The sequence below is a fragment of the Alistipes sp. genome (genome assembly GCF_048465575.1).
Classification (GTDB): Bacteria; Bacteroidota; Bacteroidia; order Bacteroidales; family Rikenellaceae; genus Alistipes.
Genome location: NZ_DBFWLG010000013.1, coordinates 1 through 114204, shown reverse-complemented (window position 1 = coordinate 114204; position 114204 = coordinate 1). Strand labels below are relative to the sequence as shown.

The following is a 114204-nucleotide window of genomic DNA, read 5'->3' as shown; positions in this document are numbered from 1 at the left end:
CGTTTCTTGACCGAGTCCTTGGCCATCATGTAGTTGACGGTGATGCACTTGCCGATGTCGCGGATGAAATCCAAAAACGTGATCCCTTTCATCCAGTCGTAGTTGTTCACCAGCCTGGCGGCGTTGGGTGCGTCCGAGTCGAAATCGAGGAGTTTGGCCAGCTGCCGCTTGATCGCCTCCTGGTTGTGGCGCAGCGTCTCTTCGTCCAGGAGGTTGCGCTCCTGCGACTTGCCCGAGGGGTCGCCGATCATGCCCGTGGCGCCGCCGATGAGCGCCAGCGGACGGTGGCCGCACATCTGGAAATGCTTGAGAATCATCACGCCGACCAGGTGACCGATGTGAAGCGAGTCGGCCGTGGGGTCGATCCCCAGGTAGGCCGTCGTCATCTCCTTGTCGAGTTGTTCCTTTGCGCCGGGCATGATCGTGTGGATCATGCCGCGCCATTCGAGTTCTTCGATAAAGTTTTTTGTTGCCATATTGCTCTTTTTTGTTTTTTCGGTTTGTGTTGCCTCTTCGCGGCGGGTTACTCTACCTCCAAATCCAGCGCTTTGCGTAGCTCCGCGACGAGAGGATTCTTCTCCGTGATGTATTTCACCCGGTCCTCCAACTTGATCGGCCGTGCGGCTGCGATCTGCTCGTTGACGGTTACCTCCAGCTCGATCCGGCCCGTCGTACCGGCCAGTTCGGCGATCCGCATCAGCATTCCGGTCTTGCTGCGCAGTATTTCGTCGCGCAACTCGGTCGTGGGGACACTTACCGCGAGGACGTTGTCGCGGTAAGTCATCCGTTCGAATGCCGGAACGAACCGCGGGCGTCTTTCGCGGATCAACTCCAGAATGCGGTCGCGGGCCCGTTCGAGCTTTGCCGCGCAGTCGGGATCGACTTCCGGGGACTCCGGCTCGTCGGCCGCCTCGCCCTGCGAAAGCTCTTCGTCCGAGTTATCCGCGTCGCCCAACAGCGCCGCGAGCGAGGTGCCCGAGATGAGCGGCCTGCGGACCGGGCGGGCCGGCTGTGTCGCCGGCTGCGGTGCGGACCCCGAATCCGGGTCGGCTGCGGGCCGTACGGTCGGGGGTGCCGGAGCAGTCGGTGCGGCCGGCGGCTCGCTCCGGGCGGGTTGTCCGGAGCCGGGCTGCGCGGTCGGCGCAACGGAGTCCTTCGCTTTTGCCGCCGAGACCGGGGCCGCCGCTGCTTTTACCCGGGCCGCTGCTGTTTCCGGTGTAACGGTAGCCGCGGGAGCGGCCGCAGTCGGAACCGCCGTTGCGGGCTCGGCCGTTGCCGTTGCAGGCGCCGAAGCCGCCGGACGGGATGTCAGTTCAGGCAGGGGATACTCCGCGGAGGAGGTCAGGGTGTCATTTTTTTTTTGGCCGAGCCCGGCGATCTTCATCAGGCCCAGCTCGACGAGCAACCGTTGGGAGGACGATTGCCGGATTTTTCCGTCGAGTTCCGTCAGCACGGAGATGGCGCGGAACAGAAACTCGACCTGGCAGGCCTGGGCCTGCGCGCGGTATCGTTCCAGCAGCGTTCCGGTCATCTCGATCAACCGCAGCGTCTCGGGGCGCTTGGCCATCAAGAGGTCGCGCATGTGGCGGTTCAGGCCGGCCATGAACGTCTGACCCGAAAATCCTTTCGAGAGCACCACGTCGAAGGCGACCAGCGCATCGACCCAGTTGCCCTCGAGGAGCAGCTGCGTCAGACCGAAATAGGTGTCGTAATCCAGTACGTTGAGCGTCTGGGCCACGTTGCGGTAGTCGAGCCTTTGGCCGCAGAACGAGACGGCCTTGTCGAACATGGACAAGGCGTCGCGCATGCCGCCGTCGGCTTTCTGCGCGATGAGGTTCAACGACTCTTCGTCCGCCTCGATGTGTTCGGCCGAAGCGATGAACTTGAGGTATTCGACCGCGTCCTCGACGCGGATGCGGTTAAAATCGTAGATTTGGCAGCGCGAGAGGATCGTGGGGATGATCTTGTGTTTCTCGGTGGTGGCCAGGATGAAAATCGCGTGCGCGGGCGGCTCTTCGAGGGTCTTCAGAAAAGCGTTGAACGCCGCGGCCGAGAGCATGTGGACCTCGTCGATGATGAAAACCGAGAAGCGGCCCACCTGCGGTATGATGCGCACCTGCTCGATGAGCGTGCGGATGTCCTCCACGGAGTTGTTCGACGCGGCATCCAGCTCGTGGATGTTGAGCGAGCGTCCCTCGTTGAACGAGCGGCACGACTCGCACCCGTTGCACGCCTCGGCGCCCTCGGGCGTGAGGCAGTTGATGGCCTTGGCGAAGATGCGGGCGCAGGTCGTTTTGCCCACGCCGCGGGGACCGCAGAAGAGGTAGGCGTGGGCCAACTGCCCGCGCTCGATGGCGTTCTTGAGGGTCGAGGTGATGTGCTGCTGCCCGACGACCGAAGAGAAAGTCGCGGGGCGGTATTTGCGTGCGCTGACGATAAAATCACTCATGGTAGCGCAAAGATACCGAATAAATTCCTAATCCACAATTCACCATTCAGAATTATCGGCCCGCCCGGAATTTTTGGCGGGCGACTCCGTTTGAAGCGGCGGACAAAACGGAAACGGAGGACATTTCCTCCTCCGTTCCGAATACCCTAATTATGAATTGTGAATTTTAAATTGTGAATTGTTCTCTGCGTCAGTCCTCCATCTCGACCGAGCCGTCGGGCTGTACGTTGAACTGAATCTGGTAGTATTGCAGCGATTTCTTGCCTGCGCTCTCGACCATCTCCTTGCCGTTTTCGGTAACGTTCACATCGAATGAGGTCTCGATCGCGCCCACATTCTTGCCGCGGTCGAACAATTCGACGCCCGATGAGAGCACCTCGGCGATGTCGTAGCTCGAAACGCTCTGGAAAGTGTAGTTGTCGGGGATCGTCGCCTTGGCCTCTTCGTACTGTTTTTGGACCGCCGCGGGGTCGATCCGCTCGGGCGAGATGCCGTGGACCTTTTCGAAGTCGACGCGGTTCTGACCGGTGGCTTCGCGCAGGTCCGAAACATTGCCCTTGGCCGGACCCGAAAGGGTGAACGTCTGGGTGAAGCAGTCCCCGGCCTCGTTGACCAGATAGACCGTAACGCGCAGCAGCTCGTTGCCCAGTTCCTCGCCCTCCTGCCAGAGGATGCGGTAGATTTTCCACTGTGCGAGGTCGATGTTTTTCTTCACCGTCTGCGCCACGAGCGCCGTGGCTTCGGGGGTGTCCATCTTCGGACCGCTGTTGCCGACTGCGCCGCAGGAGCAGCACAATGCCGCAACGGCGGCGACAAAAAGAGAGCGGATTTGTTTTATCATAATCGTTCTGTTTAGAGTTTGACGTATGACAAATATAGTCCGAAAATTCTCCGAAAAGAAGCATCCGGTCCGAAAAAATCGACTTTGCGGACAAATTGGCACACCGGTGGCAGCCGCTTCCTGTCATATCGTGTCAAAAGATGACACGCTGTCGGGTGGAAATCCCTTGGCAGGCCTTTTGCGGTGGTATGTTTCGAACAAACGGGAAAACAAAAAACTATACTACCATGAATATCAACACATTGACCATCAAGGCGCAGGAGGCGCTCCAGGCGGCGCTGACCCTTGCGCAGCAGCGCGGACAGCAGGCCGTCGAGCCGCTGCACCTGCTGAGCGTCCTCGTGCGCGAGGACGATTCGCTCGCCACGTTCCTCTTGGGGCGCGTGGGGGTAAACGTGCGTACGCTGCGCGAGGAGGTTTCGCAGGCCGTGGACTCCCTGCCGCGCGTCGAGGGCGGCGGCGAACAGTTCTTCGCCCAGGAGACGACCCGGCTGATCCAGCGGGCCGTGGATTTCACCAAGAAATTCGGTGATAAATACGCTTCGGTCGAGCACCTGCTGTTGGGACTGTTGGCCGAGCGCGGCCGGGCCGCCGACATCCTCAAACGCAGCGGCGCCACCGAGAAAGAGCTGCTCGAAGCCATCCGCACGTTCCGCAAGGGGGCCACGGTCGATTCGCAGACCTCCGAGCAGCAGTTCGACGCGCTGGGCAAGTATGCCGTCAACCTCAACGAGCAGGCCCGGCAGGGCAAACTCGATCCGGTGATCGGGCGCGACGAGGAGATCCGCCGCGTGTTGCAGATTCTCTCGCGGCGCACGAAGAACAACCCCATCCTCGTGGGCGAGGCCGGCGTGGGCAAGACCGCCATCGCCGAGGGCATCGCCCGCCGGATCATCGACGGCGACGTGCCCGAGAACCTCAAGTCGAAATCGATCTACTCGCTCGACATGGGTGCGCTGATCGCGGGCGCCAAATACCAGGGCGAGTTCGAGGAGCGGCTCAAAGCCGTGGTGCAGGAGGTGACGGCCAGCGAGGGCGAGATTCTACTGTTCATCGACGAGATTCACACCCTGGTGGGCGCCGGCAAGACCTCGGGGGCGATGGATGCGGCCAACATCCTCAAGCCGGCTCTGGCGCGCGGCGAACTGAGGACGATCGGCGCCACGACGCTCGACGAGTTCCAAAAGTATTTCGAGCAGGACAAGGCCCTCGAACGCCGTTTTCAGATGGTCCGCGTCGACGAACCCTCGCGCGAGGACGCCATTTCGATCCTCCGCGGTCTGAAAGAGCGTTACGAGAACCACCACCAGGTGCGGATCAAGGACGAGGCGATCGTGGCCGCGGTCGAACTTTCGACGCGCTACATCACCTCGCGCTTCCTCCCGGACAAGGCCATCGACCTGGTCGACGAGGCGGCTTCGCGCCTCAGGCTGGAGATGAACTCCGTGCCCGAGGAGATCGACACCCTCGACCGCCGGGTCCGCCAGCTCGAGATCGAGCGCGAAGCCATCCGCCGCGAGAAAGACAAGGAGCGCGTCGAGCAGCTCACCAAGGAGATCGAGGAGCTCAAGGCCCGCGATGCCGAGATGCGCGCCAAGTGGCAGGGGCAGCGCGACCTGCTGCGGAAGATCCAGTCCAACAAGGACCGGATCGAGGCACTCAAGGTCGAGGCCCAGCAGGCCGAGCGTGAGGGCGATTACGGCCGCGTGGCCGAAATCCGCTACGGCAAGATTCAGCAGGCCGAAAAGGAGATCGCAGCCTTTCAAGAGGAGTACAAGCTGGCTTCGGCCAACGGTTCGATGATTAAGGAGGAGGTCGATGCCGAGGACGTGGCCGAGGTCGTGTCGCGCTGGACGGGCATTCCCGTCACGCGCATGCTGGCTTCGGAGCGCGAGAAACTGCTCCACCTCGAGGACGAGCTGCACAAGCGCGTCATCGGACAGGACGCGGCCATCCAGGCCATTTCGGACGCCGTGCGCCGTTCGCGCGCCGGGCTGAGCGACCCGCGTAAACCCATCGGTTCGTTCATCTTCCTCGGCACCACGGGTGTGGGCAAGACCGAACTGGCCAAGGCGCTGGCGGAGTTCCTGTTCAACGACGACCAGATGCTCACGCGCATCGACATGAGCGAGTACCAGGAGCGGCACAGCGTCTCGCGGCTGGTGGGAGCGCCTCCGGGATACGTCGGTTACGACGAGGGCGGCCAGCTCACCGAGGCCGTGCGCCGCAAGCCCTACTCGGTGGTGCTGCTCGACGAGATCGAAAAAGCGCATCCCGACGTCTTCAACATCCTCTTGCAGGTTCTGGACGACGGGCGGCTGACGGACAACAAGGGCCGCACGGTCGATTTCCGCAACACGATCGTAATCATGACCTCGAATATGGGGGCGCAGATCATCCAGGAGAATTTCGCCGGAGCGGCCGACGGGAACCGGCTCCCGGCCGAGGTCGTGGAGCGCACGCGGCGGGAGGTGATCGACCTCTTGAAGCAGCACCTCAAACCCGAGTTCCTGAACCGGATCGACGAGATCGTCATGTTCGAACCGCTGACGCGCCGCGACATCGAACGCATCGTCGACATGCAGCTGGGCATCGTGCGGCGGATGCTCGCCGAGAACGGCATCCGGCTCGAATACACCGACGCCGCGCGCGAGTGGATCGCCCGCGCGGGTTACGATCCCCTCTACGGGGCACGGCCCGTGAAGCGGACCATCCAGCGCTACGTGGTGAACGACCTTTCGAAGCGCATCCTTGCGGGCGACGTGCGGCGCGAGGAGCCGATCCGCATCGACGCCGACGAGCGGGGGCTGACTTTTACCAACTGATCCTTTCCGGATTTTCCGGCAGGCGGTACGGAGCGCTCCGTACCGCTTTTTTTGCAGGGGCGGGGTCCGTCTCGGGATTTTTTCGTACATTCGCTTTCGCAAAACCACCTACAACGATGCATGTCCGCCTGGTCGATACCGTCGCACGCGACTCCTTTCACGAAATGTTCAACGCGGCGCTGCTGTCGATGTGCCTCACGGCTTTCGAGCGCGTGGAGTACGTGTGCCACCCCTCGCAGCAAGCGTGCATTCGGCGGGTGCTCGAACGGCATGCGCCCGCGACCGATCTGAAACGGGTCCGGTTCCGCCCGACGGCGGTCGTCCGGCGGGAGGGACCCGTCGGCTGGGTGTGCCGCTATGCGCTGGGGGCGCTCGTCAACCTGTGGCAGCTCCTGACGCTTCCGCGCGGGGAGCAGTTGATCTACACGACCAACAACCCCCTGGGACTGTGGGCCCTGAACCTGCTGTGCCGGCTTCGTCCGCGGCGCGTGGTGGTGGTTTGCCACGGCGAACTGGAACTGCTCGCGCAGTGCCATCCCTGGTGGAGGGCGTCGGGCTGGTTCGGGGCCTTGCTGCGGCGGACGTTCGCCCGCACGACCCTGGCACCCGGACTGAAATGCTGCGTGCTGGGGCGCTCGATCCTCCGTAATCTCACGCCGTATGTCGCTCCGAAGAACCGCGCGGCGTTCTTCTCGATCGACCACCCCTATTTTTTCTCTGAGGCCCCCGCCGCTCCCGCTCCCCATGCGCAGCTGCGGGTCGGGACCGTCGGGCAGTTGACCCCTGCCAAGGGGCTGCACCGCATCGTGGAACTCGCGCGGGAGATTCCCGTGCCGCTCGTGGTCGTGGGGCGCACCTACGGCTTCGACGGCCACGCCGCGTGCCGCAACGTGCGTTTCGTGGCCGGCGCCGACAACGGGTTCATTCCCCGCGAACGCTACGACTCGGAGGCGGCCGCCCTCGACTACCTCGTTTTCGCCTACGATCCCGACGGATACCGGCTCACGGCCAGCGGCGCCCTCTTCGATGCCCTGAACCTCTGCCGCCCGGTCATTACGCTGCGCAACGATTATTTCGACGACGTGCTGCGCCTGCGCGCGGGATACGTGGTCGATACGGTGAACGACATGGCCGCGCTGGTGCGGCGGTTGGCCGCCGCGTGGCCCGAAAACCCCGATTACAGCCTCTTCTGCGAGAACCTACTCCGCCTGCGCGCCGAATTTGCGGTCGAAACCGTCGCGTCGCGTTTCCGCGAGGCGCTCCGCACGCTTTATCCCGAATCCAAAAAAGCCGAACGATGACGCTCCCGATGAAACTGGTCGAATGCGTGCGCAACCTCTTCGATACGCTGCTCTATTTCGCCGTCATGGCCTGGAAAGAGAATTTCCGCAACTACATCCGCCGCGCAGGCCCGGTGGGCGAGCCGCGCGCGGCGATGGTCATCCTGGGGAACGGGCCCTCGCTCGGGGAGGACCTCCCGCGGCTGATCGCACGCGGCGAGTACCTCGAGAAGGATTTCCTGGCGGTCAATTTCTTCGCCGACGACGAGCGCTTTGCGGTCGTCCGCCCGGCCTATTACGTCCTCTCGGACCCGATGTTCTTCCGCCGAAGCGCTTACCGCGACCGGGTGATGGAATTTTATAAAACACTGAACGAGCGGGTGACATGGCCCATGAACCTCTACGTGCAGTACTACAACCCCGAGCATTTCGACTACCGGGCCGTGCTGCCCAACCCCCTGATCCGCATCGTGCGCTTCCACACCCAGGTATACCGCGGTTTTCCCGGCGTGGAGCGCTGGCTCTTCCGCCGCGGGCTGGGCAGCGCCAATTTCGGTACGGTGGTGCAGGTGGGGGAGTATGTGGCCCTGTTGCTTGGGTACCGGCGGATCGAACTGTACGGCGTGGACCACACGCTGCTCGAGGGGCTGACGGTGGACGACGGGAACCGCCTCTGCCGCCTCGACCGCCACTATTACGACGACGGTTCCTCTACCGCCGTTCCGCAGCCCATCTTCCAGAAAGTTCCGCCCCGGCCTTACACGATGGCGGTCTACCTGGCGGAGGTGGCCGAACTCTTCCGCGGCCACGAGGTGTTGCGCGACTTTGCCATTTCGCTCGGGGCGCGGATCGTCAACCGCACGCGCGGCTCGATGATCGACGCCTACGAGCGCGAGCCGCTCGAATGAGCGCTATTGCGGCAGCTTCCGCCCGGCGGCGATGATCTCCGCCATCGTAAAATCCTCGGGGTAGTCGATGTCCAGCCCCTCGATGCGGTCCACGACGGCCATCCACGGGCTATTGCCGATCCGTCGGTGGCGCGTGCGCCAGAGTGCGGCCGGAAAGATGAAAAAGGCGCTGGTCTCGACATAGACCGGTTCGATGGTCTGCGTGCGGGGAATGTCGTCGAGCGAGTAGTTGAGCGGCTGCCCCTCGTACCAGGCGAATGTCTGGATTCGCTCGGCGCTGAAAGCCGAGTCGTACGCGCCCGAAAGCACCTTGTCGAGCGCCTCGGAGATGGTCTGCGACCGGATAAAGGGCGAGGTGGCGTGTGCGAGCAGGTAGAGGTCCGCCTCGACCTGCTGCGTGAAACTGTCGTATATCTCCCGTCCGAGCGTCGTATCGCGGTCCAGTTCGTCGCTCCGCTTCAGAAACCGCACCCCCTCGGGCAGCAGCTCGCGCACCCGCTCGTCGCTGCAAAAGACCCACACCTCGTCGATTTGCCCGACGTTGCGAAGCGTCTTGAGAATATGGCACAGGAGCGGTTCACCGCCCAGCAGGCGCAGGTTCTTGCCCGCGACGCGCTGGCTGTTCAGCCGGATAGGGACGAATGCTACGGTTTTCATAGGATGCTATCTCTCGATTTGTTTCATTGTACCAGCAGGTTGCAGCCCCGGATGTCGCTGCGGTCGATGCGCCCCTCGACCTCGAATGCTCCGTCGGCGTGGACGCGCCCGATGTCCTGGGTCTGAATGAATGCGCAGGACCAGCGGTTCGCCAGGTCGATGACGTTCAGTCCGCCCCGTGCCCCGACGGGCAGTTGCTCGAACGGGTCGTTCACGTCGCGCGCCACCACGCGCATCCACCCCGGGCAGCGGAAGCGGTTGCCTCCCTTGGAGTAGGCCTGCGAGGTCAGCTCGGCCATGCCATACTCCGAATGGATTGCCCCGACGCCGAACGCCCGGCAGAGAATCGCGTGGAACTCCTCCTTGGGCAGCTCTTCGCGGTAGCCTTTCATCCCGCCCGTCTCCATGACAACCGTGTCCCGCAGCCGCGGTGCATGCCGCTCGGCCAGCTCCCACAGCGCATAGCTTACGCCGAGCAGGATTTTGGGTTTCGGGTCGGCGGCCATGTCGGCGACGAGCCGTTCGTACTCATCGAGGTAGAAGCCGCCCGAGCCGCACGCGGCGATGAGCCGGTCGGCCATGTAGACCAGCGACGAACCCCGTCGCCGCAGGTAGTTGGGCAGCAGCGCATAGATGCTCCAGCGCGCCGGGTCGCCGTAGAACGTGCGGAACGAAGCGCCGAACGCCTCCTCGTAGAGCGCGAGCGACCGCATCGGGTGCCGCGCGGGGGTCATCCCCGTCGTGGCGCTCGAGGTGAAGACCGCTTCGGGCGGCGTATCGCCGCAGTAGACCTCGTGGGTCTTGAACAACTGGATCGGCAGAAAGGGTATTTCGGCGGCCTTTTCGACGGTGTGTGCGCACACACCGATCTTTTCGAGGTATTCCCGGTAGGGCGGACACGCAGCGGCCTGACGCCGGAACAACTCCAGTGCCGCCCTTTCGAACGCCGCCCGGTCCGTCTCGGTGAAGCGGAATATGTTGTACGACTCCGGCATTATTTGCAAAGATAGTAATTATAATCAAAAATATTTTTCTATCTTTGTTAAACGCAATTCCGAAGCGGGTTGCAACATACTGTTTTGCACGAAAGTGTAAGTTCTATCTTCTGTGAACGAAATCTGGTAAATTTCAAACTTGATGAAGATAGGCATAGTTATTTCCATCACGTCTACGGCGTGGAATTGTGTCCTATTTAATCATGAGGGTTTGCCAGAGCCTGTTCACATAAATGGGATTTCAGTTCCACGCTTTCTTGTTGTGTATGGCTCTTTCGGGACTGGAGGGCGCTAACTCCGATTTCCTATGAAGAAATTTCAGCAAATTGTCATGCGGCTGTTTCAGGCTGCCGCACGGGCATTTCGAACTGTTTTTTCCATGCAGACATCGAGTGACTATTATCGAGCAGACTGGCATCGTCCCGATCCGGACGAAAGCAGATAATAACTCAAACCCAAATCCATCATCCAATGAAACTGTTCAAACAAAAAATGACTTACATCTCCGAGAATATCAAATTCACGGGAGATATCGAAGCCAATGCCGACGTAACCATCGACGGGGAGGTGTACGGAACGATCCGTTCGACCAAACACGTGGAGCTGGGCCCGACGTCCCGCTTCGAGGGGGATATCGAGAGCGACTCGGCGCTGGTATGCGGTTTTGTCAAGGGTAGTATCGTGACCCGGCGTTCGCTGGAGGTGCGCAAGCCCGCCACGGTCCACGGCGATCTGGTTTCGGCGCTCGTTCAGGTCGAGTCCGGAGTGGTCATCCAGGGGAAGATCGTCTCCAGTCCCGAAGAGCAGAAAGGGCTCCTTGCGGTTGCTTCCGACCATGCGACCGACTGTTACGAGACGGTTGAGGAGTAGACGGGGCTGCGAAACCGATTTCGCAATCGGTACCATCAGGTGGGACGCTCGTTATAGGGCATTCCACCTGATGACTTACGGACGTTGTGGCGTGGCTGAACTTTTCGGCTGCCGGGCCGAGATTTAGGCTCTGCTTGCTGCTGTGTTGTCCGGCCTGTTTCGGTTGAGAGGCGGGACCGAGGTGTTCCGCTTTCGGTTTGCCGTGCGAACCGGAGCGGCTGAGAGAATCGCTGCCGGGCTGTGATTTCGGCCGGAGGATCGGCCTATACGGTAAGAGCTGCAATTTCAGCGCATGCGGCCGCGTCGGCCGTTCCGGCCGTAAAACGCAAAAACAACGACTCGCGGTCCGGACCGAATCCGCCCCGCTGTCGTTGTTTTTGCCTGCGGGCCGCTCGCCGGCCCTGCCTTCGGGATGCTGTCGTGCTGCCAGGCCGGCCCTATTTGCGGACCTTGGGCGCCAGCATCATATTCATCTTCTTGCCGTCGAGTTTGGGCATGGTCTCCACCTTGGCCACATCTTCCAGGTCGGTGGCGAAGCGCAGCAGCAGGATTTCACCCTGCTCCTTGAATACGATCGAACGACCGCGGAAAAAGACGTAAGCCTTGACCTTGGCACCCTCTTTCAGAAAATTCTGCGCGTGCTTCAACTTGAAATTGTAGTCGTGCTCATCGGTCTGCGGGCCAAAACGAATCTCTTTGACCACTACCTTTACCTGATTGGCTTTCAGTTCTTTGGCTTTCTTCTTCTGCTGGTAGAGGAATTTCTGGTAGTCGTCGATGCGGCATACGGGGGGCTCGGCTTTTGGCGAAATTTCGATCAGGTCGAGTTCCATCTCGTCGGCCAGGCGGAGCGCATCGCGGATCGGCAGTACCCGCGGCTGGCCGACGTTGTCGCCGACCACGCGCACTTCCGTAGCCGTGATCTCCGAGTTGATCCGGTGGGGATTCTCCTTTACGGGCGGGCGGCGTCCGAAGCGGTTGTTGGTGCCGGATGCCGGTTTCGGTCTGTTATTCCCGGGGGTAAACGGCCGCGGCGGGAATGGTTTTGGTGCTGCGATAGTTGTACGTATTAGTTAAGTTAATAATTGTGTTTCACGTTTTCCGGCTCCTGTCGGCGGTGGCCCCGCGGCGTTTGCGCCGCGTTTTCAGTTCGGACCCCGCTCCGAACCCTTTCCGAGGAAAGGGCTTTGCGGGGCTCGGTTGCCGGCCTGGGTAATTACCGTACTCTTGGCGGCGTCGGCCGCCTTTGGTATTTTCCCCGGAAAGTCTGCCTTGCCGTCCTGCCTGTCGGCCGGTTCCGCAGTTGGGCCTTAATTCTCAATTCTTAATTTTTAATTATGAATTGCGCAACTTGTTGGCTTCCATCTCTTCGTGTACCAGCCCGGCGATCAGGTCGCGGAACGCTTCCATCGACATCTGTCCCTTGTCCCCCTCGCCCTGGGCGCGTACCGAAACCAGCCCCTCGGCCTCCTCTTTTTCACCCACGATCAACAGATAGGGCGTGCGCTTGAGCTCGTTGTCGCGTATCTTGCGGCCGATCTTCTCGTTGCGGTCGTCCACCTGCGTGCGGACGTCGTTGCGGTTGAGGTAGTCGGCGACCCGGTGGGCGTAGTCGTTGAACTTCTCCGAAATGGGCAGCACGACCACCTGGTCGGGCGCGAGCCAGAGCGGGAACTTGCCGCCCGTATGCTCCAGCAACACGGCCACGAAGCGCTCCATCGACCCGAACGGTGCGCGGTGGATCATGATCGGGCGGTGCAGCCGGTCGTCGGCGCCCTTGTAGGTCAGGTCGAATCGTTCGGGCAGGTTGTAGTCCACCTGGATGGTGCCCAGCTGCCACTTGCGTCCGATGGCGTCCTTGACCATGAAGTCGAGCTTGGGACCGTAGAACGCGGCTTCGCCGTACTCGATGACCGTCGTCAGTCCGCGCTCCCGGGCCGCCTGCATGATCGCCGCTTCGGCCTTGTCCCAGTTCTCGTCCGAGCCGATGTATTTCTCCTTGTTATTGGGGTCGCGCAGCGAAATCTGTGCCGTATAGTTGTCGAACTTGAGCGTTTTGAAGATGTAGAGCACGATGTCGATCACGCGCTCGAACTCCTCCAGCAGCTGGTCGGGTCGGACGAACAGGTGGGCGTCGTCCTGCGTGAACCCTCTCACGCGCGTCAGTCCGTGCAGCTCGCCCGACTGCTCGTAGCGGTAGACGGTGCCGAATTCGGCCAGCCGCACGGGGAGCTCCTTGTACGAGCGGGGCTTCGAGCGGTAGATTTCGCAGTGGTGGGGGCAGTTCATCGGTTTGAGCAGGTACTCCTCGCCCTCGATGGGGGTGTGGATGGGCTGGAACGAATCCTTGCCGTATTTGGCGTAGTGGCCCGAGGTGACGTAGAGCTCCTTGTTGCCGATATGCGGGGTGATGACCTGCTGGTAGCCGTACTCTTTCTGCACGCCGCGCAGGAACTGCTCCAGCCGCTCCCGCAGAGCGGCGCCTTTCGGCAGCCACAGCGGCAGCCCCTGACCGACACGCTGCGAGAACGTGAACAGCTCGAGCTCCTTGCCCAGCTTGCGGTGGTCGCGCTTCTTGGCCTCCTCCAGCATCACCAGGTACTCGTCGAGCATCGATTTCTTGGGGAACGTAATGCCGTAGATGCGCGTGAGCATCTTGTTCTTCTCGTTGCCGCGCCAATAGGCACCGGCCACGGAGGTGAGCTTCACGGCCTTGATATAGCCCGTATCGGGAATATGCGGTCCGCGGCAGAGGTCCGTGAACGCACCGTTGGTGTAGAACGAAATGGTGCCGTCCTCGAGATCCGTAATCAGTTCGACCTTGTATTGGTCGCCTTTCGCGGTGAAAGTCTCGAGCGCTTCGGCCTTGGGAACCTCGCGCCGGATGAGCCGCTCTTTGTTGCGCGAGAGTTCGACCATTTTCTGCTCGATGCGCGCAAGGTCGGCCTCGGTGATGGGCACGGGGGAGTCGACATCGTAGTAGAAGCCGTTTTCGATGGCCGGGCCGATGCCGAACTTGATGCCCGGGTAGAGGGCCTCGAGGGCTTCGGCCAAGAGGTGCGACGAGGTGTGCCAGAAAGCGTGCTTGCCCTCCGGATCGTCCCATTTGTAGAATCGGATGGAGGCATTCTCCCCGATCGGGCGCGTCATGTCCTGCGTCGCGCCGTTTACCGAGGCCGCCAGCGAGTCAGCAGCTAAACGAGGGCTGATGCTCTGGGCGATCTGGTAGGCTGTCGTCCCGTCGGCATACTCCCTTACGGAGCCGTCGGGAAAAGTGATTTCAATCATCTGTTCTTATTCGTTAAGTTTTTCGGGCCCGAAGCGCTTCCACAATTACGAGACGGAATACGCCGCGAAACCCTCGTCGGTCAATTCAAAATTCACATTCGGTCGCCGTGCCGTTAACCCGCCGCCCGGAGGCTTCTCTTTGCCCCCGCCCGGCATAGTTCGCAAACGGTCTCAGCCCACGCTCGCAAGTTCACCTCCCGGACGTATCGCGGAACGACTGGTCGCGCGAAGCGCGTTCGCGTTCGGCGCGCTGGAGCGGATCGGCCGTCCAGGCGGACCAGGCGCGGCGCCGCGCCACGATGTCCAGCGCCAGGTAGATGGCGTTGCGCATCGACTGCGGGTCGGCCAGGTCCTTGCCGGCGATGTCGAAAGCCGTGCCGTGGTCGGGCGAGGTGCGCACGGCCGAGAGCCCGGCGGTGAAATTCACACCCTCGGGCGAGAGGGTCTTGAACGGAGCCAGCCCCTGGTCGTGGTACATGGCCAGCACGCCGTCGTACTTGGCATAGCCGCCTCCCGCGAAGAGCCCGTCGGCGGCGAAAGGTCCGAAAGCCAGCACCCCTTTCGAAAAGGCTTCGACGATGGCCGGCTTGATGACCTCCACCTCCTCGCGGCCCACCAGCCCGCCGTCTCCGGCATGGGGGTTGAGCGCCAGCACGGCGATGCGCGGTTCGACGATCCCGAAATCGGCGATCAGCGTCCGCCGCAGGTTCTCCAGGTCGCGGACGATCTTCTCGCGCGTGATGCTGCGGCTGATCTCCGACACGGGGATGTGCTTGGTGACCAGCCCCACGCGCAGCAGGTCGCTGCACAGGATCATCATCGGCTCGCCCTCGAATTCGGCCCCGAAATATTCGGTATGCCCCGTGTAGCGGAACGCGTCGCTCTGGACGGTCTCCTTGTCGAACGGTGCCGTGACCAGAGCGTCGAGATGGCCCTCCTTGAGGTCGTGCACGGCCGCGGCGAGCGCCTCGACGGCGGCCTGTCCGGCCTCGGGGGTGGCTTTGCCGGGCTCGACGGCCGCGATGCGGCCCGCGGCGACGAGGCTGACCCGGCCGGGCCGGGCGTCGCGGGCCGACGGGACGGGGTGCAGCTGCAACTCCTCGGTCTGGGCGAGCGTATTTCGGTAACAGGCGGCCGCTTCGGGCGAACCGTAGACCACGGGCGTCATGAGTTCGGTCATGCGCGGGTCGGCGAGCGCCTTGAGGATGACCTCCCAGCCGATGCCGTTGGGGTCTCCCTGCGTGATGCCTATTCTGAGTTTGTGTTCGGACATGGATATTTCTATTTCAACTTACAAAGATAACTATATTATTCAGAATCCGCAACGGCTTTCGGGGAATTTTTCCGCTGCCGCTCCGGGGTCCGGTCGCAGCTAAATCGAAAATTGCATCCCGTCCCGCGTTTCTTTTGCAATCGGGTGATTTTTTGCTATCTTTGTTTTCGTACTCTGTGAGGGGTACGGACATACCATACGAAAAAGCGCATTGGCTTTTTTCTTACTCGTGAAACCTGGGAAATTTCAGTAACGTAAGGAATAAAAGTTGATGCTCGCGTCGTTTTCGGCGCGGGCCATCTCCATATCCTACGTTACGGGCTTCCCAGGGCCTCACGGGTGGATTAACGGGCGGTCCGCGTTTTCGTAGCCAGCCAAAAATTTGCGACTATGAAAAAGTCTGAAATTCAATGCGAGCAGCTGCGAACCTCGATGCTCTCGATTGTTTTCGATCTGGTGTACAGTACGTTTTGGTCCTCCCGTTCGGAACGCGAACGGCACGCCGAGCCGCTGCTGCGGGTGCAGGTCGTCGTCAAGCGGCTCGCCGGCGTACTGTTCCAGGCCCCGGCTGCCGACGGAAGCACGCCCCGGCAGGTCCGCGAGTGCGTCGAACTCTTCGTACAGGAGGTCGAACGGCTGGGCGAAAGGCACGAAATCGGCAAAAAGCAGTTGTTCGAAGCGCGTGAAAAACTGGAAGAGATGCGGCTGTTGGCCGAGAAGATGGCTGCCCACTGCGCCGAAATGGAGGCCGAAGAGGCTGCGCAGCCGCTTTAGTTTGGACGGCTTTCCGCCAAGCCTCTTTTTTTCATCCTGCCGCTCTGCCTTGGGATTACCGCGCTTTGGGAGCGGTCCGGTCCAGGATCCATTGCTGCACGGGGTCGATACCCCGGAGATACTCCTCCCAGGTCGGCGCCAGTTCCACATCGGGTCGCAGCACACACTCCCCGTTGCGGCTCGCGTCGGGCCGCGCGAAGAATTTGGAGCTGACCGAGCCGCGCAGCCCCGTATGGGGCAGCTCCCACATCAACAGATCGCCGTAGTGCGACGGCCGGAACGCAGCCTGCCGGCCCACGATCTCCCCGATGCCGTTGTCCGCGATCATCGTCGCCAGAATGCCCGCGCTGCTGAATGTTCCGGGCCCCTGCACCACGATCACGCGGCCCCGGAAACAGCGCTGCGGGTCGCGGTTGGTGAGGAACAATTCCTGCGTCGCTTCGTCCCGCCCGTCCGATCTGAAGAGCGAGTCGCGCTGGTCGTAGAGCCGGTCGGGGTCGAGCGTCTGGCCGGACCGCTCGAACCGCTCCCGAAGCCGCTGCGCCATTCGGGGGTATTGCTGCTCCCAGAGAGGCGAGAGACGGATCGAGGAGGAGAAAGTTCGGAGCGAGTCGAGGGGCCGCAGCCACGAGAGCAGCACGTCGCACAGCCGGCTGTTGCCGCCTGAGTTGCGGCTCAGGTCGATCACCAGGGTGCGGATGCCCTCGGCCTCGATGCGGCGGAACAGCTCCTCGGCGAAGCGGTCGAAGCGGGGCATGCGTTGCAGCTGCGCCTCCATTTCGTCAGTAATCTCGGTTCCGGTGTAGCGGTACATGGCACGCGCGGTGCTCTGATCCTGGCAGCGGTTGAACTGGAGGTAGCACACGTTCCGTCCGGGCAGCAACGTGTAGGCGAACGGGTCCCGCGTCGGTCGGACGGGGTAGTCGGCTGGGGCCTTGCGTACCGAGGCCAGGTTGCGCACTTTGCCGGGACGGGGAGTGAGTTCGATCCGCTCTCCGTCCGAAAAGACGATCCGAAGCGCCGAATCCGCCCGGGCGCAGGGGCTCTGCTGCCAGAGAGCGGGCGCTTGCAGCAGCATGTTCGCCAGGAGGCGGAAACCGGCTTCGTTGTCGTAGCTGAGCATCGTGCGGAGGCTTTCCAACACCTCCTGCACGGGACGGTCGTTGAGGCTGTCGATCCGCTTGCCCAACGCGGATTCCCACTCCGGGGCCACGGCTTGCAGGCGCAGTTCGCGGCCGTCGCCGAAGAGTTCGAGCGGGTAGTGGCTGCGCGCCTGCGAGTGCGGATAGACCTGCGTATGACCGTCGTGCAGCCGGGCCGCGATCCGTTGCAACAAGGGTTGCAACTCTGCCGCCGAGCGGCAGCGGGCCGCCAGGCGATAGCCCGCTTCGGAGATGCTGTCTGCGGAAAAAGGGGCCTCTTCACCGGTGCAGAACGCCGGATGGCTCGTGCGCAGCAGGTCCACGAAGAGCAGCAGGTCCCGCTGGCAGGGGTTGCCCGCGATGTAGTCCTCGCGCTGTTCGACCGCGGGGTTGGTATAAGGGGTTTGGGCTGGCAGCGGTGCCGCGAACGGCAAGGCGAAGAGCAGCAAAAGGTTTTTCGGCATGTGCTTTGGGGGCGATCGTGTTCCGGGCCGTATCGTTTTACTCGGGCCGGGCGTCCGCCCGGCGACGGAACTCGGCGCAGACGATGCCGGTCGCCATCGCTACGTTGAGCGACTCGGAGCCGTGCCGGTCCGCGGGCCAGGGCGGGATGAACAACTTGCGGGTGAGGGTGCGGGCCGCGGCGTCGGAGATTCCGCGCCCCTCGTTGCCCATCACCACGACGCCCGCCTCGGTGAGCGGCGCCCGGTAGATATTCTCCCCCTCGAGCAGCGTGCCGTAGACGGGCAGTTCATGGGCCGCCGCTTCGAGAAAACGCGGCAGGTCGGTGTAGTGGACCCGCACGCGGACGATAGCGCCCATCGTGGCCTGCACGACCTTGGGGTTGAAGCAGTCCGCCGAGCCCTCGGAGCAGACCACGTCCGCGATGCCGAACCAGTCCGCCAGGCGGATGATCGTGCCCAGGTTCCCGGGGTTCTGCACATCGTCCAATGCCAGCGTCAGGCGCCCGGCCAACTCCCGCGGCCGCAGTTCGTAGCGCGGAATCTCGACGAGCGCCAGCGACGTATTGGCCGTCTTGAGCAGCGACAGCCGCTCCATGTCGCGGGCCGTGACGGTCTCGACCTCCGGGCCCCGGAACACGCCCTCCAGGGCGAAGATTTTGCGCACCCCGAGGTGCGAAGCGCGCAGTTCGCCGATGAGCTTCTCGCCCTCGGCCACGAACAGGCCGTGCTCCGCGCGGCCGCGCTTGTCGGCCAGCGAGCGGATGAGTTGGATTTCGGCTTTGGTCATGGTCGTTTTTCGATGTTGTAGCAGACCCCCTCGGTGGCGGGGTAGGTCTCGGGGAAGAGCTGCCGGGCCTCCTCGACCAGCACGCTTTCGTCCTTGTAGCGCGACGAGTAGTGTCCGATCACCAGCCGCCCGGCGCCGGCCTTGAGGGCCGCCTTGGCTGCGTCGACGGTGGTCGCGTGGCCCCGTTCGCGGGCGCTGCGCTGCTCGGCGGCCGCGTAGGTCGCCTCGTGGTACATCAGATCGACCCCCTTGCAGAGCGTGGCTGCGCGGGCCGAATAGTTGGTGTCCGAGAGGTAGGCGTAGGAGCGCGGCTCATAGGGGCGGTAGGTCACCGAGGCATTGGGGAGGATTTCGCCCGTATCGAGCGCAATGTCCTCGCCCCGTTTGGCCGCCGTGATCTGGGCGACCGAAAGTCCGTATTTGGCGATCTTGAACTTGTCCACATTCAGCGGCGGCTGCTTCTCGCGGAAGAGGAACCCCGCACAGGCGATGCGGTGGCGCAGGGGAATGCTCCACACCTCCAGCGTGCGGTTCTCCATCAGAAGCGCATGCTCGGTCGTGTCGACCTCGGTCCAGACCACCGGATAGGGCAGTTCGCTGTCGAAATACTTGAGGTGGCAGGCCAGCATCTCGCCGAACGGCGCCGGGGCGAAGATCCGCAGCGGGGTCCGCCGCCCGTAGAGGCCCAGCGAGGAGATCAGCGGAAAGAGTCCGTACACGTGGTCGCCATGCAGGTGCGAGATGAACACGGCCCGGATTTTCAGCGGGTTGATACCACATCGGACCAGCTGCTGCTGCACGCCCTCGCCCGCATCCACCAGGTAGTACTGCTCGTGGATGTCGACCGCCTGGGCCGACGGGTGGCGGCTCGCAGTGGGTTTGGCCGAAGCCGAACCGAGTATGGTGACCGAGAAGCTCAATTCATCGTTTTTTTTATTTATTTTCCTGTTCCTGCCGATCCGGCGCTGTTCTCGGCGCCGCAGGCGGCGTGTTTAAACCCCCGCCGAGGCGGGGGCTTTATCCGTTGGCAGTAGCGAGGCCAGAGCGGAAGCGAACCGTCCCTTACCGCAGCAGGAACCGCTCGCAGTCGAGCGCGGCCACGCAGCCCGAGCCGGCGGCCGTGATGGCCTGGCGGTAGTGCGGGTCTTGCACGTCGCCCGCGGCGAAGACCCCCTCGATGTTGGTACGCGAGGAGGTGCCCTCTGTGACGATATACCCCTCGGCGTCGAGCTGGAGCTGATCGGCGAAGAGCTCCGTGTTGGGGTGGTGTCCGATCGCCAGGAAGAATCCCGAGATGTCGATCTTGCGCTCCGAGCCGTCGTTGGCGCGCAGCAGCGCCCCCGTCACGCCCGACTCGTCGCCCAGCACCTCGGCGGTGTTGTGTTCGAACAGCACCTCGATGTTGGGCGTGTTGAACACCCGCTGCTGCATCGCTTTCGAGGCGCGCAGGAACGGTTTGCGCACGATCAGGTAGACCTTGCGGCACAACGAAGCCAGGTAGGTGGCCTCCTCGCACGCCGTGTCGCCGCCGCCGACCACCGCCACGTCTTTCTTGCGGTAGAAGAAGCCGTCGCAGGTGGCGCAGGCGCTCACGCCCTGACCGCGGTATTTGGTTTCGGACGGCAGACCCAGGTACTTGGCCGTGGCGCCCGTGGCGATGATGATGCTCTCGGCGCGCAGCTCCTGCTCGCCGTCCACGACCACATGGAACGGACGCGATGCCAGATCGACGCGCGTGATGACCCCCGTGCGGATTTGCGCTCCGAAGCGTTCGGCCTGGCGGCGCATGTCGACCATCATCTGGTTGCCGTCCACGCCGTCGGGATAGCCCGGGAAATTCTCGATCTCGGTGGTCGTCGTGAGCTGACCGCCCGGGGTGATGCCCTCGTAGAGCACGGGCTGGAGGTTGGCGCGCGAGAGGTAGATGGCGGCGGTGTAGCCTGCGGGACCGCTGCCGATAATCAGGACTTTTACTTCTTCTTCCATATTTTCTTTAATTAAGTGTCAGCAAATTTCGGACCCGACAGCCGTGTTGCGCTCGACGAATTCCGTCAAGCGCCGGCCCATGTAGTCGAACAGGGCCCAGCGACCGTCCAGGCGCACGTGGACCACGCTCTTCTCGTAGTCGTACTCGATCATTTCGTATCGGGGTTCGATGATGTAGCGGCCCTCGCGGTCGATCAGACCCGCGCCCGTTTCGGTTTCGACCTCGGCGCGGTTTTCATGGAAATCGCCCGCCCATTTGTACTGTACGGGGATGAGCGGGTTGTTGTCGGGATCGACATAGCCGTAGAGGCCGCTCGGATCCTGCACCAGCACGATCCCTTCGCGGATGCTGCTCGTCCAGAGGTGCCCCGTCAGGCTGCGAATCGGATCGTAGGGCGCCTCCACGTCGGTGACAATCTGCTGCGGCCCGGCGGACTGGGTGATCTTGCGGCGCAGGGTTTCGAACTCCGCGGCGTCGCCGTCCGAATCCGTACCGATCCGGGCATCGTGGTAGCGGAGCGGGATCAGCCGTCCGGCGGACCAGCGCAAGTTTTCGGCCGTAAGGTTGTTGTGGGTGAAAGCGAGCCGCTTCAACTCGGCCTGAAGCGCATCGAGCGCATCCAGAAGCGTCGATTTGTCCTCGAAGAGCAGCGCATCTTCGAAATCACGCCCCTCGGGTAGCAGTTGCAGCACCAGATCGCAGCGCTGCGGCTCCCCGGAGGGGTCCTGCCACAGAAGTTCGCCCGGCAGGATGCGGTAGGGAACGATCCACTCGGAAGTGAGGCGCTTGATGGCCGAGACCGTGCGTTCGATACGCGGCAGCGCGGAGGCGGTCAGCGGCATCGAAAGCAGCCAGCGGCGCTCGCGCCAGCAGATCGTCGCCTCGGCGAAGCGGGTGGTCCGCATCAGACGCGGAAGCCCGTTGGGTTCGGTTACGGGGCGGGCATCGGTGAGCGTTCGGAGCGAGAGGTCGGGCGTCAGCAGCGCCCGCATGAATTGTTGCAGGGTGGGGATCATGGCTACTCGGTTTTAGCGCTGATCGAACCGATGTTGAGCATGGCGACCAGTTCGGCCGCCGAAGCGTTGAAGCTCATGCCCCGAAAAGGGGGCATCGCGCCGGGCCCCTTGGCCGCGCGGATCGCCTGCTCGAAGACCTCGGGCATGCGGCTCGAACAGTCGTAGAGGAGGGCCGCATAGCGGTTGGGACAGGTCGCAGCCTCTTCCTCGGTCGGGAAGAAGACCGTGCGGCCCGTCTCGTCGGCGGCGATGTGGATGTTAATCAGCAGGACGTTCCCGTCCGTGGTGCGAAGCGAGCGAATCTGCTCCGAAACGGTGCGCAGCTCCTCCGCGTCGCAGTCGGTGGCTTCGCCGTCGGTGATGTTGAAGACCACGGGCGGAAAGCTGTCGGTGTTGGCCCGTTTTTCGGTCCAGACGGTCAAGAGATCGCGCACCTGCCGGAGCGCTTCGCACATGGGCGTCTGACCGGCTGCGCAGGGTTCGATCCAGGCCGGAGCGGGCATCTCGCGCTGCGTGACGGAGCCGTCGGGTTGGCGGAACTCCTGCAAGGTCGTGCGCATCGGCATGGGCTGCGCAGCCAACTCGGTGACTGGGATGAACCGCTGGCCGAAAGGCAGCAGCGAACGGACCTCGTCGTCGCCCGAGTAGCCCATCACGGCGATGTCGTAGTAGTCGCGCACGCCGTCGCTGCGGCGAGCCCGTTCGATCAGTTCGAACAACAGGTCGTTGGTAATGGCGGCCACCGCTTCGGCCTTGGTCGTCAGCTGTCCGCGGTAACGGATCTGCTCGGCCATCGAACCCGAGCCGTCGATCACCAGCGCGAAAGCCGTGCGGTGCGCACGTGTGATGCTGTGTGTGTACATGTTGCGTCTATTTAAGCCCCCTTACGGAGTAGTAGTCGTCGCGTATCTCCTCCTCCCGGTCGCTGTCCAGTCCGTAGCTGACGGCCATGTCGAGCGAGCAGTCGCGGTCACGGTCGGCGTCCGTCGTGCGCCGCATGGCCGCGTGGGCGTTGCGTCCGGCCCGGATGGCCTCGTCGATCTCTTCGGCCGAGGGCGTGCGGCCCAGGAGTGCGGCGTAAGCGGTCAGGGCCCAGTCGCGGGCGTAATCGTCGTAGCGGAGGTGGAAGAGCCGGAACCGGTTGTCGATTGCCTCCGGGCTCGCCAGAGAGCCGTTTTCGACGGCACGGACGATCGCCTCGACCTCGCGTTTGGTGATGTACTGCCCCGCGATGTCCAGCCAGCGGCCCGAGCCGTCGTACCGCCCGTCGGAGGCTCCCTTGCCGAGCATGGCCCCGAGCGCCGCGACAATGGCCTTGTTGTAGAGCCCTATGCCCCGTTCGAGAGCCGTCGAACGGATCACGGCCTTGCGCCAGGTGTAGGTTTGTGCGTCGGGATCTTGCTCGCGCAGCGTGTGGAGCGCATCCACGGCCCGGAGCATAGCTCCAGTCACGTAGGGATTGTATTCGGCAAAGTCGATCACGTCGCGCCCGCACGTGCGGCGGTCGCGGGCGGGCCACTTTTCGATGTCGCGCACGGCGCCGAAGCTGGTGAGGTTGGCCCCGGGCATCAGGTGCGAGCGGCCCTCCTTTTCGACCAGGTAGGAGTAGGGGAAGAGCGAGGTGTCGTGGTGGTGGGAGTGGTGGCCCATGACCATCGTGAAAGCCCCCTCGAGGGCCGGGGACATGATGTAGGCGCTCGATGCGAACTTGCAGCCCCTGAGGTGGACCGACTGGTGGACGGCGCCGCTCTTGAAGAGGTGGTTGCTCTGGTTCGAGCCGCTGCCGGCGTTGAAGAACGAGAACATGCCGGCGATCAAAAGCGACGACTTGTGGTGCGAGACGGTGTAGGGACCGGCGAAAACGGCGGCGGCTTCGCCGTTCTCGCAGTGCGAGTTGGCGAAGAAGAGCGAGTCGGCGGCCGTGAAGCCTTTGTCCAGGATGCAGCTCTCGCCCACGAAACAGCGTTCGAGGGTCGCGCCGTTGTCCACGCGGGCGTTCTCGGCGACGATGAAATCGTAGGCCTTGACATCCACGCCGATGCGGGTGCCGTCCGAGACGGTGCCGTTCGAGAGCATCGAGACCCCGTCGATCTCGACCCCGTCGCCGATGCGGACCTCGCGGATGAAGCGGGCCCCGACGATGCGGCACCCGCGGCCCACCTCGCCCACCTCGGCCGTGCGGGACCGCGCATGCTCTTCGGCCATCCGCTCCAGGGCGGCTGTGAGTAGCGGGCGGTGGCGGTAGACGGCCGCAAGATAGGCCGTTTGCGCCGAGAGGGTATCGAAGATCGGGACCATGCGGCCGCCGCATTCGTTCATCGTCGCCACGCCGACGCCGTTACCGAACGAGGTTCGGCGGCGGCACTCGAGCGCCGTCACGCCCTCGACCACGCTCCCCGCCCCCAGGCGGTAGTTGGCAACCCGCGAGCGGATGATGCGCACGCCCGATGCGATCTCGACCCGGCCCTCCAAGCGGCTCTGAATCAACTGCTCGGGTCGGAAATCGCCGGAGACCAGCACCCCGTTCCAGTCGTCGGACGAGGAGCCGAGCGTTTCGACGGCGCTGATCTCTTCGGCCGTCATTGTTCTCATTTCGGACATGCTTGCGGTTTATTCTTTCGCAAATATAGCGATTTGCGGCAAAATATCAAATTCGCGCCCCGTACGGTCGATCTCCAGACGGCGCCCGTTGCGGACTATCAGCGCACGGCCCCGGCGGAAAGGTTTGACCGCTTCGCAGCCCGGACAACTCAGGCGCGTGCGGCCTGCGGAGTCGATAAAGTGCCAGGTGCGGCCCAACCGGACGGCGGCCAGCCCCTCCGTGAAATCGAACCCCGCGTCGTAGAGCGGCGGAATGACGACGCGGGTTTGCGTCCGGTAGCCCCATCGTCCGTTGGCGACGAACAGCTCGGGTTCGCCATCGAAAGGAACGGTTCGGGTGGCGTGTCCGAGCAGCTCCGCAAGTCCGAAAAGACGCAGTGTGGGCGCACACATCAACTGTGCGACGCGGTACCAGGCGGCGCAGCCGTGGCGTTCGAAGAGGGCCAGCGCCTCCGTGAATGCCGGGTCCGTGGGGATGCGGGCGGGCGTGAAGAGCAGTCCGTCGGCATCCCGGTAGCGGTCGTAAACGGCGGGATCGAGCCGCAGCACGTGCAGGGCCGTGGAGATCAGAGCCGCGGGAAAATCGTCGAGGGAGGCGTCGAAATCGGCTGCAGTACGGGCGGGATGCTGAAAGGCGGCCGTGCCCAGTTCGGGGCTGGGTTCCGAGGCGAATGCGGGGAGGTACGAGGCATCGAGGTCGATCAGGTGCAGGCTGCCGTCGGGCGAGACGATGATATTCTCGGGTTTGAGGTCGCCGTGCGCCCGGTCGTCCGCAACCAGGTCGGCGGCCAGGCGGTCGAACGCATCGGAGAGCGACGCGAGGCGTTCCCGATCGCCCTCCGTAGCCGCCTCGGTCAGGATCTCCTGCAAGGTGCGGCCCTCGATCCAGTCGCCCACGACCACATCGACCCACTCGCCCGTTTCGGGGCCGGTAAAGAGGTAGAGTTCGCGTTCGAGCAGCCGCTCGCCGTAGATTTCGCGCAGGTGGCGCATCGGACGGAGGTAGCAGCGCAAGGAACACAGCCGGCCGCGGTGGCGGATGCGGAAGACCACGGCGCTGTTGCCTGCTGCGTATTGCAGCTTTCCCGAGGCGTCGCGGCACGGTTCGACGGGCCCGAGCGTGCGCGTCAGGCCACGGGGATCTTCGAGGGTCAGCAGGTATTGACGGAGGGTATGCACCGGGCGCCACAAAAAAGGCGGGACCATGCGGCCCCGCCCTTGAGAATCAATCTGTTAATGGCAGTTGCACTGACCGCCCTGCTCCTCGCAGCCGCAGTCTTCCGAGCAGCCCTCGCCGCAGTCGCCGCACGCACAGCCGCCCTTGAGGTCCTCGGGCGTCACGTCGCGTACCGAGACGATCTCCACGTCGAAATCGAGCGTCTTGCCCGCCATCGGGTGGTTGAAATCCATCTTGACGGTCTGATCGCCGACCTCCTTGACGATTCCCATCATGCGGTTGCCCTGGGAGTCGCTCATCGGAACCTGCGAACCCTCGAAAAGAATGTCCTCGGCCAGCTTGCCGTCGACCATGAATATCTCTTTGGGCAGATCGACCACGGCGTCGGCGATCAGTTCGCCGTAGCCGTCCTTGGGCTCGAGGGTGAACGAAACGCTGTCGCCGGCCTCCTTGCCCTCGATGGCAGCCTCGAATTTGGGGAGCAGCATGCCTGTTCCGAAGATGAATTCGAGGGGCTGACCCGGGCGCGACTGGTCCGCGATCTGTCCGTCTACGGTGAGCTTGTAGTCTACACCGACCATTTTGTTGTTTTCTACTTTCATGTATTTTTGTGATCTTAAAAAAAGTGCCGCAAAGATAGCCAATTACTTTCGATTTTGCAATTTCTGTGCCCTATTCCGCATTGCGGCAGCAGAGGTTCCTGTCGCCGTAGCCGTTGTCGATCTTCGAGACGTAGGGGAAGAATTTGGCCTCGGCGATCCATGCCAGGGGGAATGCGGCCTGCTGACGCGAATAGGGGTGCGGCCACTCGCCCGCCAGTTCGGGGGCGGTGTGGGGCGCGTTGACCACCACGTTGTCGGCCACGCCCGCGGCCTCTTCGCACTCGCGTTTGATCCGAACGAGCGCCTCGATGAAGCGGTCCATCTCCTCCTTGGGCTCCGATTCGGTGGGTTCGACCATCAGCGTCTCGTGTACCGGAAACGAGAGCGTCGGGGCGTGGAAGCCGTAGTCCATCAGCCGGTGGGCGATGTCGCCGCAGTCGATGCCGTACTCTTTCTTAAACTCCGTCAGGTCGAGGATCATCTCGTGACCCACGCGACCCGTCTCGCCCGAGTAGTAGGTGCGGTATTCCGAAGCCAGCGCCGCGGACATGTAGTTGGCGTTCAGAATCGCCATCTCGGTGGCATGCCTGAGGCCGTCGCCTCCGAGCATCCGGATGTAGCCGTAAGTGATCGGCAGCAGCAGGGCCGAACCCCACGGGGCCGACGCCACGGCCGTGATGCCCTCCTCGCCGCCCGTCGCGGCGAGCGGGTGCGAGGGCAGGAACCCGCGCAGGTGCTCCGCGACGCAGATCGGGCCCACGCCCGGGCCTCCGCCGCCGTGGGGCATGGCGAACGTCTTGTGCAGGTTCAGGTGGCAGACGTCGGCGCCGATGTAGCCCGGGTTGGTCAGCCCGACCTGGGCGTTCATGTTGGCGCCGTCCATGTAGACCTGGCCGCCGGCGTCGTGCACGGCGTCGACGATCTCACGGATGCGGCTCTCGAACACCCCGTGCGTCGAGGGGTAGGTGACCATCAGCCCGCACAGCTCCGAACTGTACTCCTGCGCCTTGCGTTCGAGGTCCTCGACATCGATGTTGCCCCGCTCGTCGCACGCCACCGTGACGATCTTCATGCCCGCCATGGCCGCCGAAGCGGGGTTGGTGCCGTGGGCCGAGGCGGGGATGAGCACCACGTTGCGGTAGCCCTGGCCGCGGCTCTGGTGGTAGGCCCGGATGACCATCAGCCCGGCGTATTCGCCCGCGGCGCCCGAGTTGGGCTGGAGCGAACAGGCCGCGAAGCCTGTGATTGTCGCCAAATCCTTTTCCAGCGCCGCGATGAGCTGCATGTAGCCCTCGGCCTGGTCGGCCGGGGCGAACGGGTGCATGTTTTGGAATCCGGCCAGCGAGAGGGGCTGCATGAGTGCCGCGGCGTTGAGCTTCATGGTGCACGACCCGAGCGAGATCATCGAGTCGGCGAGCGAGATGTCACGGTGTTCGAGCCGCTTGATGTAGCGCATCAGGGCGCTCTCGGAGCGGTAGGTGTTGAAGACGGGTTCGGTGAGGTAGGCGCTCGTGCGGCGCAGCGCCTCGGAGATCGCGCTCTCGGCGGTGCCTTTCGCTGCCTTGGGCTTTTTGCCCTTGGCCGCGGCGAAGATGCCGATGACCCGGGCGACCTCGTCGGGTGTGGTCACCTCGTCGAACGACAGGCGCACGCGACCCTCCGCGGGGTAAAAGAAATTGATGCCGTTTTCGAGCGCCAGCGACTGCACGACGGCGGCTTCGGCTTCGACCTCCAGGGTGTCGAAAAAGACATTCGACGCGAGTTTGTAGTCGAGCGCTTCCAGTGCGCGGGCTACCGTGGCTGCGGCCTTATGAGCCGTCAGGGCCGCGCGGCGCAGCCCCTCGGGGCCGTTGTAGACGCAGTAGAAGCCCACCATCGAAGCCATCAGCGCCGAGGCGGTGCAGATATTCGAGGTGGCGCGCTCGCGCTTGATGTGCTGCTCGCGCATCTGGAGCGCCATGCGCAGCGCGCGGTTGCCGAGCCGGTCCACCGAGACGCCGATGATGCGGCCCGGCAGGTTGCGCTTGAAAGCCTCGCGCGTAGCCATGTAGCCGGCGCCTGGACCGCCGAAGCCCATCGGCGTCCCCAGCCGCTGGGTCGATCCGACGGCGATGTCGGCGCCCCATTCGCCCGGGGCTTTCACCAGCGCCAGCGCCAGCAGGTCGGCCGCGGCCGTGACGAGCGCCCCTTTGGCGTGTGCCGCCTCGCAGAACGCGGCGTAGTCGCGCAACTCGCCGTTGGCGGCGGGGTATTGTACGAGGGCCCCGAATTCGCGGCCCGTGAATTCGTACTCCGCGTAGTCGTCCACGATCAGTTCGATGCCGAACGGTTCGGAGCGCGTGAGCAGCACGTCGAGCGTCTGCGGAAAGACGTTGCGGTCGACGAAGAGCTGGTTGCGCCCCTCTTTCACGGCTTCGCGCGAACGCAGCGCGAACATCATCAACATGGCTTCGGCGGCTGCCGTACCCTCGTCGAGCAGCGAGCAGTTGGCTATTTCGAGCCCTGTGAGCGAAATGACGGCGGTCTGGAAATTCAGAAGCGCCTCGAGACGGCCCTGCGAGATTTCGGCCTGGTAGGGCGTATAGGAGGTGTACCACGCGGGGTTCTCGAAAACGTTGCGCGCCACGGCGGCCGGAACGGCCGTGGGGTAGTAGCCCATGCCGATGAACGAACGCAGCGGCCGGTTGCGCCCGGCCAGTTCGGCTATGTGGGCGGCAAACTCGTATTCGCTCATCCCCTCGGCCGGCAGCGCGAGCGGTTTTTTGAGGCGGATGGAGTGCGGGATGACCTGTGCGATCAGTTCCTCGACCGACTCCACGCCGATCGTATCGAGCATGGCCCGGAGGTCCTTTTCGTTGCTCACGCCGATATGGCGCTCGGAAAACTTGTCGAACATAGTGGGTGCAATTTTTTTGGTATACAAAGGTATAACAAAAGGTCGGACGCGCAAATTTCCGGTCGAACTTTTTTCTTCGGCCGCAGGCTGCTGCTGCCCGGTGGCTCCGGGAATAGGTCAGTACTTGAACGAGCTCCCGCCGATAAATTCCCTGAGAATCGACGTGGGCGGTATCTCGTCGGGCGGGATGGGGATGAAATTGTCGAGGAACTTGAGCATCCGCCGCGCCTCGTCGAACTCGGGCACCGTGTCGGGCACCTCGCGCAGAATCTTCTCGGCGTAGGGGCGGAGAACCGAAATTTCGTAGAAGAGCGACGAATTGAACATGACGTCGGCGTTTTCCTGGTAGGGGAAGATGTGCCGCTCCTCGCCGCGCCGGACCGAGGCCCAGCGCGCAAGGGTGGCCAGCGCGTCGGCACCCCGCTGCGTGTAGTCGCGCACCAGGCGGCGCAGGAGACGGTTGTCGGTGGTGGCGATGCGCGTGAGGTTGTCCATCGCCACGGAGGTGAAGCAGGAGATGTAGATGCGGAATTTCTGGTCGTCCGGAATGCCCGGCGTCAGGCGGGGATTCAGCCCGTGGATACCCTCGATGACGAGGATCGACCGCTCGTCGAGCGTCAGCGGGTGCTTGTGCCACGTGCGGCGGCCGGTGACGAAATCGTAGCGCGGAATGTCGACGCTCTCGCCGCGCACCAGGCGGCGGAGGTGGTCGTTGAAGAGTTCGAGGTCGATGGCTTCGAGCGCTTCGTAGTCGTACTCCCCGTCGGCGTCGCGCGGGGTCTTCTCGCGGTCGACGAAATAGTCGTCGAGCGAGATGAGCACGGGTTTCAACCCCAAAACGCCCAGTTGGAGTCCCAGCCGCATCGCCGAGGTGGTCTTGCCGCTTGACGAGGGGCCCGAGATGAGCACCATGCGGGTGCCGCGCGAGAGGTTGGCGTCGCGGATGGCGTCGGCGACCTCGGCGAATTTGCGTTCGTGGAACGCCTCGGCGATCTTGATCATGCCCCCGGCGTCGCCGGCCAGCACTTTCGAATTGACGTCCCCGACGGTCGGAACCCCCATGATGGCCACCCACGACTGGTATTCGCGGAAGATGTCGAACATTTTTTCCTGGTGTACGCGGCGGTGCAGCCGGTCGGGGTCGGTGCGCAGCGGAAGGGCCAGGTAGAACCCGTTGTAGTAGGGCTGGATGTCCAGCAGCGTGACGTAACCGGTCGAGGCGGCGAGCGCGCCGTAGAAATAACCCGCCGTGTCGCCGAGCGTGTAGAGCTCGCTGTACAAGCGCGGACGCGTGTCCAGCAGGGCTATCTTGTCGTCGAAGCCCAGTTCGGCATAGCGGGCGCGGACCTCCTGCGTCAGGATTTTCCGCCGCCGGATCGGTAGGTCCTCGCGCACGATCTCGCGCATGCGGTGCGCCAGGCGCGCGGCCTCCTCGGCCGGGAACTCGTCGATGCCGTCCACCTCGCAGTAGAAGCCGCTCTGGCCCATCGAGTGCCGGATGTGGAGCGTATGGCCCGGATAGAGGTCGTGCGCGGCTTTCTGAAGGATGAACCATGCCGTGCGCTGGTAGACGCGGATGCCCGCGAACGAGGTGATGTCCACGAAGCGGACGGTCACGGGGGTATATATTTTGTAGCTGAGCTCCTTGATGCGGTTGTTGACCTCGGCCGCCAGAAAGGGGTAGCGCCCTTTTTCGAGCCGGGAGGCAATGGCGCTGAGGGGCGTGCCCATCGGAACCCGGATCGGGGCGCCGAGGTTTTCGCAGCGGACCTGGATGGTGTCGGACATGAACTGTTTTTTGAGTTGAACGCTGTGTAAAGATAGGAATTATTCGTAACTTTGACAAAAATAAAGCCTCTATGAACAAGAACGCAGATATAGTGAAAAAAATAAGCCGAACGGTTCTATTTCTGACGGTTGTCGTCGCGGCGGCCTGCGCGCCGCGGGAGCGGACGCTCGTGCTGCTCTCGACCAACGACATGCACGCCAAGATCCAGCACTTTCCGCAGCTGGCCGCCGCCGTCGAGGCGTGCCGCGACACGGCGCAGCTGGTGGTGCTCGTCGACGCCGGCGACCGCTGGACGGGCAACGCCTATGTGGACATGGCCACCACGCCCGGCAAGCCGATGATCTCGCTGATGAACCGCCTGGGCTACGACGTGGCCACGCTGGGCAACCACGAGTTCGACCACGGACAGGCCTTTCTGGGGCGCATGACCGACAGCATGGCTTTCGAGGTGGTCTCGGCCAACGTAGTGAGCGATACGTGCACGTTCCCTCGGCTCCCGCCCTATACGATCGTCGAGCGCGACGGCATCCGCATCGGATTCATCGGCGTGGTGACCAACTACGAGGGCCCGGGCCATCCGGCGGGCAACGCCTCCAGTTACGCCGGGCTTCGGTTCCCCGATCCGCAGCAGATGGCCATGCGGTACGCCGCCGAACTGCGGCCGAAAGTCGACGTGCTGGTACTCGTCTCGCACATGGGGGACGACCGCGATGCGGAGTTGCTGGAGAAAGATACGCAGTTCGACCTGGTGATCGGGGGCCATACCCATGTCGAGCGCGACACGCTGGTGAACGGCACGCTGCTGACCCAGACCGGAAAAGACCTGCGCAACGTGGGCGTCACGACCATCCGCATGAAAGGCCGCCGGATTACCGGCATCGACTACCGGCTCGTGCCCCTGAGCGCCTACGAGCCCGACAGCACCTATGCCGCCGAGGTGGCCCGCTACTACGCCAATCCCGAACTGAACCGTCCTGTCGGCCACCTCGCCTCCGGAGCTGGCAAGTGGGGGCTGGCCAACTGGATGGCCCGCAGCGTGGCCGACGAGGCCGATGCCGAAATCGGTTTCTACCATATCGGCGGCGTGCGCCTCGACACGATTCCCGCTGGGGGAGTGGGCACGGCACGTGTCTACGACCTGGAGCCGTTCGGAACCCGCATCGCCCGGATGCGCATGACCCCCGCCCAGATGCGGCGCATGATCCTGTCGAAATACAACGACCCGGTCAATATCAAGGAGGCGCACCGCATCGACCTGATCTCCACGACCCCCTACACCATCGTCACCGATGCTGCCGACAATGCACTGGACGTGCGGTTTCCGGCGCTTCGGGAGGGCCGTACCTACGAGGTGGCCGTGAGCGACTATGTCTTCCGCAATTACAACGACCTGGATTGCACCGACGGGGAGATCACCGACGACCGCGTGGCCGACGTGCTGCTCGAAGAACTGGAGGAGGAGAGCCCCGTTGCGATCGACAACACGCCCCGGCAAAGAGTGGTGCGCCGGTAGGTGAAAGGTGAAAGGTGAAAAGTGAAAAGTGGAGGGTTAAAGGTGAACCTTGGTGCACTGCAACCCCTCGACAGTGGGATCGAGGACAGCGATTTGCACGGGACCGAGGACACTCCCGCTCGGCAGAGCCTGCAAGCAGCCTCTGTACTTGCTTACTCGCAAAGTCCACCTTTCACCTTGGGCGACTCCTCGACAGCGCTCGGGGAGCGTAAACTTGGAATCGCTCTGCCCCGAAAACGAAAATCCCGGACCTTATCGAAGGTCCGGGATTTGTGTCGCAAGCGAAAAGACTCGACTACAATGAGTTGACGTGAAGCTGCATCGCGCTTTTGAGGTTGCCCGCCTTGTTCTTGTGGACGATGTGGTGCTTGGCCAGTTTGTCCAGCATGGCGTTCACTTTGGGAAGCAGGGCCTCGGCGGCGCTCTTCTCCGTGGTGTTGCGCAGGGCTTTCACGGCGTTGCGCGCCGTCTTGTGGAACAGGCGGTTGTGTGCGCGTCTGGTCAGGGTCTGACGAATCCTCTTTTTCGATGACTTATGGTTTGCCATAATCCGTTTAATTTATTTTTTTACTTTTTATGTTCTGCTTGTCCGCGTGCCGTAGCCGCGTTCGGATAGGCCTTGGGCCCGCTCCTGAAAAAGTATCTGCCGTCCGTCACCCACAGCCCGAAAGCCGGGTGCCGTTTTGGTAGCCCATAGGAGAGTCGAACTCCTCTTTCAAGAATGAAAATCTTGCGTCCTAACCGATAGACGAATGGGCCCTGCCGCTATTGTCAGCCCGCAACAGCGGGCACTTTAGCGGTGCAAAGGTAAACAAAAAAGTTTCCCCTGCAAAAAATATGCGTAAAAAATGTTGTCCGCGGTCACCGTTTGAGCAGCCGGATCGTCTGCGTCGCGGGGTCGAAAGCGATACCCTCTCCGGCGAAAAGACGTTCGATGTGGCCGCTGGCGGCCATTTCGGCCGCGGGAAGGTGGTAGAGCGACGGAGTGTCGATGAGGGCAATGCCGTCGCAGAGCGTGAGCGCCACATCCAGATCGTGCGTCGAAAAGAGGATGCACTTGCCCTCTTCGCGGGCCAGGCGGCGCAGCAGCGAAGCCAGCGAGTAGCGGTTCGGGAGGTCGAGGAACGCCGTGGGTTCGTCCAGCAGAATCACGGGCGTGTCCTGCGCCAGGGCGCGGGCGATCATTACCCGCTGGCACTCGCCGTCGGACATGCGGTCCATCGTCTTGCGGGCGAACGCCGCCATGCCCACCCGGTCGAGCGCGCGGGATACGACGGCGCGGTCCGTTTCCCCCATGCGGCCCATCCAGTCGGTATAGGGCGCGCGCCCCAGGGCCACCAGCTCCTCGGAGGTGAGGTTGGCGATGCGCACCTTGTCGGTGGTGACGAAACTCACGGTGGCGGCCCGCTCGCGGGGCGTCAGTTCGGAAAGCGGCCTCCCGCAGAGCCGCACCGCGCCCGCGGCCGGTGCGTCGAGCCCCGCCACGACGCGCAGCAGGGTACTCTTGCCGGTGCCGTTGCGGCCGATCAGGGCCGTGAGCGAACCTTGCGGCAAGCGGGCCGAGGCCTCCCGCACGAGGACGCGCGTGCCGTAGGCGAGGGTGAGGTGTTCGAGCGCGATCATCGGAAGAGGGTTCGGTTGCGGACGACGACCAGAATGACCACCGGAATGCCCATCAGGGCAGTCATGGTATTGATCGGCAGCGCCAGGGTTTTGGACAGGAGGTCGCAGATGAGCAGCAGGGCCGCGCCCGCGAGCATCGACCCCGGCATGAGCACGCGGTGGTCGGCCGAGGCGAAGAGCATCCGCGCCAGGTGCGGCACGGCCAGTCCGATGAAGCCTACCGGACCGCAGAAAGCCGTCACCGTACCGGCCAGCAGGATCGTCGAGACGAAGAGCAGCATGCGCGTGCGCCGCACCCTGAGGCCCATCGTGCGGGCGTAGTTTTCGCCCAGCAGCAGCAGGTTGAGCGGCTTGATGACGGCAATGGAGAGCACGAGGCCCGCCGTGACGACGGGAAGCATCAGTGCCAGCTGGCTGCCCGTCACGTCGCCCAGCGAGCCCATCGTCCAGACGACGAACGACTTGAGCGCCGCCTCGCTCGAGAGGTATTGGAGCATCTCGACCACGGAACTTACGCCCGAGCCGAACATCATGCCCAGGATGAGGATGACCATGATGTCTTTGATCCGACGGCTGACGGCCAGCACCACGGCCAGCACGAACGCCGCCCCGAGCCATGCGGCGCCGGCCACGCCGAGCGACTGGACGAACGAGTGCCCGGTGACGCCCAACAGCGGCGCACCCAGCAGAAAGAGCGCCACGCCCAGCCCCGCGCCCGAGCTGACGCCCAGCACGTAGGGTCCGGCCAGGGGGTTGCGGAAAAGGGTCTGCATCTGCAAGCCGCTGGCCGCGAGGGCTGCGCCGGCGAAAAGAGCCGTGAGGGCTTTTAGCAGGCGGATCTTCAGAATCACGTCCCGCACGGTCGGGTCGCATGCCCCGCCCGTCAGGGCGCGCCACACCACGCCCGGAGAGACCGCGACCGATCCGGTAGCCAGGTCGGCGACGAACAGCAGTCCGGTGGCAAGTGCCAGCAGAACGAAAATCAGGGTCGTGCGGCGCGGAGTCATCTACCGGAAATTGAAATAGAACGCCAGTTCGTAACGCACCCCGATGGGCCTGCCGTCGCTGGTGCCCGGGGTCCAGCGGAGCGATTTTTTCAACAGCGAGACGACCTTGTCCCGGCAGACGTCGTTGTGCGAAGAGAGGATTTCGATCTCCCGCACGGCCCCCTTGGGATCGACCGTGAAAGCGGCGCGGACCGTACCGGGGGCGGCGCGCTGGTATTCGAGGGCGTCGCGGAAGCGGAGGTTTTGAAAGAACCAGTCGTAGAAATGGTAGTACCAGCCGCCGCGAAAGAGCGGATAGACGAAATCGCAGCCGAGCGGCTTGCCGGCCTCGTCGACCGCATGACACGGCGGCGTGCGCATGTGGCCGAACTCCACCGGCAGCAGGTAGCGGATTTCGCACGGCACGCCGTCCACCTCGCCCGGGGTCCACTCCGGAGAGGAGAGCACTACCCGCCGGACCCGCTCGAACAGTTCGTCGGAGCTGTCGTCCGCCTTTTCGCAGGCCGTAATCCGCCCGTCGCGCCCGATGGTGACGACGACGTTGACCTCCGTATCGCGCAGCCGCCGCAGTTCGTCGGTCGAGGCGATCGGAATGCGCCGCCAAACCCAGTAGACGAACGATTCGAACTCCCGGCCGCGGAATTTGGGAATGCGCACCTTGCACGCCAGCCGCCGCCCTGCGGTGTCGATGGCATAGACCTCGCGGCCGCTGCGGACCATCGCCCGCCCGTCGTTGAAATTGTAGGCTTTGTCGTACCGGCAGGGGATGACCTCCCGGCCGCTGCGGTCGATGAAGCCGTAGAGCGAATCGCGCCGGATAACCGCTCGCTCGTCGGTGTAATAATGGAACCGGCGGTCGGATTCCTGTGCCGCGGCGGCGAAGAAGAGCCCCGTAAAAAGGAGGGCGAAAAGCCGTTTCATCCTATTCTAATCGTTTATAATACCAGGTCGTGTCGGCATCCGTGGCCCGCACGACGGCCATCAGGTCGCTCAGCACCCGGTCGGGCCGCACGACGCCCGACTCCCAGAAATCGGAGCCGCCGCGGGCCGTCTGGCGGCGGTTGTTGTTCCAGACACGCCCGGTGCGGACGGCGGGCACGCCGGCGAATTTCGGATTTTGCGACGTGAGCTCCCCGAGCGTATTGCAGGCGCCCGTGTTGATCCACACCTCGGCCCGATTTGCGAGCAGGTAGGCCTCCTCCAGTTCGACTGCCACCGAGGTGTCGGAGCGGTTCTTCGTGTAGACGTACTCCCCGCCCGCATCCTCCAAAAGGCGGATCATGTAGCTGCGCGACGAGGGCATGAACCACGTATCGCGGTAGGGGGTGTTGAGCATTACCCGCGGTCGCACGGCAGTGGTGTCGACCGTGGCTTTCAGTGCGTTGTAACGCCCGGCGATCCCCTCGAACACCGCCCGGCCCCGGTCGCGGCGGTCGCAGAGTTCGGCCACGGCCACCATCCATTCGGCCTTGCCCAGCGGGGACTCCTCCGTGTAATCGCCGATATATATATAGGGTATGCCCAGTTCGCGGAACTTGCCCGTGATGACCGTATTTTCGCCCGTTACCCCGTAGAGCAGGACCAGGTCGGGCCGCATCGAGGCCAGCAGTTCGAAGTCGAGGTTTGTGTCGTAGCCTACGTCGCGGACCACGCCGCAACGCGCGCGCTCCCGGATCGAGTCGTTCGAAATGTAGTCGAGACCCGAAACGCCTTTCACACGGCCGATCTCTCCGAGGGCGTCGAACATCGCCACGTGGCTTGTCGACATGCAGACTACCCGACAGACAGGGGCCGCAACGGCCTGTCCCGCAAAATCGGTCGGAGTTTTCCGTCCGCCTCGCAGCAGAAGCAGCTTCTGCTCGATCCCCCCGGCCGCCTGCCAGGGATTGCGAACCGTGAGAAGCGTCGAGGAGTCGGTCTCCGAGCCGCGAATGTCGAACCCCGCCGCATAGGCCGGCGAGTAGACCGCACGGGTGAAATCGGCCGCAGAGGGCCCTCCGGTGCCGCCGCAGGCGTGGACCAAGAGGGCGGCGCTCGCCGCCAAAAAGGTTCGAAAAAGTCTCATTGCCCACAAAAGTAGAAAAAAATCTTGCAGAAAAGTGTCGGTTTAAAGAAAATTAGCGTATATTTGCACTCCGAAACGCTACGGGGTGTAGCTCAGCCCGGTTAGAGTACGCGTCTGGGGGGCGCGTGGTCGCAAGTTCGAATCTTGTCACCCCGACAAGAAAGAGGCTTGACAATTTTTGATTGTCAAGCCTTTTTCTTGCGTGTCGTGAGGAGGCTATTTCCGGGGCTCCGGGTTTTCCATTATCTGTTGTGCCAAGGCCGGAGATGTTTTTTCAATTCCTGTCAGCATATAAATTACCATCCCGGCATCGGAGACATCGAAGCAGCGGCCGTCGGGACGGATGCAAACCGCAAGACGGCTGTATAGCCAGTTCCAACTGTCGGGTTTGTAAAGCGGATTCTTGCGGGCCGGGGAGGTGATGATCCAGTCGAAATTCTTCTTGTCGGACTGGAGCCCGTCGTAGTCGCGTCCTCCGTTCTGATCCGCCGGCATGATGAATTTCACGCCGCCGCCCTCGATTTTTCCGAACTTCTCCGTAAGCATGTCCCAGGTCCATCCGCTGTGCTTGTCCCAATAGACATTCGACGGATTGTCGGCATGTACGTTGTTCCAGCGGCCATGCGAAATCATCGTAACGTACCTGAGCTTCTCCCTGTCGGCCCGGTCGATTCCCTCGCCCACGACCTGCAAAGGTCCGGCGGCAATGATTATCAGCGGATTGTCGGCCGAGCTTCTGTCGATCTCATCCGCCATCGCCTTGTAGGCGACCTCGGCGTTGTCGACGGCGCAGACGAAACGGGTGTTGTCGAATCCGAAATAGTCCCGGCCTCCCAGCGCCGACTCGCGCATATGCTCGTAGGGCGTCCTGCCGAAACGCATCGGCTTCTCCTGGTTGCTGCCCCATACGTGGTCGCTGTACACGTAGAGCGTCAGTTTGTCCTGAAGACCTTTTGCCGCCAGCAGTGCCAGCGACATCGGCGTGGCTCCCCAGTCATCATCGTCATGCTCGTTTCCGTCGCAGCTGATAGCGATACGTCCCTTTCCCTGCCACACCGGCGTCTGAGCCCATCCCATATAGGGAACGACCACTGCCAGCCACGTCCATAAAACCACCTTTTTTTTCATCTCTCATCTATTTAGGTTAATAATGCAGTCGTTATTCGATCGCTACCCATTTGCGCCGCAGCAACAGCGCCACCGAGAGGATGGCAAAGGTCGCACAACCGGCCAATAGCCAAATGACCATCCGGTAATTTCCGGTAGTCTCCACCATGTTTCCGATCCGTTGCAGCACAAAGGAGGTGAACAGCGTTTCGCAGAATCCCACCAGCGCGGCAACGGCAGCCACTTGTCCCGGCAACACATCTTGTTTGAAAGCATGCTGGTTGGAAAGGCACGTTCCGAGGCCGAAAATGAAAACCGAAAAGATCAGTACGTTCAGCCACGGATTGCGGACGACGAACAACAGCAGTACGCTCATCATCAGCACGTATCCCGCCGTCATGACCGCTTTTCGGGCTTTCAGCACGGTGACGCCCCGGCCGGCAAGCCAGAAAACCACCGCCCCGCTGACCCACATGCCGACATCCTGGAACAGGTAGATAACGGTCAGTTTGTCGGCGAGCGCCTGATCGTAGCTCTGGTGCAGCTCCTGCGTGAAATAGGACGGAAGCCATTGCGTGCAGAAATAGAGGCACGGAACGATTCCGATTCCGACGGCAGTCACTCCCCAGAAAGCGGGTTTGCGGACGATCGCCCGCAAACTCGCCATCCAGGAGCCGAGATGTGCGGACCGTGCGCACCTTGCGGCACTGTTTTCGGCGCGATTGCGGTAGAGCAGGAGCCAGGGAATCAGCCACAGAAAACCGAGCAGTCCGGCGATCACGAAAGCGTAGCGCCAGGAGTATTCGGTCGAGAGCCAGATCGTGAATTTCGGTGCCGCCAGCGTCGCCAGAAAGGCGCCGCTGCTGAAGATTCCCGAAGCGAAAGTCCGCTCCCGGGCCGGGAAAATACGGGCGATGATCATCAGGCATATCGGGAAATTCACAGCCTCGAAAACCCCCAGAGCATAACGCATGGTCAGCAATCCCTCGTAGGAGCGGGCGAATCCGATCAGGACCGTGCAGAGGGACCATCCGACGACCATCGCCGCAAAGAACAGCCGGATGTTGCGGATGCGGTCCGTCAGAAATCCGACAAAGAGATGCGTTACGGCATACGTGGTGACAAAGGCGGCAAGCAGGTGCCCCCGTTCTCCGTTTCCCAGCCCGAACTCGCGTCCGATGGGTTCGATGGCGCAGCCCAATGTCTGGCGATCGAAATAGTTGATAAAGGTCACCAGAAACAGCGTGGCCAGAACCCACCATCTTCGTGTGCCGTATGCACTCTCCCGTCCAAGGTCCCGCATCGTATTGCGTTTTAGTTTCCGAAAGTATTCATTAGACTGATGATGTATCTCTTCAGGTTTTCGAAATGCGCTTTCATGGCCGCCTGAGCCACTTCGGGTTCGCGGTGAATGACCGCGTGCCCGACTCGCAGATGCTCTTTTACGGAACGTTCGAGATGACCCGTAATGGCGCTCATGCCGACCCGGATCCGGTGCCACTGCGCATTGAGGTTTTCGATGATAGTCCGGGCCCGGTTGTTCCGGGCCATGTGGTAGAGATGATCGTGAAACCTTTTGTCCAGCTCCAGCCATTTTTCCAGCGAAATGGCATCCGCATCCTCCGGCGTCATCTGCGAATCAACACCGCCCGTATAGCGCTCCATTTCCGAAACGATCGCCTCCATCTGCTCCATATCCGCCTCGTTTTCCGACTGAGCGGCCTGGCTGGCGATCATTCCTTCGATCACCATCTTGAGGTCGAAGAGTTGCTTTATGTCGTCTGCCGTGAGGTAATAGACCCGTCTTTTGCGATCCGAGTTGATGATAAATCCCTCGCCCTCCAGCCTTTTGAGTGCTTCGCGGATCGGAGTACGCCCTACGCCGTACATCTCGGATAGGTCGTGTTCCGAAATCACGAGCCCCGGTTTGAGCGCTCCCGAGGTAATTCCGTTCAGGATGGCGTTATACGCCTCTTCCCCCGAATTCACTTTTCGAAGCACCTTTTTTTCTTTCATTGCAGTCATAATCGTACTGTTAAATTAATACTGAAAATCGGACGATCGCCATACAATTCATGCCTCTTTTGCTATACAAAATTAGCGCGACCATGCTGCAAAATTAATAAAAAAGCCTGTTAAACAAAACATTCGAAGACCTCGGCAAGGGTATTCGCATTCCCGACATTCCCCGGAAAAACCACGTAATCCACTCCCGTAAATCCCTCGTCTGAATCGATCCTCCATACGGGTACCCCGTCGGCGATCTGTCCCAGCACGGTCGCCCGGGAAATTCCCAGACCGTTACGGGCTACCGTATAGGAGGTAATCCCGCCTTTGGATACGATAAATCTGGGTGCCGTGGTCAAACCCCTGAAAACACCATCTACAAAAGATGCGATCTTCGCTCCGTTATGTTGTCTGTCGGCCGCACTGCCGGACAAGGCACAGGTACGGCTCGTATAAACCACACACGAACGACACGCGAGTTCCCGGTTCAGCCGTTCGGTCAACTCCCGCCCGTACGATTCCGCCGTACGGGCCAACACGCGTTCGACCTCGATTTCAATAGGGCATAAGTCGCTGCGCCGCAACAGAACCTCGAGCTGTGCGGTCGTCTTGGCGGTATAGGATCCCACCACGACGATACCGGGCCGCGCACTTTTCTGCGGGCGATACGGAGCCGCTGCGCGTTGGCCGAGACGCACCCGCACCATCGAGGCGGCCGTGCGGTAGACGAAACGCTTTCCGGCATCTTCGGCCTTGCGGATTGCCGCATCGACCGTTTCCATGTCGGCATAATTGAGCGCATTGACCACAACGGGTGTGAACCCGGAAATGGTCATCAGCTTTTCGAGGACGGCATCCACTCCGCGGCGAATCGACTCCGTGCGGAGCGATACGGTTCGCTCGGCCCGAAAAGAGCCCTCGGTGACCTGCTCGAGCCACTGCGGAAGCGCCGCATGCGTATATCCGAACACGGCGTCGCGGGCGAACTCGGTCTCGGTCACCGGCACCAACCCCGCGGAGGTTCCGACGCAATGCACATCGTCGACCGTATACCGCCCGCCTTCGAAAAATGCCGGGCAGAGAAGCAGACCGTCGAACGGGCCGAATTTCGCCACCAGCGGCTCCAGTTCCGGCAGCAAGTGCCCCCGAAGCGTCGAGTCGCCCCGGCTCATGAGGACCAGCCGGTAACGCCCGTCGTTGGCGCGGTTGAGGTTCCCGGCGATTGCGCGTGAAACCTCACGGGCTTCGTCGGCCGTCATCGCCCGGGTATTGGTCAGGATGAAGAATGCTCCGTACCGCGCCAACGCCTCCCGAATCGACGCTTCGTCCCAGACCAGGAGAACGGGAACGTCCCGGACGGTCTGGCATCCGGTGGGGTCGTCGTCGATAATTACGATTCTCGTTTCCATCATCAACGGCTATCTTCGGGCAAGCACCTCTCCGGCACGGCGGAAGCCCGTTTCACCGCTGTTCAACACGGGAATACCGAACTCCCTGAGGGGGTCCGGATAGCTGAACGAGAAAACGGCCATCGACAACTGGGCCAAGACCACCACATCGACGGGTCCCCGCTGCTGTTCGGAACGGATGGTTTGGGCAATGCGCCGGTTGTGCTCCTCGATGCGCCCGTCGCCCAGCAGTTCGAATGCCTCCTCGATGGTCGCTCCGGCGAACGAAACGGTACGGCCCATGCGTGCTGCGGTCTCCTCCAGCAACATCCGCGTGCTCTCGACCGTCGGACCGTGCGTGGCGACGATCAGAATCCGTCCGTCGGCGGCCACGGCCTCCTCCATCATCGCTTCGTCGATCTGGACGACGGGAACGCCGAAAGGCTGCATGATCTCCTGAACGCGCGTATAGGCCCGGTTCATCGTCGAACACGAGATGAGAATCGCATCGACCGCATACAGCTCGTACAGATCGCGCGCATACCGGCAGAAACAGTCGACATTGATTGCGGGAGGCACGGGTTCCCGCCGCTGGTGAGCCGCCATGAAATTGAGCTGCACGGCTTCGTTTCCCACGTTGACGATCTTCACGCCGGGGAGCATGCGGTGTCCGAACCAGTCGCTCCAGAGCGTCACCCAGCTGGAACCGTTGATAACACCCAGCCTCTTGCCCTGCAATCGCGGGTCGGCTGCTTCGCCGAAAGTAAGACGGGGCGTTCCCACCACGCGCATGTAGTCCGAAAAGAGTCGAATCGGGTCCATTGCCTGCTTATTTTAGGAGTTGTTTTATCCGGTCCGCAATATCGTCCGAGGTCATGCGATAATGTGCCATCAGGTCGTTCACGTGACCGGTATGGATAAAATCTTCGGGATCGGTCCCGACTGGGACCACGGGTACGGCACATCCCCGCCGCACGAGCGTTTCCGCCACCAGGGAGAACAATCCCCCGCTCGTGCAGTGATTTTCACAGGTTGCGATCGCCCCCACCTTTCCCGCCAGGTCGTGCAGCAGCTCCCGGTCGAAAGGCTTCAGCGAGGGATGATGGTCGACACGCACCCGGATCCCCTGCTTCGCCAGTTTCGCGGCGGCCAGCTTCGCGGGCGCGAGCATGTAACCCGTGCAGACGATCCCGGCGTCGGTGCCGTATTCCGCCGCCGTAACACCCTTGCCGATGCGGAATTCATAACCCGGGAACACCTCGTTTTCCGCGACGTTGCACCGCACGACCCGCAGGTAAAAGGGTCCGGTCGTATCCGCTGCCGCCTGAAACACCTGGCGCATCTCCTCGTTGCAGGAGGGCTCTATCACCGTCAGGTTCGGCACGCGCAACAGAAATCCCAGCTCCTTGTCGCTTTGGTGCGTGGCGCCGGCTTTTCCCGTAAACAACCCGGCGTAAGCCCCGATCAGCTTGACATTCAGATCGCTGTAAGCGACCGAAACGTAAATCTGGTCCATGCAGCGGCGCGAAAAGGCATCGAACGTACACGCAAAGGGGACCAGTCCCTCCTGGCTCATGCCTGCGGCGATCGCCACCATGTTTTGCTCGGCAATGCCGACTTTTACCAGTTTCTCCGGGTGGAAATGCTCGAAGATATGAATTCCCGTGCTGCTGCGCAAATCCGCGTCGACCACCCGGATGTCGGGATTCCGGTCCGCCATGTCGGCCAGCGTCCAGCCCATCCGATACCGCATTTCGCGGGTTTTATTCCTGTCCGGAATATGAAATTGTGCCATTGTTCCTCTCTTTATGCCTGGTTGTCCTTTACCGCGTCGGGATTCTCGTGCAGCGGAGCCGCAATCTCGATTTCATCGACGAGCCGTTCGACGAAACGACGGGGAATGCCCAGTCTCCGACCGCTGCCTTCCCACATCTCGAACAGCCAGCCGGCGGCCTGCTCGACGCTTCGCGGAGCGCTCGTGTGCCAATTGGTGTTGAAATGGCACGTATCGACCGAGTAACCCTTGATCGTATTGAGCAGGACCGCCTGCGGACGCCCGCGCCGGTTGGTGCGCAGCCGGTTGAACACGGTCACGATCTCATCGATATTGTGCCCGTTTGCGATTTCGAACACATCCAGATTGAATGCCCGCAGTTTGTCGACCAGCGGTTCGAGCGCCATGTCGTCCTTGACAAATCCCTTTGCCTGGACCTTGTTGTAGTCGATCACGAAGACCAGATTATCCAGCCCGTAATGCCCGGCCGCCATGAAAGCCTCCCAAACGGAGCCCTCGTCGCACTCCCCGTCGCCCAACAGCGCATAGACCGTCCGGTTGTTGTGATCGGGTCCCGCTTGCCGGATCGCCAGCGCGCGGCCGACCGCAACACCGGGAATCTGCCCCAGCGAACCGCCGGATATTTCGATCCCCGGTGTCCTCTTCCGGTCGGGATGGCTCTCCAGATGTGAACCCCAGGTGCCGTAACCTTTCAGCCACTCCATTGGGAAATATCCAAATAGCCCGAGTGTTGCATACAATCCGGGACAGGCATGGCATTTCGAAAGGTAAAAAACATCCCGGAATGCCCAGTCCGGATTTTGCGGATCGTGCCGCAGGATGTAGTTGTAGAGCGTTGCGAGAAATTCGGCCTCGGAGAAAGAGCCGCCCGGATGCCCCAGGGAGCCGCAGGTCATGGAGTAGACCGCCAGATTGCGGATCAGGTATGCGGCGCTTTCACAACCGAGCAGCAATCCCTCGTATTGTGCATGATAGGGGAGCGCTGCGTGGAATGTCCGGGAGTCGGCTCGAAAGGGGCTCCACAACGTGTCTATTTCAGTTTTTAAATCCATGTGTTAAAAATTATATACAAATATATGCTATATTTGCATACAATACAAATATTTTTCATACCTTTATAGCACGATCGAACGATATAGTGAAAAATAAGGGCGCAAAAACAGGGTGCTATATATATAAGGTATAAAACCTCGAACCGATAAAAGAATACAACCAGATGAAAAATCGCATGCATTATCTGCCGGCAGATTCCTAAGAGAGACAACTGACCTCCAAAACAAAAAACACTAACCTTTCAAAAACAAGCCTATGAATTGTAAATCGCCAACTCCTATTTTGGCAAGGGCGGCAAGAACTTTCACGCTTTTGGCGATTGCCCTGCTGTCGGCAGTGCCGGCTATCCGCGCACAGGGGGCGCGGGAGATAACGGGTGTGGTTCTTGACACCGAGGGAGCCCCTCTGATCGGTGCAACCGTTCTGCTCAAAGACGGGACAAAGGTGCTCAAGGGCATGGTTACCGACACCGGGGGAGCTTTCCGGACAGAAGCGCAGCCGGACAATACGCTCGAGGTCTCCTATGTCGGTTATGTCACCGCGACCCGCAGGGTGGGAACCGCAACCCGGTTCAAGATCGTTCTCGAATCCGACTCCCAGCTGGTCGGAGAGGTCGTCGTTGTCGGTTACGGCGCTCAGAAAAAGGAGACGCTGACCGGATCTGTCGCCGTCGTCAAGAGCGCTGCGATCATCGAATCGCCCACCTCGAATATCAGCAACGCGCTCGTAGGCCGCATCCCGGGTGTTTCCTCCGTGCAGTCGAGCGGCGAGCCGGGCGACAACCAGTCGACGCTCCGCATCCGCGGTGTGGCTACGCTGAACTCCGATGGACAGGACCCGCTGATCGTCATTGACGGCGTGCAGTCGACCGTGGAAGCGATGAACACGCTCGATCCGAACGAAATCCAGAGCATCAGCGTGTTGAAAGACGCCTCGGCAACGGCGGTCTACGGCGTCAAGGGTGCCAACGGCGTAGCGATAATCACGACCAAACGCGGCAGCTCGGGAGCACCGCGCATCAACCTCTCCTATCGGTTCGGCGTCACGGAACTGTCGTCGAAACTCAAAATGCTCGACTCCTATCGCTACGCGCTGCTGCGCAACGAGGCGATCGCCAACGACGGCGACATCTCGAAGAACCAGTACCTGTTCGACAAATACGAACTGTGGAAATTCCAGGCCAACCGGGACTACACCCCCGACGAGGTCGATGCGATGAACCTGACAGCCGAACAAAAGGCCGCGCTGAACAACCGCCCCGGCCTTTACTACCGCAGCGACGACTGGTTCGACAAGCAGTTCGGGGGCGCAGCGCCCCAGCACCAGTTCAATATCAACATCTCGGGCGGCAGCGAGCGGCTCAAGTATTTTGCATCGGTCGGTTACCTGGAGCAGGAGGGGCTGTTCGACAACGCCAAGTACCAGAATGTCGACAACAACTCGAATTACAGCCGTTACAATTTCCGGTCGAACGTAGACATCGACGTCGCCAAAACGCTGAAACTCTCGGTAGACATCGGCGGTTCGATCCAGAACAGCCGCGGTATTCTCGGCAAGGACGGCGACATCACCTCCGCGACAAGCCGTCACAAGCAGATGCTGATCCAGATATTGAGCGGTTCGCCTTTTGTCGGGCCTGGCATGCTCGACGGGAAACTGGTCGAGGAGTATGTCAAGGCGCTCAATCCGCTGGACGGCCGCGGAACCGGCTATGCGCCCACTCCCTACCTGATCAACAGTTCGCTGCTCGACACCCGGACGACGGACATCAGTTCGACGATCCGGCTGCGGCATACGATGGATTACCTGACGCGCGGACTGAGTGTTACGGGCACCGTATCCTACAACGACACCCACCGAAAAAGCCGCATCGAAACCAGACACCCCCAACGGTACAAGGTCGGCAGGAACCCCGAGGACCCGAACGAAATTCTCTTTTTCGGCGGTACGACATCGCCCACCGACGTCAAGGACAATCAGAATGCGTACAACAACAAACGCAACAGTTTCTACCTGGAGCTCAAGGCCGAATACAACCGTACGTTCGGACGTCACACCGTGTCGGCCCTCCTGCTCTACAACGCCCAGCAGCAGCGCAATCCCGGCCTGGCTTTCCACGTGCCCTCGGGCATGATCGGTTCGGCCGGACGCATCACCTATTCCTACGACAACCGCTATTTCGCCGAGTTCAATGCCGGCTACAACGGTTCGGAGAACTTTCCCGAGGGCAAACGGTTCGGTTTCTTTCCGGCCTACTCGGTGGGGTGGATCGTGACCAACGAAAAGTTCTTTCCCCAAAACGACTGGCTGACTTTCCTGAAAATCCGCGCATCCTACGGCGAGGTCGGCAACGACAAGATCGGCGGCAACCGGTTCCTCTATCTTCCGAGCACCTGGGAGTACCTCGAGGGCATGGCCAACGGAAACGGCGGCTATTTCGGTCCGTCCGACGGGTCGGCACTGCCGATCTACTACGCCGGAGCCCGGGAGAGCCGCCTGGGTAATCCGGATGTTACCTGGGAACGGGCCCGGAAGACGAATGTCGGAGTGGATGTTCGTTTCTTCAGGGACCGCCTCTCGGTCGTCGCCGACTATTTCAACGAAGACCGGCGCGACATTCTCTGGAGTTACGGCTCGACCCCCGGCTTCGTCGGAGCGACACCTCCCTACGGCAACATCGGCAAGATGAATAACAAGGGATACGAAATCCAGGTCACCTGGTCGGACAATATCTCCGAGTTCCGCTATACGATCGGTGCGGGCGTCTCTTACGCGATCAACAAGATCATCTACCAGGACGAGCCGTCGAACCCCTATCCGTGGATGAACAGCACCGGCTTCTCCTACGGGCAGTACAAGGGGTACCACACCGACGGGTTCTACAACAATGCGGATGAGGTCAACAACCGTCCCTACATCACCATGGACGGCAACAAGGTGCAGGCGGGCGACATCCGCTACATCGACCTGAACGGCGACGGCATCATCGACTCGCAGGACATGGCCCCCGTCGGGTACTCCAACCTGCCTCGGTATACGTTCAACGCCAACCTGGGGCTGGAGTACAAGGGTTTCTCGCTCTCTGCGCTCTTCACGGGGGCGATGGACGGCTCCATGCCGATCTCGTCGCACTACATGCTCAACCCCTTCTACATGCAGACCGGCTCGGCGCAGGTTTTCCATTATGCGGATCGCTGGACGCAGGAGAAAGCGGACCGGGGCATCGCCGCCAAATGGCCGCGCGCATCGCTTCGCAACGAAGACACCCAGAACGGAGCCATGAACGATCTTTACCTCCAGTCGACGGATTTCATCCGCTTGAAAAACCTCGAGATCGGATACACGTTCCGGGGCCGGCGGCTGAAAAAAATCGGCATTTCGAGCGTCAAGGTCTTTCTGAGCGGCAACAACCTCTACACCTGGTCGAACATGCTGCCCGGATACGACCCCGAGCAGGCCGACTCGGGCGGTGCCGCAGACGGCTACCTCTACCCGCCGACACGCAGCTACAACGTCGGCATCAACATTCAATTCTAACGCTAAAACGTCAGTTATGAGAAAAACATACATCACCCTGCTGATTGCGGTCTTGCTCGGCACGAGTTCCTGTCAGGACTACTTCCTCCAGAAACCCCGGGGCAACGACGTTACGGCCAAAGAGGTGTTCTCATCCAGGCAAAAGGCACTGTCGGCCATCGCACAGGCTTATTCGGAGGCGCTGCGCATCAACATCACGTTCCTCGAAAACGACGGCGGCAATCTCTACGGAATGACATCCGGCACATTGGCCCACATCTCGGGCGAGCTGAACGGGTTTCGCTACAACTGGTCGGACCCCGTGATCATTTCCGCCAGCGGCATGTCGGCCAGCGGTCCGTGGATCGATAATTTCACGTTCAACTACACGGCCATCCGCCGCTGTTATACGGTGATCGAGAACATCGGCGCCGTACCCGACATGAGCAACGAGGAGAAAGAGAGTGTCCGGGGCGAAATGTACGCTCTGATTGCTTACCGCTACTGCCGGATGCTGATCCAATACGGCGGCGTACCCCTCGTCAAAGGGATCGTGCCGTTCGACGCTTCGTCGATCGACCGTTCGTCGGTCAGGGAGGTGCTGGAATACATCGTCGACCTCTGCGACAACCAGGCGCTGCCGCGTCTGCCCGACAGACAGGCCGACGACATGAAAGGCCGTCTGACCAAGGGTGCCGCGCTCTCGATCAAGGCCCAGGCCTGTCTCTACTGCGCCCGCCCGCTCTTCAACACCGACATTCCCTACCTGAGCCTGGGCGGCGAAAACGACCGCCTGATCTGTATGGGCGAGCCATACACCGAAACACTTTGGGAGCAGGCCCGCGACGCGGCGCAGGCGGTCATCGACTGGGCCCTGACGGACAACCGGCACCGGATCGTCGACACGGGAAATCCGTTCGACGACTACGGGCGTGCCGTCGCGGCTCCCGACAGCGAGGAGGTGATCGTCTCGTGGCAAGCATTCAACGCCCGCCACTACGACCCGCGCCAGCAGGGCGGCGGCGCCAACAACATGAGTTACACGCAGCTTCTGCAATACTGCAAGCAGGACGGTACGGACCAAACATGGCCCGAAGGATTGGGCGAAAACGAATGGGCTTCGATCGACGAATACTCGACCCGGCTCGAAGAGATGGAGGCCCGCTACTGGGCCAGTGCCGTTCCGGGCGGTTACGACGCCCGCAACAATCCGGGTAGCCAGCCGTGGAAAGCGGATGCCATGGTCAATTACAGCACCTGGGAGGGCAAGGCGAACATCGAGCAATGCGGCCGCCGGTGCAAATTCTGGTACCATGCCGGCACCCGCACCTGGTTCAACTATCCCATCTACCGGCTGGCTTATTTCTACCTGGCGCTGGCCGAGGCCAAAAACGAACTGGGCGACGACGAAGGGGCCCGCCTGGCGCTGAACGTCACCCGCGGCCGCGCCGGATTGCCCGACATCGAACTCTCGGACCGGACGGCGCTGCGCAAAGCCATTCAGCGCGAATGGGCCGTGGAGTTCTTCGAGGAGAACCACCGGCTTTTCGACGTGAAGCACTGGAAACTCGAAGAGCTGGGCAGCGGCATCATCGGAGGCGACAAAAAGGGTTTTCAGTTCGATTACGTCTCTTCGACGGCTGGCAGTTACAGCCTCTCGAACTACAAGGGATTCAAAGTGGCGGTTTCCTACAAGGGATTCTGGTCTGACAACCAGTATCTCAATCCGTTCCCCACCAAAGAGGTCAACAAAGGGTATCTCGTACAGAATCCCGGCTATTAACCCACAACAAACAAATCTGCGAGACCATGACTATCGACAAGAAATACCTCTTCAAGGGGGCCTTATCGCTTCTGGTTGCAGCCCTCTGCTGCATCGGAACGGTTCGTGCCGGCGGGCAGAATGCGCCCGAAGCAGGCAAAAGCCGGGTGAAACAACCCGAACTCCTGTTCCGCACATCGGCCGGCCGGTCGACGGCCGCCATAGTGAGCATATCCGGCGACGAGGCGTACAAGACCCCGACCTCCAACCTGACCAATACGCTTTATGGCCTGCTGCCCGGACTTGCGGTGATGCAGGGAAGCGGACAACTCGGTTACGACATCGCCGCGATGACCATCCGCGGCAAGGGGACGTTCAACGAGAACGACTCTTTCACGGTTTTCGTCGACGGATTCGAGACCGATCCGTCGTTCGCCGCCACGCTGCTGCCCTCGGAGATCGACCGCGTTTACGTGCTCAAGGATGCGGCGGCGCTCTCGACTTTCGGCATGCGGGGTGCGAACGGCGTGCTGTGGATCGAAACCCGGCGCGGCGAAGCCGGAAGAATTAGCGTGGATCTGAACCTGCGCACCGGCTGGCAATCCCCCAAACTGCTCACCAAGCCGCTGGGATCGGCCCGGTACGCCGCCTACTACAACGAGGCCGTCAGCAACGACAACGGAAACGTCTGGACGCCCTATTACAGCCAGGAACAGATAGGCCGTTACCAGCTGGGGCAGGGGACCGACGTGGACTGGTACGACGAGGTGCTGAAGACGGCGGGCTCGTTCACCTCGACGGACGTCAGCGTAAGCGGCGGAAACGAGGCGATCCGCTTTTACACGATGCTGGGCTATATGAACAGCAACGGATTCTACGACGTGGACAGTGACGATACGCACTCGAACACCCGTTTCGACCAATATACGATCCGAACCAATCTGGATTTCACGGTATTCAAGATCTTCGACGGGAGGGTCGACATCGGCGGGCGGATGATCGACAACAAACGGCCGAACTATTCCGACGACCAGCTGTGGTACAACCTCTCATCCTATCCCAACAACATCTACAACGTCTACGACGGGCGCCCCGACGACGATCACTGGTCGGGCACGATGACGCACCCCGACAATCCGGCGGCCTCGGTACGCGGTCTGGGATACCGGTCGAACCGCGACCGGAGTTTCCAGGCGAACTTTTCGCTCCGGGAGCGGCTCGATTTCATCACCCCGGGGCTCTACCTGACCGAATCCGCTTCGTTCGCCGCCTGGACCCGCGGAACCTACAACATGGTGCGCAACTACACGCGATGGCACAACGGAACGGCGCAAACGGCCGATGTCAATTCGGACTACGCCCCCGAGGACGACCGCGGCACCAACCAGTGGTCGTGGAACCAGTTCCGGGTGCAGGCCGGTTACGACCGCACGTTCGGAGCCCACGGCCTGACCGCAGCGGTGAACTACGAACACTACCGCCGCTACGTGGATGCGGACATGAACGGCAATGCGGGCATCCAGACCACCTATGCACACCAGGCGGTCGGCGGACGTTTCAACTATTCGTACGACACACGCTACATCGCCGAATTCGGATTTTCGTACAGCGGATCGGACAATTACGCCGCGGGGAACCGCTTTCGCTTCTATCCCTCGGCATCCGCTGCGTGGATTGTCTCCAACGAGCGATTCCTCAAGCGCGCCAAGGCCGTCGATCTGCTCAAACTGCGTTTCTCGGTCGGCTCCTCAGGTTACGACTACTATGCCGGAGGCCGTTATCTCTACTACCAATATTACGTCGGCGGCACCTCTTTCCCGACCGGGAACGACGGAAACCCGACCTGGCAGCCCTCGCTCGTACCGGCCTATCTGGCCGATTCCGACCTGTCGTCGGAGCAGAGCCTGAAATACAATATCGGACTCGACGCCGGCTTTTTCAACTCACTGCAAATGAGTCTCGACCTGTTCCTCGACAAGCGCACCGGAATCGTCACCCGCGACAACTCCTACCCGGCCGGATTCGGCGTCGACCCGCCGTACCGCAATGTCGGAAAGGTGACCACCCGGGGCCTGGAACTCTCGCTGAGTTATGCCAAAAGTTTCGGCGATTTCTCGCTCCAGGTGGGCGGCATGCTCTCCTGTCTTAAAGACAGGATCGACTACATGGCCGAAATCCCGCCCGCATCGCCACGCGCAGCGGCGACGGGCAATCCGCTGGGCGCCGTTTTCGGTTATCAGGATGCCGGGTTCTACGACATTGCGGATTTCGACGAGACGGGCCAACTGCTCCCGACGCTCCCCAACCCGACTTTCGGGACCGTACAGCCGGGTGACATACGTTACGCGGATCAGAACGGCGACCTGATTATCGACGAACGGGACAAGGTGAAGATCAGCGACGGAGCCAATCCGAACCTTTATTACGCGGTCAACGCCCGGTTCGCCTATAAGGGATTCGATTTCGGATTCCTGCTCCAAGGCGTCGGCAGCCGCGAGATCGACCTGCTCGATGCTTCGAGCAAGGTGCTTGCGTTCCGCAACAACGGTACGATCCACGCCATTGCCGCGGACCGCTGGGCCTACTATCCCCAGCAGGGCATCGACACCCGCGGAATAGCCAAATACCCGCGTCTGACCACCGGCGACAACACGAACAACTACCAGCATTCGACACGCTGGATCGAGAACGGAAATTTCTTGACACTGCGCAACGTCGAGTTGGGCTATTCGCTGCCCGTCCGCATCGGGGCGAAGATCGGGCTTCGCAAACTGCGCATCTATATCAGTGGCGTGAACCTCCTGTCACTAAGCAAACTCCAACGCAAATACCGGATGGACCCCGAACGCATGACGGGTTATCCGGGCGTGAAATCGTACAACATCGGACTCAGCGTCGGATTCTAAAGACCCGCAAACCATGAAAAAAACCGTTATTTTCCTGCTCGCAACCGCATTTTCCGCAACCGCCTGCGAGGTGCTCGATACCCAGGTCGACTCCTACACCACGCAGCAAAACCTCGCCACCGAATACGACAAGGTGCTGGAGGTGGGATTTGCATCTTACGGCTCCATGAAGAGCGGCCTGTCGGAACTGGACGACAACCTGGCGGCCGCCAGGAGCGACGAAGCGGTCCAAACGTCGCGCTCGGCATCCGTGCGGCTCTTCAACAACGGCAGCTGGAGCGCCTATACGAATCCGGACAACCCCTACGAAAGCCTCTACAAGGGTATTCGTGCGGCAAACTACTTTCTGGACTATTCACGCGATTACAAGCGCATGCTCGCCAACGGCCGCGACACCATCTCGGACGGCGGAACGGCCTACCGCAGGGATGTCGAAAACGCGGGCTATCTGCGCGCCGAAGCCCATGTCGCTAAGGCCTGGTACTATTTCGAACTGATCAAGCGTTACGGCGGTGTTCCGCTCTACAAGGAGGTTCCGGCCGACAACACGTTCCTGCCGCGGGCATCCTACGACGATGTGGTAGAGTACATCGTATCGGAGATCGACTATGCCCTCGATTCGCTGGCCGTGGACTGGACAAAGTACAGCTCGTTCGACGGACGGTTCAACCTGGGATCGGCTCTGGCTCTGAAATCGCGCGTGCTGCTCTATGCCGCCAGTCCGCTCAACACCGAGGGGCTGACCGAGGAGGAGATCGCCGAACGATGGGAACGCGCTGCACAGGCCGCTTACAGCGTGATCGCGCTCAATAAGTTCACCCTCTCACCCGGTTACAGCGCTCTTTTCACCGGCAATACCTCCGCCAATCCGGAAATCATTCTCTCCAGGCGGGCTTCTCCCTCCAATTCGCTGGAAAGAGCCAATTATCCGATCGCCACGGCAGGCGGCAACAGCGGCCTGACGCCGTCGCAGAATCTGGTCGACGCCTACGAATACACGGGTCCGGCCGATCCGGCCGATCCCTATGCAAACCGCGACCCGCGGCTGGGCTTTACGGTCGTCACCAACCGCAGCGCCTGGAACGGCCGCACGATCGACATCTCGGAGGGCGGTTCGGACTCCTACCTGACGGTCAACTCCTCGCGGACGGGCTACTACCTGAAAAAGTACCTCGCCGACAACCTGGTTCTCACGCAGGAGCAGACCGCCATGCACCAATGGATCTATTTCCGCTATGCGGAAATCCTGCTCAACTATGCGGAGGCCGCCAACGAAGCCTGGGGACCGGACGACGGCAGCCACGCAGCGTCGGGGCTGACGGCGCGTCAGGCGCTGGACCGGGTGCGCGGGCGTGCGGATGTCGACCTCGATCCGGCAGACCTGACCAAATACGAAGGTGCGACCGACAAGGAGCGCATGCGTGCCGCCGTCAAGGCTGAACGACGCGTGGAGCTGGCATTCGAAGACCACCGCTACTGGGATCTGTTGCGCTGGAATGACGGAACGGTACTCGGGCAGCCGATCGGGGGCGTGAAAGCGATGGCCAATGGCGACGGGACGTTCAGTTACGAAACGTTCAAAGTGGAAGACCGGGTATTCGAGCCGAAGATGTACCGTTATCCGATTCCCTATCAGGAAATCAGCAAATCGAAGGGCGTCGTAACCCAGAATGCAGGCTGGTAACCGAGATATAAAATTTTCAATCATGAAGAATTATTCGATTCACAGTGTTTTTACGTTAGTTGCGGCCGCAGCCCTGCTGACGTTCACCTCCTGCGAAGAGCAGCAGGAGTTCGGTGTCCGTAAAATCTATATGCCCCAGGCCGCGATCTACAACGGAGGGCTGACCCACGAATATCCGGTTCCCATGCCCAACCTGCCGGTCGACAACTACCGCATCCGGGAAGACGGCATGCTGGACATCATCCTCGGCGTCTACCGCTCGGGCGAGGGCGACCTGTCGGCCTACCAGGTCGAGGTATTCATCGACGAGGAGGCGACGGCCCGTGCCGCGGCCGCCACGAACCGGGGCGTCGAACTGCCCCGGACACTCTGCACCCTGCCGGAGCGGGTGTCGGTTCCCGACGGCGACCGTCAGGAGACTTTCAACCTGCGCGTCGACCTCCCCCGCCTGATAGCGGAGTACCCGGAGTACAACAAGAACCGGATGATCGTCGTGGTCGGCATCCGCAATCCGAGCAAGTGGGAGCTCAACGAGTCGCTGAGCCGCACGACCGTCATCATCGAGGGCGGCACGTTCCTCCCCGTCGTTCCGATCCTCAAAAACGGCGATTTCGGGACCGGCAGTTCGGAAAGCTGGCACTTGGTCAACATCAACAACAAACCGTTCGAGCTGATGAAGATCGACGAGGAAAAAGGGGAGCTTCAGATCGGAGTGGACAACTATTCCCAATACGGGGGCGACTCCCGGTTCATGTGCTACCAGCAGCTGGACAGCCCCGATCTGGAGATCGGCAAGACCTATGTCCTGTCGGCCATGGTCAGCATTCCCGCCCAGGATTTCTACATGACAGCGGATAAGAAGAACCTCAAACGCGAAATGGATTTCGGGTTCGCCCTCTTCCCCAAGACCACCAACATGGCGACCCAGAACGACTACAAACCCGGCGACACCAAATTCTGGTACATGGACGTAACGATGGACAACGGCAAGGGCCATTACCCGCTGCTCGACGGCACGGCAGGCTTCGAATCGTTCTCGTCCATCCACCTCAACAAGCGTCCCGACAGCATGGGGGCGGGCGAGTTTACGATGGACGCGGACCACATGGGCGGTTATGTCGTTTTCTATGTGCGGCTGCGAAACACGTGTCCGGACGTGAAGACCATCCGCGTGACCGACGTGAAGATCGTTGCGAAATAGAGAAACCGACCGGCACCCGGTGCGGAACCGGGTGCCGGCTTTCGGAAAACAGGTTTAACCAATCGAACAGTAAATAATGAAACTTAAAATCAGATTGTGCAATATCCCCCTGCTGTTTGCAGCGTTCGCGCTCCTGCCGGGCTGCGACAAGGACGATGAAAAACAGATTCCGCCCCCGCCGATGCACGTGCCCGCGTGGGAGCTCGATTTCGAGGACGATTTCGAGGGTGCCTCGGTGGATACCGAACACTGGAGCGTCTACAACAGTGCAGGGCACAACGCCAACGGCCTGCGCCACCCGAGCGCCTTTACGGTCGAAGAGGGCTGTCTGGTCGTTGCTGCCCGCATGTGCCCCGTCTCGGGGAATCAGGCAGAGATCGACGGCCGGATGGTCGACATCGCTTCCGGCGCCAAACTGGCGGACGACGGAACCCGGGTGCTTGTTTCCGGGGGCATGGCCCACCGCAAGGAGTATTCGCCCGGTACGAAATTCGAATTCCGCGTCCGTTGCGAGAAAGATGCCAGCAATACGATGAGTGCGGTGGTACTGACATGGCCCAAATCCGGATCGGACCGCAATGCCCGCTGCGAAGAGTCGGATATTTACGAGACCGGCTCCTCCACGGGTGCCACCCGCGACAAGGTCTCGTCGTTCTTCCACTACGGGCTGCACCCCGACAGGAACAACGGCAAGGTTACCCAAAAGCAGAAAGACTATCCGACCGACGCCACCCAGTGGCATACGATGGGCTTCGAATGGTATACGGACAAGGTATGCGTCTTTTTGGACGGCGTCAAGGTGTGGACGATTCTCGACAAGGAGATCGTGCCGATCTACGACCATCATCTGTGCATCCAGCTCGACGCTTTCGGAACCCGGCTTTCCGGGAGCGACCCGACGGTGAAAATGTACGTCGATTGGGTCCGGATCTACGTCGACAAGAATAAGGAGTGAATGCAATTGGTAAAAAAGAGCGGGCGGTATGAATCCATACCGCCCGCTTTCGTTTGCGCCGTTCAGCGATTCTGGCAGATCGGCGTCCCCGGTGCGGGGTATCCTGCGGCCGGGTCGTCGATCACGAGCACCCAGTCGTTGCCCGTCCCTTGGGTCCGGGGAGTGAATACGGCCGATTCGACCCGCTTGAAATTGCCCAGCGCAATGGAGCGTCCCGAACGGACATCGAACCACCAGGCCGTCACCTCCTCGCCTTTGCCGATCGCCGTCAGATCGACCTGGATGGGCTTTCCCCGTTCGGTATAGATAAAGGCGTAGGTGCGGTCCCGGTCGCGTGTGGCCGTAATCCGGTCGAGGTGATCGTAGGCTTCGAGCAGCATGCTCTGATCGGGAATGCGCGTAAAATAGGGCCGGCTGAGCATCAGCTCCTTTCCGTAGCCCATCTGGTAGGAAGCGATGCGTCCGAGCGACTCCTCCCAGCGCGTGAAGACATCTCCTGCTGGCCTGTATTTATCCGGATCGTACACCTGCCACACGCCCGTACTGCCGAACGTATGCCCGCAGGCACCGGAAAAGACCTCGTGGTAAAAGTAGCGCCGCGTGTGGTAGTCGGTCGAAACACCGTTCTTTTTCATGTCGAAATCGATGGCGTGCTCGTCGTAGAGCGGTTCGCCGTCGAGCACCGGCCGGGTAGGCTTGGCATTGTTGTAATCGGCCAGGATGCGGTCCCAGAGCGGCACGTCGTACGGGTGCCCGTTCTGCTGCATGTAGAAATCGAGCCAGGGTTCGTCCGTAAACCACTTGGTGCACGAGGTTCCGCCCCAGGGGTGATAGGTCATCAGCGAGGTCGAATAGTCCTCCTTGCCCGTGATGCCGATCGCAATGCCCCGCGCCATGGCCCGGATGATGGGCTCGCACCCGTCGGCCGGCCGGTCGCCGCCCAGAATCCAGATGATATTGCGCTTCTGACCGAACCGCTTTCCGACGTATTTGCCATAGTTCTCGGCTTTCTCCTCCGTATCGAAGATGACGGGGCCCGGACCCCACTTGAGGTTGAACTTGTCGCCCCACGTGGGCAGCAGACCGATCTGAAGCCCCAGCGAATCCGCCATATCCACAAGCGCCTCGATGTGGTCGAAATACTTGTCGTTGGGCTTGGTGAACTCTTCGTCCAGAAAAGCCCAATCGCCGTTTGCGTTGGGCGAGGAGAGTCCGCCGTGCTCCGCCAGGCAGACTGCCTGAAGCACGTTAAAGCCTTTCATCGCACGGTCTGCCATGAAGATGCGGGCGCTTTCGACGGTATGTCGGTGAAACATCTGCCAGGCCGTATCGCCGAGCCAGAAGAACGGCGTTCCGTCCTCGTACATCAGAAACCGGTTCCCGGGATGGACCACCACCCGGCCGTGAACGGCGTGCTGTCCCTGCACGGAGGTGAAACCGAGCAGCGACAAGGCGCAAATCAAAAGGGTTCTTTTCATGATTCGAAATTTACTTGGGTCAATATAGTAATTATTTGTATGAAATCTTCACGACCAGCGAGCGTTTGAAATCGGGCAAGCATATCCTCGTCCCGGCAGCAACCTCCGACCGGACATCGTTCCACGGATCGTAGACGTTAACGGACCGAATTTTGCGACCCGAAAGGAGCTTCGAGAGATCGATCCGCTGGCCCCGGAGCAACTCGGGTGCACGGTTCTCTTCGAATTCGGTCTGCCAGTTGTTTTCGGAATCGCGGAACCAGACCAGCAGGTGGCGCCTCCCTTGCAGGGCATATCCTTTCAGCCGGCCGCTGTCCGCCCGCAGCGGTTCGAAATGCTCGGCAGCGGGATCGATACTTTCGATCGCCCGGGCAAAACGCTTGAAATGATACCACAAATCATGCTTCTCGATATAGTGATCCCAGTGCCAGCTGTGCCCCGGCCCGGCTGCTCCCGAGAAGAACGGCGTGAAAATCACATCGTGCAGCAGTATCCCGGCCGTATCCCGCGCATAGAGCAGGCTCGGTCCGGCGTGGTCGGGCTGAACCGCCCCGCCCTCGGCCAGCAACAGCGGTTTCTTCCGCCCGTATCCGCGCAGCACGGCGACGGCATCGCTGCACAAGCTGTCCATCGGCGCGCGGCAGACCGCCAGTTCCGCTCCTGGATCGAGGTACCGATGCACCTGCATCACCTCGTTCGCCGGCATCCCGCAAATATCTCCGTAGATCGCAAAACTCGACCGGCGGTCCAGCGACCCGAGGCTCTGCATCACCAAATTCTTCGGGAACATTCTTTTGACCCGGGGCAGCATGTACTCGTTCCACTCCCTGATTTCGGGGCAGTCCACCGCATTCATCTCGTTCCACAACTCCCATCCGAACACGGCGGGGTGGTCGCCCACACGCTTCCGGATGATTTCGAGCCGCCGCAGGTATTCGTCCCTGCCGCGCTGCATTGCGATGAACTCCGCGGCGTTTTCGAACGGCCCGCCGTTCGAAACATGGTACGACGCTTTCGTGTCCCACCGATTGCGCCCCGGACGGATATGCCTGAAACTCTCGATGCACAACTTGATCTTCAGATCGTGCCGCTGGGCCAGTTCCAACAGGTACTCGATGTTGGATAGATGCGCTTCATCGAGCCGTCCGTACTCCGTTTCCACCTCGAAAAGTGCGCTGTTCAGCCATACGCGGCCGAAATTGGCTCCGTTGTCGGCCAGGGCTTGCACATAGCGTTCGACGGCCGTCCGGTTTGCAAGCGCTGCGATGTTGCAGCCGATCGGGACAAAGGTCTTTCCGTTGGAGAGCGCGAAATAGCGGGGGTCTTCGCGGCTGATCCCGACAAACGAGCGGGAGAACCGTTTTTGGGCGCTGCACCCTGCGAAGAGCATTGCGGCGAGTACCGCCACTGGGCACCAAGATAGGATTCTCATCTTTCAGGTATTTGATTGTATGCGTACAAATATATTTATAATATACATAATTTGCAATATTTTGTATATTTTACTTGCCCGAATCCATTATTTTTAGCATATTTGCACCAGACAGAACGAAAACCCTACACGATGAAGACCTCAACCCGATTCCTGCTTCCGCTCATAGCCGTTACGTTTCTGACGGGAGCCGTCCACTCCCATGCGCAGACCCCTGCACCGTGGTGCGACCCTGCCGCGAGCGGCGTAAACCGACTGCCCGCCCGGGCGACCTCCTATTCCTACGGCAGTATCGAGGACGCTCTTGCCGGCGACCGTTCGAAAGCGCGCATCCAGTCGCTGAACGGATCGTGGAGGTTCCGTTTTGCCGAGGACGTCGGGCTGGCTCCCGGGGGGTTTTACAGGCCGGACTACGACACGAGCGGCTGGGACAGGATCGAGGTGCCATCCTGCTGGGAAATGCAGGGATACGGCTACCCGATCTATACCAACATCGAATACCCGTTCGAATTCGAACCGCCGTTCATTACGCGGGACGTCCCGGTCGGCAGCTATGTCCGCAAGTTCAATATCCCTGAAAACTGGAAAAAAGGACGGATCATTCTCCATTTCGGCGGCGTCTATTCCGGCTATACCGTGTGGGTGAACGGCCGCGAAGCGGGGTATGCGGAGGATAGCTGCCTGCCCTCCGAGTTCGATATTACCGACTGCATCCGCGACGGGGAAAACACCCTGGCCGTCCGGGTTTTCAAGTGGACCGACGGCAGTTACCTGGAGGATGCCGACCATTGGCGCATGGCGGGTATCTACCGCGACGTGCTGCTGCTGTGGAGGCCCGACATTGCAATCGAAGATTTCGGCGTCCGCACCGTTTTCGACGCAAAATTGGAAAATGCCCGGCTCCAGATACGCCCCGCCATCGTGAGGACGACGGGCGCGTCGTCCGACGGCCTTGCCGTAACAGCCCGGCTCTATGCCCCGGACGGTAACGCCGCCGGCCGCCGGATGACGCTTCCCGTGGACGATATTCTGTCGGAAGCCTATCCCCAGCGGGACAATGTCTATTTCGCCCTGATGGAGGAGCTGATCGAAAACCCGCTCAAATGGAGTGCCGAGGAGCCCAACCTCTATACGCTTGTCCTCGCGCTTCAGGATGAAGCGGGCAACTGCATCGAAGCCCGCAGCTGCAAGGTCGGTTTCCGCGACATCCGGATTCATGACCGACAGCTGTTCATCAACGGCGTTCCCGTCAAGCTGTACGGCGTCAACCGCCACGACCACAGTGAATACGGCGGGAAAACCATTACGCGGGAGGAGATGGAGGCGGACATCCGCCTGATGAAGCGATTCAATTTCAACTCGCTTAGAACCTCCCATTATCCCAACGATCCTTATATTTACGAGCTCTGCGACAGGTACGGACTTTATGTCATCGACGAAGCCAACCTCGAAACGCACGGTTCGGGCGGTAAACTCTCCAACGACGCTTCGTGGGCCGGAGCGTTCCTGGACCGCGTGACCCGGATGGTGATCCGGGACCGGAACCATCCGTCGATCGTTTTCTGGTCGCTCGGTAACGAGTCGGGAACCGGTCCCAACCATGCAGCCATGGCCGGGTGGGTCAAAGATTTCGATCCCACGCGCTATATCCACTACGAGGGGGCGCAGGGACAGCCCATGTCGCCGCTTTACGTTCCGCTCAAACGCAGTTCGGCCGCAGTATTCACCAGCGCGGAGGTCGCGGACGGCGCCCCGGCGCCCAAGGAGCCGGCCGGCGGAGCCAACCCCGACGATCCGGCTTTCGTCGATGTGGTCAGCCGCATGTACCCCACTTGCAGGGAGCTCGAAGAGATGGCGCTCAATCCGCATATCTCCCGTCCGATCCTCATGTGCGAATACGCCCACTCGATGGGAAATTCGACCGGCGGCATGAAAGATTACTGGGATGTGATACGTGCTCACGAATCCCTCTTGGGAGGACATATTTGGGACTGGCTCGACCAGGGTATCGCCCGCACGGATAAAAGCGGCCGCAAATACTGGGCCTACGGCGGGGATTTCGAACGGCCGACAGACCACCACGACGGCAATTTCGTGATCAACGGGCTGCTTTTCCCGGACTGCACTCCCAAACCGGCGCTCGAAACCTGCAAGTACGTCTACCAGCCCATCGAATTTACAGCCGTCGATCTGTCGAAATTCCGAATCGCCCTCAAGAACCGCAATTTCTTTGCAACGGCCGACCGTTACTTTTTCACCTGGGAACTCAAAGACGAAACCCGCGTGCTACAAAGCGGCCGGATCGAGGCGGAAGCCATCCCTCCCGGCGAATCCGCGGTGATCGAAATACCGGTCCGAAAATTCAGGCGGATTCCCGGAGCGACCTACATGCTGAACCTCCATGCCCACGAAAAGAGGGCATGCCCCCATGCAGACGCCGGCTTCATCTGTGCTTCGGAGCAGTTCCTTTTGCCCAGCACTGCACCGGCTCCGCTGCGCGGTAAATCCGCTAAACGGCCGCAAATCGAGCAAACCGATTCAAAAATCGTGATCCGGGCAGCCAACGCCCGCATCGTGGTCAACTCCAAGACGGGCTATATCGACGGGTACGAACTGAACGGCCGACCGATTCTTGCTGCACCGCTCAAGCCCAACTTCTGGCGCGCAGCGACCGACAACGACCGCCGGGGCTGGAAAACCCGTCTGCAAAGCGGCATCTGGGAGACGGCCCCCGAAGATTTCGACTCCCGTTTCGGTTCCACGGACATCCGGACCGCTCAAACCGACTCGACAGTCGTCGTACAGGTCCGCAAGACCATGCAGTACAAGATCGTCCTGAATCTCGACTATACGATCTTCGGAAACGGCTCGCTGGAGGTCGGCTACCGGTTGGAAATCGCCGACGAGGTGCCCGAACCGCTCCGGATCGGCATGCAAACCGAGGTCACGAACCAACTCGCCGTCATTACCTATTTCGGACTGGGACCGCAGGAAAACTACCGGGACCGGCTGGAGGGTGCGTTTCTCGGTACCTACCGTACGGATGCGGCGGGCATGATGACCCAATACGTCTACCCGCAGGAGAACGGCAACCGCTGCAATACCCGGTGGATCGCCTTTACCGACCCCAAGGGACGCGGTATCCAGTTCGTCGGGGCGGCTCCGTTGAGCGTTTCCGCATGGAATACCACCCAGGAAGAGTTGGACCGGGCCAAACACATCGGCGAGGCGTGCGTGCTGGAAGACGCACAGACGGTGAACATCGACCACCTGCAAACCGGAGTCGGCGGCACCGACTCCTGGAGCCGGAAAGCACGGCCTGCGGAGCGGTACCGGCTGCTCGACAAGACATACGCTTATCGTTTCCTCATCCGACCCGTACAAAACGACCGGGATGCCGTCGACGCCGGGCGTCGGTACTGTACGGATAAAATCGACCTCGAACCATGAAACAGTTGTTGCTGATCGTTTCGATCCTGTTCTCTGCCGCGATACCGTCGTCCGGGCAGCATACGAATTATCCCCTCCTCGGGGCGCAAGTCTTCATCGAACCGGGACAATCCGCCGAAGAGATCGCCGGTTTTTTCCGGACGCTGAAAGAGAACGGCATGCAGGTCGCGCGGATCCGCTTGTTCGGATCGCATATGCTGCGGGAAGGCGCAGCGCCCGATTTCACGCTTTACGATGCGGCTTTCGACGCCGCAGACCGATACGGCATCCGGCTCTTCGCCACCTTGTTCCCCGTCACCGACGAACTGAACGACGTGGGCGGCTTCAAGTTCCCCCGCTCGAAAGCGCATCTGAAAGAGATACGCAGTTATATCCGTACGATTGTTTCGCATTTCGCCGGCAAACCGGCCCTCTATGCCTGGGTGCTTCAGAACGAGCCCGGCACGGGCGGAAGCGCCGTCCGGCCGACGGACCTGTCGGACAGCGTCCGGCGGACATGGAGCGTCGCCCGGCAGACCGATATGCCTCGCAACGGCTACCTTAAAGCGGATTTCAGCGAAGAGGCGTTCCTGAAATACTACACGAAATGGTATCTTAACCGGATTGCGGACGAGGTACGGCGCGTAGATGAAAAACACGATCTGCACATCAACCCGCATGCGCTGCTGAGCAACCTGCCGGAATACGATTTCCGCGGTTACGAAGAGTTCCTCACGTCGCTCGGCAGTGTCGATGCACCTGAGCTGGCATTTCGGAGATTTCACCCGGGAACAATATCCGCTGGGCATGGCTCTCATGTGCGACATCATCCGGGAAAAGGCCGGGAAAAATCCATTCTGGATCACCGAACTGCAAGGCGGCAATGTCACGGCCAGCGGTGCCGTGCCGTTTTGTCCGACAGCTCGGGAGATTCGGAAATACCTCTGGACCGGCATCGCCTCGGGATGCGAGGGCATTATTTTCTGGACCCTCAATGCCCGCCAGAGCGTTATGGAAGCCGGGGAGTGGGCCATGCTGGATTACCAGGGGCTCCCCTCCGACCGCCTCCGCGCCGCAGCGCAAGTCGCCCGGACGATCGAAGCCGAGAAAAGCATTTTTATCGGAGCCAAACCCGCCGAGAGTCCCGTGACGATCCTCTACAACGAAGAGTCGCTGACCATTCAACGCCGAAACAGCCTTGTTATCCGGGACAACCTCCATGAGGGTCGCAAGGCCTCCGCCGTCATCCGGTCGGTCATCGCAGCCTACGAAGCGCTTGCCTCGCACGGCATGACACCGAACCTGGCCTCGATGGACCGGTTCGACTGGGACCCGGCCAAACACCCCGCTGTCGTCCTGCCGAACTGTATATCGCTGCCGCAGAGGTACCATCGCCTGATAAACGATTTCGTATATAACGGCGGTAAACTCATCGTCACGGGGCTGAGCGGATTTTACGACGAAAACATGTCCTGTTTGATGATGGGCGAATTTCCGCTGGCGGAGTGCTTCGGCGGCCGTGTTTCGGAATTCAAGGTCACGGCGGACTATTTCGACCTGAACCTTACCGGCGAGTTGAAAGGCGCCGTTCCGGCCCATTTGTGGCGGGGAATCATTCGGCCCGGTACGGCGGAACCCGTCGGCCGATTCGACGGAGACATTTGTGCGACACGCAACCACTACGGCCGGGGCATAGTCTACTGGATTCCGTCGCCCATCCACCTCGGCAGCTACCGGCGCGACAATTCGCAGCTCATCGCGCTTTACGGAAAACTCTGCCGCCGCGAATTTTCGGCTTATCCCGTCCGGTTCGAATCGCCGGAGCCGGGCGTGCTGCTGCGTGTGACGGAGACGGCCGGCAAAGTGGTCGCTTACCTGGTCAACACGACTGCTTCACGGCGCAAAATCTCCCTTGTTCCTGCACCCTCACTGCAAAATGGACGGCTGGTCGAGAGCAACGATTCCGTCCTCTCCGGGAACAGATTGCAGCTTGCGGCGCACGACGTTGTCCTGTGTACTTGGGATAAAAACTGCCGGTAAGCGGCAAGACGGTACTTTCGGATCAGGAATTTGCGATCGCGTCGATCACGTCGACGATGCGGGCGAAAACCTCCTCCATCGTGCCCGTGCCGTTCACCGAGGCGTATTTGCCCTGTGCGGCGTAGTAGTCCGACACAATGGCGGTCTGTCGGCGATAGACCTCCAGGCGGCCGCGGATCACCTCCTCCGAAGCGTCGTCCGCGCGGCCCGAATCCTTGCCGCGGACGAGAATGCGGCGCACCAACTCCTCTTCCGGCACGCGGATGTCGATCATCGTATCGATTTTGAGGCCATGCTGTGCGAGGATGCCGTCGAACTCCCGGGCCTGGACCGTGGTGCGCGGAAAGCCGTCGAAGATGCAGCCCGCCGCCTCTTTGTGTGCTGCGACGTATTGTGCGATCATCTCGATGACGATGGCGTCGGGCGCCAGCCTGCCCTGCGCGATATAGGACTCCATGCTGCGTCCCAACTCCGTTCCGCGGGCGATGTGGCCGCGGATCACCTCGCCCGTCGATACGTGGTCGATTCCGTAGTGTTCCTTGAGCCGCTGGGCCTGCGTACCTTTTCCGCACCCGGGTGCGCCGAATAAGACGATGTTCAACATATCTCGATCCGATTGTGTGATTCGACGGACAAAAATACGTTATTTTTTTGAAGAACCGCAAAGTTTGGTTAGTTTTGTAAAAAATTTTATTTATGGAGGAGCAAAAGAAACGCACCGAGATTGCCCGGCTGGGGCAGTTCGGCCTGATCGACCGGTTGACATCCGGGTTCGAACCCCGTAACGCCTCGACCCTGAGCGGCGTGGGCGACGATGCGGCTGTCGTGGTTCCCGGCGAGGGCGAAGCGGTGCTCTGTACGACCGACTCGTTCTACGAGGGGGTCGATTTCGACCTGACCTACTTTCCGCTCAGGCACCTCGGCTACAAGGTCGTGACGGCCGCCGTGAGCGACCTGCTGGCCATGAACGCCCTGCCGTCGCAGCTCACCGTCTCGCTGGGCGTCTCCTCGAAACTTTCGGTCGAAGCGCTGCAAGAGCTCTACGAGGGCATCCGCGTTGCCTGCGAGGAGCATCGGATCGACCTGGTGGGAGGCGACACGCGCTCCTCGATGACCGGGCTGGTCCTGGCCCTCACGGCGCTTGGGCTTGCCCAAAAGGAGCGGATCGTCCGCCGCAGCGGCGCGCAGCAGCACGACCTGATCTGCCTGACGGGCAACCTCGGCGCGGCGTTCATGGGGCTTCAGCTTCTTGAACGCGAAAAGCGGGTGCTTGCCGACGTCGAGCACCCCGAGCCGCAGTTCGAGGGGTATGAATACCTGTTGGAAAAGTACCTCAAGCCGCGCCCCCGCACCGACGTCGTCGAGGCGCTTCGGGAGGAGAAGATCGTCCCCACGGCGATGATCGACCTCTCGGACGGTCTGGCGAGCGACCTGATGCAAATTTGCAAATCGTCGGACTGCGGTGCCCGCATCTACCTCGACCGCGTTCCCATCGCGCGGCAGACCTCGGCCCTGGCCGAAGAGATGCACCTCGATCCGGTCGTGGCGGCCCTGCACGGCGGCGAGGATTACGAGCTCCTGTTCACCGTGCCGCTCTCGATGCAGGAAGAGATCATGCGCCTGGGGCTGGTCGACGTCATCGGCCACATCACCCCCGCCTCTACGGGCTGCTATCTGGTGACTCCCGACGGGCAGGAGATAAAGTTGAAAGCGCAAGGCTTTCAGCAAACTAATTAAGAATTAAAAATTAGGAACGGAAAGTCGGGAATGCGGAGATAAAAAAAGACGGATACGCAAATTTCCAATTCTTAATTTTTCATTTTTCATTTTTAATTACTACCTTTGCGGTCCCGAAAAGGGAACAATTAACCAATTAAAAGCATTATGAACAATTACGAAACCGTTTTCATCGTCACGCCCGTACTGTCCGATCAGCAGGTACAGGAGGTCGCTGACAAATTCCAGGGTGTCATCACCGAGAACGGCGGTCAGATTGTGAACAAGGAGTCGTGGGGCCTCAAAAAGCTCGCCTATCCCATTCAGAAGAAGACCACCGGTTTCTATTTCCTGGTGGAGTTCACGGGCGAAGGCACGCTCATCAACACCCTCGAAACGCAGTATCGCCGCGACGAGCGCGTGATCCGTTTCTTAACTTTCAAGCAGGACAAGTACGCCGTGGAGTACTCGGAGAAACGTCGTGCGAAACTTTCTAACAACAAAGAGGAGTAAACCATGGCACAGGAGAACAAGGCACAATCCGAAATCCGCTACCTCAACCCGGTATCGGTCGACGTCAAGAAGAAGAAATACTGCCGTTTCAAGAAGCTCGGCATCAAGTATGTGGACTACAAGGACGGGGAATTTCTCAAGAAATTCCTCAACGAGCAGGGCAAAATTCTCCCCCGCCGTCTGACCGGAACGTCGCAGAAATTCCAGAAGAAGGTCGCTCAGGCCGTGAAGCGTGCGCGCCACCTGGCCATCCTGCCCTTCGTAACCGATTGCATGAAATAATAAAAGGAGGACGACCATGGAAGTGATTTTGATCAAAGACATAGAGAACCTGGGCTACGCCAATGACATCGTGAACGTGAAGCCCGGCTACGCCAACAACTACCTCATCCCGCAGGGCCTGGCCAAGTCGGCGACGGCTTCGGCCAAGAAAGTGCTGGCGGAGAACCTCCGTCAGCGCGCCCACAAGGATGCCAAGATTCTCGCCGATGCGCAGGCGCTGGCCGAGACCATCTCCAACCTGCCGCTGACGCTCGCGGTCAAGGCCGAAGAGGGCAAACTCTTCGGTACGGTAACCGCCACGGACCTCGCGGAGGCGCTTGCCGCCAAGGGAATTACTGTCGATCGCAAGGTGATCGTCGTCGAGCCGATCAAGAACGTCGGCGAGTACGAAGCCACCGCCCGCCTGCACAAGGAGGTCAAGGCTACGATCAAATTCTCGGTTTCGGCAGCCGAGTAACACCGATCGCATAAAATTTGGACAGCTCTCCGGTTCCGGGGAGCTGTCTTTTTTAATTCAGAATTCACAATTCAGAATTCACAATTATTCTATTACGATCCCCGAGTCCGGTCAAGGGCCGCATACAAGGTGAAAGGTGAAAAGTGAAAGGTGAAATCTGGCTGCCGGAACCACGAGCGGAGGGTCTCTCTCGTGTGTCGCTTTCCGATCTTTGTCGAATGGGCTGCAAGGTAAACTACGGAAAAACCGCGACCTCTCGGTTGCGCTCGCGGATCGAGAACGGACCGGCCTGAGGAGCCGATCCCCGATTTAGCCGAGGGCCGCCGATTATTTGTCATTCCGAGCGTATGCGAGGAATCTTCCGCTTCTGTTCGCTTCCGCGCTCCCGAAAGATCCTCCCTCCTCAGCCGTGAGCTCCTCCCGGGGTTCAATCCCCGACCAGCAGCCGTTCGCGCCACGCTTCGGGCACGGGTGCGCTCTGCTGGCGCGGAAAGTCGAAAACGACCATTACCGAACGGCTTTCGCTGCACACCACCCCGTTGGCCCGCAGCTGCTGAAAGAGCGTGAGGCTTTTGTTTCCGACCCGCTCGCAGGTGGTGGTGACGCACACGCTGTCGTACATGCGAACCTGCCCCAGGTAGGAGGTCGCCGTCGAGACCGTCACGATCCGCAGGTCGCCTCCGAGCACCTCGGCACCGAGGATTTCGCGGTAGTATTCGACCTTTCCCACGTCGAAATACTCCTGCTGCGAGACGTTGTTGACGTGTTGGAACGCATCCACGTCGGAGAACCGCTGCTGGATGGCGGTTTGCAGGGTGCGGGCCATCTATTCGCGGATGATTTTCACCTCGCCGCCCTCGCCGAACGCAATGATCGACGAAGCCCGTCCGGTGGGTTTGCCCGCAAAGCGGGGATCGACGACCAGATCCACGCCCTCGACGATCTCGCGCGCCACCTCCTCCAGCCCTACGGGGGTCTCTTCGCCCGAAATGTTGGCCGAGGTCGAGACGATCGGACGCCCCAGACCCCGCAGCATGCGCTGGCAGAAATCGTGGTCTGGGATGCGCACCCCGAGCGTCCCCTCGTCGGGAATGAGGTTCGGAGCCACCCCCGCAGCGCCCGGCAGGATGAGCGTCAGGGGCTTGGTGGCCAGCTCCATCACCTCGTAGGCGATCCCCGGCGCGCGGTCGACGTAGCGCACGACCATGTCGGTCGAGGCGCAGAGCACCAGCATCGATTTCTTGTTTTCACTCCGCTTCAGCGCGTAGATTTTCGCCACGGCGTCGGCATTCGTCGCGTCGCAGCCGAGCCCCCATACCGTGTCGGTCGGGTAGAGCAGAATGCCGCCCTCGCGGAGGATGCGGACGGCTTCGTCCGCAGCATGTTGTATTGCCGTTTCTTTCTGCATTGCAGCTATTTGTCGGGTAAGACCTCGATCCAGTAGTCGTCCGGATCGGCGATAAAGTAGAGGCCCATGTCGTGATTCTCGTAGGCGATGCACCCCATCGCGCGGTGGTATTCGCGCACGGCCTGATAGTCCCCGGGGACCCGCACGCAGAGGTGGCTCTCGTTCTCGCCCAGTTCGTAAGGCTTCCCGGCATGGTCTCTGAGCCATGTCAATTCGAGCCGAAAGCCGCTCTCCTGGTCGCCCAGATAGGCGAGGATGAACGAACCGTCGGCAGCCTCCTTGCGTTTTATCTCCCGCAGGCCCAGCGCCTTGTCGTAAAACGCCAGGCTGCGTTCGAGGTCCTGCACGTTGATGTTGAAATGGTCGAATCTCGATCTGATCTCCATAAAGATGTGGTTTTGATCCGCACAAAAATACACAAATATCCCGAAACGCGAATACTCCCCAGGCCGAACCGCAAATTTTTAATTTTCAATCCTTAATTTTTAATTCCGAAATTCGTACCTTTGCACCACTGAAGAAAATTGCAAAAACAAAGAGTCATGGGAAGAGCTTTTGAGTACCGCAAAGCACGCAAGATGAAACGCTGGGGCCACATGGCCCGCACGTTCACCAAACTGGGCAAGGAGATCGAAATCGCCGTCAAGGCCGGCGGCCCCGACCCCTCGGCCAACACCCGCCTGCGCATTCTGATCCAGAACTCCAAGGCCGAGAACATGCCCAAGGAGAACGTCGAGCGTGCGATCAAACGCGCTACCGAAAAGGACGCCGCCGACTACAAGGAGGTCGTCTACGAGGGATACGGCCCCCACGGCATTGCCTTTCTGGTCGAAACCGCCACGGACAACACCAACCGCACGGTGGCCAACGTGCGCATGCATTTCAACAAGTGCGGCGGCACGCTGGGCAACAGCGGATCGGTGGGTTTCATGTTCGAGCATAAATGTACGTTCAAATTCCACCCCGCAGCCGGCACCGATCCCGAAGAACTCGAACTGGAGATGATCGACCTGGGCGTGGACGAGTTCTACGCAGAGGCGGACGGAATCACGGTCTATGCCCCTTACGAATCGTTCGGCGCGATCCAGAAATGGCTCGACGACAAGGAGTTCGAGATTGTATCGGGCGAATCGGCCTACCTGCCCACCGACACCAAGGAGCTGGACGCCGAGGCCCGCGAGTCGGTCGAGAAACTGGTCGAGCGGCTCGAGGAGGACGATGACGTGACCAACGTCTACCACAACATGAAAGAGATCGACGAGGAGTAATCTGCCCGTCGCCCACAATAAAAAGGGACGAATGGAGTAAAATCCATTCGTCCCTTTTATTTAAGGTGAAAAGTGAAAAGTGAAAGGTGAAATGGACCTGCAAAACAATAAACGGAAGATTTTTCGCATCCGCTCGCAATGACAGAAAACTATTCGAACGCGATGAACTCCTGCCCCGCGGTCAGGCAGTAGGGGCAGTAGGGGTCCGTGTACTCGGCCTCGAAGATGTTTCCGCACATGGGACAGACCCGGTAGGCGGACGGCTGCTTCTCTTTGTGCCGCTGGCGCGCGAGGTAGAGCTCCATGAACGCCTGGTGGCGCAGGTCGCCCGCCGTGGCCCAGATCAGCACGCGGGCCGCATAGCGGTTGTTTTTGGTCATGGCGCGGTCGATTTCCCCGCCGTTGCGCTCGGAGAGGTTGCGGCGCTCGTAGTCGATGCTGCGGCGCAGGTTATCGGCCGTGGGGCCGTGGAAAACGACCACTTTGGCAGGCGGATCGTACTTGCCTCCCAGCCGTACGATGGCGTGGGAGCAATTCCGTTCCTGTACCTCTTCGGCCCGGGACATGGCCCGGAAAAGACGGGCTGCGGCGGGCTTTCGCTCCTCGTCGGCGATCTGGGCGAAATGGTCGTACTGCATCGATTTGACGTGCTTGCGCCGGCAGCAGGCATCGAGGTCCGAGATCGTCTCCGCCCAGGGGGAGGCTTTCGGCTCCCTGGGTGTGCGGCGTGCCGTGTAGTATATCCAGACGAGAATGCCTGCCGATACCACGAACAGCAACAGGATGAACAACGGACGCAATTTCATAACCGGTGTGAGAAAAATGGCAGTGCGAAAGGTGCATTTTTTATGCCAGCCAAAGGCCGATTCGTCCCGCAGGCGGAAATATTCCGACGGAGGATTTTGTATTTCGATTCCGATACTTTATATTTGTAAATCCGTATCCGTTGATAACCAAACCGGCGGACGGAGCGAGCTATGAAAAGGGGAATGAAAATCTTGACTGCGGCGCTGGTCGTGCTCTTTGCAGCCGGGTGCGGCGGCGACGACGACAAGCGGATCGAGCCGCCTCCCACCTATGCCTACGACGGCTGGAAGATGACCGTATGGAACGGCTCGTCCGAACTGGACGGCAAGGTCTACCTCCAGCTCGATTCGGACGGCACCTTTGCGCTCTACCAGAGCATCCTCTACCCCGGGTTCCGGACTTTCGGGGGCACCTATACGGTCGCCACCCAAAACGGCGTGCAGGTCCTCTCGGGCAAGTATTCGGACGGTACGCCGCTGAAGCACTCCTACGAAATGGAGAGCAAGGGAACGCTGAACATGGTGTTGCGCTCGATAGAAGAGGGGGTCGAATCGGAGTACGAACGGGCGGTAATACCGCTCTATGCCAAGGACGACGACCCGCTGACGGGGCGCGCAGCGATGGACGAAGAGCCGTTCCTCTAAAACGGGCGGAACCGAAAAAAGCGGCGGACCTTACAATAAGGTCCGCCGCTTGGCATCTCGTTCCGGAGAGTTACAGCCGGGCCTTGATGGCTTTCGACTCCTCCTCGTAGCCGGGTTTGTCCAGCAGGGCGAACATGTTTTTCTTGTACGCCTCGACGCCGGGCTGGTCGAACGGATTGACGCCCAGCATGTAGCCGCTGATGCCGCAGGCCCGTTCGAAGAAATAGAGCAGGCCGCCGACGGTCCGGGCGTCGATAGCGGGAATCTCGATCCGCAGGTTGGGCACCCCGCCGTCCACATGGGCCAGCTGCACGCCCAGTTCGGCCATGCGGTTGACCTCCGAAATGCGCTTGCCGGCGAGGAAATTCAGTCCGTCGAGGTTCTCCCCGTCGGCTTCGATCATGATTTCGTGCTGCGGTTTTCCGACCGAGATGATCGTCTCGAAGAGCGTGCGCTCGCCGTCCTGGATGTACTGTCCCATCGAGTGCAGGTCGGCCGTCAGCGTGACGCTGGCCGGGAAGATGCCCCGGCCCTGTTTGCCCTCGCTCTCGCCGTAGAGTTGTTTCCACCACTCGTTGACGTATTGCAACTGAGGCTCGTATGAACCCAGAATCTCGATCTTCTTGCCGCTGCGGTAGAGCGCGTTGCGCACGGCGGCGTAGATGGCCGCAGGATTCTCGTCGAACGGCACCCCGGCGCCCGTGGCCTCCTCCATCTGCTGCGCGCCGCGCACCAGGGCGCGGATGTCCACGCCGGCGGCGGCCAGCGGCAGCAGCCCGACGGGGGTGAGCACCGAGAAGCGTCCGCCCACGTCGTCCGGAATGACGAACGTGGGGTAGCCCTCGTCGTCGGAGAGCTTCTTCAGGGCGCCGCGCGCCTTGTCCGTCACGGCCACGATGCGCCGGGCGGCCTCCTCTTTGCCGTAGCGGCGCTCGATCTCGGCCTTGAGGAGGCGGAAAGCGATCGCCGGTTCGGTCGTGGTGCCCGACTTGGAGATGACGATGGCGGCCAGCGAGTGCTCCCCGGCAGCCTCCATCAGGGCTTGGATGTAATCCTCCGAGATGTTCTGCCCGGCGAATACAACCGTGGGGTGCTGCTGTGCGCGGTGCAGCAACCTGAACGGGTCGCTCAGGGCTTCGAGCACGGCCTTGGCGCCCAGGTAGGAGCCGCCGATGCCGATGCAGACGATCAGATCGGCCTTGGCGCGCAACGCGGCCGCGGCCTGTTCGATGGCGTCCAGATCGGCGTCCGAGATCGACGAGGGGAGGTGCACCCAGCCCAGAAAATCGTTGCCGGCGCCCTTGCCCGATTCGAGAAGGGCGTTGGCCGCCTGCGCTTGCTGTTTGAGTTCGTCCGTCAGTGAGACACCCGCCTTGCGAATGTCCAGTTCGAGAGTTTTCATATGCGGTTAAATTAATTTGGTAGTCAGCTCTTTCATCTGCTGCCGCGCCGAGGCCTCGCCGTAGAGTACGTCGTACACCATCCGCGCGATGGGCATGTCGACTCGGTGGCGGACATTGATGTGGCGGATGCAGTCGGCGGCGAAATAGCCCTCGGCCACCATCGTCATCTCGTTCAGGGCGCTGCGGACCGTGCAGCCGTGGCCGATCAGCAGACCCAGCCGCCGGTTGCGGCTGTACACCGAGTAGCAGGTCACCAGCAGGTCGCCCAGGTAGCCCGAAACCAGCGTGTTGCGCTCCGTGGGGTAGCTCTCCTCCAGAAAGCGCGTCATCTCGCCCGCCGAATTGGCGATCAGCACCGCCAGGAAATTGTCGCCGTAGCCCAGCCCCACGGCGATCCCGACGGCCAGGGCGTAGATGTTCTTCAGGATGGCGGCGTACTCGATGCCGTAGAGGTCGGTCGAGTAGCTCAGGCGGATGAAGCGCGTGGCGAAGCGCTTGCCCAGCTCCCGGGCATTCTGCTCGTCGGTGCAGACCACTGTCAGGTAGGAGAGCTTGCCGCGCGACACCTCCTCGGCGTGCGAGGGGCCGGTGACGATGCCGATCTGCTTGTAGGAGAGGGCGTAATGGTCGTGGATATACTCCACCACGGTCTTGTAGTCCCCCGGGACGATCCCCTTGATGGCCGAGACGACGAACTTATCGCCGAGCGGCTCGGTCAGCGGTTCGAGAAAACTCTTCAGGTAGGCCGAGGGGGTGGCCAGGATGATGATGTCGGCCTCGCGGACCACCCGGTTGAGGTCGTCCGAGGGGTCGATGCGGTCGCGGTCGAACTCCAGGTCGCTCACGTAGCGGGGGTTGCGTCCCTCAGTGAGCAGCCCCTCCAATACCTCGGGGTTGCGCACGTACCAGCCTACTTTTTGTTCGTTGGCCGTGAGCAGCCCCACGATCGCCGTGGCCCAGCTGCCGTAGCCGATCACCGCGCAGCGGGCTCCGGATTCTATCTTGTACTCCATGCGTCTGGCTATGATTGATGATACAAATGTAATTAAAAAAAATAATAAAAACAGAAAAATATTCCGAGGCTTTTTGTTACCTTTGTCCGGATATGTTTTCCATCGGGACCGTTTCGTTTGGACGGAGGTCCGGTGCGGAGTGAACAAAACTGTATTACAATCGGTTGAAGAAATAACAAGAGAGCAGCATAACATTATGGGACTTTTCTCACTGACACAGGAGTTGGCCATCGACCTGGGAACGGCCAATACGCTGATAATTTACAACGGCAAGGTGGTCGTGGACGAGCCGTCGATCGTGGCGCTCGACGTGCATACGGGCAAACTGGTCGCCATCGGGTACCAGGCGCGCCAGATGCACGAAAAGACCAACCCCAATATCAAGACGATCCGCCCGCTCAAGGATGGCGTGATCGCCGATTTCAACGCCACGGAGCTCATGCTGCGCGGCATGATCAAAAAGGTCAAGACCTCGGGCAGCCTCTTCGCCCCCTCGCTGCGGATGGTGATCTGCATCCCCTCGGGTTCGACCAACGTCGAGATCCGCGCCGTGCGCGACTCGGCCGAGCACGCCGGAGGCCGCGAGGTCTACATGATCTACGAGCCCATGGCCGCCGCGCTGGGCGCCGGGCTCGACGTCGAAGCCCCCGAGGGCAACATGGTCATCGACATCGGGGGCGGCACCTCGGAGATCGCCTGCATCTCGCTGGGCGGCATCGTCTGCTCGGAGTCGATCAACGTCGCGGGCGATGTCTTCACCAACGACATCCAGAGCTACGTGCGCCAGCAGCACAACATCCGCATCGGCGAAAGGACGGCCGAGGCGATCAAGTGTTCGATCGGCGCTGCCGTCTCGGACCTGGAGGAGGAGCCCGAGGATTTCGTCGTCACGGGCCCCAACATGCTCACGGCCCTGCCGCAGACCGTCTCGCTCTCGTACAGCGAGATCGCCTACGCACTGGAAAAGTCGCTCACGAAGATCGACGCGGCGCTGATGAAAGTGCTCGAATCCATGCCCCCCGAGCTCTATGCCGACATCGTGAAGAACGGCATCTACCTCGCGGGCGGTGGCGCGCTGATCAAGGGTCTCGACCGGCGGCTGAACGAAAAGACGGGCATCCCGTTCCACATCGCCGAGGACCCGCTGCGCGCCATCGCACGCGGCACGGGCATCGCGCTGAAGAACATCAACCGCTTCTCGTTCCTGATGAAATAGCCGTTTGCGATTTTATGGGGCATTTGCGGCACCTCTCTCATCCGTCCCGAACGGGAAATACCTCATGTATGTCCCGTCCGTGCCGGATTTCACGACGCACCGCGACTGCCTCCCTAAAATCGAAACGGAGGCTGTTGCGCATCCATGTCGTGATGGAAGCGATACGTACCGGATCCCGTTTTTGCTGTAAGAAGCTGTGTCCGGTTGGCTCTATGTCCGCATGCTGGCGGATGGAACCGTCCCTAATTTTTAATTTTTAATTCTTCATTTTTAATTTTCTCCCCCGTTGCGCAAGCTGATCGAATTCATACGCAGCGTCTATGTGGTGGTGCTGTTCGTGGTGCTGGAGGCGGTGGCCGTCAGCTACTACGCCCACTCGACCTCCTACACCCAGGCCCGCCTGCTCGCCCGGTCGAACCAGGTCGCGGGGGGCGTGCGCGGACTCTTTGCCGGCATCCGCCGCTATTTTACGCTCGGCAGCGAAAACCGCGTGCTGCTGGCCCGCGTGACAGCGCTCGAGGAGCGGCTGGCCGCCTACGAGGAGGCCCAAACCGCCGCGCGGCTCGACGCCTACATGGCCGGCATCGCCGAGTCGAAATACCGCTTCGCCACGGCCGCGGTGGTGGGTAATACGGCCAATCGGGCTCAAAACCTTTTGACGCTCAACCGCGGTCGGGGCGACGGCGTGGTCGAAGAGATGGCCGTCCTCTCGCCCGACGGCGCGATGGTCGGCTACGTCATCGACTGCACGGAGCGCTACGCCGTGGTCCTCTCGGTGCTGAACACCTCGTTCCGCGCCAGCGGCAAACTGGCCGGGTCCGATTATTTCGGTTCGATCTACTGGGACGGCCTCGATCCCCATCAGGTCGTGCTGGGCGAACTCTCCAAATACGCCGATCCGCAACCGGGGCAGGAGGTACTGACCACCGGGTTTTCGCAATATTTTCCCGAGGACGTGTTGATCGGCTGGGTCGAGAGCGCCTCGCTCAACGAAAATCGCACCTCCTATACGGTCCGCGTCCGGCTGGCCGCCGAAATGACCCGCCTCGTGGACGTGGTGCTGGTCGAGAACCGCGACCGCTTCGAGATCCTCGATCTGGAGCGGAGCGAACAAGTCAAACAACATACCCGGCTCAAGTAAAATGTATCGGACGCTGCCCTATTTCTCGCTCTTTCTGGTGACGGTGCTGTTGCAGGTCTTTCTCTTCGACAACCTCACGATCAGCATCTACCTCAATCCCCTGGTCTATGTGGCATTCATCGCCCTGCTGCCGCTCGACACGCCACCCGTCGTGGTTCTCCTGGCCGGCCTGGCCGCGGGCGTTGCGATGGACTTTGCGATGGGGATTGCGGGCGTGAACACCATCTCGACGCTCCTGGTCGCTTTCATGCGGGGGACGCTGCTCTCGCTGCTCTCGCGCCGCGACGACCTGCGCGAGGGGGGCGTTCCGTCGGTGGCGCGGCTGGGCCGGCGCACGTTTCTGATCTATCTGGTCGTGCTCATCGTGCTGCACCATGCCGTCTTCTTTCTGCTCGAAGCCCTCTCGTGGGCGCACCTCACGCATACGCTGCTGCGCATCGCGGCCAGCAGTGCCGTTTCGACGGCGTTCGTCTGGATCATCGCCCGGATTTTCACGGCCAAACTCCCCGTTCGCGTATGATCGGGTCGAACGAAGGATTCGTCCGCATGAGGACCTTGCAGGCGGTCGTGCTTGCGATCTTCGCCCTGATCGCCGGGCGCCTGGTCTACCTCCAGCTCATCGACACGCGCTACGAGGAGCTGGCCAAGGCCAACGTCCTGCGCCACGTGGTGCAGTACCCGCCGCGCGGCGAGGTCTTCGACCGCCGGGGCGAGTACCTGGTCCAGAGCCGCGAGTGCTACGACCTGATGGTCATCTGGAGCGAGATCGACCGGCGCGGCTTCGACACGGCGCGCATGTCGGAGGTGCTGGGCATTCCGCGTGCGAAGATCGAGCGCGAGCTGGCCAACGCCCGGATGCGGCCCCGCGCCCCGCGGCTGGTGGCCAACTACATCTCCAAGGAGGACAAGCTGCGCTTCGACGAATGCAATTTCCAGGGATTCTATACCGTCTCGCGCACCGTGCGCCGCTATCCGCGCAAGATCGGGGGCAACCTCCTGGGCTATGTGAGCGAGGTGACGCCCGACATGCTCAAGCGCCGTCCCGAGTACCGCCCGGGCGACTACGTGGGCATCGGCGGCGTGGAGTCGGCCTACGAGCGCCAGCTTCGGGGCGAGAAAGGGGTCAAGATTCTGGAGATCGACACCCACGGCGCGATCAAGGGCTCCTACATGAACGGCCGCTACGACTCGCTGCCCGAGCCGGGCAGATACCTCGTCTCGACCATCGACGCCCGCCTGCAACTGCTGGGCGAGGAGCTGATGCGCGGCAAGGTCGGAGCCGCCGTGGCGATCGAACCCGCGACGGGCGAGATTCTGATGATGGTCTCCTCGCCGACGTACGATCCCGACGAACTGGTGGGCCGCGAGCGGGGCAACAACTACATGCGGATGATCGGCAACCGCCGCCAGCCGATCTTCAGCCGCGCCGTCAGGGCCAAATACCCGCCGGGTTCGACTTTCAAACTGGTGCAGGGGCTCATCGGGTTGCAGGAGGGCGTCCTGCGTCCCTCGGACCTGCACTCCTGCCACATGGGCTACCAGGCCGGGCGGCTCAAGATGGCCTGCCACGCCCACTCCTCGCCGCTCGACCTGCGCTACGCCGTGGCCACCTCGTGCAACGCCTATTTCTGCTACGTCTTCCGCGACATCCTCGACAATCCGCGCTACGGCAGCGTCAAGGAGGGCTTCGACGTCTGGAAGAGCTATGTCGAGAGTTTCGGCTTCGGCCGCCAGCTCGGCTCGGACTTTCTGGACGAACGCGACGGCTACGTGCCCGACCGGGATTTTTACGACCGCCGCTACCGCGGTTCGTGGAACTCGCTGACCGTGCTCTCGCTCTCGATCGGCCAGGGCGAATTGGGGTGTACGCCCTTGCAGTTGGCCAATCTGGCGGCCATTCTCGCCAACCGCGGTTATTACTACATCCCCCACATCGTCAAGCGGATCGAGGGACAGGACTCGCTCGACCGCCGCTTCTACGAGCGCCATTACACCAAGGTCGAGCCGCGCCATTTCGAACCCATCGTCGAGGGCATGTGGCGGGGTGTGAACGTGGGCGGCACCTCGACGATGGCGCGCCTCGAGGGGCTCGACGTCTGCGGCAAGACCGGCACGGCCGAAAACCCGCACGGGCGCGACCACTCGACGTTCCTCTCGTTCGCTCCGAAAGACAATCCCCGGATCGCCGTCTCGGTCTACGTCGAGAACGGCGGCTTCGGCGCTTCGGCGGCCCTGCCGATCGCCAGCCTCCTGGAGGAGTACTACCTCACGGACACGATCCGCCGCCCGGCGCTGCTGGAATATGTCAAGAACATGCAAATCCACTATCCCATCTATGACCGGTAGCCGCACAAACCGCATTTTCGAGGGGGTGGACGGTGGTACGGTCCTCCTCTACGTGCTGATCGTCCTCGCAGGGTGGGTCTCGATCACCTCGGCCTCGTACGACGAGCAGACGGCCGATATTTTCGCTTTCTCGCACTTTTACATCAAGCAGCTCATGTGGATGGGCGTGGCCTGGGTCGCGGCGCTGGTGGTGCTGCTGCTCGACGAGCGGTTCTACCACATGCTGGCCTACCCGGCCTACCTGGCGGGGCTGGCGGTGCTCGTCGCCGCGCTCCTCTTCGGGCGGGAGGTCAACGGCGCCAAGGCGTGGTTCGAGTTCGGCTCCTTTCGGGTGCAGCCCGTGGAGTTCGTTAAGATCGCCACGGCGCTGGCCCTCGCGCGCGTGATGAGCGATTACTCGTTCTCGATCGACCGCCCGGGCGACCTGGTGAAGGTCGGGCTGGTGATCTGTGCGCCGCTCCTGATCATCATCCTCCAGAACGACACCGGCTCGGGCATCGTGCTCGGCTCGTTCCTCTTCGTCCTCTACCGCGAGGGGCTGAACAAGTGGCTTTGCATCCCCGTGCTGCTGATCGCCGGGCTGTTCATCGTCTCGTTCCTCCTCTCGCCCATGACGCTGCTCGTCGCGCTGATTCTGGTCTGCACGCTCTCGGAGGCGATGATGAACGGGCAGTGGCGTTCGCGCATCGTCTACCTGGCCTCGCTCTTTCTTTCGAGCATCGTGCTCTGCCTCGGGATGCACGCCGTGGCGCCCGGGCTGATGGACCTGCACGGGTGCCTGTTGACCGTAACGCTCCTCTCGCTGATCGGGGTGGTGGCCTACGCCTACCGCACGAACCTGCGCAACATCCTGATTCTGGTCGGGCTCTTCGCCGGCACGATGATCTTCCTGCCGACCACCGACTACATCTTCAACTCGATCCTCAAGCAGCACCAGCGCGACCGCATCCTCAGCTTTTTGGGAATCATCAGCGACCCGCTGGGCAGCGACTACAACGTCAACCAGTCGAAGATCGCCATCGGTTCGGGCGGCTGGCTGGGCAAGGGCTTTTTGCAGGGCACGCAGATCAAGTACGGCTTCGTCCCCGAGCGGCACACCGATTTCATCTTCTGCACCGTGGGCGAGGAGTGGGGTTTTCTGGGGGCGGCCGTGGTGCTCACGCTGCTGTGCCTGTTGATCCTGCGCCTGATGCGCATGGGCGAGCGGCAGGAGGAGCCTTTCGGACGTATCTACTGCTACTGCGTGGCGTCGATCCTGCTGTTCCACGTGCTGGTGAACGTGGGCATGACCATCGGGCTCATGCCCGTGATGGGGATTCCGCTGCCGCTGATGAGCTACGGCGGTTCGTCGCTGATCGCATTCACCATCCTGTTGTTCATCGCCGTGCGGCTCGACGCCTCGACACGGCAGTTCTCACTCCAAAAATTCTGACCCGATATGACCCGATCCACACCCCGGGGGCTGACCTCCGCCGAGGTCGCCCGAAGCCGGCAGCGACACGGCGACAACGTGATCACCCCGCCCAAGGACGATTCTGCCTGGCGGCTCTTCGCCGAGAAATTCCGCGATCCCATCATCCGCGTGCTGCTGCTGGCGGCCGTGCTGTCGTTGGCCATCGGCTTCGTGCACCGCGATTTTACCGAATCGGTAGGTATTCTTTGCGCCATCGTGCTGGCCACGTGCGTGGGTTTCTGGTTCGAGTGGGACGCCCAGCGGCGCTTCCGCCGCCTGAACCGCGTCAACGACGACCTGCCGGTCAAGGTGCTGCGCGACGGTTCGATGACCGAGATTCCGCGGCGCGACGTGGTGGTGGGCGACGTGGTCTACATCGAGAGCGGCGAGACGGTTCCGGCCGACGGCGAATTGGCGGAGGCCGTGTCGCTGAAGATCAACGAGTCGACCCTCACGGGCGAACCCGAGGTGGACAAGACGATCCTCGAGGCGGATTTCGACCCCGACGCCACCTACCCCTCGAACGTCGTGCTGCGCGGCACGACCGTGGCCGACGGCTACGGCGTCGTGGTCATCACGGCCGTGGGCGACGCAACCGAAGCGGGGCGCGTCACGGAGCAGGCGACGGTACGCAGCGACGAGCCGACGCCCCTCGACCGGCAGCTGGTGCGGCTCTCGAAGCTGATCGGCCGCGCGGGCATCGCCCTCTCGGTGGCGATCTTCTGCATCCTGGCCGGCAAGGCGTTTTTCGCGGGCAATTTGCTGGAAGAGGACTGGCTGACCATCTCGCAGCAGGTGCTGCACATCTTCATGGTCTCGGTGGCCATCATCGTCATGGCCGTGCCCGAGGGGCTGCCCATGTCGATCACCTTGTCGCTTGCCATGTCGATGCGGCGGATGCTCCGCACCAACAACCTGGTGCGCAAGATGCACGCCTGCGAGACGATGGGGGCCGTGACGGTGATCTGCACCGACAAGACCGGCACGCTCACCCAGAACCGCATGCACGTCGAGGAGCTGGTGCGCTGCGACGCGCTGCCCGAGGAGGAGTTCGCCGAGGTCGTGGCCGTGAACTCGACGGCATTCCTCGATGCGGCGGGCGCGGTGATCGGCAACCCCACCGAGGGGGCGCTTCTGAGCTGGCTGCGCGACCGGGGCGCGGACTACGAAGCCCTGCGCGCCGGAGCGCGGATCGTCGACCGGCTGACCTTTTCGACCGAGCGCAAGTACATGGCTACGATCGTCGAAAGCGGGCTTACCGGGCGGCGCCTCGTCTGCGTCAAAGGGGCTCCGGAGATCGTGCGGGCCATGTGCGCCGACGACGGACAGCAGGCCGCGGTGGCCCAGCGGCTGCTCGATTTCCAGAACCACGCCATGCGCACGCTGGCCGTGGCGTGGGCCGAGACGCCGCGGACGGACTGCCTCGAAGCGGTGGCGGACGGCGGTCTGTCGTTCGCGGCCGTGGCGGCCATCGCCGACCCGGTGCGGGCGGACGTGCCCGACGCCGTGCGCCGCTGCCTCGATGCGGGCATCGGCGTCAAGATCGTCACGGGCGACACTCCCGCCACGGCGCGCGAGATCGCCCGCCGGATCGGTCTGTGGAATGACGCCCGCGACACGGAGTGCAGCCACATGACCGGCGCGGATTTCGCTGCGGCGAGTGACGAGGAACTGCTGGGGCGCGTCGGCGAGCTGAAGATCATGTCGCGGGCCCGCCCGCTCGACAAGCAGCGGCTGGTGCGGCTCCTGCAACAGACGGGCGAGGTGGTGGCCGTCACGGGCGACGGCACGAACGACGCCCCGGCGCTGAATTTCGCCAACGTGGGCCTCTCGATGGGCTCGGGGACCTCGGTGGCCAAGGACGCCTCGGACATCACGCTGCTCGACGATTCGTTCGCATCGATCGCCACGGCCGTGATGTGGGGCCGCTCGCTCTACCGCAACATCCAGCGCTTCGTGCTCTTCCAGTTGACGATCAATTTCGCGGCCATCGTGATCTGCTTCGTGGGCGCCGTGTTCGGGACCGACATGCCGCTCACGGTGGTGCAGATTCTCTGGGTCAACATCATCATGGATACGTTCGCCGCCATGGCCATGGCCTCGCTGCCGCCCAATCCCGAGGTGATGCGCGACCGGCCGCGCCCGCGGGACGAGTTCATCATCACGCCCGCCATGGCCCGCACGATCTTCACGTGCGGCGTGGTCATGGTCGCCGTGCTGCTGGGAATGCTTTTCTGGTGGCAGATCGGCGAGGGCGAACTTTCGATCCGCCACCTGACTGTTTTCTTCTCGACGTTCGTTTTCTTCCAGTTCTGGAACATGTTCAACGCCAAGGGGTTCGAGACGCGCCACTCGGTGTTCACGTGCCTCGAGGGGTGTCGGGAGTTCTTCCTGATTCTGGCCGCCATCGGCGTGGGGCAGGTGGTGATCGTCGAACTGGGCGGCGAGGTGTTCCGCACCGAGCCGCTGCCGTGGAGGGAGTGGGCCGCCGTGATCGGTTTCACATCGCTGCTGGCCATCGGCGGCGAGATCGTGCGGGCGATCCGGCGCAGGTGATACCCGGAATGACAACAGCAAAAAAGCGGACCCTTTGCGGGGTCCGCTTTTCGTATTCAGAGTCAGGCGGGGTTACAGAATACCCTGCTCGACCATCGATTTGGCCACTTTCATGAAGCCGGCGATGTTCGCGCCCTTCATGTAGTTGACGTAGCCGTCCTTTTCGGTGCCGTATTCGAGGCACGCCGTGTGGATCGACGACATGATCTGGTGCAGCTTGGCGTCTACCTCCTCGGCCGTCCAGTTGAGTTTCTGCGAATTCTGCGTCATCTCGAGACCCGACGTGGCCACGCCGCCGGCATTGACGGCCTTGCCCGGTCCGTAGGGAATCCGAGCCTCGATGAAAGCGTCGATCGCCTCGGGGCGGCAGCCCATGTTCGAAACCTCGGCCACGAGCTTCACGCCGTTCGAGAGCAGCTTCTTGGCGTCCTCGCCGTCCAGCTCGTTCTGCGTGGCGCACGGCATGGCGATGTCGACCTTGACCTCCCACGGCTTGCGTCCGGCGAAGAACTGCGAACCGGGGAATTTCTGGGCGTACGGCTCCACCACGTCGTTGTTCGAGGCGCGCAGCTCCAACATGTAGGCGATCTTCTCCCGGTCCAGACCGGCCGGGTCGTAGATGTAGCCGTCCGGACCCGAGATCGTCACGACCTTGGCGCCCAGCTCGGTGGCTTTGGTGGCGGCGCCCCAGGCGACGTTGCCGAAGCCCGAGATGGCGATGGTCTGGCCCTTTATGTCCATGCCGGCCTTTTCGAGCATCTGCCTCAGGAAATATACGGCGCCGAAGCCCGTGGCCTCGGGACGGATGAGCGAACCGCCGTAAGTCATGCCCTTGCCCGTCAGGACGCCCGTGTTTTCGCGCGCCAGCTTGCGGTACATGCCGTAGAGGTAGCCGATCTCGCGGCCGCCCACGCCGATGTCACCGGCCGGCACGTCGGTCTGCGGTCCGATATGGCGCCACAGTTCGACCATGAACGCCTGGCAGAAGCGCATCACCTCGCGGTCCGATTTGCCCTTGGGGTTGAAATCCGAGCCGCCCTTGGCGCCGCCCATCGGCAGCGTCGTGAGGGCGTTCTTGAAGATCTGCTCGAAGCCCAGGAACTTGAGGATCGAAGGGTTCACCGAAGGGTGGAACCGCAGACCGCCCTTGTAGGGACCGATGGCGTTGTTGAACTGGATGCGGTAGCCGGTATTGACCTGGGGCACGCCCTGGTCGTCGACCCACACCACCTTGAATGTAAAGCAGCGGTCGGGTTCGACGATGCGCTCGGCGATGCGGTTGGCTTCGAATTCCGGATGCCGGTTGTAGGCCTCTTCGACGGTCATCAACACCTCGCGTACGGCTTGGAGGTATTCGCTTTCGCCCGGGTGACGGCGTTCGAGTTCCGCCATGAGTTTGTTTACGTTCATATCCTTGTAGTTTTAAAGGTTGGTTGCTTAACTGTTCACAAATATAAAACTATTTCTTATAGATTGTAACTTTTCGGGTGAAAATTATTCGGGATCGTCATCCTCCGACGCTTCCGAGACGATGCCCTTGCCCGAGCGGCCGTCGATCGAGACCCGCAGCGGGGTGTCGAAATGCACCCGTCGGAGGTATTTGCCCTCGTAATCGGCCGGCAGGGCGTCGAGCCGCTCTTCGCGGAAAATGCCCTCGCCGCGGAAAGGGTTGATCGTCAGGTAGCCCACGCCGAGCGAGGTGACGTTCTGGAAGAAATGGGTGCCCTGCGAGGGTTCGATGTCGAACTTTTCGATGCCGCACTCGACGATCACTTTCGCTTCGGAGATGTGCGTCCACTTGACCGGTACCCCGAGGAACGGGTCCGACGAGCCCCAGCGCCCGGGTCCCACGAGGACGTAGGTGCGGTTCTGCTCGCGCATGCGGGTGTTCAGGGCCAGCAGTTCGTCGGCGATCCGCTCGGTCGAGAGCGAATCGAACGCCTCCGACTTGACGTAGACGATGTCCGAGATACCCGTCATGCGGCCGACGCCGAGCGCCTGCTCGCCGTAGATCAGCGCCCGCGAGAGGTCCACGCCCGACCAGTCCACGGGGCGGTTGTCCTGGTTGTCGATGATCGGGCGGATCTGCAAGAGGTTGAAGACCTGCTGCTGACCCGGCTCCACATCCATGTTCACGGCGAACTCCACCTCCACCGGGCAGCGCATCTCCTCTGCGCCCAGGCGGAGAATGTCGGTGACGATCTCCGAGAGCGGGAAAGTATTGTATTTCAGTATGTTGTTAAAGGTGATTATCGTTCGCCCCCGGTCGTAGGGGCTGTCCGAGATGCGTTCGTTCTCGCGGTCCCAGACCGAGCAGACGAAGCGGGCGTTGCGGTACTGGCCGATCTCGGGAAGAGGGATGCGGCGCAGGTTGACGGCGTCGTCGATCGATGTGCGGAACTCCTCGGGCCGCAGGCTCAGGGCCAGCACCTCGGTCTGCGTCTCGCGCAACGCCAGCTCGGGCGTTGAGGTCTGGAGCGCTTTCTGCGGGTAGCGGGGCGAGAAGCGCAGCGTGCGGCCGCCGTCGACGACCAGTTTCCCCAGCCCCATCGCCACGTTGCAAACCCCGTCCTCGGCCTTTTCGTCGCCGATGGGGTAGCAGTTGATCGAGCGGGCCACGCCCGAAAAGGTCGGAAAGAAGAGCCCGTTCTGCTCCGTGCCGCACAACTCCTGAACGATCACGGCCATCTTCTCCTCCGAAATGAGGTTCTGCGACGAGGAGATGTAGGCCCGCGACGCGGCGAAATAGACCGAGGCGTAGACGCTCTTGACAGCGCGGAGCAGCAGCCGGAGCATCTGGTCCTCGTTCTCGGCGTAGGGGATCATGTAGGTGGAGTAGATACCCGCGAAAGGCTGGTAGTGGGAGTCCTCCAGTTTCGAGGACGAGCGCACCGCCAGCGGCGTGCGGACGGTGCGGATGTAGGTTTTGAGCTCCTCCTGCAACCGCCGGGGGATGGTCGCGGTGACGAACTCGGAGAGAATCTCCTCGTCCGAAAAGTCCTGCGAGATGATGTATTCGAGGCCGTTGAGGCGGATGAACTCGTCGAAATACTCCGTAGCGATCACCACCGAGCGGGGAATCATGATCCGCACGCCCTCGTGCTTGTCGTATTGGCGGTGCTTCAGAAGCATCGAGTTCATGAATGCCAGGCCGCGGGCCTTGCCGCCGAGCGACCCCTCGCCGATGCGGGCGAACGCCACGGCGTCGGAGTAGGTCTCCTTGTCGAAGCGCGCCACCACGCCCTGCCCCAGCAGCGTGCGGTAGTCGCGGATGAGGTTCACCAGCACGCGGCGGTGCTCCTCGACCGAGTGGAAATGGCTCTTGTTGTATCGGCGGATCGAGGCGGCCAGCGGAAAAAGCCCGCGCGAGTAGAGCCATTTCGAAAGGTGGTTCTGCGAGGTATGGTACTCGAACGCCTCGTCGGGCACCGTGGCGATCAGCTCCTGCATCTGCTTCAGGTCGCGGGCCCGGCCGATCTCGGCGCCCGTTGCGGGATCCTTGAAGATGAAATCGCCGAAGGCGAACTCGGTCGAGATGTAGTCCTGGAGCTGCGAGAGCAGCGTCTTGGAGTTCTTGGCGATGAAGCCGGCGCCGAGCCGCAGGGCCTCGGCGCGAAACTCCGTCTGCGAGGATTGCAGCAGCACGGGCATCAGGGGGTTGTCCTCGCGGATGCGGCGGCAGAGTTCGATCCCCGCATCGTGCTTTTCGGCCTGGGGCGGGTCGTTGCGGCGGAGCACGAACCCCACGTCCGAGATCACGCCCAGCAGGTTCTGCTTGTAGCGGTCGTAGAGTGCGGCGGCCTCGTCGTAGGAGGTGGCCAGGAGGATTTTGGGCCGCGCGCGCTTGCGCAGAATCTGCTGCTGTTCGTTGAAAGCGTCTTTCAGGAATTCGGTGTTCTGCATCAGGATCAGCCTGTACAGCTCAGGGAGGTAGGTCGAGTAGAAGCGGATCGAGTCCTCGACCAGCAGGATCGCCTGCACGCCGCCCTCCCGAATGTCCTCTTCGGCGTTCATCCGATCCTCGACCAGTTTGATGATGGCGATGATCAGGTCCGTATTGCCGTGCCAGCAGAAGATGTAGTCGAGCCCCGAGCGGTCCTGCTCCTCCAGCCGGCGGTAGATGTCTTTCGAAAAGGAGGTCAAAAGGGCCACCGGTATCTGGGGATGGCGCTTGCGGACCGTGCGGGCGAACGTGAAGACGTCCGGTTCGCCCACGTTGTACATCGTGAGGATGAAATCGAACGTGTCGTCCTCGCGGAGCAGTTCGAGCGCCTCGCGCGTCGAGCTGACGCGCGTGAACGAGGGCGGGTTGGACATGTTCAGGTCGATGTATTCCTGGTTGATCTGCGACTCGATATGCCCGTCCTCCTCCAGAATGTAGCCGTCGTAACTGCAACAGACCAAAAGAATCCGGTGGATGCGGTATTTCATGAAATGGTAGCGGGTCTTGCTGTCGTCGGCGAGGTGGCGTTCGAGACTCTGGTTCATGGGCTGCAAATTTAAGCGATGAACAAAAATAAGAAAAAATTGTTACCTTTGAGATCGGAAACGCTCAAATTTAACCGTCTGCCGGATGAGAAACGAAAAATACCGCTTGCAGGAGGTCTCGACGCCCGCCCTGGAGCGCGAATGGCTCGACCTGCCGAAGAAAATATACCGCGGCAACCGCAACTGGGTCTGCCCGCTTGACGAGGACATCCGCGAGGTCTTCGACCCCGCGCGCAACGAACTCTTCGCCGACGGCGAGGCCGTGCGCTGGATCGTCCGCAACGCCGACCGCGAGGTCGTGGGCCGCATCGCGGCATTTTACAACCGCGAAAAGGCCCTCCTCGAGGAGCAGCCCACGGGCGGCTGCGGATTCTTCGAGTCGATCGACGACCAGCAGGTCGCCGACATGCTCTTCGAAGCGGCGCGCATGTGGCTTGCGAGCCGCGGGATGGAGGCGATGGACGGGCCGATCAATTTCGGGCAGCGCCGCGACTGGTGGGGCCTTCTGATCGAGGGCTACGAGTTCCAGCCGCTCTACAAGAATCCCTACAATCCGCCCTATTACAAGGAGCTGTTCGAGAACTACGGCTTCCGGAACTATTTCAATCAGAACAGCTACATCTGGCGGGCCAACATCTCCGAGGCCAGCGAGCGCATCTTCGACCGGGCCGAGCGTCTGTTGTCGACCCCGGGCTACCACGTCGAGAACATCGATACGAACAACCTCGAGGAGGCCGCCGAGAATTTCCGGCTGATCTACAACAAGGCCTGGGCGCTCTTCTCGGGCGTGCGGCCCATGACGCGCGAGGAGGCGTTGCAGATGATGAAGTCGATGAAGCCCATCCTCGACCCCGACATCGTCTTCTTCGCCTATTTCAACGACGAACCGATCGGCTTCTTCGTCACCGTGCCCGACCTGAACCGCCTGATCGGCAAGTTCCGGGGCAAGTTCGGCTGGTGGCAGAAGCTGCGCCTGATGTGGGACTTGAAGGTCCGCAAGACGGGCGACCGCATCTTCGGCATCATCTTCGGCATCGCGCCCGAGTTCCACGGCAAGGGGGTCGAGTCGGCCATCATGGCCCGCTACTGGCATTTCATGATGGAGAAGCAGACGCGCTACAAAACATTGGAACTGGCCTGGATCGGCGATTTCAACCCCGTGATGAACCGCATGATCGAAACCTACGTCTGTGCCACGCGCCACAAGATGCACACCACCTACCGCTACCTCTTCGACCGCGACCGCGAGTTCCACCGCTGTCCGCGTCTGGGGGTCCGCCGCCGCGAGTAAAACCTTAAAACGAGATAATGAAAACAACCGCTTTTACCGAGTACCACCGCGCCGCAGGGGCCAAAATGGCCGAGTTCGCGGGCTACGACATGCCCATCGAGTTCACGGGCATCAACGACGAGCACCTCACCGTCCGCAACGGCGCCGGGGTCTTCGACGTCAGCCACATGGGCGAAATCTGGGTCAAGGGCCCGCGGGCGCTCGATCTGTTGCAGCGCATCACCACCAACGACGTGTCGAAACTTTACGACGGCAAAGTGCAGTATTCGTGCATGCCCAACGGCCGCGGCGGCATCGTCGACGACATCCTGGTCTACCGCATCGAAGCCGAAACGTACCTCTTGGTCGTCAACGCCGCCAACGTCGAAAAGGACTGGCGGCACATTTGCGCCGAGGGCCGCGCTTTCGGGATGGAGGCGGGTCACGGACGGGAGCTCTACAACGCTTCGGACGAGATTTGCCAGCTGGCCGTGCAGGGACCGCTGGCGATGAAGATCGTCCAGAAAATGTGCGCCGAGCCGGTCGAGGAGATGGAGTATTACACGTTCCGCAAGATGCAGGTGGCGGGCTGCGACGCCATCCTCTCGATCACGGGCTACACCGGGTCGGGCGGCTGCGAGATTTACGTGGCGAACGAGGACGGCGAGCGCCTGTGGAAAGCCTTGTGGGAAGCGGGCGCCGAGTACGGGCTGAAGAATATCGGGCTGGGTGCGCGCGACACGCTGCGGCTCGAAAAGGGTTTCTGTCTCTATGGCAACGACATCGACGACACGACCTCGCCCATCGAGGCGGGACTGGGGTGGATCACCAAGTTCGCCGAGGGCAAGGAGTTCATCGACCGTCCCCTGATGGAGCGGCAGAAAGCCGAGGGGGTTACGCGCAAACTGGTGGGCTTCAAGCTGATCGACCGCGGCATTCCCCGCCACGGCTACACGCTGGCCGCACCCGACGGCACGCCGATCGGTACGGTCACCTCCGGCACCATGTCGCCGTGCCTCAAGGTGGGCATCGGCATGGGCTACGTCGAGCCGCAATACGCCAAGCCCGGCACCGAAATCGCCGTCGTGATACGCGAAAAACTCTTGAAAGCGGAGATAGTCAAACTGCCTTTCGTATAGTTTTCGATTTTATGCGGATTTCCGCACATCCCTCGCACGGGGCGAATGGAATGTACGTTGATCCATCCGCCCCGTTCTTCACAATGCACGAAACTATCTCACCTAAAATCAAAAACTCAGGGTGTGGTGCTGCTCCCCTATAATCGAAAACCGGAAGCGGGTGGGGTGCGGCGGTACGGCTTGCGGCACGAAAATGGCGGAAGCCGTTGAAAAACTTTCGTGCCTATGAATACCTCCTATCTCGGGTTGCGGCTTGCGAGCCCCGTGGTGGTCGGCAGTTCGCCCTACACCTCCTGCAAAACCAATATCGAACGGTGCGTGCGCCACGGTGCCGGCGCCGTGGTACTCAAATCGATCTTCGAGGAGCAGGTGCTCCGCCACGCCGCCGTCTTCGACTACGTGCCGCAGGGGATGGGCGACGAGGGCGAGTACCTCGAAAGTTACCTCGGCGACCACTACAAGCTCCGGTTCCTCGACCTCATCCGCGACGCCCGCTCGACGGGCGTGCCGGTCATCGCCAGCATCAACTGCATCTCGGCGGGCGAGGGGTGGGTCGAATATGCCGCGGCGATGGCCGACGCGGGAGCTTCGGCGCTGGAGCTGAATATCTTTTTGCAGCCCGTCGATCCCGAACTGTCGTCCGAAGCGCTCGAAGCGGCCTATGTCGGGGTCGTCGGCCGGGTGGTGGAGGCGGTCCGGATTCCGGTTTCGGTGAAGCTCCCGATGCGGCTGACGAATACGCTGGGCATGGCCCGCCGGCTGTGGCGCGTCGGGGCGCGGGGCGTGGTGCTCTACAACCGCTTCTTCGAACCCGACATCGACATCGAGCGCATGGCGTTCGTGAGGAGCGATCCGTTCAGCCGGCCATCCGAGCTGCGCAACGTCTTGCGCAGTGCTGCGCTCTGTGCGTCGCTGGTGCCCGAACTGGACGTGGCCGTCTCGACGGGCGTCCACGACGGTGCTGCCGCCGTCAAGGCGTTGTTGTGCGGGGCGAACGCCGTGCAGCTCTGCTCGGCCATCCACTACCACGGGTACGACGTGATCGGCCGAATCGACCGCTTCATCGACGCCTGGGCCCGGCGCCACGAGTTCGGCTCGGTGGAGGAGTTCTGCGGCCGGATGCGCTACGACGACGAGAATAGCGACTATTTCCAGCGCGTGCAATACATGAAATACTTTCCCCGCGACACGGAATAATCGACGTGTGTGCGCACACACTACTGTTTTCGGCTGACGCAGCGAGTGGCGGTACGAGTGCGAACACGGAGGATTTCGCGGCAGAGCGTTCGGCTGTTTGCGGCGGCCGTTCGTTCATCGGAACGCGAAACATCCGGTGTGTGCGCACACACTGCGGATTCTGGAGCGCTGGCGATCTGCGACCGGCGTGTTCCCTTAGGGAGTTCTGCGTTGCGCGACGGGGTGGTACCAGATGCGGTGATCGGGGGTAAAACAGAGGGTGTGTGCGCACACACTGCACGTTTTCGTAGTCAGCAGGATTGGGCCAGCTCGAGGCAGACCTCCTCGAAGCGGCGGCGCAGCTCCGCCTCGTCGCGGATCAGGGCACGCAGCCGCTCCAGCCGCCGTGCGTTGTCCGATTCGGGAATCCAGAGCCTCAGGTAGCCGCCGTCGCCGTATTTGCGGCGGAGGTGGTCGCGGCAGCGGGCGAACTGCTCCTCGTGCGTGAGGTCGGGGCAGTGCTCCAGACCGTACTGGACGGTGCGGCGGAGGACCGTGAGGGGGTCGATGCAGCGGTCGGCCTCGGCGACGATGCGGCCGTAAATCGTGCGCGGCTCGTGGTCGGATGAGGCGCGGTGGTCCTCTACGGCTTGTGCCATCGTCTCGATCTGCTCGGCCGGGAAACGGCGGCGCAGTTCGGGATCGGCGCGCACGATTTCTCCCGAACGCAGGTGGTGGCGTTCGCGGCCCGCTTCGAGCCCGAGGTCGTGGCAGGCGGCGATGGCGTATACCATGTTCATGTCGACAGGGTACAGAGTGGCCAGTTGCAGGCTTTGTGCGATGACCGTCCGCGCATGGTCGGCGCGGTGTGCGGCGTCGAAAGCGGCGTAGCGCGGGAGGATTTCGCGCTCGACGTAGGCGACCAGTTCGGGATCGGGTTGCATGATGCGAAGATAGCGGTTTTGGAATATTCGGACAAGAGAAAGCCCCTCCTTTTTGCGGGAGGGGCTTTGAGTGTCAATATGCCTGCTGGCGTAACCGGGTCAACCGCTATTTGGCGTACGACACGGCGCGCGTTTCGCGGATGACGGTGATCTTTACCTGACCCGGGTACGTCATTTCGTCCTGGATCTTCTTGGCGATGTCGTGCGACAGCCCTTCGGACTCCTGGTCCGAGAGTTTGTCGGCACCGACGATCACGCGCAATTCGCGGCCGGCCTGGATGGCGTAGGTCTTCACCACGCCGGGGTACGAGAGGGCGATGTCCTCCATCTCCTTGAGCCGTTTGATGTAGCTCTCGACCACCTCGCGGCGTGCGCCGGGGCGTGCGCCCGAGATGGCGTCGCAGACCTGGATGATCGGGGCGATCAGCGAGGTCATCTCCACCTCGTCGTGGTGGGCGCCGATGGCGTTGCAGACCTCGGGTTTCTCCTTGAATTTTTCGGCCAGCTTCATGCCAATGATTGCGTGCGGCAGTTCCGGCTCGTCGTCGGGCACCTTGCCGATGTCGTGCAGCAGACCTGCGCGGCGGGCCGTCTTGGGGTTCAGCCCCAACTCGGCGGCCATGATGCCTGCCAAGTTGGCCGTTTCGCGGGCGTGTTGCAGGAGGTTCTGACCGTAGGAGGAGCGGTATTTCATCTTGCCGATCATGCGGATCAACTCGGGGTGCAGTCCGTGGATGCCCAGGTCGATCGTGGTGCGCTTGCCCACCTCGACGATCTCCTCCTCGATCTGCTTCTGGACCTTGGCGACCACCTCCTCGATGCGGGCGGGGTGGATGCGGCCGTCGGTGACGAGTTGGTGGAGGGCCAGGCGCGCAATCTCGCGGCGAACGGGGTCGAAGCCCGAGAGGATGATCGCCTCGGGCGTGTCGTCGACGATGATCTCGATGCCCGTAGCGGCTTCCAGGGCGCGGATGTTGCGCCCCTCGCGGCCGATGATGCGGCCCTTGACCTCGTCGGATTCGATGTTGAAGACCGTCACGGCGTTCTCGATGGCCGTCTCGGTGGCTACGCGCTGGATCGAGGCCACGATGATGCGCTTGGCCTCCTTGGTGGCGGTGAGTTTGGCCTCCTCGACCGTCTCGTTGATGTAGGCGGCGGCTTCGGTCTTGGCCTCGGCTTTCATGTTTTCCACCAGGATATTGCGGGCGTCCTCGGAACTCATGCCCGAAATCTGCTCGAGGCGCACGTTCTGCTCGCGCTTCATCTGGTCGATTTCCTCTTTCTTGTGTTCGAGAATCTGCAACTGGTTCTGCATCTGCTCCCTCAGCCGCTCGTTCTCGCGTAACTTGTTCTCCAGGTCGCGCTGCTGGTTCAGGAGGTTCTGCTCGATCTGCTTGGCGCGCTGTTCGCTCTGGGCGATTTTCTGGCTGCGTTCGTTCGCCTGGCGGTCGTATTCGCTCTTGAGTTGGATGAATTTCTCTTTTGCCTGCAAGATGCGCTCTTTCTTAATCATCTCGCCTTCGGCCTCGGCCTCTTTCAAGGCGGCTTCGCGGCGCTTGCGGATCGACGTGCGGGCCACGAGGTTGGTCACAACCCCGTAGACGACGACGGCAACCAAGGCGGAGATGCAGGCGACCAAAATGGTATACATAGGTATTTGCGTGTTTTGTGTTATTAATTAGGTTTACTATGGTATTGCAAAGCAAGTGTCCGCTCTTCCGTAGGTCGGGCGGACGATCGCTATAAAAAAACCGCATAGGATTCCTTAGCTTGTTTGACGAATCTGCAAGATAGGTCACATGTGGGGGCTCCGACAATCGCAACCTTCCAACGGCACGCTCGGAGCGGGCACCCCTTGCGGGGTCAAGGCCTGGTTTTGAAGCGCCGTGAGTTGCCCCAATTTAAAAAGTGTTCAGTTTCGCAAAGCTGTAAGGAATCTATGCGGGTAGATTCTCTTCGGGTATGTTAAAGAACGTTCGTTCGCCTCGGCTGTCGGTCCCTTTCGGGCTGCCGTTTCGCCGGGTTTGTGCTATCCGCTACAACCTCTCCTCCCCGGCTACTCGCCCAGGGTGTTGAGGTAGGAGTCGATCTCCGTGGAGATGCGCTCCAGCTGCCGGAGCTCCTCGCTGCCGACCTCGCGGCTCTGGCGCATGTCGGCGTTAGCGATGGCGAATTTCAAGGCGGCCATCGACAGGTAGTCCTGGTCGGTCCAGTTCTTGAAATTGTTGCGTTTTATCTGTGCGAGGTAGGTGTTCACCTCCCGCTCGGCCAACCGGTAGATCTCCTCCTTTTCGCTCTCGATGTTGAGCGAATAGCTCTTGCCGGCTATTTTGAGTGTGATCGCCTGTTGTGCCATGTTTCGTTTCGTTCGGGATAGGCATCCGGCCCCTCCCCGTTGTTTATCGTTCCGTTCCCTCACTGGGGGCGACCTCGGCGGCCCCTCCCAGAAGCGCGATACATTTGTCTACCTCCCGCATCAGACGGTTGACGCGCGCACGCGCTTTGTCCCGGTTGCGGCTCTCTCCCGCCAGCCCTTCGGTGAGCTGCATGCGCGACAGTTCGGCATTCAACTCCCTTACGCGCTCCTGCAACGAGCGGTTCTCGTTCCTCAGGCTTTCGCACCGCTCCTTCAGTTGGACGCAAAGCCCCGACAACCTGCGGTGGTCGTCCAGGAGCTGCCGAATCCGGCTCTCGAAATTGTTTATCACGCTTTTGTCGGCCATCGGCTGCGGAAAAGTTCCCTTTTACTTTTCAAAGGTACGAAAAAAACGATTAAATGCAAAAAATATTTTATCATCCGATCCCTCGCGCGGATGCCGGTGCTGCATCGTGGGCGGATGAAATTTCAGACCACGCGGCCATAAAGGTCGTAATCGGCGGCCGAGTCGATCCTTACGTCGTAGAAATGCCCTCTCTGAAGACGACGCGCGGCGACGGGGATCAGCACCTCCTGGTCCACCTCGGGCGAGTCGTACTGGGTGCGGCCGACGAAGTAGTCGCCCTGGCGCGAGTCGATCACAACGCGCTCGGTTCGCCCCACGCGGCGGCGGTTGTTTTCGAGCGACAGCTCCTGCTGCAAGGCCATCAGGCGCTCAGTGCGTTGCTGCTTGACCTGCTCGGGCACGTCGGCCGTGAGCTTTTCGGCCGAGAAAGTTCCCTCCTCCTCGGAGTAGGGAAAGACCCCCAGGCGTTCGAAACGCACGTCGCGCACGAAATCCATGAGTTCGGCGAAATCGGTCTCCGTTTCGCCCGGATAGCCCACCAAGAGGGTGGTGCGCAGTGCCAGGTCGGGGATGGCGGAGCGCAGGCGGCGGACGAGCTCCAGCGCTTCGGCTTTGGTGTGGCGGCGGTGCATGGCCGAAAGCTGGGCGTCGGAGATGTGCTGGAACGGGATGTCGAGGTATTTGCAGATTTTGGGCTCCGTGGCCATCGCTTCGATCACGTCGTCGGGAAAGGCGGCGGGGTAGGCGTAGTGGAGCCGAATCCACGCGATCCCCTCGATGCGGCACAGGCGGTGCATCAGTTCGGCGAGCCGGCGGCGGCCGTAGAGGTCCAGCCCGTAGTAGGTCGTGTCTTGGGCGATGAGGATCAGTTCGCGGACCCCCTGTGCGGCCAGCTTGCGGGCTTCCTCCTCCAGCTGCTCGATCGGGACCGAAACGTGCGGACCCCGGATGAGCGGTATGGCACAGTAGCCGCATTTCCAGTTGCAGCCCTCGGAGATTTTGAGGTAGGCGTAGTGGCGCGGGGTGGTCAGGCGGCGCTCGGTGGCCAGCTCGGGCCCGTCGGCCGCGCCCAGTGCGCGGATGATCCCGTCCCAGGTGCGGGCGCCGAAATAGGCGTCGACCTCGGGAATTTCGGTCCTCAGGGCATCGGCATAGCGCTCCGAGAGGCAGCCGATGACGAACAGGCGGTCGATCTTCCCGGCCTCCTTGGCCGCCGCGGCCCGCAGGATCAGGTCGATGGACTCCTGCTTGGCGTCGCCGATAAATCCGCAGGTGTTGATGACCACCGTGCGGGCGTCGGTGCGGTCGCTGTCGAAGACCACCTCGTAGCCCGCAGCCGCCAGGCGGGCCATCAGGTGCTCCGAATCGACCGTGTTCTTCGAGCAGCCGAGGGTGATGACGTTAATTTTTTTCATCGCCGAACAGTGCGTTGACGAACTCGCGGCGGTCGAAGATGCGCAGGGCATCGATCCCCTCGCCGATACCGATGTAGCGCACCGGAATGTGGAACTGGTCGCTGATGCCGATCACCACGCCCCCCTTGGCCGTGCCGTCGAGTTTGGTGATCGTGAGCGACGTTACTTTGGTCGCCTGGGTGAACTGGCGGGCCTGCTCGAAGGCATTCTGTCCCGTCGAGCCGTCGAGCACGAGCATCACCTCGTGGGGCGCGTCGGGGATAACTTTCGACATGACGTTGCGGATCTTCGTCAGCTCGTTCATCAGCCCCACCTTGTTGTGGAGCCGGCCGGCGGTGTCGATCAGCACCACGTCGGCGCCGTTGGCGCGGGCCGACGTGAGCGTGTCGAAAGCCACCGAAGCGGGGTCGGAGCCCATCTCCTGCCGGATCATCGTGGCTCCGGCGCGGTCGGCCCACACCTTGAGCTGGTCAATGGCGGCGGCGCGGAACGTGTCGGCGGCGCCGATCCACACCTTGCGGCCCGCGCGTGTGAGCTGAGCGGCGAGCTTGCCGACGGTGGTGGTCTTGCCGGCGCCGTTGACGCCCACGACCATCACCACGCAGGGTTCACCGGGACGGGCATCGAGCCCGAAATGCTCGGCCGAGCCGGAGGCCTGCTCCAGGAGGTCTGCAATCTCCTCGCGCAGGAGGCGTTGCAGCTCCGAAGCGTTCATGTATTTGTCGCGCGCCACGCGCTCTTCGATGCGGCGGATGATCTTCACGGTGGTCTCGACCCCCACGTCGGAGGTGATCAGCACCTCCTCCAGGTCGTCCAGCACGTCGGCGTCGATTGCCGAGCGGCCCGCTACGGCGCGCGCCAGTTTGGAGAAGAGGCCCGTCTTGGTCCGCTCCAGACCGGCGTCGAGCTCGGCTTGCTGCTGCCGCACCTCCTCGGCGGGGGCGGGTGTGTCGGTTCGCTTTTTGAAAATATCGAAAAATGCCATACCTTATTATAAAGTGAAAGGTTAAAGGTGAAAAGTGAAAGGCGTCGATTTCTTCAGCAAAGATAGCAAGAAAGTTTGGAAAAAAACGTTACCTTTACCGAAGATATGCCGTGCGGCGGGCAGGCCGGAATCAACCGGGCCCGGCCAAAGGCATCAACCGATGGATTTAACCGTTTTTGAAGCATGAAAAGAACCCTCTTGCTCCTGATCGCCGTGCTGTGCGGCGTCGTTTCGGCCGCCGCGCAGGATTTGATCGTCAAGACCGACTCGACGCGGATCGAGGCCAAAGTCAACGAGATCACCCCCGATGCGGTGCGTTACAAGCGCTATTCGAACCCCGACGGCCCGACCTATGTGCTGCCCATCGTCGAGATTGGCTACATACAATACGCCAACGGCGAGAAAGAGTATTTCAAGGCGCAGCCGGCTTTGTCCGCTGCTGCGACGCCCGAACCGCAGCCCGCAACGGCTGCGACGACCGCTGTACCCGTTGTGCCCGCAACGGAGCTCCAGGCGCCCGCGGGGGCGGAATACGTGCTCAAGCAGTATGCCGTGGGCGATTATTACGAACGCGACGGCATACAGGGCGTGGTATGCCAGGTCTCCGAGGACCGGCTGCACGGGATGATCGTCTCGCTCGACGAGATATACCTCCCCTGGAGCGCTTTCCGCAAGCCCGACCTGCGCTTGACGGGTGTGGACGACCGGACGGACGGGACGGTCAACATGGAGAACGTGGCCCGCTACATCGCGGACAACGACCTCTCGTGGGACGATTTCCCGGCATTCAAGTGGTGCCGTGACAAGGGGGAGGGGTGGTATCTGCCCGCCATCGACGAACTGCTCACGATCGGTCACAACTACAACGGCGGTTCGCGTGCGGGAAACAACCGCCAGGCCCGCAACAAATTCAACAATTCGCTCAAAGATAATGGCGGCGAACGGATGGACCGGCTGGTTTACTATTTCTCCTCCACGGAGATGGACGAGAAGAACGCCTACACCTCCCACATGGCGCTCGAACCGCCCTACGTGGTCGAGATTCCCAAGTACAACAAGTTTCTGGTGCGGGCCGTACGCAGGTTCTGACCCCGGGCGGAGTCGTCGGCTCGTTTGCGAGCGGTGCTATGGTGCGGAGTGCGCAGCCGGGAGTTGCGGGCGTGCGGAGGTTCTGCCCCCGGACGGAGTAGCACGGTCGGCTCGGCTTGAGGGCCTACTGAATACGCAACAGACGAAAGCGGTCGCCCTCTTTCGGACCGTTTGCTGCGAGCCCTCCCCCGTCTCGACATACTGAAAAAACAGGACGCCTCTTCCATGCGGGAGGGCGTCTTTTCGTTGCGGGCGAGGCGCCGCGGTGTGTTCCGAGGCGCGGTGTGTGCGCAAACACAAAGGGCAGCCCATTCGGGATGCCCTTTGTATTTTAAGATCGCTCTTAAAAATACTATTTCTTCTCTTCGAAGAACTCCTTGACCTGGTCGTTGGGGATGATGCCTTCCTTGAACATGTAGGCTCCGGTCTTCTCCGACTTGACCATCTTGATGCACTTGGTAAACTGCTTACCTGCACCGGTTTTCAGCGTTGCGACTACTTTCTTTGCCATAGAGCTTTATTTCCTATTTGATTTCACGGTGAACGGTGACCTTCTTCAGGAACGGATTGTACTTGCGGCGCTCCAGACGGTCGGGGGTGTTCTTCTTGTTCTTGGTAGTGATGTAGCGGGACATTCCTGCAACACCGCTCTCTTTCTGTTCGGTGCATTCGAGGATGACCTGCACGCGGTTGCCTTTTTTTGCCATGTGTCGATTCGGTGTTTTTAGTAGATGGACTTGGCTGCGACTGCTTCACGCAGAGCGACCGCAAGACCTTTCTTGTTGATTGTTTTCATGCCGGCGGCCGTTACCTTCAGGGTAATCCAGCGACCCTCCTGCTCGGACCAGAAACGCTTGGTTTTCAGATTGGGACTGAATTTGCGCTTGGTCTTGTGGTGCGAGTGCGAGACGTTGTTGCCCACCATCGCCACCTTGCCTGTGATTTCGCAAACTTTCATGTTGTTCGATAAGGTTTATTGTTATTCCCACATAAGGGAGTGCAAATATAGGTAAAAAATCCGATATAGCGTCACGAATTCGGGAGCATAATTTTGGCGCTTGAAATAAGTGGCTGTCTATCAGTATTTTGAATGAGCTGTCCTGCGGGCATTCCAAGGCGGACGGTTACTCCTTGCGCAGTTCGTCGACGAGCAGTTCGATGGCCTCGGTTCCGGCCTCGCGGATGATCTGCCGGCGGTCGCCCCGGGCATGGATCAGACGCGAGGTGGTGCCCAGGGGCGACGATACGGCGATCCAGACCGTGCCGACGGGCTGCTCGGGCGTGCCGCCCGTGGGGCCCGCGATGCCGGTGGTGGCGATGGCGTAGTGGGTGCCGGCGGCGCGGCGGGCTCCCTCGGCCATCTGGCGGACGACCGGTTCGCTGACCATGCCGTAGCGGGCCACGCTGTCGCAGCAGACGTGAAGCAGCGAGCGTTTGGCGTCGAGGCTGTAAGCGACCACGCCGCTGATGAAATAGGCCGAAGCGCCGGGCAGGGCCGTGAATCGCGCGGCGATGGTGCCGCCCGTGCAGCTCTCGGCCGTGGCGAGGGTCTGCATGCGCTCGGTCAGGAGGCGGTGGACCTCCTCTTCGGGCAGGGAGCGGCGGCAGGCGGTGCCTGCGATAAGGACGAGGAGGACGAGAAGAAATCGGTTCATGGGACGGGTGGGTTAGTTTCGGTTGAGTACATCGTGCAGCAAGCTGATAGCCAAAGCACTGGCGCGGTCGATGATCTGTCCGCGGTCGGTGCCGCACTGCTTGAGGACGGCGGTGGTGCCGTGGGGCGTCGAGACGGCGATCCAGACCGTGCCGACGGGTTTTTCGGCGGTGCCGCCCGTGGGGCCGGCGATGCCCGTGGTCGAGACGGCATAGTCGGCGCCCGAGATGCGGCGGGCGCCCTCGGCCATCTGGCGGGCGACCTCCTCGCTGACGGCTCCGAAGCGTCGGATCGCAGCGGGATCGACGCTCAGCAGAGCGCTTTTCGATTCGTTGCTGTACGACACCGCGCCGCACAGGAAATAGGCCGAGGCGCCCGGCATGGCCGTGAAGCGCGCGGCGATTGCGCCGCCCGTGCAGCTTTCGGCCGTGGCCAGCGTGAGCCCGCGCGCGGTCAGCAGGTTGTGGACCAGCTCCTGCATCGAGGCCGTCTCGAACCCGACGATGTGGCCGGGGATGAGCTGCCGGAGGGCTTCGAACTGCCGCTCGATCTCCTGCCGGACGCTTTCGCCCTCGACCTCGTAGGCCGAAAGGCGCAGCCGCACCGTGCCCGGATTGGGGAGGTAGGCCAGTTTGAGGTGGGCGGGCAGCGCATTCTCCCACGCTTCGATGGTCTTGGCGAGCACCGACTCGGCCAGCCCGGCCGTGATGAGCGTGCGGTGGACGATCTGCCGCAGCGCGAAGCGGGCCTTGAGGCGGGGCATGACCTCTTCGGCCATCAGGTGCTCCATCTCGAACGGGACGCCGGGAAGCGAGACGAGGACCTTGCCGTCGGTTTCGAACCACATGCCCGGGGCCGTGCCGTGGGCGTTGAAGAGCACCGTACAGGCCTCGGGGACGAGCGCCTGCGAGCGGTTGAGGGCGTTGAACTCGATACCGCGTGCGGCGAGCATCCGCTCGACGTGGGCGGCGACTGTAGGGTCGTTGCGCAAGGGGCTGTGGAAGAGGTCGGCCAGCGTCTTCTTGGTGATGTCGTCCTTGGTAGGGCCCAGACCGCCCGTGAGGATGACTACGTTCGACTCTCCGAGGGCCTGCCGGACGCTCCGGCCGATCTGCTCGCGGTCGTCGCCGATCGAGATTTTTTCACGGACGACGATGCCGGCGGCGTTGAGGTGGCGGGCGATGGATACGGAGTTGGTATCGGTGATCTGGCCGATGAGAATTTCATCGCCGATGGTGATGACGGTGGCTTGCATGGCTATTGTTCTGTTGCGGGAGGCGTCGGGTTTTCATCTGCGCGGGAGTGCCGTTCGGCGTCGGCGATCAGCGCGTGGCAGATGTCGCGCACCAGGCGGGGACCTTCGTAGATGTAGCCCGTGTAGAGCTGTACCAGGTCGGCGCCCGCGTCGAGCATGGCCCGCACGTCGTCGGCGCTCATCAGCCCCCCGGTGCCGATGATGGGGTAGGTGCCGCCCGAGCGGGTGTGGATGCGCCGCACGACCTCGACGGCCCGCGCCGTGAGCGGAGCACCGCTGAGCCGTCCGGTGCCGATCTTGTCGAGCGAGGTGCGGCTGGTGCGCAGCCCCTCGCGGCAGTGGGTGCCGTTGGTGGCGACGATGCCGTCCAGCGGGGTGGAGAGCAGCACGTCGGTGATGCCGTCGATCACTTCGTCCGTCATGTCGGGCGAGATTTTGAGCATGATGGGGCGGTACTCGCTCTGTCCGCGCCGAAAGTCGAAGAGCGGGTCGAGAATCTGTAATATATGTTCGCGCGCGTGCGAGGCTCCCTCGCGGCAGGCGTTGTCGCAGCTGATGTTGACCGTGAAATAGTCGGCGTACTGGTAGAGACTGCGGAAGAGGCGCAGGTAGTCGGCCGGGGCGTTTTCGGCCGGCGTGGCGGCGTTCTTGCCGATGTTGCAGCCGACGAGGACCCCCGCGTGGGGACGCCGCAGGTGGCGGATGGCGTTCTCGAGCCCGCGGTTCGAGAGGCCGATGCGCTGGATGATGGCCCGGTCGCGCGGCAGGCGGAAGATGCGCGGACGCGGATTGCCCGCCTGCGGACGCGGCGTGAGGGTGCCCACCTCGACGAAACCGAAGCCCAGGGCCGCCAGTTCGCGGAACGCTTCGCCGTTGCGGTCGAACCCCGCGGCCAGCCCCACCGGGTTGGGGAACCGGAGACCGAAGACCTCGCGTTCGAGCGCCGGATGCCGCACGGCGTAGAGTTTTCCGAGCAGCCAGCGGCCGCCGGGGATGAACCCGACGATGCGCAGCAGCGTGAGAACCGCGCTGTGGGCCCGCTCGATGGTGAGCGAGAAGAGGATCGGCTTGATGATACTTCGGTACATGTCCTTGGGTAACGGCCGCAAAGTTACTAAAAAAGAATTGATTTGGTTAAAAATATTCGCGGCGGTAGCGGTAGTTGTCGCGCAGGCGTTCGAATGCGTCGGGGTGTGCTTTCAGACAGCGGCTCTCTCCGGCGATGTCGTACGCCTCGCCGATGGTGCTGCAAAGCTCCTGCCAGCCGATCGGGCGGGGTGCGGGACGCGCCGCTTCGGACGGGCGCCACGCCTTTGCCGGGAGGTCGAAATGGCGCGCTACGGCCTCGACGACGAGGGCCGTGGCGTTGGCCTTGCCCTGCTCGGAGTAGCCCGCGACGTGGGGCGTGGCCAGCAGCGCCCGGCGCAGCAATCCGGGATCGAGGTGCGGCTCGTGCTCCCAGACGTCGAGCACCCACCCCAGGCCGCTCGCGGCGAGCGCCTCGCCGTCCACCACCTCGCCGCGCGAGGAGTTCAGGAGGATGGCGCCGGGGCGCATCTGGCCGAACAACTCTTTGCCGGCCATGTGCCGCGTGGTGTCGTCCAGCGGCGTGTGGAACGTGAGGATGTCGGAATGGCGCGCCACCTCCTCCAGCGGGAGGAAGCCGCAGTGTTCGCGCTCCTCGCGCGGTGGGTCGCAGCAGAGGACGCGGAACCCCCACAGCTCGGCGTACTCCCGGACGAGTGAACCCACATGGCCCACGCCGACGACGCCCAGCGTGCGCTCTTCTGGCCGCCAACCCCCGAGGCGGGAGAGGTGGACCAGCACGGCGGCCACCCATTGCAGTACGCCCCGGGCGTTGCAGCCCGCGGCGGTCTCCACGCGGATGCCGTTCGCGGCGCACCACGCCGTGTCGATGTGGTCGAAGCCGATGGTCGCCGTGGCCACCAGGCCGACGTGCGAGCCGCCGAGCAGCCGCGCGTCGCAGCGCGTGCGGGTGCGGACGATGAGCGCGTCGGCGTCGCAGACATCGGCTGCCTCGATGGCCGCTCCGGGCAGGTAGTGCACCTCGGCCCAGGGTTCGAGCGCACCCCTCAGAAAGGGGATGGCGCTGTCGGCGATGATCTTGAGATTCTTCACTTTTTCCCGGATTCTCGTCTTTTACGGAAAACAAAGATAATAAAATTTTAAAATTTTCGTACCTTTGTTCGACAACAGGCGTCTTTATGGAACAAAAAACTTTCGATCCCGACGGGGTCGGCGTGGATAACGGAACCTATTTCGGACTGCCGTTCGAGCCGGAAACGGCCGCCCTGGTGCTTATCTCGGCGCCGTGGGACGTGACGGTCTCGTACGGGGCCGGAACGGCCTATGCCCCCGATGCCCTCATCGAGGCCTCGACGCAGCTCGACTACTACGATCCGCTGGCGCCCGACGCTTGGCGCCGCGGAATCGCCACGGCCGACATCGACTACACGCTCCAGGAGGAGTCGCAGCGTCTGAGGACCGATGCGGCCCGCGTGATCGAGCACCTCGAGGGGGGCGGATGTCCCGAGGACGACTACGCGGTCCGCAAGATCCGCCGCGTGAACGAGGGGTGCCGGGCCCTGAACGCCAACATCGCGGCGCAGGCCCGCCACTGGCTCGAGCGGGGCAAGACGGTGGGACTGGTGGGCGGCGACCACTCGACGCCCTACTCGCTGATCCGCGCCCTGGGCGAGCGGTACGAGCGGTTCGGGATCCTGCATGTCGACGCCCACTGCGACCTCAGGGACGCCTACGAGGGGTTCGAATTCTCCCACGCCTCGATCATGTTCAACGTGCTGCGCGATGTCGGGGCCGTACAGCGGATCGTGCAGGTCGGCGTGCGCGATTACAGCCGGCGGGAGGCCGAGACGGCCGCGGCGTCGGGGCGGGTGGTGCTGTTCGACGACATGGCGCTCGCCGGAGCGGAGTTCCGGGGCGAGACGTGGGACGCGCAGTGCCGCCGCATCGTGGAGGAACTGCCGCAGGAGGTCTATGTGAGTTTCGACATCGACGGCCTCGATCCGGCCGACTGCCCCCACACCGGTACGCCCGTCAACGGAGGGCTGAGTTTCAACAAGGCCGTGTGGCTGCTCGACACGCTCGTGCGCTCGGGCCGCCGCATCATCGGCTTCGACCTGGTGGAGGTATGCCCGGCGCGGGAGGAGCGTACGGACGCCGTCACGGGGGCACGCATGCTGTGGAAACTTTGCGGGCAGACCCTCAAATCGAACGAAAAACCAAACGAAAAATAGATGCGATTATTCTCGATGTACGGCTGGGTGCGTGCGCGCTATGCGATGAACGTACGCCGCCGCGGGTTGATGGAGGCTCCCTGGGCGGGCGGCGTGGCGCTGCTCGTCTGCGTGGTCGTAGCCATGCTGCTGGCCAATCTGCCGGCGACCAAACTTTATTACCACAATCTGCTGGAAACCGACCTTTCGCTGGTGGTCAAATCCCCCGGCGGGGTGATCGACTGGGCTTTCCCGCGCGGAATGACCGTCGAGGGGTTCATCAACGACTGCCTGATGGTGATCTTCTTCTTCACCGTGGGGCTCGAAATCAAGCGCGAGGTCGTCTGCGGACATCTCTCATCGGTGCGCCGGGCCATCCTCCCGGTGGTTGCGGCGGCCGGGGGCATGATCGCTCCGGCGCTGATCTTCGCCCTGTTCAACCACGGCACCCCCGCGGCCAACGGCTGGGGCATTCCCACGGCCACCGACATTGCATTCGCCGTGGGCATCCTCTCGATGCTGGGCGACCGCGTTCCCGTGTCGCTGAAGATCTTCCTCACGGCGCTGGCCATCGCCGACGACCTGGGGGCCATCCTCGTCATCGCGCTCTTCTACGGCGGCGAGTTGCACCTGGTGTGTCTGGCCATTGCGCTGGTGATTCTGGCTGCGGTCTACGCCCTCAACCGGCTCGGCGAGAAGCGCATGATCTTCTACCTCGTCCCGGCCGTGGTCGTGTGGGGACTGTTCTACTACTCGGGTGTGCATTCGACCCTCTCGGGCGTGGCGATGGCGCTGGTGATTCCGATGGAACCCCGCTTCAGCCGTGAATATTTCATGCACAAGATGTCGTGGCTGAAAGATTGCCTCGTGGGGGCCAATCCCGATCTGGACGGCGACGGCGTCGAGGACGATTTTCCCAACGAGGAGCACCGCTTCCACCTGCGCGAAATGCGCCGGCTGGCTTCGGGTTCGATGGGCATGAGTTACCGGCTCGAACACGCCCTGACCCCCTATGTCACGTTCCTCATCATGCCCATCTTCGCGCTGGCCAACGCCGGGGTCGAGATCAACTCGGCCGAGTATTTCAATATCTTCCATGTCGGACCCGAGACGGGAGCCGTGGGGCTGGGCGTCTTCTTCGGCCTGATGATCGGCAAGCCGCTGGGCATATTTCTTGCGAGCTTCGCGGCCGTGAAATTCCGCGTGGCCGAGATGCCCGACGGGGCTACGTGGCGCATGCTGCTGGCCGTGGCCTGTCTGGGCGGTATTGGCTTTACGATGTCGTTGTTCGTCGACGGACTGGCCTACACCGATGCGGGGCTGATCGACCGCGGCAAGATTGCGATCCTGATGGGTTCGACCGCCGCCGCCGTGCTGGGCAGCGTGCTGATCGTGCTCTTTTCGAAAAAACCGAAGACCGAATGAAAAAAACAGTGCTTGTGCTGCTTGCCGCGGCTTTCGTCGCGGCGGGCTGCTCGAAAAAGTCGGGCGGGGGCGTGAAGCTGAGGACCGACACCGATTCGGTGGCGTACGTCATCGGCATGAATATCGGCATGAACCTGCGCAGGATGGATTCGACGATCAACGTGAACGCCGTGTGCGAGGGTATCCGCGACGTGCTGCGCCGTTCGCCGCGCTTCACCGGGCAGGAGGCCGAGACGTTCTACCTGCGCTACGTGACCTGGACGCTGCCCGAGAAAGCCCGCGCCTACGAGGAGCAGTTCCTGGCGGACATCGCCAAGTCGAACCGCTCGTTCGCCCGGACCGCGTCGGGCGTGACCTACACCGTGACCGAGGTGGGCGACCAGGAGCAGCTGCCCTCGTCGGACCGCGACACGCTGCGCCTGAGGTGGACGATCCGCACGGCCGACGACCGCGAGGTCTACTCCTCCTACGAGCGGGGGGACACGCTGCGCATAGCGCTGGGCGATCTGGTCAAGGGGGTCCGAGAGAGCGTGAAACTCATCGGTCCGGGCGGCAAAATCAACGCCTGGATGCCGTCGGCGGCGGCCTACGGCGCCGAGGGCGACAAGGAGTTGGGCGTGGCTCCCAACGCCACGCTCTACTATGAAATAGAGCTCATCGATGTCGATAAATACGCCAATCGGGTGCGACGTGCGAATTTCAGGTGAGAATCCGATTCGTTGTGACAATATTTTTATATCTTTGCGCGAGCAAACCGTAAGAGACATCACAACATAGTAAAACTCACACAATGAAAAAGATTCTTATTGCTGCGGCACTTGCCGGTGCCGCGATGATGACCTCCTGCTGCGACAAGAAAGGTGGCATCACGATGGGCAGCCTGTCGGATTTCGACTCGCTGTCGTATGCCCTCGGTGCCAATATCGGCTACGGCATGAACTACGAAATGCGGGACGTCCCGTTCGATTACAAGGCCATCGACAAAGGGATCAAGGACGGTGCGCTGGACAAGTCGGACAAATCCCGCGAGGAGTCGCTCGACATGCTGCGCAAGTATTTCATGACTACGCGCGGCGAACGCGCCCGCGCCATCGCCCGGAAGCGTGCCCAGGCCGACAGCGTGCGCCTGGCCGGCGGCGACAGCACCAAGGTCGACTATCCTGCGGCCGATCCCGAAATGTTCGAGACCGAGGAGGAGCGTACGGACATCTCCTACGCATTCGGTAGCGACATCGGTACCAATTTGCGCGAGAGCGGTCTTCCGGTCGAGCTGGTCTGGATCGGCGAGGCGATGCAGAACGTGCGCGACGACAATGCCAAAATGTCGCAGGACGAGGCCAACCAGTATTTGCAGCACTATTTCATGGTGACGCTGCCGGCTCAGAACGCCGAGGCTTCGAAAGCGTGGCTGGAGAAGATCGAGAAGAAATCGGGCGTGAAGAAGACCGAGTCGGGTCTGCTGTACCGCATCGACAAGGAGGGCGACGCAACGGTCAAGGCGACCGATCCGCGCGACGTGGTAAAAGTCCACTACACGGGCCGCACGCGCGAGGGCAAGGTGTTCGACACGTCTAAATTCGCCAACCGCCCCAAGGAGCAGCAGGAGATGATCAAGAAGCAGAACCCCGAGGGGTACGACAAGGACGAGCCCGTCGAGTTCCCGCTCAACCGCGTGATCCCCGGCTGGACCGAGGGTATGCAGCTGGTGGGCAAGGGCGGTACGATCACCCTCTGGATTCCGTCGGACATGGCCTACGGCAGCCGTGGCGCCGGCCGCAATATCGGTCCCAACGAAGCGCTGGAGTTCGAGGTCGAACTGATCGACGTGACCCCCTACGAGGAGCCCGCACCGGCCGATTCGACCGCGACGGCCGAGAAGCCCGAGGTGGCTCCAGCAAAATAGTCCGGAACTGCGATGATTTGAAAGCCGCCCCCGTTCGGGGGCGGCTTTTTTGCGGGACGGGGCTGCGCAGATTCCGCTTTCGCCGCGGGCGTGTCATGCCCGATCTTCAGGGGACGGACGGTCCGGATGCTTCGGCCGGGTTGCGCTGCCGGGTTGCAAATTGCAGCCGGTGTGCTTCGGCAATTGCTCTTATTGTCACTCCGGGCGCCGGCGAGGAATCTTCCGGCCATTCTTGCGGGAGGAAGATCCCTCGTCGCTTGCGCTCCGTTGGTTCGGACGGCGGGGGCGAAAAGCGCGCGGCCGGGTAAGCATCCATACGAAAAAACCTCCGGACCTTTGCGGGGCCGGAGGCGTGGGTCGTTCTCTCTGCGGTGCAAATCAGAACGGCAGGTCGTCCACCTCGGCGGCGGGCGACGAGGCGTAGGACGGCTCCTCGGCGATGGGCGGCAGGTCGGGCATGGGGGCTGCCGGAGCCTCGGTCTGCTTGGGTTGCAGGCGCCAGGCGCGGATGTCGGTGTACCACCGGCCGTTGTATTCGCGCGACTCGACATTGACCGAGACCTGATAAGTCGCACCCTCTTTCAGCCGGGCCACGTCGTCGGGCTTGTTGAAGAACGTCACGCAAATCTTGCGCGAGTAGGTGCCGTCGGCATACTCGAACACTACGTCCTGACGCTGCCATTCGCCCCGGGCCGACGTGCCCTTGGTCACGGGCATTATTCTGAAAACGGTTCCTTCGAATTCCATATCGTTTCGTGTTATGATTTTGCTGCAAAGGTAAACATTTTTCGGTTATCTTCGACAGTTCGGCGGTATGGAATCGATTTGCGGATCGGAGTTGCGGCTGCGGAGCGCGGGCGTACCCGTTTCAGCGGGGAGTCGAACTGGTCGGGGGCGGCAGCCGGTGCTCGACGGGTGGAGGAGCGGCGACCCGGCGCGTGGAAGGCGTCGGGCGGGGATAACTGAATTTCAAGTAGACGAGCGGGTCTGCTGTTTTCCAACCTCGCTGGATCAAGGTGGTATGGTTGATGAGCACCTCCTCCAACATGGCTGGACCGTAGGCATAGGCTTCGCCCACGGTGAGCCGGACGGAGAACCTTTCGGCGGGCAACTCCGCCGCGCGCGTGAGTTTCAGCTGTGCCAGCACGCTTCGCGATCGCGGATCGCTCAGATTCCGGAGCATCTCGCCGATGTCACCGTTGTGGACCGGGAGGTTGGAGGCGTCGATCCCCAGGTCGGTGTTTTGCGGGGTGGCGATCTTTGCAAAAAATTGCGGCAGACGGGCCGTGACCCAGTTCAGGGCATAGCAAGATATGAAAAGGATGCGGTTGATCGGAGGAGGGGTTGCTGCCCGAACCATGTTTTCCTGCATCGGGTCGCGTTGTGCGGCGGCGACCAGACAAAACCCGGCCAGCTGGCGGAACCGGAGAATGCCCGGAAAACGCACGGGTCCTGTCTCCTTTGCCCCGTGTCCGATCCAGATGACGACGTTCTCGGCCACCGTGTGCCCCGTCGTCCACTCGTAACAGATGCATTTGAACGAGGTGCCGATGTCCACGGACGCGGGCTCGGCCGGTGGGGGCGGTGCAGCCGTTGCGGCAAGTCCGGTGCGAGGTCCGGTGCGGGTCGTCCGGTGCAGCGGTTCCGGAGAGGCCGACCGGCGCGGGGTGGAAGAGGGAGGGATCGGAGCAGGGGTGGTGCGCCGTGTGGTCGGTGGAAGCGGTGCCGGGGTGGAAGATGCAGGCGGGGCCGATGTCGAAGAGGAGGAGGATGGAGAGGCCTGTGGCGCTCCGTCCGTCGTGGGGAGGCTCGGCGGTGCGGGCTGAGGCGTCCAGAGGAGTGGTCGTAGTTTGCTGTGTTGGAATATGGCGATGCAGCCGCCCTGCTCGAAAAAATCTTTTCCGCGCTTGGGAACGACGGGTCTGATGACGATAACCATGATCGGGGGAGGTTTGGGTTTGGGGAAGATGGACCGGAGAGCGCGCTCTCCGGTCCGGGGGTGTGGCCGGGATCGGGACCCGCAAAGGGCGCCCTTGCCCTCGGAAGAGGCGCCCTGGGCACCGCTTACGGGCCCGGGCGGGCAGTATGCGGTAGGGGACCGCAAGCGGCGTCAGCCCAGCTTGACCGGCTCCGTGCAGGCGGCCATGATGTCCATCAGCTTGCTCAGCCCCTCGGTGGGCGGCTGCTGACGCGCCGAGACGTGAACCTGGTATTTGGCCGTCTGGTTGGTACTGCGGGTGTTCTCGCGCGAGGTCGAGACCTTGCCGTGGACATTGACGCTGCCCTTGCCGAAAAAGCCGAAGTTGAAGCTGGAGTTGACGTCCACCGAGCTCTCGGCCTCGGTAGATTCTTTGCTGCCGGTGGTCTCGGTGACCTCCATCTGGAAATCGATCTGCACGTCGTCGATCATCAGCGACGGGATGGGAACCAGCCCCAGGAACGGGGCGTTGACCTCAACTTGCGAGGTGCCCAGATCGCCCTCGATGGGGCGGTTGAGCCGAAACGACAGAAGCCGCGGATCGGAGGTCGGCTTGCCGTCCTTGTCGACTTTGAAGCCGATCTGGGTCATGAATTCGTACGCCGACTGGGCGAGGATTTTCTGCGAGTCGCATGCGGCGCGCATGGGCGCTGCGATCAGTTCGGCGATCGGCAGCCCCTGGAATTTGCTTACTGCTTCGGATGGCATGGTTTTGAGGTTTTAAAGGTTAGTATTGTGCCGTAGGCGTACGGCGGATTTACTGCGTCGGCTGCCGGCTCTCGTCGGGAGGCGTCTCCGCGGGCAGGATGGTCTTGTCGTACTCGTCGATGATGCGCGAAAGTCCCTCGGGGATGGGGTTGGATTCGAATTTGAGCTTGACGTGCATCTGCGTGTGGTCCTTGCCGCCGGCGAAATTCACCTCGAAACTGGAGCGTTGCAGCCCGTTGCAGAAATCGGCCGTGTCGTTGCCGAGCTGGAAGCCCGGCTGGGGCTCCTTGCGCTTGATCTCGGCGGCGGCGATCTGCACGGTGAAATCCATTTCGACCTCCTTGATGTTGATCGACGAGGGGTTGACGATCGAGATGAGCGGAATGTCGATCGAGGTCTGGGAGTCGATATTGAGCCGCCGCGAGAAAGGCCGTCCGGCGGGGTCGAAATAGCGGCCGAGCAACTCGATGTTGCGCGTTTCGATCATCTCCATCGCCGAATTCACCGCATGTTGCAGCCCTCGAATGAGGTCGGTGAATGTCTGCGGTTCGCTGTTTTGTTTTCTCCAGAATGCCATGGCGTACCGATTTTGATGTAAATATATTATTGTGAGGCGAAATTTTATTTCGCCTCATCGGCCCACCGCTCGATCAACTCTTCGAGCAGCTCCGACTCCCGGGGGCTCAGCAGGTCGGCGAACCGCTGCCGGAGCGTGCGCAGCAGTTCGGCCTCCTCGGGTCGCAGGGGCGGACGGGCGAGCGAGTAGGAGGAATCGGTGTAGTAATAGGCCCTGCACGCGGCGTCGTAGGCTATCGGCGCAAAAAAACCGAGAAAAGGGTCGTGCTGCATCGCTTCCAGATCGAGCTGGATGGTTCGCTGCGAAACGCTGAATCCGGTCTCATGGCGGCAGAAACGGGCCATTTCGGCGGTTTTGACACGGCTCCGGCGGCGCAGCAGGGTGTCGATGAGCCGATACCTTGCCAATGCGAATTTGTTTTGGGGCATGATTGTAAGTTTTAACCACTTACAATTTACGATTTTAACCGCCATTCCGGGCCGCCGTTCGCACCGGGCCGAAAAAAAGCCGTACACAACGTGTACGGCTCTGCGGTGGACCCAGAGGGGCATGATCCCACGACCTTCGGATTATGAGTCGTAATTTGGCTATTTTTGCCGATTTTTGACCATTTTTATTTATCGCTGCAAATGCTTGTTTTTCAGCAGCAAATATAAGATTTTATTTCATTATTATTTTTGCATTAAAATCTCTATTTTTGTGTCTAAATTGTGTACCCGATTTAAAATTTAGACACAAAATGAACTACTCCAGGGACGGCATTACGGTGGCCGCTATGATCGACACCAGCCATCCGAAGAAAGACGGTCTTTTCCCGGTGCGCATTCGGGTGACCTATGCACGGGAGCGCCGGTATTATCCGACCGGGAAGAGTTTGACTCTGGAGGAGTGGGAAGCACTGCCTGCAACGAAAGCCAGAACACTCATAGCGATCCGTAAAGATATTGAAAGCAGTTACCAAATCGTGCGAACGGTTGTTGAGGACCTTGCAATGCGCCGTATTTTTTCATTGGAGAATCTCAACAGCCGCCTGAAACGAGTTGGCAGCGATACACTCACTATCGCATTTGAAAGTAAGATTACCGAAATGAGGGTGCAGGATCGTATCGGTAATATGATGGCCTACCAGGTCGTAATGAAAGGAATAAAACGTTTTGCCGGGGACCGTGTTTCCTTATCGTCCGTAACAGAGGATTGGGTTTGGCGGTATGAATAATTCCTACTTGGAGAGGGCAAAAGCCGTACTACCGTCGGAATACATATGCGGCACCTGCGGGCGATCCTCAATGAAATGAAGCGATGTGGTAAGATTTCGGAGGCTCAGTACCCATTCGGTAAAGGCCGTTATGAGATACAAGCCGGAGAGGGGCGTAAACTGGCGCTTACCCTGGAGCAGATCGGGCAGATTGCAAAATATGACGACGGGACCGAAGCGACGGCCAAATACCGGGATTATTGGTTGTTTCTCTACCTGTGTAACGGCATCAATGTGGCGGATATCGTGCGGTTGAGGTACCGGGATATTGTGAACGGGGAGATTTGCTTTGTACGGCAAAAGACCGAGCGCACGACAAAGACACGCAAGGAGATTCGTGTGATAGTGGTGCGTCAGATGCAGGATATTATCGACCGCTGGGGGAATACACCAGCCCCGGATAGCTACCTGTTTCCGATCCTGGAGGGTGGGGAGGATGCTATGCGTCGGAAGATGAAAACGCTGTATCTGACGCGCGCAATCAACAAACGGATGCAAGAGGTAGGCGAGCGGCTCGGGATCGGTAAAATCTCGACCTATACGGCCCGGCACTCGTTCGCTACGGTCTTGAAGCGCGCCGGGGCAAATATCGCCTATATTTCGGAAAGCCTCGGGCACCAGGACCTCAAGACGACAGAAAACTACCTTGCCGGCTTCGAGCGAGAGGAGCGGATAAAGAATGCGGAAATATTAACAAAATTTTAGAGATATGGATATTAAGCAGGTAATGCAATGCATAGAACAATTGGACGATTATATTGCTTTTAATGGTGATGTAGAAAATGGAGCAAGAGCGGAAATTATGTCATTTAGGGATGAGCGTATAGATCATGGTGTTTATGTTGCTCGAAAATATATTCACCCGGTGATTTTAGAACTATCAAGAGCGGACAGCGAGGGACGTAACTTATTATTGTGTGACATATTTTTATGTGCAAGACAAACTTTTGCCGCATATGGTTTTAATCGAGAGGGGTATTTTGAACTTTCGAAACAATTAAATCATATGGCCGATAATGGTTTGGAATTTACACCAATTCAAGAATTTGTGTATCATGCTATGGGACTTTTGGTGGAATTTTATTATGATTTAATTTATCGTATGTTGTGTATTGGTATAGATGTATCTAACTTATTACGGAAGCTAAATATATACGATTATGTATCTTCGTATTTCAAATACGAATTACAGAAATCCCCCGAGTGGCAACTTGAAGATATTGTAAATGTTCCTTTAGAAAATATTGTCAGACGTAATAATAAGCAGACGCCTCGGATCTGCTTTATACACGCTCTCTGGAAGATTCTGGATAAATATCCTGATGCGACGAGAGAAAATAAATCCTTATTTATTGAAGCAGTAACAGGGGCAGGGTTAGAAGGGTTGAGAAAAACACCCAAATCGACATATGCCTATTCGAATATGCCAATTCCCAGTAAAGCTTGTCGGGAAGATACAGAGGAATTATTAAAGCTGTTAGAAAAATAAAAAGGGTTGTATAACCTTTTTGGTAACCCCTTTATACATTTATCACCTTTGCATTGTGATCGTTCACTGAAGGCCCGGACGCGGGCAAGTGTAAAATTTAAAATCACGATGCAATGGAAAATTCTGTTATCGTCACTACCCCGGCGCAATTGCAATCGCTTATCGGCGATGCAATCGGTGCCATTCTTCCGAAGCTGGCCGACTTTCGGCGCAAGAACGAACCCGTCGAGACCGACGGAATGAATGTTGAGGACGCGGCCCGGTTCCTCGCTGAGCAAGGTATTCCCACCACGCGGGCCTCTCTCTACAACCTCGTCTACAAGGACGCCATCCCTTACAAGAAATTCGGACGCCGCACGGTGTTTTCGAAGAGGGAGCTCTTGGCCTGGGTCGAAGCGCGCACCGTTCGTCCCAATGAGAAGCGTACAGCCGCCTCGCTGCGTATTGCTCAATCTGCCAATAACCGGGAATAACCGAGGTATGGATCAAAAGCAGTATGCCCCCGGTGCTCAAGGTAAGCACACAGGGGCCTTTAATCGGGTTTTGTACAGTAAATATCCGTTCTAATGCATCTTGTGCAAGGATCATCGGGTCTTTATCTTTGTGTACCGATTGGATGATCTATAAAACGGTCGGCAATTGATTATGGACAATAAGAAATACGACCGT

Annotated in this window: 100 protein-coding genes and 2 tRNA genes (1 of these 102 only partly in view); 40 read left to right on the top strand and 62 right to left on the bottom strand. The window is 61.3% G+C overall.

From position 1 onward, the window contains the following. The 3 genes from tyrS to ACMQ11_RS04860 all read right to left on the bottom strand — a co-directional run. Positions 1-476: the start of a tyrosine--tRNA ligase gene (gene tyrS, locus ACMQ11_RS04870; protein WP_418991635.1), read on the bottom strand. It extends 823 nt beyond the left edge of the window; only the first 476 of its 1299 coding nucleotides appear in the window; its start codon is at positions 474-476; the stop codon falls past the left edge of the window. A 47-nt stretch (positions 477-523) separates the two neighbouring features. Continuing rightward, the gene (gene dnaX / locus ACMQ11_RS04865) at positions 524-2449 is read right to left on the bottom strand and encodes a DNA polymerase III subunit gamma/tau (RefSeq protein ID WP_418991634.1); all 1926 of its coding nucleotides are present in this window, start codon (positions 2447-2449) and stop codon (positions 524-526) included. Between the two features lie 190 nt (positions 2450-2639). Beyond that, positions 2640-3290 (bottom strand): hypothetical protein, encoded by a 651-nt coding sequence (locus ACMQ11_RS04860; protein ID WP_418991633.1) that lies wholly within the window; start codon positions 3288-3290, stop codon positions 2640-2642. A 227-nt stretch (positions 3291-3517) separates the two neighbouring features. Here ACMQ11_RS04860 and clpB point away from each other — a divergent pair, with 227 nt between their 5' ends. From clpB to ACMQ11_RS04845, 3 genes are all read left to right on the top strand, one after another. Next, the gene (gene clpB / locus ACMQ11_RS04855; protein ID WP_418991632.1) at positions 3518-6115 is read left to right on the top strand and encodes an ATP-dependent chaperone ClpB; all 2598 of its coding nucleotides are present in this window, start codon (positions 3518-3520) and stop codon (positions 6113-6115) included. 116 nt (positions 6116-6231) lie between these two features. Further along, positions 6232-7416, top strand: a complete 1185-nt coding sequence (locus ACMQ11_RS04850; RefSeq protein WP_418991631.1) for a hypothetical protein — start codon at positions 6232-6234, stop codon at positions 7414-7416. Further along, positions 7413-8303 (top strand): hypothetical protein, encoded by an 891-nt coding sequence (locus ACMQ11_RS04845; RefSeq protein ID WP_418991630.1) that lies wholly within the window; start codon positions 7413-7415, stop codon positions 8301-8303. Before ACMQ11_RS04850 ends, ACMQ11_RS04845 begins: the two co-directional genes overlap by 4 nt. 3 nt (positions 8304-8306) lie before the next feature. On the opposite strand, the gene ACMQ11_RS04840 is transcribed toward ACMQ11_RS04845, so the two are convergent. Both ACMQ11_RS04840 and ACMQ11_RS04835 read right to left on the bottom strand, forming a co-directional pair. Then, entirely contained in the window at positions 8307-8960 is a 654-nt protein-coding gene (locus ACMQ11_RS04840) for a cytidylyltransferase domain-containing protein (protein ID WP_418991629.1), read from the bottom strand. A 23-nt stretch (positions 8961-8983) separates the two neighbouring features. Beyond that, the gene (locus tag ACMQ11_RS04835) at positions 8984-9955 is read right to left on the bottom strand and encodes an acyltransferase (protein ID WP_418991628.1); all 972 of its coding nucleotides are present in this window, start codon (positions 9953-9955) and stop codon (positions 8984-8986) included. 471 nt (positions 9956-10426) lie between these two features. On the opposite strand from ACMQ11_RS04835, the gene ACMQ11_RS04830 reads away from it, so the two are divergent. After that, entirely contained in the window at positions 10427-10825 is a 399-nt protein-coding gene (locus ACMQ11_RS04830) for a bactofilin family protein (RefSeq protein ID WP_418991627.1), read from the top strand. A 437-nt stretch (positions 10826-11262) separates the two neighbouring features. Here ACMQ11_RS04830 and infC read toward each other — a convergent pair whose 3' ends face one another. The 3 genes from infC to pdxA form a co-directional block, all read right to left on the bottom strand. Next, entirely contained in the window at positions 11263-11883 is a 621-nt protein-coding gene (gene infC, locus ACMQ11_RS04825; protein ID WP_418991705.1) for a translation initiation factor IF-3, read from the bottom strand. Between the two features lie 277 nt (positions 11884-12160). Further along, the gene (gene thrS, locus ACMQ11_RS04820) at positions 12161-14113 is read right to left on the bottom strand and encodes a threonine--tRNA ligase (RefSeq protein WP_418991625.1); all 1953 of its coding nucleotides are present in this window, start codon (positions 14111-14113) and stop codon (positions 12161-12163) included. 190 nt (positions 14114-14303) lie between these two features. Then, positions 14304-15386, bottom strand: a complete 1083-nt coding sequence (gene pdxA / locus ACMQ11_RS04815) for a 4-hydroxythreonine-4-phosphate dehydrogenase PdxA (RefSeq protein ID WP_418991623.1) — start codon at positions 15384-15386, stop codon at positions 14304-14306. A gap of 390 nt (positions 15387-15776) precedes the next feature. On the opposite strand from pdxA, the gene ACMQ11_RS04810 reads away from it, so the two are divergent. Then, the gene (locus ACMQ11_RS04810; protein ID WP_418991621.1) at positions 15777-16160 is read left to right on the top strand and encodes a hypothetical protein; all 384 of its coding nucleotides are present in this window, start codon (positions 15777-15779) and stop codon (positions 16158-16160) included. Between the two features lie 55 nt (positions 16161-16215). On the opposite strand, the gene ACMQ11_RS04805 is transcribed toward ACMQ11_RS04810, so the two are convergent. The 11 genes from ACMQ11_RS04805 to ACMQ11_RS04755 form a co-directional block, all read right to left on the bottom strand. Continuing rightward, positions 16216-17766 (bottom strand): S41 family peptidase, encoded by a 1551-nt coding sequence (locus ACMQ11_RS04805; RefSeq protein WP_418991619.1) that lies wholly within the window; start codon positions 17764-17766, stop codon positions 16216-16218. Positions 17767-17803: 37 nt separating this feature from the next. Next, positions 17804-18553 (bottom strand): RNA methyltransferase, encoded by a 750-nt coding sequence (locus tag ACMQ11_RS04800; protein ID WP_418991617.1) that lies wholly within the window; start codon positions 18551-18553, stop codon positions 17804-17806. Beyond that, positions 18550-19473, bottom strand: a complete 924-nt coding sequence (locus ACMQ11_RS04795; RefSeq protein ID WP_418991615.1) for a ribonuclease Z — start codon at positions 19471-19473, stop codon at positions 18550-18552. Before ACMQ11_RS04795 ends, ACMQ11_RS04800 begins: the two co-directional genes overlap by 4 nt. A gap of 142 nt (positions 19474-19615) precedes the next feature. Next, entirely contained in the window at positions 19616-20539 is a 924-nt protein-coding gene (trxB, locus tag ACMQ11_RS04790) for a thioredoxin-disulfide reductase (RefSeq protein ID WP_418991613.1), read from the bottom strand. Positions 20540-20557: 18 nt separating this feature from the next. Further along, on the bottom strand, positions 20558-21556 hold the full coding sequence (locus tag ACMQ11_RS04785) for a WG repeat-containing protein (RefSeq protein WP_418991611.1): 999 nt from the start codon (positions 21554-21556) through the stop codon (positions 20558-20560). A 2-nt stretch (positions 21557-21558) separates the two neighbouring features. Then, positions 21559-22419: a VWA domain-containing protein gene (locus tag ACMQ11_RS04780; protein ID WP_418991609.1), complete on the bottom strand. Its 861-nt coding sequence runs from the start codon at positions 22417-22419 to the stop codon at positions 21559-21561. Positions 22420-22426: 7 nt separating this feature from the next. Beyond that, positions 22427-24157 carry a DUF4954 family protein gene (locus tag ACMQ11_RS04775; RefSeq protein ID WP_418991607.1) on the bottom strand — a complete coding sequence of 577 codons (1731 nt, stop codon included), beginning with the start codon at positions 24155-24157 and terminating at the stop codon, positions 22427-22429. A 9-nt stretch (positions 24158-24166) separates the two neighbouring features. Continuing rightward, a complete protein-coding gene (locus ACMQ11_RS04770; RefSeq protein WP_418991605.1) occupies positions 24167-25336 on the bottom strand; it encodes a WG repeat-containing protein in 1170 nt (389 codons plus the stop codon). A gap of 54 nt (positions 25337-25390) precedes the next feature. Continuing rightward, positions 25391-25936, bottom strand: a complete 546-nt coding sequence (locus ACMQ11_RS04765) for an FKBP-type peptidyl-prolyl cis-trans isomerase (protein WP_418991603.1) — start codon at positions 25934-25936, stop codon at positions 25391-25393. A 70-nt stretch (positions 25937-26006) separates the two neighbouring features. Further along, positions 26007-28832, bottom strand: a complete 2826-nt coding sequence (gcvP, locus tag ACMQ11_RS04760) for an aminomethyl-transferring glycine dehydrogenase (protein ID WP_418991601.1) — start codon at positions 28830-28832, stop codon at positions 26007-26009. Positions 28833-28949: 117 nt separating this feature from the next. Further along, entirely contained in the window at positions 28950-30620 is a 1671-nt protein-coding gene (locus ACMQ11_RS04755) for a nucleoside kinase (RefSeq protein WP_418991599.1), read from the bottom strand. 71 nt (positions 30621-30691) lie between these two features. On the opposite strand from ACMQ11_RS04755, the gene ACMQ11_RS04750 reads away from it, so the two are divergent. Next, complete coding sequence (locus ACMQ11_RS04750; RefSeq protein ID WP_418991597.1) at positions 30692-32134, top strand: bifunctional metallophosphatase/5'-nucleotidase; 1443 nt, start codon at positions 30692-30694, stop codon at positions 32132-32134. A 295-nt stretch (positions 32135-32429) separates the two neighbouring features. Here ACMQ11_RS04750 and rpsT read toward each other — a convergent pair whose 3' ends face one another. The 6 genes from rpsT to ACMQ11_RS04720 all read right to left on the bottom strand — a co-directional run bounded on the left by rpsT (position 32430) and on the right by ACMQ11_RS04720 (position 36829). Further along, positions 32430-32681 carry a 30S ribosomal protein S20 gene (rpsT, locus tag ACMQ11_RS04745; RefSeq protein WP_418991595.1) on the bottom strand — a complete coding sequence of 84 codons (252 nt, stop codon included), beginning with the start codon at positions 32679-32681 and terminating at the stop codon, positions 32430-32432. A gap of 137 nt (positions 32682-32818) precedes the next feature. Then, positions 32819-32893: transfer RNA gene (locus tag ACMQ11_RS04740), tRNA-Glu, on the bottom strand. 102 nt (positions 32894-32995) lie between these two features. After that, on the bottom strand, positions 32996-33757 hold the full coding sequence (locus ACMQ11_RS04735) for an ABC transporter ATP-binding protein (RefSeq protein WP_418991593.1): 762 nt from the start codon (positions 33755-33757) through the stop codon (positions 32996-32998). Beyond that, on the bottom strand, positions 33754-34764 hold the full coding sequence (locus ACMQ11_RS04730; RefSeq protein WP_418991591.1) for an iron chelate uptake ABC transporter family permease subunit: 1011 nt from the start codon (positions 34762-34764) through the stop codon (positions 33754-33756). The genes ACMQ11_RS04735 and ACMQ11_RS04730 overlap by 4 nt, the downstream gene beginning before the upstream one ends. Next, complete coding sequence (locus ACMQ11_RS04725) at positions 34765-35685, bottom strand: energy transducer TonB (RefSeq protein ID WP_418991589.1); 921 nt, start codon at positions 35683-35685, stop codon at positions 34765-34767. Between the two features lies 1 nt (position 35686). Continuing rightward, on the bottom strand, positions 35687-36829 hold the full coding sequence (locus ACMQ11_RS04720; RefSeq protein ID WP_418991587.1) for an ABC transporter substrate-binding protein: 1143 nt from the start codon (positions 36827-36829) through the stop codon (positions 35687-35689). Positions 36830-36910: 81 nt separating this feature from the next. On the opposite strand from ACMQ11_RS04720, the gene ACMQ11_RS04715 reads away from it, so the two are divergent. Beyond that, positions 36911-36985, top strand: a tRNA-Pro gene (locus ACMQ11_RS04715). Between the two features lie 60 nt (positions 36986-37045). On the opposite strand, the gene ACMQ11_RS04710 is transcribed toward ACMQ11_RS04715, so the two are convergent. The 7 genes from ACMQ11_RS04710 to ACMQ11_RS04680 all read right to left on the bottom strand — a co-directional run bounded on the left by ACMQ11_RS04710 (position 37046) and on the right by ACMQ11_RS04680 (position 44178). Then, a complete protein-coding gene (locus tag ACMQ11_RS04710; protein WP_418991585.1) occupies positions 37046-37957 on the bottom strand; it encodes a hypothetical protein in 912 nt (303 codons plus the stop codon). A 31-nt stretch (positions 37958-37988) separates the two neighbouring features. After that, a complete protein-coding gene (locus ACMQ11_RS04705; protein ID WP_418991583.1) occupies positions 37989-39239 on the bottom strand; it encodes an MFS transporter in 1251 nt (416 codons plus the stop codon). Positions 39240-39250: 11 nt separating this feature from the next. Then, complete coding sequence (locus ACMQ11_RS04700) at positions 39251-39961, bottom strand: GntR family transcriptional regulator (protein WP_418991581.1); 711 nt, start codon at positions 39959-39961, stop codon at positions 39251-39253. Positions 39962-40071: 110 nt separating this feature from the next. Then, the gene (locus tag ACMQ11_RS04695; protein WP_418991578.1) at positions 40072-41352 is read right to left on the bottom strand and encodes a four-carbon acid sugar kinase family protein; all 1281 of its coding nucleotides are present in this window, start codon (positions 41350-41352) and stop codon (positions 40072-40074) included. Between the two features lie 9 nt (positions 41353-41361). Continuing rightward, on the bottom strand, positions 41362-42153 hold the full coding sequence (locus ACMQ11_RS04690; RefSeq protein WP_418991576.1) for an aspartate/glutamate racemase family protein: 792 nt from the start codon (positions 42151-42153) through the stop codon (positions 41362-41364). Positions 42154-42160: 7 nt separating this feature from the next. Continuing rightward, a complete protein-coding gene (locus tag ACMQ11_RS04685) occupies positions 42161-43126 on the bottom strand; it encodes a transketolase family protein (protein WP_418991574.1) in 966 nt (321 codons plus the stop codon). A gap of 11 nt (positions 43127-43137) precedes the next feature. Further along, a complete protein-coding gene (locus tag ACMQ11_RS04680) occupies positions 43138-44178 on the bottom strand; it encodes a transketolase (RefSeq protein WP_418991572.1) in 1041 nt (346 codons plus the stop codon). A 313-nt stretch (positions 44179-44491) separates the two neighbouring features. On the opposite strand from ACMQ11_RS04680, the gene ACMQ11_RS04675 reads away from it, so the two are divergent. The 6 genes from ACMQ11_RS04675 (at position 44492) to ACMQ11_RS04650 (ending at position 56203) form a co-directional block, all read left to right on the top strand. Continuing rightward, positions 44492-47716: a SusC/RagA family TonB-linked outer membrane protein gene (locus ACMQ11_RS04675; protein ID WP_418991570.1), complete on the top strand. Its 3225-nt coding sequence runs from the start codon at positions 44492-44494 to the stop codon at positions 47714-47716. Between the two features lie 16 nt (positions 47717-47732). Then, positions 47733-49478, top strand: coding sequence for a RagB/SusD family nutrient uptake outer membrane protein (locus tag ACMQ11_RS04670; protein WP_418991567.1), 1746 nt, complete (start codon positions 47733-47735; stop codon positions 49476-49478). Positions 49479-49504: 26 nt separating this feature from the next. After that, positions 49505-52363 carry a SusC/RagA family TonB-linked outer membrane protein gene (locus tag ACMQ11_RS04665; RefSeq protein ID WP_418991565.1) on the top strand — a complete coding sequence of 953 codons (2859 nt, stop codon included), beginning with the start codon at positions 49505-49507 and terminating at the stop codon, positions 52361-52363. Between the two features lie 13 nt (positions 52364-52376). Continuing rightward, entirely contained in the window at positions 52377-54047 is a 1671-nt protein-coding gene (locus ACMQ11_RS04660; RefSeq protein WP_418991563.1) for a RagB/SusD family nutrient uptake outer membrane protein, read from the top strand. A gap of 22 nt (positions 54048-54069) precedes the next feature. Beyond that, entirely contained in the window at positions 54070-55248 is a 1179-nt protein-coding gene (locus tag ACMQ11_RS04655; RefSeq protein WP_418991560.1) for a hypothetical protein, read from the top strand. Positions 55249-55324: 76 nt separating this feature from the next. Next, on the top strand, positions 55325-56203 hold the full coding sequence (locus ACMQ11_RS04650) for a glycoside hydrolase family 16 protein (protein WP_418991558.1): 879 nt from the start codon (positions 55325-55327) through the stop codon (positions 56201-56203). 62 nt (positions 56204-56265) lie between these two features. On the opposite strand, the gene ACMQ11_RS04645 is transcribed toward ACMQ11_RS04650, so the two are convergent. Further along, positions 56266-57681, bottom strand: a complete 1416-nt coding sequence (locus tag ACMQ11_RS04645; protein ID WP_418991556.1) for a glycoside hydrolase family 140 protein — start codon at positions 57679-57681, stop codon at positions 56266-56268. Positions 57682-57712: 31 nt separating this feature from the next. Next, positions 57713-59113, bottom strand: coding sequence for a hypothetical protein (locus ACMQ11_RS04640; protein ID WP_418991554.1), 1401 nt, complete (start codon positions 59111-59113; stop codon positions 57713-57715). Between the two features lie 132 nt (positions 59114-59245). Here ACMQ11_RS04640 and ACMQ11_RS04635 point away from each other — a divergent pair, with 132 nt between their 5' ends. Further along, positions 59246-62563 (top strand): glycoside hydrolase family 2 TIM barrel-domain containing protein, encoded by a 3318-nt coding sequence (locus ACMQ11_RS04635; RefSeq protein WP_418991552.1) that lies wholly within the window; start codon positions 59246-59248, stop codon positions 62561-62563. Here ACMQ11_RS04635 and ACMQ11_RS04630 read toward each other — a convergent pair. Further along, entirely contained in the window at positions 62470-63327 is an 858-nt protein-coding gene (locus ACMQ11_RS04630; protein ID WP_418991551.1) for a hypothetical protein, read from the bottom strand. The two genes, ACMQ11_RS04635 and ACMQ11_RS04630, sit on opposite strands and share 94 nt — an antisense overlap. Before the next feature lie 22 nt (positions 63328-63349). Here ACMQ11_RS04630 and ACMQ11_RS04625 point away from each other — a divergent pair, with 22 nt between their 5' ends. Beyond that, a complete protein-coding gene (locus tag ACMQ11_RS04625; protein WP_418991550.1) occupies positions 63350-64582 on the top strand; it encodes a beta-galactosidase trimerization domain-containing protein in 1233 nt (410 codons plus the stop codon). Positions 64583-64604: 22 nt separating this feature from the next. On the opposite strand, the gene ACMQ11_RS04620 is transcribed toward ACMQ11_RS04625, so the two are convergent. After that, the gene (locus ACMQ11_RS04620; protein ID WP_418991549.1) at positions 64605-65186 is read right to left on the bottom strand and encodes an adenylate kinase; all 582 of its coding nucleotides are present in this window, start codon (positions 65184-65186) and stop codon (positions 64605-64607) included. Between the two features lie 92 nt (positions 65187-65278). Between ACMQ11_RS04620 and thiL the strand changes: the two genes are divergently transcribed. The 4 genes from thiL to rplI all read left to right on the top strand — a co-directional run bounded on the left by thiL (position 65279) and on the right by rplI (position 67550). Further along, positions 65279-66319 carry a thiamine-phosphate kinase gene (thiL, locus tag ACMQ11_RS04615; protein ID WP_418991548.1) on the top strand — a complete coding sequence of 347 codons (1041 nt, stop codon included), beginning with the start codon at positions 65279-65281 and terminating at the stop codon, positions 66317-66319. A 147-nt stretch (positions 66320-66466) separates the two neighbouring features. Then, positions 66467-66811 (top strand): 30S ribosomal protein S6, encoded by a 345-nt coding sequence (rpsF, locus tag ACMQ11_RS04610; protein ID WP_418991547.1) that lies wholly within the window; start codon positions 66467-66469, stop codon positions 66809-66811. A gap of 3 nt (positions 66812-66814) precedes the next feature. Continuing rightward, positions 66815-67093, top strand: coding sequence for a 30S ribosomal protein S18 (gene rpsR, locus ACMQ11_RS04605; protein WP_018694586.1), 279 nt, complete (start codon positions 66815-66817; stop codon positions 67091-67093). Positions 67094-67109: 16 nt separating this feature from the next. Then, positions 67110-67550, top strand: coding sequence for a 50S ribosomal protein L9 (gene rplI, locus ACMQ11_RS04600; protein ID WP_418991546.1), 441 nt, complete (start codon positions 67110-67112; stop codon positions 67548-67550). A 427-nt stretch (positions 67551-67977) separates the two neighbouring features. Here the strand turns inward: rplI and ACMQ11_RS04595 are convergent, their stop codons facing one another. Genes ACMQ11_RS04595 through ACMQ11_RS04585 form a run of 3 tightly spaced genes read right to left on the bottom strand, consistent with a single transcriptional unit; the run spans position 67978 to position 69344 of the window. Then, positions 67978-68376: an acyl-CoA thioesterase gene (locus ACMQ11_RS04595; RefSeq protein WP_418991545.1), complete on the bottom strand. Its 399-nt coding sequence runs from the start codon at positions 68374-68376 to the stop codon at positions 67978-67980. Continuing rightward, positions 68377-68958 carry an L-threonylcarbamoyladenylate synthase gene (locus ACMQ11_RS04590; RefSeq protein WP_418991543.1) on the bottom strand — a complete coding sequence of 194 codons (582 nt, stop codon included), beginning with the start codon at positions 68956-68958 and terminating at the stop codon, positions 68377-68379. A 5-nt stretch (positions 68959-68963) separates the two neighbouring features. Further along, complete coding sequence (locus ACMQ11_RS04585) at positions 68964-69344, bottom strand: VOC family protein (protein WP_418991542.1); 381 nt, start codon at positions 69342-69344, stop codon at positions 68964-68966. A gap of 156 nt (positions 69345-69500) precedes the next feature. Here ACMQ11_RS04585 and ACMQ11_RS04580 point away from each other — a divergent pair, with 156 nt between their 5' ends. After that, the gene (locus tag ACMQ11_RS04580) at positions 69501-70226 is read left to right on the top strand and encodes a YebC/PmpR family DNA-binding transcriptional regulator (protein ID WP_418991541.1); all 726 of its coding nucleotides are present in this window, start codon (positions 69501-69503) and stop codon (positions 70224-70226) included. Between the two features lie 149 nt (positions 70227-70375). Here ACMQ11_RS04580 and ACMQ11_RS04575 read toward each other — a convergent pair whose 3' ends face one another. After that, the gene (locus ACMQ11_RS04575) at positions 70376-71032 is read right to left on the bottom strand and encodes a rubrerythrin family protein (protein ID WP_418991540.1); all 657 of its coding nucleotides are present in this window, start codon (positions 71030-71032) and stop codon (positions 70376-70378) included. Positions 71033-71215: 183 nt separating this feature from the next. Between ACMQ11_RS04575 and ACMQ11_RS04570 the strand changes: the two genes are divergently transcribed. Continuing rightward, positions 71216-71677 (top strand): hypothetical protein, encoded by a 462-nt coding sequence (locus ACMQ11_RS04570; RefSeq protein ID WP_418991539.1) that lies wholly within the window; start codon positions 71216-71218, stop codon positions 71675-71677. 70 nt (positions 71678-71747) lie between these two features. On the opposite strand, the gene ACMQ11_RS04565 is transcribed toward ACMQ11_RS04570, so the two are convergent. Beyond that, on the bottom strand, positions 71748-73079 hold the full coding sequence (locus tag ACMQ11_RS04565) for a glucose-6-phosphate isomerase (protein ID WP_418991538.1): 1332 nt from the start codon (positions 73077-73079) through the stop codon (positions 71748-71750). Positions 73080-73085: 6 nt separating this feature from the next. Next, entirely contained in the window at positions 73086-74093 is a 1008-nt protein-coding gene (locus ACMQ11_RS04560; RefSeq protein WP_418991537.1) for an NAD(P)H-dependent glycerol-3-phosphate dehydrogenase, read from the bottom strand. A 196-nt stretch (positions 74094-74289) separates the two neighbouring features. On the opposite strand from ACMQ11_RS04560, the gene ACMQ11_RS04555 reads away from it, so the two are divergent. From ACMQ11_RS04555 to ACMQ11_RS04530, 6 genes are all read left to right on the top strand, one after another. Beyond that, positions 74290-75309, top strand: coding sequence for a rod shape-determining protein (locus ACMQ11_RS04555; RefSeq protein ID WP_418991536.1), 1020 nt, complete (start codon positions 74290-74292; stop codon positions 75307-75309). 286 nt (positions 75310-75595) lie between these two features. Further along, positions 75596-76450: a rod shape-determining protein MreC gene (gene mreC, locus ACMQ11_RS04550; protein ID WP_418991535.1), complete on the top strand. Its 855-nt coding sequence runs from the start codon at positions 75596-75598 to the stop codon at positions 76448-76450. 1 nt (position 76451) lies between these two features. Beyond that, positions 76452-76970 (top strand): rod shape-determining protein MreD, encoded by a 519-nt coding sequence (locus ACMQ11_RS04545; RefSeq protein WP_418991534.1) that lies wholly within the window; start codon positions 76452-76454, stop codon positions 76968-76970. Next, complete coding sequence (locus tag ACMQ11_RS04540; protein ID WP_418991532.1) at positions 76967-78796, top strand: peptidoglycan D,D-transpeptidase FtsI family protein; 1830 nt, start codon at positions 76967-76969, stop codon at positions 78794-78796. Before ACMQ11_RS04545 ends, ACMQ11_RS04540 begins: the two co-directional genes overlap by 4 nt. After that, complete coding sequence (rodA, locus tag ACMQ11_RS04535) at positions 78786-80228, top strand: rod shape-determining protein RodA (RefSeq protein ID WP_418991531.1); 1443 nt, start codon at positions 78786-78788, stop codon at positions 80226-80228. The genes ACMQ11_RS04540 and rodA overlap by 11 nt, the downstream gene beginning before the upstream one ends. A 6-nt stretch (positions 80229-80234) precedes the next feature. Next, the gene (locus ACMQ11_RS04530) at positions 80235-82805 is read left to right on the top strand and encodes a calcium-translocating P-type ATPase, PMCA-type (protein WP_418991529.1); all 2571 of its coding nucleotides are present in this window, start codon (positions 80235-80237) and stop codon (positions 82803-82805) included. Between the two features lie 72 nt (positions 82806-82877). Here the strand turns inward: ACMQ11_RS04530 and gdhA are convergent, their stop codons facing one another. Together gdhA and ACMQ11_RS04520 are read right to left on the bottom strand one after the other, a co-directional pair. Then, positions 82878-84215, bottom strand: coding sequence for an NADP-specific glutamate dehydrogenase (gene gdhA / locus ACMQ11_RS04525; protein ID WP_418991528.1), 1338 nt, complete (start codon positions 84213-84215; stop codon positions 82878-82880). A gap of 84 nt (positions 84216-84299) precedes the next feature. Then, a complete protein-coding gene (locus ACMQ11_RS04520; RefSeq protein WP_418991527.1) occupies positions 84300-87293 on the bottom strand; it encodes a PEP/pyruvate-binding domain-containing protein in 2994 nt (997 codons plus the stop codon). An 85-nt stretch (positions 87294-87378) separates the two neighbouring features. On the opposite strand from ACMQ11_RS04520, the gene ACMQ11_RS04515 reads away from it, so the two are divergent. From ACMQ11_RS04515 to ACMQ11_RS04505, 3 genes are all read left to right on the top strand, one after another. Next, positions 87379-88584 (top strand): hypothetical protein, encoded by a 1206-nt coding sequence (locus tag ACMQ11_RS04515; RefSeq protein WP_418991526.1) that lies wholly within the window; start codon positions 87379-87381, stop codon positions 88582-88584. 17 nt (positions 88585-88601) lie between these two features. Further along, positions 88602-89702, top strand: a complete 1101-nt coding sequence (gene gcvT / locus ACMQ11_RS04510) for a glycine cleavage system aminomethyltransferase GcvT (protein WP_418991525.1) — start codon at positions 88602-88604, stop codon at positions 89700-89702. Positions 89703-89927: 225 nt separating this feature from the next. After that, positions 89928-90899 (top strand): dihydroorotate dehydrogenase-like protein, encoded by a 972-nt coding sequence (locus ACMQ11_RS04505; RefSeq protein WP_418991524.1) that lies wholly within the window; start codon positions 89928-89930, stop codon positions 90897-90899. Positions 90900-91189: 290 nt separating this feature from the next. Here ACMQ11_RS04505 and ACMQ11_RS04500 read toward each other — a convergent pair whose 3' ends face one another. The 6 genes from ACMQ11_RS04500 to ftsY all read right to left on the bottom strand — a co-directional run bounded on the left by ACMQ11_RS04500 (position 91190) and on the right by ftsY (position 96945). Then, complete coding sequence (locus tag ACMQ11_RS04500; protein WP_418991522.1) at positions 91190-91822, bottom strand: HD domain-containing protein; 633 nt, start codon at positions 91820-91822, stop codon at positions 91190-91192. A 106-nt stretch (positions 91823-91928) separates the two neighbouring features. Then, positions 91929-93473 (bottom strand): ribonuclease Y, encoded by a 1545-nt coding sequence (gene rny, locus ACMQ11_RS04495; protein WP_418991521.1) that lies wholly within the window; start codon positions 93471-93473, stop codon positions 91929-91931. A 405-nt stretch (positions 93474-93878) separates the two neighbouring features. Continuing rightward, positions 93879-94178: a cell division protein ZapA gene (locus ACMQ11_RS04490; RefSeq protein ID WP_418991520.1), complete on the bottom strand. Its 300-nt coding sequence runs from the start codon at positions 94176-94178 to the stop codon at positions 93879-93881. Between the two features lie 43 nt (positions 94179-94221). Next, entirely contained in the window at positions 94222-94545 is a 324-nt protein-coding gene (locus ACMQ11_RS04485; protein ID WP_418991519.1) for a hypothetical protein, read from the bottom strand. Positions 94546-94667: 122 nt separating this feature from the next. Then, the gene (gene rimO / locus ACMQ11_RS04480) at positions 94668-95960 is read right to left on the bottom strand and encodes a 30S ribosomal protein S12 methylthiotransferase RimO (RefSeq protein ID WP_418991518.1); all 1293 of its coding nucleotides are present in this window, start codon (positions 95958-95960) and stop codon (positions 94668-94670) included. Next, positions 95947-96945: a signal recognition particle-docking protein FtsY gene (gene ftsY / locus ACMQ11_RS04475; RefSeq protein WP_418991517.1), complete on the bottom strand. Its 999-nt coding sequence runs from the start codon at positions 96943-96945 to the stop codon at positions 95947-95949. Before ftsY ends, rimO begins: the two co-directional genes overlap by 14 nt. Before the next feature lie 183 nt (positions 96946-97128). Here ftsY and ACMQ11_RS04470 point away from each other — a divergent pair, with 183 nt between their 5' ends. Next, positions 97129-98034 (top strand): hypothetical protein, encoded by a 906-nt coding sequence (locus tag ACMQ11_RS04470; RefSeq protein ID WP_418991516.1) that lies wholly within the window; start codon positions 97129-97131, stop codon positions 98032-98034. Between the two features lie 352 nt (positions 98035-98386). Here the strand turns inward: ACMQ11_RS04470 and ACMQ11_RS04465 are convergent, their stop codons facing one another. The 7 genes from ACMQ11_RS04465 to ACMQ11_RS04435 all read right to left on the bottom strand — a co-directional run bounded on the left by ACMQ11_RS04465 (position 98387) and on the right by ACMQ11_RS04435 (position 103082). Beyond that, positions 98387-98545 carry a DUF4295 domain-containing protein gene (locus ACMQ11_RS04465; protein ID WP_418991515.1) on the bottom strand — a complete coding sequence of 53 codons (159 nt, stop codon included), beginning with the start codon at positions 98543-98545 and terminating at the stop codon, positions 98387-98389. A 13-nt stretch (positions 98546-98558) separates the two neighbouring features. Beyond that, positions 98559-98741, bottom strand: a complete 183-nt coding sequence (rpmG, locus tag ACMQ11_RS04460; RefSeq protein ID WP_418991514.1) for a 50S ribosomal protein L33 — start codon at positions 98739-98741, stop codon at positions 98559-98561. Between the two features lie 17 nt (positions 98742-98758). Beyond that, positions 98759-98992, bottom strand: a complete 234-nt coding sequence (rpmB, locus tag ACMQ11_RS04455; protein ID WP_418991513.1) for a 50S ribosomal protein L28 — start codon at positions 98990-98992, stop codon at positions 98759-98761. A gap of 166 nt (positions 98993-99158) precedes the next feature. Further along, complete coding sequence (locus tag ACMQ11_RS04450; protein WP_418991512.1) at positions 99159-99689, bottom strand: CinA family protein; 531 nt, start codon at positions 99687-99689, stop codon at positions 99159-99161. Positions 99690-99701: 12 nt separating this feature from the next. Further along, complete coding sequence (locus ACMQ11_RS04445; protein WP_418991511.1) at positions 99702-100943, bottom strand: competence/damage-inducible protein A; 1242 nt, start codon at positions 100941-100943, stop codon at positions 99702-99704. A 2-nt stretch (positions 100944-100945) separates the two neighbouring features. Continuing rightward, the gene (locus tag ACMQ11_RS04440; protein WP_418991509.1) at positions 100946-102031 is read right to left on the bottom strand and encodes a quinone-dependent dihydroorotate dehydrogenase; all 1086 of its coding nucleotides are present in this window, start codon (positions 102029-102031) and stop codon (positions 100946-100948) included. A gap of 46 nt (positions 102032-102077) precedes the next feature. Beyond that, positions 102078-103082, bottom strand: coding sequence for a 4-phosphoerythronate dehydrogenase (locus ACMQ11_RS04435; protein ID WP_418991508.1), 1005 nt, complete (start codon positions 103080-103082; stop codon positions 102078-102080). An 86-nt stretch (positions 103083-103168) separates the two neighbouring features. Between ACMQ11_RS04435 and ACMQ11_RS04430 the strand changes: the two genes are divergently transcribed. From ACMQ11_RS04430 to ACMQ11_RS04415, 4 genes are all read left to right on the top strand, one after another. Beyond that, entirely contained in the window at positions 103169-104221 is a 1053-nt protein-coding gene (locus ACMQ11_RS04430) for an agmatinase family protein (protein ID WP_418991507.1), read from the top strand. Then, positions 104222-105625, top strand: coding sequence for a Na+/H+ antiporter NhaA (gene nhaA / locus ACMQ11_RS04425; RefSeq protein ID WP_418991506.1), 1404 nt, complete (start codon positions 104222-104224; stop codon positions 105623-105625). Then, positions 105622-106332 (top strand): FKBP-type peptidyl-prolyl cis-trans isomerase, encoded by a 711-nt coding sequence (locus ACMQ11_RS04420; protein WP_418991505.1) that lies wholly within the window; start codon positions 105622-105624, stop codon positions 106330-106332. The genes nhaA and ACMQ11_RS04420 overlap by 4 nt, the downstream gene beginning before the upstream one ends. 83 nt (positions 106333-106415) lie before the next feature. Next, entirely contained in the window at positions 106416-107528 is a 1113-nt protein-coding gene (locus ACMQ11_RS04415; protein ID WP_418991504.1) for an FKBP-type peptidyl-prolyl cis-trans isomerase N-terminal domain-containing protein, read from the top strand. 378 nt (positions 107529-107906) lie between these two features. Here the strand turns inward: ACMQ11_RS04415 and ACMQ11_RS04410 are convergent, their stop codons facing one another. Together ACMQ11_RS04410 and ACMQ11_RS04405 are read right to left on the bottom strand one after the other, a co-directional pair. Next, a complete protein-coding gene (locus ACMQ11_RS04410) occupies positions 107907-108275 on the bottom strand; it encodes a DUF3127 domain-containing protein (protein WP_418991503.1) in 369 nt (122 codons plus the stop codon). A 121-nt stretch (positions 108276-108396) separates the two neighbouring features. Beyond that, positions 108397-109086 carry a hypothetical protein gene (locus ACMQ11_RS04405; protein ID WP_418991502.1) on the bottom strand — a complete coding sequence of 230 codons (690 nt, stop codon included), beginning with the start codon at positions 109084-109086 and terminating at the stop codon, positions 108397-108399. Between ACMQ11_RS04405 and ACMQ11_RS04400 the strand changes: the two genes are divergently transcribed. Next, the gene (locus ACMQ11_RS04400; protein WP_418991501.1) at positions 109079-109354 is read left to right on the top strand and encodes a hypothetical protein; all 276 of its coding nucleotides are present in this window, start codon (positions 109079-109081) and stop codon (positions 109352-109354) included. The genes ACMQ11_RS04405 and ACMQ11_RS04400 overlap by 8 nt on opposite strands. 284 nt (positions 109355-109638) lie before the next feature. On the opposite strand, the gene ACMQ11_RS04395 is transcribed toward ACMQ11_RS04400, so the two are convergent. The 3 genes from ACMQ11_RS04395 to ACMQ11_RS04385 are packed head-to-tail and all read right to left on the bottom strand — an operon-like array spanning position 109639 to position 111219. Further along, positions 109639-110214 carry a DUF2589 domain-containing protein gene (locus ACMQ11_RS04395; RefSeq protein WP_418991500.1) on the bottom strand — a complete coding sequence of 192 codons (576 nt, stop codon included), beginning with the start codon at positions 110212-110214 and terminating at the stop codon, positions 109639-109641. A gap of 49 nt (positions 110215-110263) precedes the next feature. Next, positions 110264-110791 carry a DUF2589 domain-containing protein gene (locus tag ACMQ11_RS04390; protein WP_418991499.1) on the bottom strand — a complete coding sequence of 176 codons (528 nt, stop codon included), beginning with the start codon at positions 110789-110791 and terminating at the stop codon, positions 110264-110266. Positions 110792-110835: 44 nt separating this feature from the next. Further along, positions 110836-111219: a hypothetical protein gene (locus ACMQ11_RS04385; RefSeq protein WP_418991498.1), complete on the bottom strand. Its 384-nt coding sequence runs from the start codon at positions 111217-111219 to the stop codon at positions 110836-110838. 311 nt (positions 111220-111530) lie between these two features. Here ACMQ11_RS04385 and ACMQ11_RS04380 point away from each other — a divergent pair, with 311 nt between their 5' ends. The 4 genes from ACMQ11_RS04380 (at position 111531) to ACMQ11_RS04365 (ending at position 114008) form a co-directional block, all read left to right on the top strand. Next, positions 111531-112007: an Arm DNA-binding domain-containing protein gene (locus tag ACMQ11_RS04380; protein ID WP_418991497.1), complete on the top strand. Its 477-nt coding sequence runs from the start codon at positions 111531-111533 to the stop codon at positions 112005-112007. A 75-nt stretch (positions 112008-112082) separates the two neighbouring features. After that, entirely contained in the window at positions 112083-112751 is a 669-nt protein-coding gene (locus tag ACMQ11_RS04375) for a tyrosine-type recombinase/integrase (RefSeq protein ID WP_418991496.1), read from the top strand. A 4-nt stretch (positions 112752-112755) separates the two neighbouring features. After that, positions 112756-113535 (top strand): hypothetical protein, encoded by a 780-nt coding sequence (locus tag ACMQ11_RS04370; protein WP_418991495.1) that lies wholly within the window; start codon positions 112756-112758, stop codon positions 113533-113535. 113 nt (positions 113536-113648) lie between these two features. Continuing rightward, entirely contained in the window at positions 113649-114008 is a 360-nt protein-coding gene (locus tag ACMQ11_RS04365) for a helix-turn-helix domain-containing protein (RefSeq protein WP_418991494.1), read from the top strand. The last annotated feature ends 196 nt before the right edge of the window (positions 114009-114204 follow it).

Excerpts from the sequence above, each read along its gene's own strand:
- dnaX (WP_418991634.1), bottom strand. The coding sequence starts at position 2,449 with ATGAGTGATTTTATCGTCAGCGCACGCAAATACCGCCCCGCGACTTTC.
- ACMQ11_RS04860 (WP_418991633.1), bottom strand. The coding sequence starts at position 3,290 with ATGATAAAACAAATCCGCTCTCTTTTTGTCGCCGCCGTTGCGGCATTG.
- clpB (WP_418991632.1), top strand. The coding sequence starts at position 3,518 with ATGAATATCAACACATTGACCATCAAGGCGCAGGAGGCGCTCCAGGCG.
- ACMQ11_RS04850 (WP_418991631.1), top strand. The coding sequence starts at position 6,232 with ATGCATGTCCGCCTGGTCGATACCGTCGCACGCGACTCCTTTCACGAA.
- ACMQ11_RS04845 (WP_418991630.1), top strand. The coding sequence starts at position 7,413 with ATGACGCTCCCGATGAAACTGGTCGAATGCGTGCGCAACCTCTTCGAT.
- ACMQ11_RS04840 (WP_418991629.1), bottom strand. The coding sequence starts at position 8,960 with ATGAAAACCGTAGCATTCGTCCCTATCCGGCTGAACAGCCAGCGCGTC.
- ACMQ11_RS04835 (WP_418991628.1), bottom strand. The coding sequence starts at position 9,955 with ATGCCGGAGTCGTACAACATATTCCGCTTCACCGAGACGGACCGGGCG.
- ACMQ11_RS04830 (WP_418991627.1), top strand. The coding sequence starts at position 10,427 with ATGAAACTGTTCAAACAAAAAATGACTTACATCTCCGAGAATATCAAA.
- thrS (WP_418991625.1), bottom strand. The coding sequence starts at position 14,113 with ATGATTGAAATCACTTTTCCCGACGGCTCCGTAAGGGAGTATGCCGAC.
- pdxA (WP_418991623.1), bottom strand. The coding sequence starts at position 15,386 with ATGTCCGAACACAAACTCAGAATAGGCATCACGCAGGGAGACCCCAAC.
- ACMQ11_RS04810 (WP_418991621.1), top strand. The coding sequence starts at position 15,777 with ATGAAAAAGTCTGAAATTCAATGCGAGCAGCTGCGAACCTCGATGCTC.
- ACMQ11_RS04805 (WP_418991619.1), bottom strand. The coding sequence starts at position 17,766 with ATGCCGAAAAACCTTTTGCTGCTCTTCGCCTTGCCGTTCGCGGCACCG.
- ACMQ11_RS04800 (WP_418991617.1), bottom strand. The coding sequence starts at position 18,553 with ATGACCAAAGCCGAAATCCAACTCATCCGCTCGCTGGCCGACAAGCGC.
- trxB (WP_418991613.1), bottom strand. The coding sequence starts at position 20,539 with ATGGAAGAAGAAGTAAAAGTCCTGATTATCGGCAGCGGTCCCGCAGGC.
- ACMQ11_RS04785 (WP_418991611.1), bottom strand. The coding sequence starts at position 21,556 with ATGATCCCCACCCTGCAACAATTCATGCGGGCGCTGCTGACGCCCGAC.
- ACMQ11_RS04780 (WP_418991609.1), bottom strand. The coding sequence starts at position 22,419 with ATGTACACACACAGCATCACACGTGCGCACCGCACGGCTTTCGCGCTG.
- ACMQ11_RS04775 (WP_418991607.1), bottom strand. The coding sequence starts at position 24,157 with ATGTCCGAAATGAGAACAATGACGGCCGAAGAGATCAGCGCCGTCGAA.
- ACMQ11_RS04765 (WP_418991603.1), bottom strand. The coding sequence starts at position 25,936 with ATGAAAGTAGAAAACAACAAAATGGTCGGTGTAGACTACAAGCTCACC.
- gcvP (WP_418991601.1), bottom strand. The coding sequence starts at position 28,832 with ATGTTCGACAAGTTTTCCGAGCGCCATATCGGCGTGAGCAACGAAAAG.
- ACMQ11_RS04755 (WP_418991599.1), bottom strand. The coding sequence starts at position 30,620 with ATGTCCGACACCATCCAGGTCCGCTGCGAAAACCTCGGCGCCCCGATC.
- ACMQ11_RS04750 (WP_418991597.1), top strand. The coding sequence starts at position 30,692 with ATGAACAAGAACGCAGATATAGTGAAAAAAATAAGCCGAACGGTTCTA.
- rpsT (WP_418991595.1), bottom strand. The coding sequence starts at position 32,681 with ATGGCAAACCATAAGTCATCGAAAAAGAGGATTCGTCAGACCCTGACC.
- ACMQ11_RS04735 (WP_418991593.1), bottom strand. The coding sequence starts at position 33,757 with ATGATCGCGCTCGAACACCTCACCCTCGCCTACGGCACGCGCGTCCTC.
- ACMQ11_RS04730 (WP_418991591.1), bottom strand. The coding sequence starts at position 34,764 with ATGACTCCGCGCCGCACGACCCTGATTTTCGTTCTGCTGGCACTTGCC.
- ACMQ11_RS04725 (WP_418991589.1), bottom strand. The coding sequence starts at position 35,685 with ATGAAACGGCTTTTCGCCCTCCTTTTTACGGGGCTCTTCTTCGCCGCC.
- ACMQ11_RS04720 (WP_418991587.1), bottom strand. The coding sequence starts at position 36,829 with ATGAGACTTTTTCGAACCTTTTTGGCGGCGAGCGCCGCCCTCTTGGTC.
- ACMQ11_RS04710 (WP_418991585.1), bottom strand. The coding sequence starts at position 37,957 with ATGAAAAAAAAGGTGGTTTTATGGACGTGGCTGGCAGTGGTCGTTCCC.
- ACMQ11_RS04705 (WP_418991583.1), bottom strand. The coding sequence starts at position 39,239 with ATGCGGGACCTTGGACGGGAGAGTGCATACGGCACACGAAGATGGTGG.
- ACMQ11_RS04700 (WP_418991581.1), bottom strand. The coding sequence starts at position 39,961 with ATGACTGCAATGAAAGAAAAAAAGGTGCTTCGAAAAGTGAATTCGGGG.
- ACMQ11_RS04695 (WP_418991578.1), bottom strand. The coding sequence starts at position 41,352 with ATGGAAACGAGAATCGTAATTATCGACGACGACCCCACCGGATGCCAG.
- ACMQ11_RS04690 (WP_418991576.1), bottom strand. The coding sequence starts at position 42,153 with ATGGACCCGATTCGACTCTTTTCGGACTACATGCGCGTGGTGGGAACG.
- ACMQ11_RS04685 (WP_418991574.1), bottom strand. The coding sequence starts at position 43,126 with ATGGCACAATTTCATATTCCGGACAGGAATAAAACCCGCGAAATGCGG.
- ACMQ11_RS04680 (WP_418991572.1), bottom strand. The coding sequence starts at position 44,178 with ATGGATTTAAAAACTGAAATAGACACGTTGTGGAGCCCCTTTCGAGCC.
- ACMQ11_RS04670 (WP_418991567.1), top strand. The coding sequence starts at position 47,733 with ATGAGAAAAACATACATCACCCTGCTGATTGCGGTCTTGCTCGGCACG.
- ACMQ11_RS04665 (WP_418991565.1), top strand. The coding sequence starts at position 49,505 with ATGACTATCGACAAGAAATACCTCTTCAAGGGGGCCTTATCGCTTCTG.
- ACMQ11_RS04660 (WP_418991563.1), top strand. The coding sequence starts at position 52,377 with ATGAAAAAAACCGTTATTTTCCTGCTCGCAACCGCATTTTCCGCAACC.
- ACMQ11_RS04655 (WP_418991560.1), top strand. The coding sequence starts at position 54,070 with ATGAAGAATTATTCGATTCACAGTGTTTTTACGTTAGTTGCGGCCGCA.
- ACMQ11_RS04650 (WP_418991558.1), top strand. The coding sequence starts at position 55,325 with ATGAAACTTAAAATCAGATTGTGCAATATCCCCCTGCTGTTTGCAGCG.
- ACMQ11_RS04645 (WP_418991556.1), bottom strand. The coding sequence starts at position 57,681 with ATGAAAAGAACCCTTTTGATTTGCGCCTTGTCGCTGCTCGGTTTCACC.
- ACMQ11_RS04640 (WP_418991554.1), bottom strand. The coding sequence starts at position 59,113 with ATGAGAATCCTATCTTGGTGCCCAGTGGCGGTACTCGCCGCAATGCTC.
- ACMQ11_RS04635 (WP_418991552.1), top strand. The coding sequence starts at position 59,246 with ATGAAGACCTCAACCCGATTCCTGCTTCCGCTCATAGCCGTTACGTTT.
- ACMQ11_RS04625 (WP_418991550.1), top strand. The coding sequence starts at position 63,350 with ATGGCTCTCATGTGCGACATCATCCGGGAAAAGGCCGGGAAAAATCCA.
- ACMQ11_RS04620 (WP_418991549.1), bottom strand. The coding sequence starts at position 65,186 with ATGTTGAACATCGTCTTATTCGGCGCACCCGGGTGCGGAAAAGGTACG.
- thiL (WP_418991548.1), top strand. The coding sequence starts at position 65,279 with ATGGAGGAGCAAAAGAAACGCACCGAGATTGCCCGGCTGGGGCAGTTC.
- rpsF (WP_418991547.1), top strand. The coding sequence starts at position 66,467 with ATGAACAATTACGAAACCGTTTTCATCGTCACGCCCGTACTGTCCGAT.
- rpsR (WP_018694586.1), top strand. The coding sequence starts at position 66,815 with ATGGCACAGGAGAACAAGGCACAATCCGAAATCCGCTACCTCAACCCG.
- rplI (WP_418991546.1), top strand. The coding sequence starts at position 67,110 with ATGGAAGTGATTTTGATCAAAGACATAGAGAACCTGGGCTACGCCAAT.
- ACMQ11_RS04595 (WP_418991545.1), bottom strand. The coding sequence starts at position 68,376 with ATGGCCCGCACCCTGCAAACCGCCATCCAGCAGCGGTTCTCCGACGTG.
- ACMQ11_RS04590 (WP_418991543.1), bottom strand. The coding sequence starts at position 68,958 with ATGCAGAAAGAAACGGCAATACAACATGCTGCGGACGAAGCCGTCCGC.
- ACMQ11_RS04585 (WP_418991542.1), bottom strand. The coding sequence starts at position 69,344 with ATGGAGATCAGATCGAGATTCGACCATTTCAACATCAACGTGCAGGAC.
- ACMQ11_RS04580 (WP_418991541.1), top strand. The coding sequence starts at position 69,501 with ATGGGAAGAGCTTTTGAGTACCGCAAAGCACGCAAGATGAAACGCTGG.
- ACMQ11_RS04575 (WP_418991540.1), bottom strand. The coding sequence starts at position 71,032 with ATGAAATTGCGTCCGTTGTTCATCCTGTTGCTGTTCGTGGTATCGGCA.
- ACMQ11_RS04570 (WP_418991539.1), top strand. The coding sequence starts at position 71,216 with ATGAAAATCTTGACTGCGGCGCTGGTCGTGCTCTTTGCAGCCGGGTGC.
- ACMQ11_RS04565 (WP_418991538.1), bottom strand. The coding sequence starts at position 73,079 with ATGAAAACTCTCGAACTGGACATTCGCAAGGCGGGTGTCTCACTGACG.
- ACMQ11_RS04560 (WP_418991537.1), bottom strand. The coding sequence starts at position 74,093 with ATGGAGTACAAGATAGAATCCGGAGCCCGCTGCGCGGTGATCGGCTAC.
- ACMQ11_RS04555 (WP_418991536.1), top strand. The coding sequence starts at position 74,290 with ATGGGACTTTTCTCACTGACACAGGAGTTGGCCATCGACCTGGGAACG.
- ACMQ11_RS04545 (WP_418991534.1), top strand. The coding sequence starts at position 76,452 with ATGTATCGGACGCTGCCCTATTTCTCGCTCTTTCTGGTGACGGTGCTG.
- ACMQ11_RS04540 (WP_418991532.1), top strand. The coding sequence starts at position 76,967 with ATGATCGGGTCGAACGAAGGATTCGTCCGCATGAGGACCTTGCAGGCG.
- rodA (WP_418991531.1), top strand. The coding sequence starts at position 78,786 with ATGACCGGTAGCCGCACAAACCGCATTTTCGAGGGGGTGGACGGTGGT.
- ACMQ11_RS04530 (WP_418991529.1), top strand. The coding sequence starts at position 80,235 with ATGACCCGATCCACACCCCGGGGGCTGACCTCCGCCGAGGTCGCCCGA.
- gdhA (WP_418991528.1), bottom strand. The coding sequence starts at position 84,215 with ATGAACGTAAACAAACTCATGGCGGAACTCGAACGCCGTCACCCGGGC.
- ACMQ11_RS04520 (WP_418991527.1), bottom strand. The coding sequence starts at position 87,293 with ATGAACCAGAGTCTCGAACGCCACCTCGCCGACGACAGCAAGACCCGC.
- ACMQ11_RS04515 (WP_418991526.1), top strand. The coding sequence starts at position 87,379 with ATGAGAAACGAAAAATACCGCTTGCAGGAGGTCTCGACGCCCGCCCTG.
- gcvT (WP_418991525.1), top strand. The coding sequence starts at position 88,602 with ATGAAAACAACCGCTTTTACCGAGTACCACCGCGCCGCAGGGGCCAAA.
- ACMQ11_RS04505 (WP_418991524.1), top strand. The coding sequence starts at position 89,928 with ATGAATACCTCCTATCTCGGGTTGCGGCTTGCGAGCCCCGTGGTGGTC.
- ACMQ11_RS04500 (WP_418991522.1), bottom strand. The coding sequence starts at position 91,822 with ATGCAACCCGATCCCGAACTGGTCGCCTACGTCGAGCGCGAAATCCTC.
- rny (WP_418991521.1), bottom strand. The coding sequence starts at position 93,473 with ATGTATACCATTTTGGTCGCCTGCATCTCCGCCTTGGTTGCCGTCGTC.
- ACMQ11_RS04490 (WP_418991520.1), bottom strand. The coding sequence starts at position 94,178 with ATGGCACAACAGGCGATCACACTCAAAATAGCCGGCAAGAGCTATTCG.
- ACMQ11_RS04485 (WP_418991519.1), bottom strand. The coding sequence starts at position 94,545 with ATGGCCGACAAAAGCGTGATAAACAATTTCGAGAGCCGGATTCGGCAG.
- rimO (WP_418991518.1), bottom strand. The coding sequence starts at position 95,960 with ATGAAAAAAATTAACGTCATCACCCTCGGCTGCTCGAAGAACACGGTC.
- ftsY (WP_418991517.1), bottom strand. The coding sequence starts at position 96,945 with ATGGCATTTTTCGATATTTTCAAAAAGCGAACCGACACACCCGCCCCC.
- ACMQ11_RS04470 (WP_418991516.1), top strand. The coding sequence starts at position 97,129 with ATGAAAAGAACCCTCTTGCTCCTGATCGCCGTGCTGTGCGGCGTCGTT.
- ACMQ11_RS04465 (WP_418991515.1), bottom strand. The coding sequence starts at position 98,545 with ATGGCAAAGAAAGTAGTCGCAACGCTGAAAACCGGTGCAGGTAAGCAG.
- rpmG (WP_418991514.1), bottom strand. The coding sequence starts at position 98,741 with ATGGCAAAAAAAGGCAACCGCGTGCAGGTCATCCTCGAATGCACCGAA.
- rpmB (WP_418991513.1), bottom strand. The coding sequence starts at position 98,992 with ATGAAAGTTTGCGAAATCACAGGCAAGGTGGCGATGGTGGGCAACAAC.
- ACMQ11_RS04450 (WP_418991512.1), bottom strand. The coding sequence starts at position 99,689 with ATGAACCGATTTCTTCTCGTCCTCCTCGTCCTTATCGCAGGCACCGCC.
- ACMQ11_RS04445 (WP_418991511.1), bottom strand. The coding sequence starts at position 100,943 with ATGCAAGCCACCGTCATCACCATCGGCGATGAAATTCTCATCGGCCAG.
- ACMQ11_RS04440 (WP_418991509.1), bottom strand. The coding sequence starts at position 102,031 with ATGTACCGAAGTATCATCAAGCCGATCCTCTTCTCGCTCACCATCGAG.
- ACMQ11_RS04430 (WP_418991507.1), top strand. The coding sequence starts at position 103,169 with ATGGAACAAAAAACTTTCGATCCCGACGGGGTCGGCGTGGATAACGGA.
- nhaA (WP_418991506.1), top strand. The coding sequence starts at position 104,222 with ATGCGATTATTCTCGATGTACGGCTGGGTGCGTGCGCGCTATGCGATG.
- ACMQ11_RS04420 (WP_418991505.1), top strand. The coding sequence starts at position 105,622 with ATGAAAAAAACAGTGCTTGTGCTGCTTGCCGCGGCTTTCGTCGCGGCG.
- ACMQ11_RS04415 (WP_418991504.1), top strand. The coding sequence starts at position 106,416 with ATGAAAAAGATTCTTATTGCTGCGGCACTTGCCGGTGCCGCGATGATG.
- ACMQ11_RS04410 (WP_418991503.1), bottom strand. The coding sequence starts at position 108,275 with ATGGAATTCGAAGGAACCGTTTTCAGAATAATGCCCGTGACCAAGGGC.
- ACMQ11_RS04400 (WP_418991501.1), top strand. The coding sequence starts at position 109,079 with ATGTCCACGGACGCGGGCTCGGCCGGTGGGGGCGGTGCAGCCGTTGCG.
- ACMQ11_RS04395 (WP_418991500.1), bottom strand. The coding sequence starts at position 110,214 with ATGCCATCCGAAGCAGTAAGCAAATTCCAGGGGCTGCCGATCGCCGAA.
- ACMQ11_RS04390 (WP_418991499.1), bottom strand. The coding sequence starts at position 110,791 with ATGGCATTCTGGAGAAAACAAAACAGCGAACCGCAGACATTCACCGAC.
- ACMQ11_RS04385 (WP_418991498.1), bottom strand. The coding sequence starts at position 111,219 with ATGCCCCAAAACAAATTCGCATTGGCAAGGTATCGGCTCATCGACACC.
- ACMQ11_RS04380 (WP_418991497.1), top strand. The coding sequence starts at position 111,531 with ATGAACTACTCCAGGGACGGCATTACGGTGGCCGCTATGATCGACACC.
- ACMQ11_RS04375 (WP_418991496.1), top strand. The coding sequence starts at position 112,083 with ATGAAGCGATGTGGTAAGATTTCGGAGGCTCAGTACCCATTCGGTAAA.
- ACMQ11_RS04370 (WP_418991495.1), top strand. The coding sequence starts at position 112,756 with ATGGATATTAAGCAGGTAATGCAATGCATAGAACAATTGGACGATTAT.
- ACMQ11_RS04365 (WP_418991494.1), top strand. The coding sequence starts at position 113,649 with ATGGAAAATTCTGTTATCGTCACTACCCCGGCGCAATTGCAATCGCTT.